Below are 115,343 nucleotides of genomic sequence, written 5' to 3'. Positions count from 1 at the left end.
AACAATAAACTAATATACTGGATACCCATAGTGGGCATGTTTGTCAGCCTGGCAAAATTTGATCAGGAGATCGATCTGGGGCCTGTTTGGCCTTATTACCAGGCGGTCATGATCCTTGCCATTATCTGGATCTTCACTTTTATCGTGATCTGAAAGCATACACTTATGATACCTGCCCTCCCGCCACCGGGAGGGTTTTCTTTTTAAAAAATTTTCAGGCTGTTTCCAACCTTTGGCCGCCCCCGGGTAGTTTATATGACTGCAGGCGTGATCACACTGTACACTTACCTAAAAATTAAAGAATGATGAAAAAAATTCTGATCCCAATCCTGCTTTTTGCCGGGATCGTCGGCTATGTATCCTGTCAGAAAGAACGCAGCAGCGATCCCCATCCGGTTGCGGCGGAAAAGACCGAGGGTATCAAAAAAGGCGAACCCGTTCTGTTTTCGGTTGAGAACTATTCGGGACAAACCGCCAAATGGAATGTTTCGCCCGCTTCAAATGTTCAGTTAACAAGCGATGGCAATATCGCAAAGATCCTGTTTGGAAGAGCAGGCGCTTACCAGATCACAGCCACCACAGGCGGTACCGTTGCCAGGATAACTGTAAACGTTAGCGACAGCATATATTGCGATTCTACCGGCCATTGTTATGACTCTACCTGGAACTGCCACGATTCCACCGGTATCGACACCTGCCGTTTTGGTAATTGTTTGCCTAAAGACACCATTCCACATGATACCATTCCCCGCGATTCAATCTATTCTTTACACGGCGATCAAATTCATATTACGCCTGTAAAGATCGACAGCGGCAACGTGTCGGGTTTGCTGATAAAAGCAACTACAGGAAACAGTTACCCCTGTACCAACAATTATCTGCTTACGAATGTGATCATTGGCGGGGTTGACAGCTCCGGTTATATTTTTAAATACCCGGGGGTGCAGATTCCCCGAAATTGCAACGGCGGACAGGTGCCGGCCACATCGGTGCGGGCGATTATGCCGGTGCAGAACGGCAACCATGTTTTCAAAGTGGTGGTCAATGGCATAACCTATACCGGTTCCTTTACAAAAACGGGCAATCAGTATAGTTTTAACTGGCCATATACCAGTGGGGTAACTATTTCTCCACTAACCATTAACTAAGCTTATTTTAAATGGTACATTTGAAACCGTCCCGCTAAAACGGGACGGTTGCTTAAATTCCGTAGAATTTGGATAAACTAATAGAGGGCTGTAAAAAGAACGATGCACAAAGCCAGGAAAAACTGTACAGGCAGTTTTACCCGGCTATGTTTGCATTATGTAAATGTTTTTTTACAGACAATCATGATATCATTACGGCGGTAAACAACGGCATGTTAAAGGTTTTTAAAAATATTCATCAATACGCCCCCGCTAAAGGCGATTTCTTCAACTGGGCATATACCACCGTGAGGAATGCAGCCCTTACTCTTATCAGGGATAAAAAGAACAAGCTCACATTCGAGCTTACCGAAAACGCCGGCGATGCCGTCGTAAACAATCCCTTTAAACAGCTCGAGTGGAAAGATATTTATTATTATCTCGATCAACTGCCTGCCAACACCAGGTATGTTTGCAGCCTGTATTATCTCGAAGGTTTTTCCATAAAAGAAATCACGGGTTTGCTTGAGATGAAAGAAGGCACCGTTAAATGGCACCTGAATGAATGCCGCACCAGACTGAAAGTAATTTTTGAACAGCATAACGCCAGGAACATTGGATAAGAAAAAATTACATATCGACCAACCGGGCGGCAAAACCTACCCAGAGCCGGATGTACCGGTTGAGGACGCCTGGGAAAATATGAAGCAGATGCTGCAACATGCACCTGCCGCCCCCGCTGCCCAAAACAGGTTCGGCGGCCTGAAAGGAAAGCTGTTTATGGCCGGCGCCGGCGCTACCGTGGTGGCGATCGTGGCATTGATCATGTATGTGGTTCCCGGTAAAAAAGAAAAACCTGCCGCAACGCAGGAGATGCATACGAACGACAACCCGCCGAAAACCGATACCCTGCACGATGGCACCATTGCTTACCTTAACAACAGGAACTTTGAATTCAGTAATACCCCATTCAAAGAGGCGGCCGGTTTTATTGAAAAAGCATACGGGGTAACGATCATTATAGAAAACAACAAACTCGACAATTGTAAAATAACCACCCGGTTCGATAACAAATCACTGGAAGAAATACTTGATATACTCGGGTATACGCTCGCATTTGAATACAGTATAGACAAAAACAAAAATCAGGTCATAATATCAGGTGATGGATGTAATTAATAAAAGGCTTTCAGCGCTGTTCGTACTTATAATACTCACAGCGTGCGGAAGTTCTTTTGCGCAGAACAGGTCAGGCGCCCCCGGCAGTCAGCGGGTGCAATTCCATTTTGACAAACCCATAACGCTTGATTCGCTTACCAGATATGTTCACAGAATCAGCAGGATCAGGTTTTCCTTCAACTCAACGAAAGTCAAAGGCACAAAGCTGATCGATCTGAAAAAAGGCACCTACTCCATCGGGCAGTTATTGCAACAGATACGGCAAAACACCTCGCTGTATTATTCCATGTATAATGGATATGTAATTTTCCAGGACAATCCGCCCAAACAAAAAAAAACAACCCCGCCGGTTACCAAAACCAATAACACCAAACCACCCGTGCGCAAGGCGGCCATTGCTTCGCATAAAAAACCAGTATCAAAACCCAATACTGAAAAACACACACCGCCACTGCCAGAAAAAATAACGAAAACCGATACCGCTAAAATAACTGCAGACAGCGCACATACAGCAGACAGCACACTTGTATTTACGCCCGGCGATTCATTGAACCGGCTGGCATTAGCGCCTAAACCGCATGTTCAGCAAGGCAGCCCGCCCGACGATACTGAAACACGAAACCGTCATACATTAAAGGGAATACCGCATATTCAAGTGGGCCTGGTGCCTGTCGACACCACTACCATCGATACGCTTCAGATAAAGGACAAACCCGTTGCCCCCAAAACAACAGTTCCGCCTGCTGCTTCCAAAAAGAAAGCGCGTACAGTGCCCGCTTCTTCCGGTAACAGGGTTGATTACGATTCAGAAGGAACCGACTGGAACTGGCAATACGGGCTGCATTGGAAAGGCGCTTTACCGTTATACGAAACCAACTATTACTTTACCGGCATCGACACCCGCAGCCAGCTTTATAACCCGCTCATTCCCGGTGCGTGGGTAAGCCTCACCGCCAATGGCAGACATGAACTCATGTTGCTGATAAAACCTGCTGAATGGTACTACTATAACAAAAAAGACTTCCGCACCGATACTGAATATGTTCTTCAATTACGACCTGATTCTGTCGTTCGCTACGATACCATCCGAAGTGTAAAAAGTGACAGACTGCTTAAAACAACCAGCTGGTATGGCAGCCTGCAATACAATTTTCACTTCAGCGAAAAGTTTATGATAGGCGCCGGCATTGGTTACCACCTGAATGGGGAGGGGCTGGTTTACCGCCGGAACAACCGGCAACCCGGTGGCGAACTGCTTTCAGATACGTTGTTTGGCATGAAGAATGATACGGCCAGGAACCTATATATGGCTTCATCTTTCATTACCGGGAAGCTGGAGATGGCTTACCGCATCAACGCATTGGATGTGGGCGCTAGCCTGTTGATGCCAATTACCGGCCCGTTCAAAGATAAAAGCCTGAACAAAAGCCGCCCGCTTAACGTGCAGTTGTTTGTACGCTGGCGAATAAAACGCAATGAGGATGAATAAGGAAGAGGTTATCTATACCTTATTGGCTACTTCCATTTCCCCTGCAAACCCTGAATCCCTGGTCGGGCCCGCGGCCGCTCGCTTCGAGGCTGGCGTTGAATGAAGGCTCACAGCAAAAATCAGCGCCCATCCAGCCGCCGCCTTTCCACACCCTTCCCTGCGGGTTTTCGGCACCGGCATTTGCGTTCCGGTTCATACAACAGAAAGCTGAAGAAAGCAGAACGCTGAACGCTGAAAGCTTAACGCCTGCTCGAGAATTTAATATTTTACTATCAGACCAAACGCCCGCGCGCCGTTATGCATTTTGCATTCGGCATCCGGCGTTCGGCGTTATAACAATCCCACCCGTTCCGAATGTGCTTTTGCTTCGGCTGTGCGGTCAAACAGCAGGGTATAAACGCCATGCTGTTCTGCAGCCTGCAACAGCGCGCGGGCAGCGGCGGTTCTTTCCCTGCGCACATTGCGAATATAAATTGCGAAGATGCGCTGCGGGAATTTTTTCGCAAGCGCGGCATATATAGCCGGGTCTTTTTGCGAATTATCGCCAATTAAAATAAACCGTTGTTTGGGAAAAACGCTCAGGAGCCGTTCGATCCGGACCTGTTTACCGGCATGTTTGGTTTTTCCGCTCCTGAACAATTCCCATATCCGTTTCAATTCACTTAACAGGAATATGCCTTCGGGAAGCCGGTTTTGTTTAAAGAATTCAGTGAGGTAATCATAGAGGTTCCATTCACTGCTCGATACATAAAAGAACGGATTGGGCGTATTGGCATCTGTGTGAGCCATCGTAAGCGCCTGGTAGTATTCAGCCATGTGCTGAAACTGTTTGCGCGAACGGGGATGTTTCAGCAGCGCCCGGATCCGCCTGAATGTAGTAGCCGAGTGAGAAACCATCACCGTATCATCGATATCGGAAACAAAAACGAACTGGGTACTGTGCGGTATATAGATCCTGCCGGTACCGCTGGCGATCACCGTGTCCCATTCATTCAGGGCGTCGATGGTCACCTTGTGCCAGCCGTAAGCAAGCTCCACATCCGATTCCCACTCGAACCTGAAAAAACCTTCTTCGTCGGTAATGCCCGACCATTCGCGGCTCCCCCATTTTAGCCTTACCCGGGTTTGGGGAAAAGGTTTCACAAAAAACAGACTGATCAAATAGTAAATATTCACCAGCAAATTATTTGAATAATGGGTTCCGGCAGCAGGCTGCCGCTTCAGTATGTGCCCGTAAATGAGCAGATCATGCGTATGGCCATACCCCTGGTATACTTTTATTATCATCGGTTAAAAGCTTGTATTATATTCGGATCACTACTCTTTTATATACCAGTTCCAATATGCATACCAACCCGCAACAGAAACTTTTATTTATCATAAACTCCGCTGCAGGCAATACGAAAACGGACTGGGAAAAAACTATCCATGAGTATTTTGACAACAAACCATACATCGTCATTCTCTATAACCTCACCAATCCCTGTTCCCGGGAGCAGGTGCAGGAACAAATAAAAAAGCATGGTCCCGACCGCATCATCGCCGTTGGCGGCGATGGCACGCTCAAACTGGTAACCGAAAGCGTGCTGAACAGCGGTTTGCCGGTGGGCGTACTACCCGCCGGTTCAGCCAATGGAATGGCGAAAGAACTGGGCATACCGGTAGATGCCGAAAAAGCGCTGGACATCATTACGCAGGGACAGGTCAAAAAGATCGACCTCATCCGCATCAACAAAGAACTGTGCATTCACCTCAGCGATATCGGTTTCAATGCGTTTGTGGTTAAGACCTTTGAAACCTTCAACAAACGGGGCATGTGGGGTTATATGAAGGCAGCGTTCAAGGTACTGCTCCGCCACCGGCACATGGAGGTGATCATTGCCGGCGAAAAACAAACGGTTAAACGGGAAGCGGTGATGGTAGTGATCGCCAATGCCACCAAATACGGAACAGGCGCCGTGATCAATCCGGATGGAAAACTGGATGACGGCCGCTTTGAGATCATCGTGATCAAAAAAATTGCGTTCAGTGAGATCATAAAAATGATGATCACGCACGAAGATTTTGACCCGGAGAAAACGGAACTGTTCACCACAACGGGTGTTGAAATAAGATCAAAACATCATGTGCATTTCCAGGTTGATGGTGAGTACCTGGGCAAGATCTATTCTCTGCAGGCGAAATGTTTACCCGGCGCCGTGCAGGTGATAATTCCGGCTATTTCCTAACTATGACACCATATTTCACCGGCGTGGCCGTGATTTTGCAGGTACAATTCCTCTAAATTAAAGTAACCATGTTAACTAACATCCTTTGGACCGGAAGAGAATACAATTCCATGGAAAACTGCCTGATCGAGTCGCTTTCAATCGGCGCCAACATCACCTCTACCATTGTAGGCACTTACGAGGGAAAAATTTACAAAGTAGAATACCACATAAAAACAAATGAACGCTGGGAAGCTGTTGTACTTGAAATAAATTGTTTGTACAGCAAGCAGGTGCAGATCATAAAATTTGCCGGCGATGGCAGAGGTAACTGGACGCACAACGGTAAAAAAGCTGAACAATTCAATGGGTGTATCGATGTAGATATTCCCCTCACTCCTTTTTACGAATACCCTCCCCATCTGGAGACTTAATTTACAGAAAGGAGAAACGCAGGAAGTACAGGTTATTTACTTCGATCTGTTGCAGCAGACGATAAAACCTGTTCGCCAGAAATACACCTGTCTGTCGCCAACCGAATATCACTATGAGAATATTCCCAATGATTTTGAAGCTGACATCAAAGTGGATGAAATGGGGTTGGTGGTTGATTACCCGGTGTTGTTTGAAAGAACGGCGGGGGTTACGTTATGATGCTATTTGTATTGTATCGATATAAATCAAAATAAAATAGAATCCTTCACCTGTATAGGCCTGGGAACATTGTTTTCACCCATCATCTGTAACAGATCGATCTCGATTGTTTAGCTATTTCATTCAATTCGCCCCTGAAATGACTACAGCATGCTTACAGGCAGCTGTCAACACTTAAACAAACATCTTGCCGACCGTCACAATATCAACGCTATAAGGCCGAATAATATAATAGTTAGTCTGCCGCAAATAGACTACCTTTAATCACTTTGCTGAAGTCACCCCACTGATCCTTCATCTGTGCTCACTCCGGAATGTAAGCAATACGAGTTAAACTTATTACTTGCAAGGATTACAATTGACACTGCCACTGCAGGCCTAACAAAAGTTACAGCCTATTAATTAACTATTAAAATCATCTTATTAATGATAACATCTGTTCCAAGATCTAAAATTCTATTTATAAGTACTTTTCCCCCGGTAAAATGCGGCATAGCCAGTTTTACCCAGGATCTCATTCATGCTATTGAGCCAGAAATAGGTGATAACTACCTGGTGAATGTTTGCGCCATAGACAAAAAACCTGTTGCCGATTCTTATAAATTCCCTGTAACTATGGTCATGAATAGTTACGACCTGAATTCGTGTATTGAAACCGCAAACCAGATCAATAAAGATAAGAGCATAGAACTTGTTTGTATTGAACATGAGTTTGGTTTATATGGCGGCGACATGGGTTCATTCCTGCTGGGCTTTTTGATAATGCTTGAAAAACCTTTTGTAATACGTTTTCACACAGTACTTCCAACGCCCGATACCGAACGATTGAAAATCGTTCAAACGATTGCCAGGCTTGCGCATAAAATAATTGTAATGACCGCAAATTCGGCCAGGTTATTAAAAGAGGATTATTTTGTGGATACGGAAAAGATAAAGATCATCCCACACGGCACTCATAAAAACAGCCCCATAAAGCCAGATAAATTAAAGATCAAATACGATCTGAAAAACAACCTGGTGCTAACTACTTTCGGTCTGTTAAGCCCGAATAAAGGAATCGAAAAAGGCATACTGGCCATGAAGGAGATCAGTGCTGCCTTCCCCGAGGCCATGTATATCGTATTAGGCCTTACTCACCCAAATCTTTTGCAGGAGGAAGGTGAAAAATACCGCAATTATCTTCAACAGTTAATCGACGATAACAACCTTCAAAAAAACGTACGGCTGGTTAACGAATATGTTCCAACCAAAAAACTGATGGAATACCTGGCATTGACAGATATCTATCTGTTCACCTCCAAAGATCCCCATCAGGCGGTAAGCGGCACATTCCTGTACGCCATGAGCGCAGGTTGCGCAATAATCTCCAATTCATTTGTACTGGCAAAAGAAATGCTCGACGACAAAACCGGTATTATCATTGAAAACGGCTACGAACATGAGTTAGCCGAAAATGCAATTTACCTGCTGCAAAACGAGCACGTGAGAAAACAAATGGGCCTGTACTCATTTTTGAGAACAAGGGATACCGTTTGGGAAAATGTTGCGGCAAAACACAGTATATTATTCGAAAAAACACTTCACAAACAGGTTGACAATAGTGATTCCAACAAAATTTTGATCAGCTAAACTTTAAATACATTTATATATGGAAACAGAAGACATTCTACTTCTGGCGGAACCGGTTGTAATTACAAGGGCTGAAATGCCCGCACTGAACCTTAAACATTTACAAAAGTTAACCGATAATACAGGCATCATTCAACATGCCCTGTTCGACATACCTAACAGAAAAGAAGGTTATTGTATCGATGACAATGCACGGGCTTTATTATGGGCCGTATGGGCCTGCAAAAACAAAAAAGATCAGACCGCCGCGCTTATGCTGCCCGTTTACCTGAGCTTTATACATTACATGCAAACAGATGATGGTTTCTTCCGCAATTTCCTGAGTTATAGCAGAACCAGCACGGAAGAGCGGGGATCGGAAGATTCTTTCGGCAGAACCATAATGGCGCTTGGCTACCTCATCAATGAAGGCCCGTCGAATGCGTTGGTAAGAACCGGGCAGGAGATCTTTTCAAAAGCTTACCCTCATGTAAATGAGCTTACTTCCATCCGCGGAATAGCAAATACCATTATTGGCATTTGCCAGTTCATCAAGTATCATTACCCCGATGACCGGAAAAGAAATATGGTAACCGGCATGTCTGATAAAATGACCCGGATGTACAAGAATAATAAAAATGGGGACTGGCATTGGTTTGAACCTGTTCTCACCTATGACAATGCCATATTGCCACTGGCGTTATTGAATGCTTATGAGGTTACGCAAAAAGAAGAGTATCTGACCATAGCCCTTGAATCGATGCATTTTCTGGAATCAAAAGTATTTTATAATGATATATTACGGCCCATCGGCAACGATGGCTGGTGCAGCCAGGACGGCCATATTGCCCAGTTCGATCAACAGGGAATCGATGCAATGGCAATGGTCCTGTACTATCAACAGGCCTACAGGCTGACGGGCGACCCCATTTACCTGTCGCGCATGTATAAAAGTTACCGCTGGTTCCTGGGCGATAACGACAAAGGCCTTTCTTTATACGATTTTTCAACCGGCGGATGTGCAGATGGTTTACACAGCGAAGGGATCAATCTGAACCAGGGAGCAGAAAGCACCTTAGCTTACTGGTTATCGCATGAAGTAGTAGCTTCAACATTATAGAATATGAAAATAGCAGTGCTTTCTCCAATAACCTGGCGAACGCCACCAGCACAATACGGACCATGGGAACAGGTTGCGTCTGACCTGACGGAAGAATTGGTAAGGAATGGCATGGACGTTACCCTGTTTGCCACCGGGGACTCTGTAACCGCGGCGAAGCTGCAATCTGTTTGTCAACGGCCATTAGGCGAACAACCTGCAGATGCAAAAGTGTGGGAATGCCTTCACATTTCAAATCTGATGGAACAGGCTTCGGGGTTCGACATCATCCATAATCATTTTGACTTCCTGCCCCTCACCTGGTCAAAGCTCATCAGAAAACCGGTTATTACAACGATCCACGGTTTTTCATCTGAAGATATTATTCCGGTATATAAGAAATACAACGGCAACTCATTTTATGTTTCAATAAGCCATAGCGACAGGCATCCTGCGCTGCAGTACCTCGACACTGTTTATAATGGTATAAATGAGCAGCAATTTGACTTAGGACAGGGAAAGGGAGATTATTTTTTGTATTTCGGGCGGATACATCCGCATAAGGGCGCCTATGAAGCCATTCAGATAGCCAGTCAGACAAATACACAATTGATTATTTGCGGCCTTATCCAGGACGAAAAATATTTCCACGAAAAAGTAACTCCGCACCTGAACGATACATCGGTTATATACAGGGGCAATGTTGGGCCGCAGGAACGTAATGAACTGATGGGAAATGCAAAAGCATTGCTGCACCCGATAAGTTTTGAAGAACCGTTCGGGCTTAGCGTGGCAGAATCGATGATGTGCGGCACACCTGTGATCGCCTTTAACCGCGGCTCTATGAATGAATTGATCAAACATGGAAAAACGGGATTTTTAGTTCAAAATATTGCGGAAGCCGTATCAGCTACCGGGAATATTAAGAACATCAGCAGAGAGGCATGCCGGAAACATGCCTTAACGAAATTCAGCAGCCGGGTAATGGCCGAACATTATATGCAACTGTACGAAAATATAGCCCGCAAGCAGTGTGGATTATAAAAAGTGATCATCCGGCAGCCATTATTTCATCAAGCAATGCTTCCAGCGGCACCGTGGCAAATGAGGTTGCATAATCAGAAACCGCATAAGGAATAAATAATTTATCCCCGTGAATTATTGAGCCGCATGAATAAACCACATTAGGAACATAACCATGCCGTTCATCTTCCTCGGGCATAAGCAACGGATATTTCAGTCGACCCAGTTCTTTTGCAGGGTCGTTAAGATCGAACAGGCTTGCGCCCAGACAATATTTCCGCATAGGCCCTACACCATGTGTAATTATAAGCCACCCTCTTGTGGTTTCTATAGGCGATCCCGCATTGCCGATCTGAATAAACTCCCACGGATACATTGGCTGCTGCAATAAAGTAGCCGTTTCCCATAAATACAGATCATCTGAAAACATGATGTAATTATTTACGCCATCGATCCGTGCGATCATGGCATAATGCCCATTGATCATTCGCGGAAACAAAGCGAGGTTTTTATTTACCGCAGCTTTTCCATGAAGCGCAGACATTTTAAAATGCAGGAAATCCCTGGTTTCGATCAGGTGAGGTAAAATAAAAGAACCGTCATAAGCCGTGTACGTGGCCATGTATTTAATGGAACCGTCTTCAGCGGTGAACTTGATAAACCGCGCATCTTCGATGCCGTTCTTTTCAGTGAAAGTCACGGGAAAAATAACCCTTTCCGACAACAGGGAGTCTGATTGAAAATGCAGTTCATAAGTAGTATTTACCAAACTCAGAATATCGTATCTGAGCTTGTTCTTTGCCATGCCGGACTCAAGCTGATGCAAAGCGGTTTTTAACGTTGCTTCAATTTCTTTATAGGAAAACGTATCGGGTAACCGGCTCAAGATATCTTCCCGGATGTCAACAGGCAGTAGTGTTTGAGAAAGCAATTCCTTAAAAGCCCCTTTCTCATTCCGTTTCTTTTGTGTAACCCGGCCTTCGGATAAATATTTTCCTGAAGGCCCGAATTGTATCCCATCCTTTTCGTTCAGTTTTGCCTGTTTAAAAACAAGCGATGAAACATGGCCTTCACCGGTTGCCCTGAAACTTATGATCACATTTCTTTCCCCTTCGCCAGCGTCTGACTGGTCAGGAGCTTCCACTATCGATGGATTGAACAGCGCGGCATGCTCCAGTGAATACTCCATAGTAAAATAAGACCCTATGAGTAACTTTTTTTCTATTGACAACACCGGCATTATTTTCTCCGGCACATAATGTTTCACCAGATCAAAATGCTTTTCAAATACAAGCCCGATATTACTATAGCGGTTACTGAATTCATGCTGTACCTGGTGCAATAATGCTTTGGCTTCCTCTTCCGGCAATGACAATACCCTGCTGATCAATGTCCGTGAACGCTCGTCGCCGGTATTGAAAAACCGTGGGATCACCTTTCTTACATCCGGGCTCAAACGAACATTTGTCCTGCTTACCTGTAACCTCATATATGGGAATTAATTCAAAGTTGATAATAGGTGAAGATAACCTAATAACCCCATGATATGAGAAACATATGGCAGAATAACATTTATTACCGGCAGATTATCACTTCGGCATAAAATACATTGCCTCCGGTTTAAATATTCTTACAGGCTGACTATGGCAAAAATAAGAGTGATTTCCGTGCATCTGTTGAACGGGTTCACGTTCAACAGGGAGGTAACTGCGGCTTTCAATTACCTGCTCCTGCTGTGGCATCCTCCGCGGTTCCTGTACGCCATACTGCGTATTCATTCGCCGTTCCTGCAACATGCGTTCATACGGCGTCATGCGTTGTTCGCGGGTCAATGGTGTTGACGGCTGTTTTCTCAATTTCTTTATTAATATTACCATCCCGACAACGAAACAAATAAACAGGATCATACTTCCCCGCAAAGCAAGGGCTTCATAACCGGGATAGGCAATATGCAGATCTACTGCCATGCCCATGGAATTGATGCCGTTGCGAACCTCCGGCGTAAGATGGGGCTGCAGGAAATAATAGGTCAGTCCGCCAATAAGAATGCAACACAGTAATGCAAACAAGCCGGTCATAGCGGCTCTTAGCCTGAACCACACTCCGGTGCCACCCGGGGAAAACAATATTACCAGCGGATATAAAACGAGGAACAACACCGGCGCTAGCAGCAGGTCTATTACAAATGGCAATTGAAGCGGAATTTCCAGGAATACCAAACCCGGTTTAAGTTGTACAAGTCCGCCTATTTGTGGAAATTGTTTTGCGAGCAGGTATTGGCCCGGGTAAATGCATAGTGCAAACAACACCAGCGCCGTGGCCACCGCGGGAAACCTTCGTTGCTGACCGGCATGAATATCCATAAAACGATTTTTATAAATATAATTATGCTACAGCTCAGGCCCGTTCAGTAACGCTAAGGTCTGATGATTTTTGATGCAGGCAGTGCTAAAATACCGTTAAAACCCGGCTAATACGGCAAGGCATTCTTGTTTTGCAGGGCATAGATGAAAAGGTGAACCAACATACCCGGATGCCCTGCAACAGGGGAACTTTGTATAAAATATGGCCCTGTCGTTTTTGACGCATTTCCACAAATACAGTAATCCTGGTACCGTCAGTTCGGCCGCCTGGGCCTTCCGCCGCGAGAATACCAGCGTCGACCTGCGTTCGCTGCTTTCATCAGATGGATAAAAATAATTTTTAATAGCAGACCAACTAACGGTCGTATTAGTCGATTTACCGTAAATATATGTGGGTTTAACGATTATAACTTGCAAGAATACTATATATAATATATATTTACGTTATAGTTAAAATCCAAATCCAGTAAAAACCATGGCGTTATTAAGTCTGTTCAAAAAAACGCAGGAAGAAGCCATTCCTTCTTCATTTGTAAGCGACACGAACCTCGAGTTAGAAGATTTCAGCTTTTATTATCTCTACGGTATTACAAACAATCCCAACCGAACTTCAGGCGATGTGCAGGCCTTCAATAACCTGTATCAAATGGTGATCGGTCGTGTGGGTGGCGTTTGTATCGCCAATTCATTTCACCCCTACTTTACCATCAACAGGAAAGGGCTCACAGTGTGGACAGATTCCTTTATAAAAATGGCCGTCAATAAGAACAAAGAGGAAATGTTCCGGAATATTAAAGAAGAACGGGCGGTGTATACCATGGGCGCCTCATCAGCTTTCAGGGAAATGCATATGTGGCCCGACTCAAGGTTAAGCTACGAAGAAAACCCGGCCTTCAGTAAATACGTTCCCTTTATCATCCCTTTCCTGGCGCTGAGATCGGAACAATCGACCAACTGGGACACTGCCATTCAAACAAGCAAAATAACCAACGGATACGCAACGGAATATCTTGAAGAGGTAACCAACGCTATCCGCTTTTTTATGCCCGCACCTGCCTTTGTGCTTGGCTTTGATGAGTTCGACGGTACAAATCCATCAGGACTAATCGACAAATTCATTATCAGCAAACCAATGCTGGGGATCAAATAAGCTCACTGACCGGTGAAATGCTTATAGGTTACGGCCGAACATAACCCGCCATTCCCGAATTTCGGGTGGAATGCTATAATCCGTAAAGAACAAATTCCGGGAACCGGCGTTCCGCGGTCCGTGTTCCGCGTTAACCTGCATTGTGCTGAAAATTTATTTCGCAGCCCGGCAGGTTGCTGCTGATCTTTAACTGTTCATCTGCCGGTAACCTGTTGTACTGAAGGTCTAAAGATCGCAGGCCCTTCAATGCAAATATTTCTTCCGGCAAACTGGTGAGGCCGTTAAAAGAAAGGTCAAGCACTTTAAGGTTTCGTAAATTTGAAATGCCTTCGAGCTGCTCCGCTTTTAACGCTTCGCGCAGGGTACCTTTTTTGCCATCGCCATATACGATATTGGGCACCCGCGTTAGCCTGGCATTTAGTTCTGCCAGCCGTTCGGGATCATGCGCAAGGTTGTTTTGCATTTCTTCAAATTCGTTCATCTTTATGAACTTTTCTTTCCGCTCACCATGGCGGTCGAGATGCAATACTTCGAGGCTGGTGATGGTAAAGAATGATCGCAGCAAACTTTGCTTTGCCGCAGGACTTGCAGTATAGTTGATCAACCCGCTGGCATGCAGCACCTTTAAATTTTTCAATTTTGAAAACGCTGGCAGTGCATTTAAATAACTCAAACTCCCATTCAGGTTCAATTCCTCCAGGTTTTGCAGCTCGAGAAAACTTTCAGGAACAGATAAAATAGAATTGCTGCCCATCAGCAAACACTTCAATCCTTTTAACCGGGTTATAGCGGGAGGAAATTCGATGGGCGCTGCGGTACTGCACTGGTAACATATCAGTTCTTCCAGACTTGTCAGTTTGCCCACATCGCCCGGTAAACCAAAACCTTTATTATAGGAGATATTCAGTGTGCGCAGCGATGACAGCTTATTGATGCTTTCAGGCAATGCCAGTTCACCATTATTGGCCACATTCAATATTTTCAGGTTGGGTAACAGCCCAATCTCCGGCGCCAGGTTTTTCAACCCGCATTTTTCGACATGAAATTCTTCGAGGTTCGCCAGGTTGCTTATACCCGCCGGTATGCTTTCAATATAGTTGTCGTTCAGGATGAGTTTCCTGAGTGAAGTGAGTTTTGTCAATGCCAACGGGAACTCCTTCAGTTTTTTACCGCTCAGGTCAAGCTCCACTACATCAGCCGTTGCGGTGCCCGTTTTTTTTAATTCTTCTTCGAGGATCAGCCGCGCGGGACGCGCTCCTTTTTTTAAAGGCGATTTCCCGGCTTTCAGGAGTTTGATAAATGCCGGCGGGATGATTCTCCCTTTCTGGTCAAGCACGGAAGACACGATCACCCGCTCAAAATCCTTTCTGGTATAATCGTAATCGAAGAAATCGTCGAAATCGCCAAAGTAATTGATCAGGATAGCGCCTTCCGGATCTATCCTTGAACTGTGATCCGAATTCAGGACATAGGGTACACGCGTTTTCCCTTCTATGACGATACTGCCGTCATTGTAGTTTCCGTCGAAGGCATAGGTGATATCGGCATCACCGGTAATATGAATACATTCATCATAACTCAGCAGCACATCGCATTGCACATTGCCCAACACCAGCAAAAAAGGGAAACTTTCATCAGATGGTCTTATGGCGCCGGCCACGGTAAGCGTACCATTTACCAGTATAAGTGTATCATTAAGCCCCGGCCCTTCACCCAGTGCTTCCAGGGTTTTTGCAGTCCATTCCTGGTTCAGATCGCCATCAATAAAAGCATGGCCGTCGAGCAGGATGATCTTATCGAAATTGAATTCACCAAAGGGTTCATACCTGTTAAGGTTGAACCGGTCCCTGGCTTCAGGCAAACTGATCAACTGCGGTTTTGCAGCAACCGTATTTGCCGCATCATACACCCAGTTCCGTTTCAATGCAGAAATATATTCAGGATCGACAATATGCCGCCCGGTGTTGATGTATTGACTAAGCGTTCCGGTATCGCTGTAATGATCGTTTTTGATCAACTCGTCTAAAAGCGGCTCGGTTGTCTTATAATCAGCTTCTACCCCATCTATTTTGCCGGTATCAATCACTAGTCCCTGCACATCGCCGCCAAACCTGAAATAATGATCTTCGGCAAATATGGTAACGGCTTCCGTATCGCCTTCCACTACCAGGCTGCCATGGTTGTAATAGCCGTAAATGGTTTGCTCCACCGCCAGGTTGCCGAGGATATAAAATTCAGCGCCGCCTTTATTGACGCTTTTGGCGTTCACGTTTCCGGTAACGAACAAGGTTTCCCCATGATCTATGTCTGGCTGATACAGGATGCCCTTTATTGTCAGATCACCATGCACAATTACCCCGTTCGCTTTCGCATTGGAACAAAGCACCTGCAGGTCGGTATCGCCCTCCATCTCCACATTGCCTTCCAGCAACAAATACCGTCCTGTTTTGCCCAATTTTCCCCTGATGTATTTTAAGATCTGAAATCGTTCGTTGGCTTCCTGCTCAGTAATAAGATTTAATTTCGACATGTTTCAAAGGGTTGAAGAAATATTTCCGCTACAAACGGAAATTGCGCGGAAAAAGTATTGGCAGGAATACACATTAATTATGTCGGAAGAGCATGAAAACTAGCATTATAAATAAGCTTAATTCAACCATTATCTTCAGTACGGTTGTTCTTAACGGCTATCGCCAACGACGTTTGCATGATTCATTTTATTGCTGCGCATATACGCGCACAACCAGCTTCGCCCGGAATCTCTACACACCCCTTACGTATAAAGCCCGGCAGACAGGCATCGTGGCATTTTATTTGAACCTAATATTTTACCTGTAGTTCCTTTATATGGGTTTCTCCCTATAAATCCTGACTCCCATCAATAAAACTCCTTTCAACGCGGTTGTAATCCTGTTTTTTGACGACATATTTACCCAAAAAAAGGGTAGCGATAATATTGGTACAGACACCTATAGAAAAACCAAAAATAAACAACAGTGAGATTCCAGCAGGCTCACTGTTGTTACTTTAATTTCAGGTTCATTTGTTTACGGCCTGATGGTGTTGACCGCCGTTTTGCCTGTATAATGTATTACCCTATCAACCTGCCGGGGTATTTCCATGCCAGTTCCATTTTTGCTGTTCACCAGAACCACATTAAATGTTTTACGTTCGCGCATTCCCTGAAAACTGCCCTTACGGTCTTTGATCGTCAACGTACCGGCTTTGTTATTCCATACAAATTCAATGGTGGCATACTTTCCCTTTTCATAATTGTAATTGTCGCCTTCATCTTCATACAAAGTAAAATTACCATCGGCGCCTTCGTAGATCCTCACTTCCAGTGTATCTTCTTTCTTTTCGCCCGCGTATTGCTGAAGCGGGCTTAACGGGATGATCGATCCTGCTTTTACATATAAAGGCATAACGTCAACAGGTGTTTCTTTTTCCACCTCCTGCCCGCCCTGCAGCTTTTCACCGGTCCAGAAGTCGAACCAGCTGGTACCTGCAGGCAAATACAATTTTTGTTTTTTGATCGTTTGAAGATCAACCGTGGTTTCACCGTTCTTTCTGCCTGTATACATGGAATCGGTTACGGGGCATACCAACAGTGATTTTCCAAACATATACTCGTTGTCGATATTCCATACTTTTTCATCAGCGGCAAAATCCATTACCAGGGCGCGCATCATGGTGCCTGCACGGGCAGTTACCTGCCATGCGTGGGAGTAATTATAAGCCAGCAACCGGTAACGGAGATCGATGAACTTTTTAATTGCATCATAAGCCCAGTCGCCTTTGGCGCCGAACTGATAGATCTCCCGGGGCGTGTCTGTTCCATGAGAACGCATCATTGGGCAAAAAGCGCCGAACTGCAACCAGCGTACATACAGTTCATGAAAGGCAGCATCATTCACGCCTTTTGGATAATTTCTACCTGAAAAGAAACCGCCGATATCACTGTTCCAGTACGGCAGGCCCGATAAAGAAAGATTGAGCCCGCCGGAGATCTGTTTGCGGAAAACGTTCCATCCCGATTGCACATCACCCGACCACATCATGGTGCCAAACCGCTGCTGACCGGCGAAAGCCGACCTGGCCAGAATAAAGACCCTTTTATTGTCAGTTGCATCCCTTTGATGTTTGTATACACCGCCGGTGTGTATAAGCGGGTATGCGTTCCGTACTTTCCGGTAAGTGCCGAGGTATGTTTTGTGCGCTTCATCGCTTTCCTTTTCTTTCAGGTGATCAGGCTCGGTTGAATCGAGCCACCAGCCGTCGATACCGATGGAGAAAATGTTTTTGTTCATGTAACTCCAGTAAATATCCCGGGCGTGCGGGTTGAATGCATCATACACTTCTACGTTCTGGTTTACAGGCCAGGTAACAAAATCTCCAAACAACATATTCCGCTCTTTGAACGCCTGGTATATCTTCGTTTTATTTCCGAACGAAGGCCATACCGAAATAATGATGTGCGCATTCATTTTATGTACACTATCTACCATCTTCCGTGGTTCGGGAAAACGCGGATTGCCAAACTCGGTAGAATTCCAATAACTTTCATCCTCGCTCCAGTATTGCCAGTCCTGCACAATACCATCTAAAGGAACGCCCAGCTCCCTGTATTTTCGTACAACCCCAATCGTTTCATCCTGGCTTTTATATCGTTCCCGGCTTTGCCAGTAACCGAACGTCCAGCGGGGAAAAAGCGGCGCCTGCCCCGTAAGCTGGCGGTAACCGGCAATTACCTTGTCGGCATTTCCTCCATAAATGAAATAATAATCTGCAGCATCAGCCACTTCCGATTGAAAAGAGGCGCCGTCAATACCATCCTTAAAATTTGTTGTTGAATAATTATCCCAGTATACGCCATACCCTTTTACCGACTGAAAGAAGGGTACGGCTATCTGCATGTTGTTTTGTTTAAGTTGTACCTGCCGGCCGCGCTGGTTCAGAACACCCTGCTGATGCTGGCCTAAACCGTACACCGGCTCACCTGCACTTAACTGAAACAGCTGCTCCACTTCATAACTGCCCGTATCCCTGCCGGGTGCAAAGCGGGTACCGTTCTCCTTTTCCTGTAATAATAAATTTCCCTTTACCTCGTAAAAACGAATGGCGCCCGAATTCTTATCGATCTTTACCTGTAATGCACTGCTTCGCACCGTCAATTCATTATGCTGCGCAGCTACTGTCAATGTGCTCTTTTGCGGCGTGGCAATAACCGAAAGACTTGCGCTTTTTGTTGCAGCACCTGCAGGCGATTTTATTATGCGCACTATCCGGGGCGTAAAAAACTGCACTTCCACATTCATTGACTGAATGTTGGTTTTGATGCCGTTGGGGGTTTGCTTAAAAGATTGTGACCAGGAAGTAGTTATCGTACCGGTCAGCAGCAGGGAGAATAGAAAGATCCTTTTATTCATTTAACGTCCTTTGTTGATTTTGAGTTTTCTGATTCTGGGATTTCGAGATTTATCGGAAGGCTGAAGCCAGGTGAAATCTCAACATCCCAAATTCAAAAATTATCACTAATAACCCGGGTTCGGTTTCAGGTTGGCATTTTTATCTATCTCAGTTTTTGGAATGGGATATAAACTGCGATAGTCCCCATTCGGTGAGTGCGATAACCATGATTTTTTTGTAAATACATTGAACCGGATCATATCCGTTCTTCTGCGTGCCTCCTGGTTAAACTCCCAACCCAGTTCATCGAGAAAACGGCCATACTGAATATCGGCGCCGCCTTCAAAAGTTGAGGTCAGGTGATTCCGAAGCCCGTAGTCATATGTGCTTCCGCCTGCCAGTTGCACGCCGGTTACCACCGCTTTTGCCGGGTTTAATTTGAATGCGCGCTGACGCACCTGCGTAACAATTACAGCAGCCTCATCGGCACTTCCCAGCCTTAACAAACATTCCGCTTTCATCATCAGGATATCGGCATACCTGAAAAGCGGCCAGTCGTTGCTCAGCCGGTTCGTGGCATTCATAGCTATTTCAAATTTTCCGAGGCGAAAACCATCTACTTCTTCCGACAGGTCTACTCCGGGCAGTTCATTGCGATAAGCCAGCGGTTTACCAACAAACGCGCCCATGGCGCCAAAAAGGCTATCGCCGGTTGCCGAAAATTGCTGACCTCTTATGTAGTTATCGAGCAAACGGCTGTCCCCGGGATCAAATGTGTTTATAAACTGCGGTACCGCGCATACGCCGCCCCAGGGAGAAGACTGCAGGTTGTATGTTTTTTGGTTTTGGGGCTGCAGCGTTTGCATATGAATATCAAAAGAATTCCACTCGTTTACGTATTTTGAATCGAAAGGCAGGGCAAAAATGATCTCTTTTGAATTCTCGTTGTTTGTTACAAATACATTCTTTTGATTAGCCTCGAGGGCAATCTTACCCGAGCTTACCGCGAAGTTGATGATCGTATCGCAAACAACCCGGCATTTATCCCATTGCGGCGTACCGGAATATACTTCCGCATTCAGGTACATTTTCGCCAGCAAAGCAAGGCCCGCCCACTTATTGAACTTACCATAGGTCTTCGTGCTCACTTCATCGGTCACCCGTGGAATATTGGCCAGCAGATCACTCACTATAAAATCATATACTTCCTTTCTTTTATTTTGTTTGGGCAGAAATCCGGCCGGTACATCAAACCTGTCAACGATTGGTACATTGCCATAGATGTCACATAAGATCCAGTAATAGGATGCGCGCAGCAATTTCATTTCAGAAACCAGCGCGGCAGTATCTTTTTCTGCAACGGGTATGGCGCCTGATTGTACCTGGTAAATGATGCGGTTACAATTGGTGATCCCCTGGTAGGCCCTCGTCCAGATATTGATCACAATATCATCTTCGGTTGTCCATTTATGCTCGTGAATGCGCCGGTAAACACCACCGTCGACCCAGCCATTCGGCCGGGCGGGTGTTAGCATTTGATCGCCTGAAACTTCCTGCGCCCTGTATACCGTATTCCATTGTAACAGCAGGCCGCGCCAGTCAACATAGGCAGCACCCGCCAGCGCCGGCAGGTCGGAGCCGGCAGGAACGAATTCACCTGAAATGATCTGGTTGTAAGAATCGCTTTTCAGTTTGGTGCAGGCACTGAACAACATGGCGGTGATCAGGATCGACAGCATGCCCGGCACTATATAATAGTTTGTCTTCTTCATTTCTTTTTCAATTAAAGGTTAGAATGTAACGTTTAGTCCAACACTGAAAGAACGGGTGGTTGGATATTTGAACGGCGAATCCATTCCGGGATCGAGACCTGAAGTGGGCACCTGTACCACGCCCGACTGGGCGGAAGAAGTACCATTGCGTAAACTCACTTCAGGATCTATACCCTTATAACCTGTAATAATAAATGTGTTCAGGGTGGCTATATAAAACCGGGCCGACCTGATATACTTTAAACCGGCTGTCTTTACATTATACCCGAGCGTTATGTTATCGATCTTCCAGAAATCGCCATTTTCAATATAATAGCTATTGAATTCAACCGGCGATTTCAACTGTGTTTTGCCGAATACGGGGTCATACGCATTCTTCAAAAGATTGTATTGCGCCTGCGTTGGGTTCTCAAACATCATCCGCTGCAGGTTCGCCACCTGGAATTTGAAAGCGCCCCGTTGTGTGATGGCCAGGTCCCAGTTCTTATACCGGAAGTTGTTGTTCCATGCCAGGTAATATTTGGGCAGGCCGTTGCCGATTACTTTTTTATCTTCAAACGAATGGCCAAATGCGGTATAGTTTACGGGCTTGCCATCCTTACCTTCATAGATCCATTGCCCATAGTTGGCTACATCTGCCGGGTCGTTACCCACATCTATCACTTTGTATCCATAAAAATCACCAACCGGTCCGCCAACCTTCAACAGGTGCGAGAAGGTTTGTATGGGCGGAAAAATAGCGCCTACCCGCAGGTAATCGGTGGATGTTTTATAAAGATCATTCGAAAGGCTCTTCAGCTTATTGGAATTGGTAGAAAAGTTAAGTGTGGAATTCCATTGAAAATCTTTTTTGGAGACGGGAACAAAATTCAGCGAGATCTCGATCCCTTTATTTTCCAGCGTACCAACGTTGGCGAGTGTACGATTGTACAGGTTTGGCGGACTGGGCACTTCGAATAAATAAAGCAGGTTATGGATCTGGCGGTTGTACAGATCGATGCTACCGCCGATGCGGTTATTCAATAAGCTGAAGTCGAGGCCGATATTCGTTTCGCGTTTTTCTTCCCATTTCAGATCGGGATTGGCGTTTTGCGTAGGCACCAGCGTTTGGATCCATGCGCCATTCGACAAAACAAAACCGCTGTAACCAAGCAATGCCACACCGCGGAAAAGGTCGGAAGGCTGTGAACCGGTAACCCCATACCCTGCTCTTAACTTCAGGTCGTTGATGATATCCTGTCCATCCATAAATGCTTCGCGGCTGATGCGCCAGCCGGCAGATACCGCGGGAAATACGCCCCATTTATTATTGGTGCCCCATAACTGGCTGGCCGCTTCGCGGCGAATGCTGGCCATGAACAGGTACTTCTGATCATAATTGTAGGAAAGCCTGCCAAAGAAACCGATCAGGTTGGTTTCTGACCGGAAATTCCTGATAAGGTTTACAAAATCGCCACTGCTGATAGCCCTTCCCAACCCTATGTTATGCCAGCCAAAGATATCTGTAGGAAAGTCCCAGTTCTCCATGAAATGATTGTTGTAATCATTCTCCTGGTAACTGTATCCGCCCAACAACGTGAAGTTGTGGTTCAACAGCGACTTTGAATATTCAGCCGTCAGTTCCATCAACCGGTCTATCGATTCGGCGCCGCCTGTGCGGGCATAACCGTTGCGGCTATCCCTGAGTGTGGAAACGTGTTGTTTGGTTTCGGCATAACCATATTCCTGCATCCATTTCGAATAAGAGAATAAAGCCGATAATTTCAACCCTTTAACCGGTGTGTACGCCAGGGAACCGTTGAACCGCGTGAGCGCTTCATTGGTTTGTCCATCACTTTCATGCAGATCCGATACGGGGCTTTGATACTCGAATTTACTTAACTCCTGGAACCAGGTGCCATCAGGATTTTTTACCGGCGCCGTAGGGTTTTGCCTGAGGGCCTGCAGGTATTGGCCGGTATTGAACCCGTTTAACTTTCGGGAAGAACTAAAGGCATTAATGTTCACTTTGAGCCGGTTGTTGAACATGCTGTGGTTAATATCGAAACGGCCCGCAAATAACTGGTTGTACGATTTCAGGAATAAACCCTGCGCATTGTCATAGTTCAGGCTGGCCAGGTAATTGGTAGTTGAATTACCGCCGCGCACGGTGAGGTTGTGGTCCTGCGAGAATGGCGTTCTGGTGATTTCTTTCAGCCAGTCGGTACTGGCGCCCTGATCTATCAACTGGTTCTGCCGCTGCCCTGCAGCGATCTGCGCACGCATATCGCCTGCCGTTGACATATCGAGTTTGCGGGCAATGGTTTGAACACTGGCAAATGCGCCGTAATCGACCGACGTTCTGTTATTGGCGCCGGCTCTTTTTGTAGTAATGAAGATAACCCCGTTGGTACCACGGGTACCGTAAATAGCGGCTGCGGAACCGTCTTTCAATACGTCGATGCTTTCAATATCCTGCGGCGTGATCATCCGCAGGTCGCCGGGAACCCCGTCTATCAGCACCAGGGGATTCTGGTTCTGCCCCATCAGGGTCGACTGGCCTCTCAATATGATCTGCGAAGAACCGGTTGGGTCGCCGCTTGGGTTCACCACTGTCAAACCCGCCACTTTTCCCTGGATCAACTGACCAGCATCCCTTACGGAACCTTTGATAAAATTCTCCGCCTTAACCGATGCAACCGCACTGGTAACATCGCCTTTGCGTTGCGTACCATAACCAATTACGATCACTTCATTCAATCCACCCACACTGGCATTCATGGTAACGTTTACCGAGGCGGTATTTTCGTTTACTTCTATCTTCTGGGTCTGGTAACCGACATAAGAAATTTCCAGGGTCACTGTTTCATTACCCGGAACCATCAAACGGAACTTTCCGCCTGCATCGGTGGTTGTACCAATGGTAGTACCCTGAATAAATACAGAAGCCCCTACGACAGGTTCCTTTTTATCGTTCAGCACTACACCTGCGATCTCGCGGTCTATTCGTTTTTCTTCAGCGGGAGCAGTAAGAATAACAGTGGCATTATTATTCGTAAGCTCAGGTGATTTTGCATCATACAGGATGATCATATTTCCAACGGCCCTGTAGGTGATGCCTAAAGGCTGAACGATCGTTTTCAGAAATTCGGCCAGTGTTTTATCCTGTACGGAAAAACTCACTTTTCTTTTTACGTTAATGATGGTTGAACTAAAAACAAATTTGGCGTCCACGGCCGTTTGTACTTTTTCCAAAACAGTTTTTAATTCTGTATTGTTAACGGTCATGGAAAGTTTTCTATGCAGCGCCTCCTGCCCGTTCGCCGGAATGGCGTAGGAAGAAAACACAGTAAAAGCAATCAGTATCTGAATGATCATTAATCTCATTGCTAACCGGGTTAAAGCAATAAGTAACTTATTTTCCATAAATTGTGGCTGGTTTTGAACGTGAATAATGGAGCGGGCAAAACCCTTCCCGTTTTGTTAACGGGATGCTGAAGCCGGCAATACTGCGAATATTGCTGGCTTTTATTTTTGCAGATGTCTATGTTTTAATATAACTCATATGGCAGTTTTTTTGAAGTGAACAATAAGCAATCAGTTGGTTAAGGGCAATCTTTTACCGCTTTCAACAGTATTTTGGTTCCTTTTATCTCGTAAGTGGCATTAAAAACAAGGCAAATACCTTCCAGTTTATTGAACAGGGTTTGCACCGTAAGATCACCGGTAAACAAACAATTCCTGATCTTATCGTTCTCCAGAACGATCTCCAGTTCATATGTTTCTTCCAGGTCGCGCAAGACCTTATATAATGGCGTTTCGTTATAATTGAAATTCGCTTCGGCATTTTTTTCTCCTTTGATCACCGGCACCGGCTGGTCTACAATGGATGTAATAAAATGTCTTTCCAGCTGGTAATAAGTTACTTTCTGATTAGGCGTAATAATAACCCCGTTCGATTTCTGCTGCACTTCATCGAGGGTAACCTGGTCTTTATTTTCATACACCGCTACCCTGCCGGTTTTTACTGCCACTTCTACCTGTCCGTTCTTTCCGCGCACATCGAAACTGGTACCCAGCACCTGGGTAACTACATTGTTGCTGTATACAAAAAAGGGGCGGCTGGCATTTTTGCTGATGTCAAAGAAAGCATCGCCCTGCAGGTATACTTCCCGTTTACCGGCGGCAAAATGTTTTGGGTAAGCCAGTGTTGATCCGGCATAAATGGTAACCGTACTGCCATCTTCCAGCTGTATGGTTTTGGGCGTACTGCCGGTATTGGACTGCTCCAGGAAACCCTGCGTTATTTTTGTATCAACCAATGTTCCGGCGGCCTGCGTTTGCCTGTTTTTCCCGAACCATAATGTAATACCGCTTAATAAAACCAGTGCGAACAAACAGGCGGCAGCAGCATACTTCCACGACATCCTGAATCGCTTCCGCTCGGGCAATACGACACTCTTTTCCCGGGAAGCCGTTTGCAATTTGCTCCAGAGCCGGCTTTCCACTTCATCCATTTCCCGGGCGCCCAGGTCCATATTCTCATTGCCCAACAGCTCATACCATTGATCTATGATCTTCCTTTCTTCATCTGTACAGGAATCATCCAGATAGCTTTTCAGTAACTGTTTGAATGCTTTATGGTTCATTTGAACATTTTTGTCACTTATTATTAGTAAACGGAAGCTGGTGTTACCCTAAAAAATTTTACTTTTTTTTTCGTGGGCCATTGGCAGGCGGGATAATGTGTCAAAAAAACGTTTTTACAACTTATATATACAGCAGGAATATAATACTGATGAAAATAAAGTCCTGCAAATTAAGCCGCAGTAATTTTAATGATTGGGTAATATGATATTCAACGGCTTTTTCCGAGAGGTGCATAATGCGGGAGATATCTTTATTGGACTGTTTCTCAAAACGGCTCAGGCGGAAAATGGTTTGTGTTTTTTGCGGTAATTGACTGATTGCTTTATCGATAGCGGTATTTAATTCCCGCACCAGCAACGTGAGATCGGCCGTACTTTCTTCGGAACTTTGCAGTTCGCTTAAACCCGTGTGCCGCGCCCGTTTTGAAATGGCGCTCTTTATGTAGTTGATGACCTGGTATTTTACGGCGGTTTCAAGATAGGCCGCGATATTGATGATATTATGCCGTTCGCGGCGGTCCCAGAGGTCGGTAAATACGCTTTGAAGGATATCTTCCGCAACCTCTTTGCTGTTTGTTTTACTTACGGCAGAAATATACAGTTTTCGCCAATACCGCAAATAAATTTCCTTATAAGCAAGTTCGTCGCTTATTTTCAATAGCTTAAGCAATACGTCGTCGGCAAGCAGTTGGTAATCCATAAAGGCAGCCTCACTGTTTGTTCAAAAGCGCCAGTGAATTGATATACGTAATTAGTACATTTATTTTAAACTGCCAAAATATTATTACAGGGGAACAGCATTACAACATATTTGAGCTGATCACTTTTTAACCGGAATGTTGATAAAACCATCGGGCAAGGGAGCATGCTGCCACTCATCGGCGCCCATCACTTCATAGTTTATTGATATTTATTACAGTAAAATAATATCATTACCTGCAGGCGGAAAAGTAAAGTACAGGATCGAGGTTTTATGGGTGATAAACGCCGGAAAGGCCCTGAATTAACAATAGGATAATCAGTTAAGGCAGCCCAACCGTTGAGGAGTTCATGATATTTGTGCCTGGTTATGGAGATTAGTGTACAGCAAATACAAAGCGGAAACATCAAAAGCTTTGAACAGGTATATCATCAATACCATGCCCGGCTGTATTATTTTGTGCTGAAACATACCCGCTCTACCTATCTTTCAGAAGAAGCCGTACAACTTACCTTTATTAAAATGTGGGAGAACCGGCACAGGCTCTCTACCCAATTCGATCTCTCCGTTCAACTCTTTCGCATAGCGCGCAGTATTACCATCGACCTGCTCAGAAAAGAACGCACTGCCGGCTCTCATATAGAAGTGAACGCCGATGAAACAATGGCGTTAAGCGTGGAAACGGATATTATACATAAAGACGAACTGAATCACGTTGAAGCGTTGATTGAAGAGCTGTCGCCCGTGCGCAAAAAAGTGTTCCGGCTGAGCCGGTTCGAAGAACTTTCGCACAAAGAGATCGCCGAGCAGCTTTCGATCTCACCCAAAACCGTTGAAAATCATATCGGCCGCGCCATTATGCATTTGAAGAATAAAATGGTGATCCTGCTAATAATTCTTACAAAATTATAAACCCCACATACACCGCAACGGTGTACAGACTGTAAAGTGCCTGTCGCCGCGTTAAGCGTTCTGCATTGAGCATGCTGCATTGTTCTGCGTTAAGCGTTCTGCGTTCCGCGTTAAACGTATTAACTAATTGTTACCGGTGAGGGATACGGCTTTTTCCTGCGAATTATAAATATGAATATTTCGGAAGCGCTCATAGAACGGTTCCTCAACAATGAATGTAATGAGGCAGAACAACAGGCGGTAAGGGCTTATTTCATTCAGCACCCGGAGGTATTGAACAAATACATGACGGAGCAAACATGGTGCGCCTTCGAACCCGGCAAACCATTACCGGCACCTGTTTCGGAAAAAATGCTGGCTGTTATCAGGCAGCAAACAGGGCGCAAACGCAGGTTGATCATTATCCGCTCGTGGGCGGCGGCTGCAGTGCTTTTACTTGCAACCGGCGCCTGGTGGTATACCCACCTGGTTACACCGGCGCCCGAAAAAGCGATGGCGACAAAAACGACAGCAGCGCCAGCGCCCGCAAGCAAAATAATTCACCGGTCAAATACCACTTCAAAAACCCAATCCATAACACTCGAAGATGGCACCAGGGTTAAACTGGCGCCGCGAAGCGGGTTAAGCTATCCTGTTCCGTTCATGAAAGACCGCCGCGAAATTACGCTGATCGGACAGGCAGTTTTTTATGTAGCCAAAGATGCATCGCGCCCATTCACCGTGCACGCCGGCAAACTGGCCACTACCGCCATCGGCACGGTTTTCAGGATCACGGCATTTGAAGGTAAAACAACCCGCGTGCATTTGTTAAGCGGTAAAGTGCGCGTACGATCCGACAGCACCGTACAACTGAACGGCAGTAATATTATCTGTCTGCTGCCCGGCCAGGAACTGCAACTTGACCTACGGCAACACCTTGTGCTCCTGAACAGGAAAGAGAACCCTAAACCATTTAAACCCGCACAAGTCATTACCAGCCACCGGTTACAACAGGCCGACAGTACCATAACGGTCTTTCGTAACGAGCCGCTTGCAAACATCCTTATCACCTTATCTGAAAAGTACCAGACGAAAATCTTATTCCGGCCCGGGCAGGTAGAAGGCATCACATTTACCGGCCGGTACGATCACCGGAAAGAACGGCTCGCCGCGTTCATTCAAACGATCAGTTTGCTCAATAACCTGGTGATGCGCGAAGAGAACGGGTCGATCATTATAGAAACTCGATAATTTTTTTGAAACGTTTATTACTCATTTGCATGCTGCAAAAAACACCGGCAGTATGCACAGGGATCTTTTTGTCAAAACTGCAATAGTATGAATGCAATTATTTATTTACCAAAACAATTCATCAGGGCAACCTGTATGCTGCTGTTAACGACATGCGCATCCATTGCACATGCACAGCTAAGCAACCCGGTTGCCACCGGTATCGTAAAGAACAGCAAAGGTGAAAGCCTTGCCAATGTAGCCGTATCTATGCACAACGAAAGCAATGACCCCGTGGCCAGCGGCCAAACCAATGAGAAAGGGATCTTCACCTTTACCGATCTGCCGGTAGGCGGCCCCTATCATTTTATTTTCAGTCACATCGGGTTTGTTTCAGATACCCTTGCCGGTTATAAGGTGCATGAAAAAACCAGGATCTCCCTGGCCGTTACCATGCGCCTGAAAAATGAAGAACTGAATACGGTAGTGGTAACCGCGCTGGGCATCCGCCGCGAAGAAAAATCGCTTGGTTATTCCGCCCAAACCGTTAAGGAAAACGCCGTTCAGGACGCCCGCACCAACAACTGGGTGAATTCGCTCTCTGGCAAAGTGGCCGGACTGAACATCCAGGGCGCCGGTGCAGGCCCCATGGGATCATCGCGCATTACGCTGCGCGGCGAAAGTTCGCTGAACCTCGACAATAACCAGGCGCTTATCATTGTCGATGGCGTACCGGTGAGCAAACGCATCACCGGCACCGGTTATTCATCACACCTTTCAGCAGATAACCCGGTCGATTTTGGTTCCGATCTTTCCGACATCAATCCCGACGATATAGAAAAAGTGACCATCCTGAAAGGTGCAGGCGCTACCGCCCTGTACGGCAGCCGCGCAGCCGGCGGCGCCATCCTGATCACCACCAAATCAGGATCAAAAAAAGTGAAAGGCATCGGCATTACCTACAACACCAACATCAGTATTGACCAGGTGAACCGCTGGCCCGATTATCAATACGAATACGGCGAGGGCAGAACCGATAAATACTACTCATACGGCAACAGCGCCGATGGCGCCAACACCAGTACTACCGTGGCTGCCGGCCGCGCCTTTGGCCCAAAATTCGCCGGACAGGAATATTTTCAATACAATCCCGATGCGCCCGATGGCAAACCCACCGTTCGTACACCGTGGGTTGCAGATAAAAACTATATCAAAGGATTTTTCAGAACAGGATTGACCATTACCAACAGCCTTGCCATTGAAGGCGGTAACGACAGGGGAACGGCACGCCTTTCGCTCACGCACATGAAAAATCAATGGATCCTGCCGAACACCGGGTACGAACGCATCAATGCTTCATTATCGGTTAACCAGCAGGTAAGCAACCGGCTTAAGATAAACGGTAAAGTGAATTACACCAACAAAAAAAGCGATAACCTGCCGGGTGCCGGTTACAATAACCAATCCATCATGTACTTCCTCATCATTGGCACGGCGCCCAATATCAGGCCCGCATGGTTCAAACCTTACTGGCAGCCGGGGCTGGAACATGTTAAACAAAGAAACCCGTTCAATTCCGGTCCCGACAACCCCTATCTCGACCTGTACGAGATGCTGAATAAGATGAACAAACACGGCGTTATCGGAACCCTGTCGGCCAATTATGAGATCAGTCCGAAACTGGAGCTGCAGGTACGCACGGGCACTGATCTTTCCTTCGAGTTCCGTTCACAACAACGGCCTTTCAGCATGACCAAATTTCCCAATGGTTCCTACCGTGAACAGAACATCTTCAATTATGAAGTGAATACCGATGCCCTGTTAACATATAACGACCGCTTCACTAAAGATCTCCGCTTCACATTGTCGGCCGGTGGCAACGCCATGCGTTCTACCTATGATTTTGCAGGCATGTATGCCGATCAGCTGGCGCAACCCGGCGTGTATATGATCAGCAACAGCCTCGACCCCGCCGTGGCCGATCCGCAAAAATCGAAAAAGGCCATCAACAGCGTATACGCATCAGGGCAATTGAATTTCCAGGAAAAGATCTTCTTCGATATAACAAGCAGGAACGACTGGTCGAGTGCATTACCCGCCGGAAGCAACTCCTACTTCTACCCTTCTTTCAGCACCAGCCTGTTATTAAATGAGATCTTTCGTTTACCGGCCAAAGTTTCCTTTGCGAAACTGAGGCTGAGCTGGGCGCAGGTGGGCAACGATACCGACCCGTACAAAACGGCAAAATACTATGACAAGATCTATAGTAACAACCTTACCAATCCCGGCACCATGTATAACCCCGATCTTAAACCGGAGATCACTACCAGTTATGAAGCCGGCTTTGACCTTCGTTTGTTCAACGGCCGTTTGGGCATCGACGCTACGGTGTATAACAACAACAGCCGCAACCAGATCATTGCCATCCCCGTTGACCCCGTTTCGGGTTATTCGAACAAAGTGGTGAATGCCGGTTTGATCAACAGCAGAGGCGTTGAGCTGGTGCTGAGCGGAAAACCGGTTGCGCATAAGAACTTCAGCTGGACCTCGACCCTGAACTGGAGCACGAACCGCAGTTATGTAAAAGAACTGGCCGAAGGCATAACCAGCCAGGTAATGTATGCACATAACAGTAACGTTACCATAGAAGCCAGGGTGGGCGGCCGTATGGGCGATATGTATGGCAAAGGGTTTTTGCGTGATGACCAGGGCAGGATCGTATATTCATCGGTTGGGTTGCCCGCCACCCTTGACCCCAATGTAAAAAAATGGGGCAATGCATTTCCCGACTGGCGGGCGGGCCTCATGAACGAATTCACCATTCATAATGTACGCGTAAGCATTTTGCTCGACGGGCAAAAAGGCGGCAGCATGTATTCCCAAACCAATCACAAGAACAATACGCTGGGTAAAACCAAGGTCACGCTGCCGGGCCGCGACGAAGGTATTGTAGGCGACGGCGTTGTGTGGGATGGCAGCAAGTATGTGCCCAATACCGTTAAAGTTACTGCAGCCAGTTATTACGAAACATATTACACGATCGGCAATGCAGAAACAAACATCTTCGACGCCTCGTACCTGAAGCTTCGCGAAGTGCGCCTTGAATACAATTTGCCCGGGAAGTGGGTAAGCAAACTGCATCTGCAGCAAACAAGCATAGCGTTGTATGGCCGCGACCTGTTCAACATTACCAGCTTCCCCGGCTTCGACCCCGAAGGAGGCAACCTGAACAGCGGCACCTTAACGCCCGGCGTTGAACTAACCCAGTTCCCTTCAGCAAGAACGATGGGTGTAAATCTTACAGTAAAATTTTAATCAGCAATTATGAAAACGCTTAAAAATATAGCCGGCCTGGTGTTATCAGTATCCCTGTTATCAACGGCCTGCACAAAAAATTTCGATGAGTTGAATAACGACCCCAACCGCCCGAAAGAAAGTACGCCGGGCGTAATGCTGGGCCAGTTGCAATACCGCATGGTGAACACGGCCATCAACGAAGGCCGTTTCTTTACGCATCAGCTGATGCAGGTAGATGCGCCCCGTTCGAGCAACAGCGGCGGCGGACTGCATCGGTACGTCATCAACCCCGGTGCAGCGGTATGGAACAATTTCTACCTGTATTTGACCGACATAGAAGATATATATGCCACTGCCGATAAACTGAATGAACCGAACTACAAAGCCATTGCCCTGGTTTATAAATGCTGGGCCTACTCCATTCTTACCGACCTGTATGGCGATGTTCCTTATTCAAAAGCAACCAACGGCGCCGAAGGCGATTTCCTGCCAGCTTTCGATAAGCAGTCGGCTATATATCCAAAACTGCTGGCCGATCTCGACCTTGCCAACAGCCTGTTTGTAAAGAAGGCCCTTACCTATGGTGGCGATATGTTGTACAATGCCAACCCCGCCGCTAAAGACCCTGCAGCCGCTGTAGTTAAATGGCAGAAGTTTGCCAACTCCCTCAAATTGCGTTTGCTGCTTCGGATACTCAAACGCGATGGTGATGTGAATGTAAGTGCACAAATAAATGATATCCTTGGCAACACCGCCTCCCGCCCGGTATTTACCGGTAATGAAGATGAAGCTATCTTCAAATATCCCGGCACATTTCCTTATTACAATCCTTTCTACAATACCCGCCAGCTCGAATGGCGCGACGGCGCGTATTTCAGCAAATTCTTTATGAACAAGCTCAATACCGACCGCGACCCGCGCAGAACGGTTTGGGCAACCAAAGTACCAAAGAATGGCGTAGACACTTTCAGCGGTATTGAAAGCGGTTATCCTACTTCTACCGAATATGCGGTAGGCGCCAATTCGAGTTATGTAGATGCCCTGAAAACCTACCAGGGCCTAGGTGTGATGATGACCTATTCCGAACTGGAATTTATTAAAGCGGAACTGGCGCTTCGCGGATTTACAACCGGCAGCACGCCCAAACAACATTATGAAAAAGGCATTGCCGCTTCCATGACCCAATGGGGCATAACCATGCCTGCCGATTTTACTACCCGCCCCGGTGTTGCCTGGAATGGCGGCGCCTCATTTGAAGGCCAGTTAGAGCAGATCATGCTGCAGAAATATATTGCCTATCTGTTTATGGATTACCAGTCGTGGTTCGAAAAAAGAAGGACCGGCTACCCGGTATTGCCAAGAGGCAACGGTATCCCCGCAGAAAATCAGTTTCCTTCAAGAGTGCCATACCCTTCTTATTTGCAATCGCTCAATGCGCAACACCTGGCAGAAGCCGTTGCGGGTATGGGCGGCGACAATACGGATATCAAAGTATGGTGGGATAAATAAATTATATTTAATGATACACAACATGAATAAGATCCTCATTGCGATAATAACGGCAAGCACGCTACTGCAGGCATCGGCGCAAACCAAACAACCGGAAACCAGAACGCTGATCGTGTTCTTTGATGGCCTGCGCCCCGATTATATTACACCTGAAGCAATGCCCAATCTGCATGCTTTTAAAAAACGCAGCGCTTATGGCAAATCGCATCACAGCGTATTTCCAACTGTAACCCGGGTGAACTCAGCCTCCTACGCTACCGGCAGTTATCCCGTAACACACGGGCTGATGGGCAACGCTGTATTCTTTCCCGAAGTGGTCAACAACAAAAGCCTGAACACCGGGGATGCGGAAGATCTTTTTAAGATCGGCGAAGCCACCGGGGGCAAATTGCTCACCACTACTTCACTGGGTGAGATATTGCAATCGCTGGGTAAGAAAATGATGGTATTCAGTTCGGGTTCTACCGGTCAGGCCTATTTACAAAACCACACTATCAGCGGCGGAGCCATCATTAACCCGGCCATGATCTTACCGGCCACCATAAAAGACAGTATCTTTAAAGACCTTGGCCCTGTACAAGCCGGCGGCAAACACAAATGGGTGACCGATGCGCTGATAAAATATGGATTGAGTGATGACGGTCCACTCGTTAGCGCCATCTGGTATTCAGACCCTGATGGCAGTGCGCATGCCAAAGGAATTGGTTCGCCCGAAGCAATGGCCAGCATCAAAACTGTGGATGCTGAGTTTGGCAGAATTGTAGCTGAACTGGAAAACAAAGGACTGACGCGATACAATAACATTCTTATTTCAACAGATCATGGTTTTACAACGCATGTTGGGCAAAACACCAAAAGCCTGAACCAGCTCCTGATCGATAACGGGTTTAAACAAAGCGCCACTTCCGATGATGTGGTAACGGCCGGCGGCGCCATTTATATCAAAAACCACGATCCTGAGCTTATAAAGAAGATAGTGACTGTATTGCGCCCGCTCGAATATATAGGCGCTATTTTCACCAAAGGCGTTAAAGCCGGCGATACAAAAGGATTTGTAGAAGGGACGCTGAGTTTTGAAACCATCCACTGGAACCATAGCCGCGCCGCAGATATCCTGGTCGATGCCAACTGGGACGATCGTAAGAACAGCGCCGGTTATGCAGGCGCCACCTTTCTGCCCGGCGTAGCAGGGCACGGCAGCATCAGCAACTGGGACATTCATATACCGTTGATCGTATCGGGACCGGCCTTCAAAAATACGTTTGAAAGCGAACTGCCTACCTCCAATGTAGACCTGGCGCCAACGGTTCTGTACACACTTAACATTCCCGTTCCCGCCACAATGGACGGACGGATAATGAATGAGTTCCTGCGTAAACCTGCGCCCGGCGCCATTACCAAAGCCAAAAAGGAAACCATTGTAACAACGGCCGGTTATGCCGGCGGCACGTATAAACTTACGCTGGAGAGAACCGTGCTGGGCAAGTACCGGTATGTAGATAGGGCGAGAACGGAAAGAAAGTAATTATCGACCGTAATAAGTTGGGTCATCCGCCATTGGCAGATGACCCACTTTTATTTAGAGTACACCCCTGATATTTTCTTCCAATGCCCCTACCGCACCTTCGCACAATTACAAAAGACAACCATGGCCCTGCTGCGGCTGCTGGTATTATCTACCATGATCCGCCACGTGGTGGTTGGTGCTGAAGGATCGGGACCATTGTACGCCAGCTCGATGTCGCTCACCGCACTGTTATAATCACGATGGCCGCCGCCGCCGGTGATCAACCGGTAACCGGGCGGACAGGACACAGTTCCATAGCCGTAGCTATTTCCAGAGATAGAGAAATCATATCTGGTGGTTTTAAGATCGACAAGGAAAACACCTGAGGCTTTAATATTGCCATCTACATCCAGCGCTTCGGTGGGCGCATCTGACTTATTGATGCCCACCTTGCCGTCAACCGCTATAATATGGTTTGCATTGTTTCCGTTACTTTGAAGCACAAAAGCCCCGGGAACAGCACTGGCAGATCCGTTTACACGAAATGACCAGGAGGCGTTATTTGAAGTATTGCGTATTACCATCCCTGTTAATAATGAATTGGAAGACCTGATCTCCATTGGGATTGACAGGCTGGTGTTATTACCTGCAAGCAGGAAACCGCCAATAGTGCCGTTTCCTGAAATATTGAATCCGCTGTTTAGCTGCTGCGTTTGCTGGTTACGGATAAAATTACCCGACTCCGATGAAGCCACGCGCACCCATTGCGGTGCAAAACTGGTTCCCATATTAATATATAATCCCGTGCCATAAGCTGACGAGGGATTCACGTTAAATATCATCAGGCCATTTGCCGGGGCAGCAACGGCAGCCACATCAATCCGTGGTATCAACAGGCCTTTATTGCTACTTTGAATGTCGAGCGCAGCACTGGCATTTGGCTGGCTGGTCCCTATGCCTACGCTCTGGCCATAGGTGGTTGAAATTAAAAGTAATGCACAACATGTACTTATAAATATACGGTTCATACCCTTGTATTTATTTTGAGATTTGAAAGTTTATACCAATGGCTTTTGCGAAGGACCTGGAGATGAATGCTGCGACACAGCGATGCAATATTATAAATACTTTGAAGCGGTAATGGAGCCCTTGTATGCAAACGGCGGGAATTTGTATGTGAACGACGGAATTAAAACGAAGGCGAAAAACAGACCTGCCTGTTGCCCATTTCCTGTTGCCAATTGATTACGCCGTTCACATACAAAATATGGTTGCTTACATACAATTGCTCTCTGTACCGCGCAATGACACCGTAGGTTTGCATTTTGTTAATCACAAGTTGTATGCGGAATTTATTCTTCTTAACCATATTGTTATTACCGGCTGCAGTTTCGGCACAGAGCAGCCTGTACCTTACACCCGGTGCCACATTTTATATTGAAGCCGGCACAGCGGTTGCTGTCGACAGCCTGGTACTGACGCCATCAGGCGCATATACCATTACCGGTGTCAACGGTTTACAACGGTCGGCCACTCCATTGCACAATGGCAGCAATCCGCATATCAGCCGGGTATATCAATGGAACAATTCGCTTGCACCGTTTACCGGTGATGTTACTATCTATTATCGCGATACGGAATTGAACGGCCTTGGTGAGAACGTATTGGCCCTTAACGTGCACAATGGAAGCGGGTGGAACGCCTATATCACAAATGTCATTCGCAACGGCACCGGCAACTTTGTTACCACCACCCTTTCGGGTATTGCCCTGAATGAACTTACATTGGGAACAGCAGCCTCAGGCCCGCTGCCCATGGTATGGCTCGATGTGTATGCACAACGCCGCAACGGACTTATACAAATAAGCTGGAAAACCGCCGATGAAGACAATTGCGCCAATTACCAGGTTGAAAAAAGCGCGAATGGCACCAACTGGACCAATCTCGGCAATACGATAAAAGCGAATAATACGACAGGTCCCAATAACTATTCCCTTAACGACAATAACCTGCCTGCAGCCATCAGTTTCTATCGCGTGCGCCAGAACGACCTCGATGGTAAGTATACTTATTCAAAAACCGTTGCCGTTAAAAACGACCAGCCGGGCGATGTTTGGCTGTATCCGGTTCCGGCCGGCAATGTGCTTACTGTAGTGGCCGGTGGTAACCTGCAGTTGAGATCGGTGAATATTTATAATACGGCGGGCAGCCTGGTAGCATATGCTAAACCACAACACACTGCCTCGTATACGATCAACGTGCAGCAGCTGGCGGCCGGAACCTATTCGGCAGTGATCGTGTTGAGTGACGGTACTGCTACTACCAGGACCTTTATTAAAAGATAATACAGAGACGTTTAAATAGAGAAAGCAACAACATATACAGGGCCCCCGATTCCTCGGGGGCCGTTGCTGTTTGCTAAATCAGGCCTTATCATATATTGAAGCCTGGTCGTTACGCCCTGGGGTAAAAGAGGTGGTTTCATTTTCAAATACAACTTTACTCATACCTTATAACAATCCTTCTTCAAGTTTATTCAGCAATTCAAGTCCGAACCCGGCAATAAAAAAGCGCTCTTTTTTATTATTGAGCATCTGTTGGGTCCAGTCGACGAACCCGCCATCGGCAATTTCAAAGTGACGCTGTTTTACAGTTATATCAGCCTTGAACTGAATTCCTTTATAATAACTGTTTTTACCGGGTTGTTCATCCACGGTCACTTCCATACCGGCGAAGTTGTTTTGAAGATACGCCAAAACCGCAGGAATGAAATGCGAAGGGTATCCTTCTCTTTGCTGCAGGCGGAACCGTACTTTACCGGTATTGAACACCGTCGTAAGCACATCGCTCAACGCACTGAAATGATCGCCAAGCGCCTTTTTCTCAAATGCAAAGTTACCGGTATCGACGCCCGATGAAACCAGGCAGCCGATCGTAAAGTGCGGTGCAAAGCCTTTTACATTGAATTGCTGCGCCCGTACATGCCGTTGCACCGTACAATGTTTTATATGCGCCGATGAAGCTGTTTGCTTTTGCCTTTTCTTCTGACTACAAATATGCAGGGCCAGCGCATTGGTAGCGTCGGACAACACCTCGCAATTGCGAAGGGCGGAAACCACTTTATTCTGATCAACGGTACCCACAACCGAACTGGTTCCCAACTGGCTCAGCGGCGACATTTGCAAAGGGATGAAACCATGGCCCTGTAAATTTTTAAGCGTAAGCAGGGATTGTTCCATGAGGCGGATGAAATCGGTTTCCGCCGGTTGCACAAAACGGTTCTTCTCATATTGCTTCAACAATTCGGGGGCGGTCAGTTGTTTTGTTCTGCGCGCAAATACTTCCAGCAACAGGGAGTTACAATCGGCGCCCGGCAATTGCCCTGCCAGCAGGTCGATCAACTGATGGTTACCTGTACGTTGCGCTATTTTGTTCGCTAGTTTTTCCGGCATCAGCTTTTTAATTTTGCCATTAAGATATCATCGATCAGTTCTTTGTTTTTGATCGATCCTTTTTTGCGTATTCCTTCTATTTCGAAGCCATTGTTCAGCAGGGCCTTTTTAGAAGCCTCATTATGTATGAATACATGCGCGAATATGCGCACCACCGGCAGTTGACTGAACACATACCGGCAAACAAGCCCGATGGCTTCAGTGATGATCCCGCGCTTTCGAAAGGCAGCGCCCAGCCAGAAACCTATTTCGGCGGAATGCCGGTAAATATCATCCTGCAGGGTTACGCTTATAACGCCGGCCAGCTGCCCGTTTTCAAAAATACCCCAACTTTTTAAATGGTTATCCCCTGCGGCAAAATGTATGAAGTTCCGCGCATGGGCAATGGTATAGGGATGTGGGAATGCATCACGTATAAAAGGTACTATAGAGGCATCATTGGCTATAGAAGCAAGCGCCGCTGCATCGGCCGGCAATAAAGGCCGCAACACGATACCGCGCTGACCGGTAATTTCAACAGATTGTTCCATATGCAAGTTTACCCAATATCAGCCACACAGTCGGTGCAAGAAATGTACAAAATCAATGGCGCTCCCAAACATCATATAAATAAAAAACCCTCAGCCTGGGGGCTGAAGGTTTCAAATTATTTTTTAATCATGTCGATATAAAAGCATTATCGGCTTCTACCATCTGGAACCACGGTTGCCGCCACGACCACCGCCGCCACCAAAAGAGTTTCCTCTGTCGGTTTTGGGTCTTGCAACGGAAACAGAGATATTTCTGCCCTCAACGTCTTTTCCTTCCAGACCCTGAATGGCCTTTTTTCCTTCTTCCTCAGAAGACATTTCAACAAAAGCAAAACCGCGTGATCTGCCAGTTTCTCTGTCTGTTATTACTTTCGCAGAGGTAACGTTACCATAAGCCGAAAATAATTTAATTAGGTCATCATCATTAACATGAAACCCTAAGTTTGAGACATACAAATTCATTACTGTAAAATTAAAAAGTGATAAATGAACTGAGAACGCACAAAAAGTAGAAGCTTATTTTAACAAATATCGTTTCAAATACTTTAGTGTAAAACTCAATTGTCGTTATTAAAGATAACTCTTTTACAAGAGTATACCAACTTAAATTGTTAACCAGCTATTTAAGGGTTTGAAAGCCTGGTGAACTCAGAGCCGCTAAACATTCTAGCCAGGCTCATATCTTTCGACTTCTGGTAGTTTTCAATGTTCACCTCGCCAACTATCCGCCAAAAATTCTTTGCCTTTAACTCCCCGTAATCGGCTGATGTTATAAATATTCCTACAATGGGTTTTCTTCCCTTAAAACTAACCTTAACCGGTGTTTTATCGAGGTAATTTTGCTGGAGGAACTTTTCAATCTGAACGTTTGTCATAAAATAAACATTTGCTATATAAGATATTTATTGTACTACTCTGGTATTAAAACGGCCCGGGCGTTTGTTGTCACGTGAAAAACGCTTTGCCGGTTTCGGTTTGGCCATTTCATAAGGCGTTCTGGCCTGTTTTCTAAGGTCGTTATTAACCGGGGCATCCTTAAATGGATGATCACCTTCTACCGGTATCAAACAACTTGTTAATTTTTGAATATCCTTCAGGTATGCTTTTTCTTCCCGGTCGCAGAAAGAAATGGCTATACCGCTGGCGCCTGCACGCCCCGTGCGGCCTATCCGGTGCACATACGTTTCAGGTACGTTAGGTAACTCAAAATTAATAACATGGCTCAACTCATCAATATCTATGCCTCTTGCTGCAATATCTGTTGCAACCAGTACTTTAATTTGTTTTAGCCTGAACTGGTGCAGGGCTTTCTGCCGCGCCTGCTGCGATTTGTTGCCGTGAATGGCTTCTGCCCTTATGCCCGACCGGTTCAATTCTTTGGCAACCCTGTCGGCCCCGTGTTTGGTGCGGGTAAATACCAGCGCCATGGGAATATCGGTATTGGTCAACAGATGCAGTAACAAAGCGGGTTTATTTTTCTTTTCAACAAAACAAACCGCCTGTTGTATGGTTTCGGCAGTGGTTGCAACCGGGGTTACTTCCACTTTCAACGGGTTGATCAACAGAGAATCGGCCAGCCTACGAATGTCGGGCGCCATCGTTGCCGAAAAGAAAAGCGTTTGCTTTTGCCTGGGAGTTTTGGCAATGATCTTTTTTACATCGTTTACGAAACCCATATCCAGCATACGGTCTGCTTCATCGAGCACCAGTAATTTCAGATCACCAAGCCTTACTACATTCTGGTTGATCAGATCGAGCAAACGGCCGGGTGTAGCAACCAAAATATCAACACCTCTTCTCAGTGCGTTTACCTGCGTCCATTGTGACACACCGCCAAAAACCACGGTATGGTTTATACCGGTGAACTTACCATATGCCTCAAAGCTTTCCTGTATCTGCATGGCCAGTTCACGCGTAGGTGTTAACACCAACGCTTTTATCGTATTGGGTTGTTTAACCGTTTGTTTGTGTTCATGTATTAACTGAAGAACCGGAATAGCAAAAGCTGCGGTTTTACCGGTACCTGTCTGGGCACAGCCAAACAGATCTTTACGTTGAAGTATGATAGGTATAGACTGTTCCTGGATGGGAGTAGGATTTGAATAACCTTCGTTTCTAAGCGCCTTTAAGATCGGCTCTATAATTTTTAACTTTTCGAATGACAATTTTTGAAATTTTAATGAAAAATGATGGTAAGCTGCCTTCAAGACACATACCGGGCTTACGCTCTTACCTTCACAAATGTTGAACAGCGAGAAATCAAGATAGGTGCAGGACGGAAATAAGTTGCGCAAAGGTACAACATTAAAATGGCCTGGTAAAATCAATCTGTTATCAACATAACTAATTCATTAAAAACCAGTTACCTCTGCAAAACAACAAAACAGCCTGTTTTTATGAATTTCCCGCCCACCAAAATCATAGCAGGTATGCCATCAACTTAACACCGATTTTTTTTAACCGCCCCTTCTTTTTTATCCTGTTTAGCCGGGTTTGCCCTTTGGATCTTGGGTTCTGCCTTCTGCCTTTATGCCTTTAGCCTTATGCCTTTAGCCTTACGCCTTACGCCTTATGCCTTTAGCCTGTAGCTTTATGCCTTTAGCCTTTAGCCTTGTGCCTTATTTCGCTACCACTTCTACCCTTCTGTTCTTCGCCTTTTTCTCATCGGTATTATTGGCTGCAACCGGCGCCAGCGGGCCAACACCATCGGGTATCAACCGGGTTTTGCTGATCTTGTATTTACTCACCAGTTCATTCACCACGGCTGCGGCTCTTTCTTTCGACAATTTTATATTATGCAGGTAATCGCCTGTATTATCGGTATGGCCTACAATGAAAACTGTAATGGAGGGATTAGCTGTCAGAAATCCGGCAATTGAGGTAAGCGTAGGGGTTGATTCCGGCTTCAGGATGGCTTTATCAGTATCGAAATAAATCCCATATAACGGGATCTTACCATCTTCGCGGATCGTTTTGTTAATTTCATCAGCCGTTACCGCTACATCCTGCCGCATGGAAGCTTCTTTAACCGTTTCGAGCCAGTACCAGCCACTGCCATCGGTATATACTCTTATCCAGTATACATCACCCGATTTGATCAGCTTTCCATACACGCCTTTTCCGCCGTTATACAACACTTCACCACCGGCCTTTGTAATGGCATTTACATAATTCTGGTAGATCTGAACCTCTGAAGGACGGGCATTGAAATCGCCGGTAAATGAAAACGCCGCTTTCATAAATTCGCCAGCTTTCTGAAAATAGGTTTCGCCTTTTTTATCTTTTTTATACAGCTCCAGCTTTTCGAACTCTTTGCTTTCGCAGGAATTCATTTTATGATTGGCCAAACTGTTAAATATTGGTGTGCAATTATTTTGTGCATAACCAACCTGAACGAATACAACTAATATGGCTGTTTGTAATATCAGTTTCCTGGTCATAATAGATATAGGCGTTTTATTTAATAATAGGTTGCTACGATCGCTAAAATATTATAAAAATCCATTAGACGCATTATAAATGGAATTATTACACTTTGCCTGACAATATTATCGTTAAGCTTTACCACCTTGTTAACCTGTAACTTCATCGGGCAGGCTCTGTCAACCTATCAACCGTCAATCAATTATCCTTACCTTCGGTTTACGCAACTCTCACAGCATGCCATATACCCGTTACCTGGTCATTGTATTGCTTCTGTTTGTGCTTCCGTTCACTCGTGTTACGGCTCAACAAAAAGCAAAATTCAACGTCATTGCATTTTATACCGCCAAAAACGACATGGCGCATATCAGCTTTGTTCATGAGGCTAACCGGTGGTTTGCAAAACAGGCGGCAATATATCATTTCCGGTACGATTCAACCAACGACTGGAACCGGTTGAACGCAACCGAACTTTCAAAATACCAGGTGGTTGTTTTTTTAGATACCCGGCCCAACGATCCCGCACAACGCACCGCGTTCGAGCACTATATGCGAAATGGCGGCGCCTTTTTAGGTTTTCATTTTGCCGGTTTTGCACTAACACCTTCCACCTATCCGCAGAACTGGAACTGGTACCATAACGAGCTCCTGGGTTCCGGCCAATATGCAGGCAATACCTGGCGGCCAACGGCAGCGGTATTACGGGTAGAAAAAAAGAAGCATCCGGTCACCCGGCATGTACCGGTCACCTTCAGCTCGGCGCCCAATGAATGGTATAAATGGGAGAAAGACCTGCGGCAAAACCCTGATATAGAGATCCTGTTGTCGATAGATTCAACCAGTTTTCCGCTGGGCACCGGCCCCAAACAGCACGAGATCTGGCGCAGCGGGTATTACCCCGTGGTATGGACGAACAGGAAATACAAAATGCTGTACCTGAATATGGGGCATAACGATATCGACTACGAACATGGCACCAATAAAGAATTATCCTTCACATTCGACAGTAAAGAACAGGGCAAAATGATCATCGACGGTTTGTTGTGGCTGGCCGGCCGCGCCCGTTAATCGGGCAGGAAAATATGAATGGTGGCGCCTTCGTTCTCCCTGCCTTCGGCGGTAATGAAACCATTATGGTTCTCTACCACTTTTTTGGCTATTGACAGTCCGATCCCCGTTCCTTCATAATCCCTTCTGCCATGCAGCCGCTGAAACAGCCCGAAGATTTGTTCATTGAATTTGGGATCGAAACCGGCGCCATTATCGGCAACGGATATCTGCCAGTATTTTTTCTCCCTGTTGGCGGTTGGCTGCGGAAGCGTATGCCCATCGACCTTTCCAACGCTGATCTGAATATATGGCGTTATACCGGGCCGCGCGAACTTGATGGAGTTGGTGATAAGATTGGTAAATAGTTGTTTGAACTGAAATGGAATGATCGATAATTCGGGAAGCGATTCGCAGGCTATTATAGTGCCGGTAGACGAAATGCGCTCATACAACTCCTGCTTCACCTCCGTTACCAGTTTATTCAGGTTCGTTCTTTCGAAATGTTTTTGAGAAGTATTGGTGCGGGAATAGGTAAGCAGGTCATTTATCAATAGCTGCATTCTGCTGGCGGCATTGTCCATTCGCTGAAAGAAGTTCTTGCCCTCTTCACTAAGCACATGCACTTCCTTTTCCATTATGCGTTTGCTGAACATCTGGATCTTGCGTAAGGGTTCCTGCAAATCGTGACTGCTTACATAGGCAAATGAGGTGAGCTCTTCGTTCATCTTGGTAAGCTCCCGGTTCATATCTTCCAGCTGCTGCGCGTATTTCTTTTGCTCGGCCACATCGATCAGCGCTTCGGCCCTTAGTTGCTGGGTCTTTATCTGGGAAGCGATGCGCGAAATAAGTTCTTTTGCAGAAAAGGGTTTAGTAAGATAATCATCTGCACCAGTTTCCCAGCCAACGATCTTCGATTCTTCCCCGGCCCGGGCTGTAAGCAAAATTACCGGTATATGGGCTGTGGCCCTGTTGCCTTTTATTTCTTTCAGCAACCCGATACCATCCAACACCGGCATCATAACATCACTAACTACCAGGCCGGGTTTCTGTTCGCGGATCTTCTGTAATGCATCCTGGCCGTTTACGGCGGTAACCACATTGAACTGATTCGACAGGATCATCTGAATATGCTCCCGCATATCTGCATTATCATCTGCTACCAGCACCAGGGGCAATGATTTCTTTTCAGCCGCGTCGGTTGCTTCCGGCGCTTTTACCAGCAAGATGCCCGCCTCTTCTACATACATGTTGAAGGCCTGGGTTTCCTCATCCTCCGGACGCGTTGTTATTTGCGCTGCCGGCAAATGATCTTTACCAAGGGGTATTTTTACAATAAACGTGCTGCCCACATTCAGTTCGCTTTCAACACCGATCTCCCCTTTATGCAACAGCACCAGTTCCTTTATTAGCGATAACCCGATGCCCGTGCCCTCGAAGGTTCTTCCCGTCACCTGCTGAACCCGGTGAAAACGTTCGAACATATGCGGAAGCTCTGCCGCGGGAATGCCTACGCCGGTATCTTTTATTTTCAGCACCAGAAAATGCGCTTCAGAACCGATCTCTACCGTTATACTTCCTTTAAGCGTATACTTGAATGCATTTGATAACAGGTTAAAGACTATTTTCTCCCACATCGACCGGTCGATATATACCGGTTGATCCACTTCACCGGTTTTAACGATCAACTGCAGCCCCGCTTTCTCCATCACCGATTCGAAATTGGCGGCCAGCTTTCTTGTGAATGAAACAATATCGGTAAGCGCATAACTTGCCTGGTGCCGGCCCGATTCTATACGGCTGAAATCGAGCAGGGTATTCACCAGTTTGAGCAAACGCAATGCATTGCGGTGCGCCGTTTCTACATTGTTTATCTGTTGCGTTAAGGCTTCCATGCTGCTGATTGATCAGTTCTTCCAGCGGGCTCAGGATAAGCGTGAGCGGCGTTCTGAACTCGTGGCTGATATTGCTGAAGAAAACGGTTTTGGCCTTATCTATCTCTTCAAGCGCTGCTGCGCGTTTTCTTTCCTCTTCCAGTGTGAGCATCTTGTTTATTTCCAACGAAACCCGCTCCCCTACCAGTTCACAGAACTGCAGATACCCCTCATCGAATTGCCGGTATGGGTTAAGCGCAGCAAACAGGATTGCATAAGGATGGTTACTGCCTGCCGCACCGACAGGAATATATATAAACTGACTGGCGGCCTTTCTCCAGGCCCCTTTCGGAATATCATCCTGCGGTTTTGTTATGCCCGAAACGATTACCTTATTGGTTCTGAAAGCCTGAACAAAATCGCTGGTAATATCAGTTGGGTTTTGCAGGTCGATCACCTCCGGTAAAACATACTGGTTGCCGTTGGTACCTGTGGCGGCTGCGGCAACAGCATTGCAGCCGTTCCTTTCTATATCATATATTATTGCAAAAGGAAAATCTTTATTATTCTTTCCCAGCGCTTCGGCCACGTACCGGTAAATTGAGTTGAGTGATTTTTCATCAAAAGCGATCGATCCGAGATCGCGCAGCGTCTGCAACCTTCTTTCATTGATAACGCGTTCGGTGTTTTCCGAACAAACGCAAAAAATACCCTTTACCTTACCATCGTCGCCCGGGGCCGGGCTATAACTGAACGACACATATACTTCTTCCTGGTACCCCTTTCGTTCCATTATAAAAAAGAACGATTCGTCATACGTGCCTTCATTCCGTTCAACACTTTTTATTTTGGACACCAGCTGGTCCCAGATCTCAAACCAGATATCCTGCGCCCGGGCGCCTACCCCTGCAGGATGCTTTTTTCCCATTATTTGCGCATAGCTGTCATTGTAGATCGCATTGAGCGAAGGCCCCCACCATACGAACATTGGCTGAGCCGAGGTAAGAATGATACGAACGCAGGTCTTTAAACTTTGTTCCCAGGTTTCGGGATCGCCTAATGGCGTTTTTGACCAGTCGAAATTTCTAATCCTTTCACCCATTTCTCCGCCTCCTGATAAAAAATCCAACCGGCTTGATATAGCAAAATTTTTATTCATGATACTTATGCCTGGATACTCAGCATTTTTTTTACAATTTAGGATAATAATGATCCACCACAGCTTGGGCAATAAGTTTCCCACCTAAGGTTTATTACGGACGTATCCGTGTAGTCATTCTGCAACTAACCAGGCGTTGAATTTTGTTCTGATCGTCTCTCAAATCTGTAATATCATCTTTGAATTATTCTCTTCAGATCAACCGGCCTGAAGCAACAATTTCAAATGATATGCCACCAGCGCTGGCACATTTCTTTTTAATTATGCATGACCCATACATACGCCGGGTAAAACAGGGAATTCCCCCAAAAAATAAACTTATGGACCTCAGATCAGACTACCCATTTTGGTTACTCGACAAAGGCATTATTCACTCTTATCCCTCATTGCAACATGATATAAAAACCGATGTGGTTATTATGGGCGCCGGCATCAGCGGCGCACTTACGGCCTGGTACCTGTGCCATGCGGGGTTTAAAACGTTGATCGTCGATAAACGCCATGTGGGTATGGGCAGCACTGCGGCAAGTACCGCTCTGCTGCAATATGAAATAGATACGCCGCTCGGCGAACTCATCGGCAAACGCGGCGAGCAGGATGCCGTAAGAAGTTACCTGCTTTGCTTAAAAGCCATCACCGACCTCGAGGAGATCTGCGGAAACTGGGAAGAAACCGCCTTTACAAGAAGACCCAGTTTGCAATATGCTTCTTATAAAAAAGATGTTTCCCTGTTACAAAAGGAGTATAAGTTGCGCAAACAATATGGCATAGCCGTAAATTACCTTGATAAAGCAGCGCTCAGCAACAAGTTTGGTTTCGAAAAAGAAGCGGCCATTCTTTCACGCGATGCAGCCGAAGTAAAAGCATATAGTTTAACGCATGCATTGCTGCATCGCAGCCGCCCGATGGGACTTGAGATCTATGATCATACGAAGATCAGTAATTTCAGTGAGAACAGGAACGGTGTTGAACTGTTAACGGAAAGCGGCAAAAAGATCAAAGCCCGAAAACTCGTCATTGCCTGCGGTTATGAATCGGCCCGTTACATTCCGCAAAAGATCCAAAGCCTGCAATCGACCTACGCCATCATTAGCGAACCAGCTACCAGCAATCATCACTGGCACCAGAATGCCCTCATCTGGGAAACGGCCCGCCCCTATTTGTACCTGCGCACAACCGATGACAACCGCATTCTGATCGGTGGCAAAGACGATGATTTCAGCGACCCGCAAAAACGCGACAAAGCCCTGCCGGTTAAAGCCAAAGCACTGGAAGCAGCCTTTAAAAAACTTTTTCCGCACATCCCTTTCCGCATCGATTTCAAATGGGCCGGCATATTTGCTTCCACCAAAGACGGGTTGCCTTATATCGGTAATTTACCCGGTAAACCGCATACCTATTTTGCTTTGGGCCTTGGCGGCAATGGCATCACCTTCAGTATTCTGGCAGCGCAGATCATCACCCGCCTCGCGCTTGGCCTCCACGACGACGATGCCCGTTTATTTGGTTTCAACCGCTGACAACTCACCGGCCGGGGAATTTTTTCCCTGTATATCAACATTTTTCTACATCGATAACCCGATGATAGCAGGATGAAATTTGCAGTATTGCTGTAAATGTTGTTATGATTGCAAGAGATGGCGCCAATATCAGTCTTTGGCAGGGCACAGCAGAACCATATATTCCTGTAAGGCAATTAGATACTACCCGAAACTACGATGTGGTAATTGCCGGCGGCGGTATTACCGGCATCACCACGGCTTTACAATTACAACAAACCGGCCTGCGCTGTGTGGTACTGGAAGCTCATACCCTGTGCTTTGGTACAACAGGCGGCACTACCGCTCACCTCAATACTTTGCTCGATACACCGTATACCACCATCGCCAATAATTTCGGTAAGGAAGGCGCTTCGCTGGTGGCAGCCGCTGTGCGCGAAGCGTTGAATACCGTTAAAGGCAATATTGCGAAACATGGCATCGACTGCAATTTTGAAGAAGCCACGGCTTATCTTTTTTCGCAGAATGAGAACCAGACAAAGGAACTCGAAAGCATTCGCGCAGCTACTATTGAAGCCGGCGTAACCGCATCGTATACCGATAGTACGCCTGTTCCCGTTCAATTCGAAAAAGCGCTTGAAATAAAGAACCAGGCTAAATTTCACCCAACACGTTATGTGCTCGCGATGGCAAAAGTATTTGAAGAAGCGGGTGGCACCATTGTGCAAAACTGCCGGGTTATGGCAACTGACAATACCGATCCGCTGGAGGTTAAAACATCGCTGGGCGATATAAAAACAGGCTGGCTAATTTACGCCACCCATATACCACCGGGCGTTAACCTGGTGCATTTGCGTTGTGCGCCATACCGCTCTTACGCCATGGCGGTAAAACTGGCCGATGAAAGATATCCTGCCGGCCTCAGTTACGACATGTACGATCCATATCATTATTACCGCACCCAGTTGATCGATGGCGAACAATTCCTGATTGCGGGTGGCGAAGACCACAAAACCGCGCACGAAGACAATACCAACGCCCCATTCAATAAACTTGAAAGCCATATTCGTAATCACTTCAATGTAAAGGAAATTGCGTACCGGTGGTCGTCACAGTATTTTGAACCGGCCGACGGCCTGCCGTATATTGGCCATATGCCCGGACAACCCGGTAAAATTCTCGTAGCGACCGGTTTTGGCGGCAATGGCATTACCTATAGCCATGTTGCAGCGCGTTTGCTAAGCAGTATCGTTCTCGACAAAGAAAGCCCTTATATAAAACTGTTCGATCCCAACCGCATAAAACCAGTGGCCGGCTTTACCAATTTTGTAAAAGAAAATGTAGATGTGGCCAAACAATTGATCACCGGTTTCTTCACGAAAGAAAAAATTCATGGGCTGGCCGATATTGCGCCCGGCGAAGGAAAGATCGTACAACATGAAGGCCAGACGCTGGCTTTGTATAAAGACGAATCGGGCCAGGTACATACCATCAACCCCCGCTGCACTCATTTAAAATGTACTGTAAACTGGAACATTTCTGAAAAAACATGGGATTGCCCCTGCCATGGTGCGCGATATGATGCCAACGGCCACGTTTTAACCGGCCCTGCCGATATCGACCTTGAAAAGATAAACCTGTAAAAAAACAATAAATAGCTTACTACATGAAACAACAAACAGCTTCACCGGAAAAAGAGCAGCAGGCTTCCATTACCAGCGAAAACCAAATGGAGCATCAGCCGGTTGTCGATGATCCCAGCCATAAACCCGGCGAAAAACTGAAAGACAAAATTGCGCTCATTACAGGCGGCGGCAGTGGTATTGGCAAAGCGGTAGCCATTCTGTTTGCAAAAGAAGGCGCCAAAGTGGTCGTCAATTATAACAGCGGTGAAGAAGATGCGAAAGATACCGAAGCCATCATAAAAAAATATGGCGGTGAAGTAGTGTTGATGCAGGGCGATATCAGTAAGGAAGAAGTATGCACTGAACTGGTTGAAAAAACCGTACAAAGATATGGCCGTTTAGACATTCTCGTTAATAACGCAGGTACCCAGCACCACACCGAAAGTATTGAAGATATAAAGACCGAAGACCTCATTCGCACCTTTCAGGTAAATGTGTTTGCCATGATCTGGATCACCCGGTCGGCGGTACCGCATATGCCGAAAGGCGGTTCCATTATTAATACCACCTCGGTAACGGCCTATCAGGGCCATGGGCAATTACTCGACTATTCCGCTACCAAAGGCGCTATTGTCGCATTCACCAGGAGCCTTTCCGCCAGCCTGGCTGGTAAAGAGATCAGGGTGAATGGGGTGGCCCCCGGCCCTATCTGGACCCCGCTTGCCATGAGCAGTTTTGACAAGGAAAGCAACAAACATCATGGCGAGGATACGCCCCTGCAAAGAGCGGGTGAACCGGTTGAAGTGGCGCCCAGTTACCTTTTCCTGGCGTCGAAAGATGCATCGTATATGACAGGACAGGTTCTGCATCCTAACGGCGGTTCAATCATCAATGGTTAGGTTCAGGTTGCGTAATGGCCTCATGTATTTTTCGCAGTACTTTGTCGCGGGTATTGTAAAAACCCATTTCAATTAAGTTATCGGTCCAGCAATGCACTTCCATTTTGATGGTATCGCCATTATAATCGGCGAAAAGGACCTGGAATTTATCATTATTTACCTCCGGTATTTCATCCAACGCTTTATTAATACGCCTTTCAGTTTCTGCAACATTCGATTTTCCCGGTATGGTAAGTACCACATCGATGCGGCGTTTGCCGCTTAACGAGTAATTGGTGATCGGCTTCTGAAAAATATCTTTATTGGGCAACATAATATGCAGCCCCTGAAAGGTTCGAATGGTGGTTGAACGCAGTTGTATCTCTTCCACAATACCGGTGAACCCATTGGTATCGATAATATTCCCTACATCGAAAGGTTTGCGGAAGATGATGAACACGCCTGAAATGAAATTTGCGGTAAGGTCCTGGAAAGCGAAACCCAATGCCAGCCCGATGATCCCGGCGCCCGCAAGTAATGAGGTAATTGTTTTATCGAGATGCAGCAACTGTAAACTGATAAAAAGCCCAACGAACAGGATGATGATAAAAAATATACTGGAGAAAAGTCCGCTGATGGCCGGTTTTTCTGAAACCCTCAGCAGCAACCTGTAGCTAAATTTTCGCAGGAAACGGGCTAATAAAAAGAAGGATATGAAGACCAGGATAGCCAGCAGCAGATTGGGAAGCATTCTGAAAAAGATCTCCAGCCAGCCTGTTATTTTATCCCTTATTAAAACGAACCATTTTTCCATAATGGATAACATTTGATTACTCATCTATAAGGATAGTAAATCAATGCCACCCACGCAGCAGTTTGGTATTTTGTCATTTGGCAGCGGGATATTTGCCGTAATGGGGAAAGCCCACCCCATTTATCAGACCGGCGATTTCCGTGGCCGCCGGAGTTCGATGAAAAGGCATTTACTTACCCGGGGCGCGCTTACCGACAGTATTTCAGATTATTATAAAAACAATCGCGTGTTCATATGTGATATATGAAAACCGGCATCGATGTGGCGTACCCACCAATAACTATCTCAAAATATCGCCCATCACAAATGTTAACCCGGCCTTCCCGCCCACACACGTACAACATGGCGAATTTGATAAACGGCCCCATTCCGAAATGCATATGAATTATACCGCGGTTTGCAGAAAGGAAAAATGCCTTCACGCCCGATCGTTTACAAAGGATCCGCACATGGCATTAACAAACCAAAGGAAAAACTGGCGGCCGTACGGCATAACCGGCACTGGTTTAACAAAAATGTATTCGGAAAAAAAGAAGCAATCATTTTCTGCCGAATAAACGAAGTGTTACATCGGCTGTTCGATGAGAAAGAATGGCCATGATGTGTTGAGTGATTCGTTTTTTCCGGTTTGAGCAAAATGAAAATTTTAATGTGGACTTTTGCATCTGGATACCAGAAAAAATGATTAAATTAGGATAGCTGTAAAAACTTCCGATTGCTATCGATAGAAAGGATATGTAGTATCGCTTTCGGCAGTGTTTTGTTAAGGCCGGTCATATGCATGTTAAGGCATGCATGAGCACTTCATTCGACAGTTAAACGGGTTACCTGACAACCCAACGCCAAACAGCAAATTACCGTATGTATGAAGAAGTGAAGCGCCGCAATAAGCTGCCTGCTGCCATTGTTAAAACAACAACGACTTGACTATATCATAAAAAGACGAGCACATTTATATAGAGAAATAAGATAGTTTTACCGGCATAATTTTTGAAACGTTATCATTGGAGAATACACATAGTTTGTGTGTTTACAAAGTGGGGGAAGCACAGGCACGAAGTGCCGATAGAAAAAATTTCATCTACTTCACAGAAGGTATCGGATCGATTGACGAATTAACGGAACGCAATTACAATTACGGATTCACCACCATTTTGAGACTCATCCGCCGAACGAAAGCATCGCTTGCTATACATACCTAATGCAAGCAGCAGATCACAGGTAAACGCTGTCTATAATTCAGGTAGATTTTATAAATCATATTATCCTCTTTTTAGCTCCACCCTATTTGAGCCGATAATATGCATAAGAACCTTTTTAACACCGCTAACAGATCCGAAGAAAGACGAATTGTACAACGCTGTATCCTATTTACCGTTTAGATCGGAACAATAAGTTATTAAGCCAGATTTATACGCTCGTATAAGACGACGACCTCTTTTGTATTTTGTTTTTTGTAACTAAAAATTCAAGAGATATGAAAAAAGAACACACCTCCCTTTTCAGCAATCTCTTTGGTGCAAAGGGCAAGCCCGCAGAGTCTGAAAAATCAACACCGGTTGTAATCACTTCTTACTCTCAGCCGCATGTTCTGCAACAGAGAATGAAGGAAGAAAAACTGTCGCATGGTGAAACCGTGACAGCTAACATTTCTCCGGTTAGATTGGAAAGCAATTTCGGCAAAATGGTCCTCTATTTCTGTCCGATGCAATCAATTGAAGTTGTTGAAAAGGTTAATGCCGGTGACGGAGGCAGCTTACCGGCTGAAGCAATTATCGATGGGTTAACAGTTCCAGGTAACTGCAAACCCGGCTTGTACACATTAAAAAATGTAACTTTATCTTCTAACGGAACCATGCAGGTAATAGCTACCGAAAATACCATGTGGGAAAGCGTTTAAGATGCATTCGATGGTATAAAAGTGTGTCCAATGGAGTAAGTAATTTTTATGTGAAGCCCAAACAGGGAGCAGGATGCAGGTACATTTTCGTCTTTGTAATCCCTCGTCTGCAATTGTTTATTTTCACAATTATTATTTCTGCCTCACCAAACATGTTGAAATACAAAACCCTCCTTCCGATGCGTCGGAATGAGGGTTTTTTATTTTCAGTAACTAATGTGCCACACCTTCGGGGTGTAGCACTCATCAGATACTGTAACCGCCATCGATGGTCAATGCAGCCCCGGTCATAAAACCGCTTTCTTCAACTGCAAGGTAAGCTACCAGTGCGGCAATATCTGCCGGCGTTCCATACTTTGGAATAGCCATGGCGCTTCGCAGCATTTCGGCATGCGGCGCATTGGCCGGGTTCATGTCGGTATCTACCGGTCCGGGTTGTACCAGGTTCACCGTAATACCGCGTTCACCCAAATCGCGCGCCAGTCCTTTTGTTAAACCGATCAATGCCGATTTGCTCATGGCATATAAACTACCGGTAGCGCCGGTAACCCGCTCTGCCATATTGCTGCCGATAGTAATGATGCGGCCGCCCCGATGCATATAGGCTGCCACTTTTTGCGCTGCCAGAAAAACAGATCGCACATTCACAGCCATGGTGCTGTCAAAATCTTCCAACGTATATTCGGCTAACGGTTTTGCATTGTATACACCGGCATTGTTCACAAGCACATCGATACGGCCAAATACCGCAGCAGCCTTTTCAATTGCAGCGGTTATAGCACCGGGTGATGCATTGTCTACCTGAATGGCCAATGCCTGTTGCCCGGCTTTTTTGATCTCGTCTGTTACCTGTTGCGCCTGGTTGGCAGCGCTCACGTATGTGATCACCACATCGGCGCCTTCAGCCGCCATACGTTTAGCAATACCCGCTCCAATGCCACGGCTTCCACCCGTAATAAATACCACCTTGTTCGTTAATCTCTTCATGGTTTATGATTTTATTACTTGCAAAACTATTGGCTGCATTGTACATTTGCCGGTACATATAATGTTGTTAGGTACTATCAAAAATGTAAGTAATGCGAAAGGAGAATTCAACCAATACCCTTAACAAACAACACCTCGAAAAAGATTGCGGCATGTCGTATACACTCACCGCGATCGGCGGCAGATGGAAACCCGCCATCCTTTGGCGGCTGGCCCGCGGAAAAATGCGGTACAGCGAACTCCGCGATTCCATTGCCAATGTTACCGAAAGAATGCTGGTATTGCAATTGCGTGAAATGGAAAAAGATGGGCTGATCAACCGGATCGTGTATGCCGAAGTGCCGCCGCGGGTTGAATATGAGTTGTCGGCCAAAGGCAACTCGCTGAAACCCATTCTCGAGAGTTTGAGTGACTGGGGAGATAAGAACAGAATTTGATAATTTGCTAGTGGGATAATGTGCTAATGTGCTAATACTTTCATTGCAGGATGTTCGATCAATGGCATCAGGCTGCCTGGCGAACTGTATTCCATTACCGAATTATCACATTATCGCATTTCCATTAGCACTTGGGCTAATCAGCACATTAGCTCATTGTCTTTTGCCCTATTGTTGCAAATTTGCCTACATTTGTAACTCATGAGATGTAACCGCATTATAACAAAGCTCGTTACCCTGGCACTGATCCTCGTGTTCAGCCAGAAAATGGGTATGAGTTTGTTCATGCACAACTGGTTACACGGCTCCAAACAGCACGCCGCATCTTCAAAACCCACTTCAAGCCAGGAATTACAGTTAACCTGCGGTTGTATCAACGATTTCAACCTGCCGCTCACTGAAACTTCCATCCCCGAAATTCTGGCCCCGGTAATTATAGTGCGCCAACCGCACACCGGCCCTGTTTTTGTTATTCCGGCTGTAAGCAAATACTTCCATTCCCTTCGCGCGCCCCCAATAGCCAATGTGCTAATGTGATAATTTGCTAATGTGCTAATACATCCCTTTTAGGCCTCACCAGTGGTTTCGCAAAGCCCTGTCTGCAGGTTGTTTTCCACTATCGTATTTTCAATTGGCATATCATCACATTAGAGAATCACCACATTATCGAATTAACGAATTATTACATCAGCACATCAGCACATTAGCTAATCAGCTAATTATAACTCAGATTATGAAACCAGTAAATGCGATCCTTACATTTATATATACATTGGTTGGTTTAATTGGCTATAGCCAGCAGAACCTTACCGCCGGTAATCAACCTGTTCCGGTTATTGCGCCACAGCCCGGGGTGTTCAGCGGGAAGATCACCGATGCCAAAACCGGCGAAATATTACCCGGCGCCAGCATTTATATCCACGACCTGAAGAAAGGGACCATCTCGAACGATAAAGGCGAGTTTCGCATTGGGAACCTGAATGCCGGCAATTACCTGGTTGAGATCACGTACCGGGGATATTCTTCCATCATTGAGAATATCAGGATAAATGGCGATACACAAAAAGATTTTGCACTGAAAGAAGCAGTGGTTGAGAACGAAGAGGTAACCGTTACCGGCGTTTCATCGGCTACCCGCATCAGGCAATCGCCGCAACCGGTTGATGTTTTAAAGAAAGAACAACTCTTCAACGTTTCTTCTACCAATGCCATCGACGCGCTGAGCAAAACGGTGCCGGGCGTAAGCGGATTGTCAACGGGTCCGGCCATTACAAAACCCTTTATCCGCGGTTTAGGTTACAACCGCGTTGTTACCATCAACGACGGTGTGCGCCAGGAAGGTCAGCAATGGGGCGATGAACATGGGATCGAAATTGACGACTACAGCATGCAACGGGTTGAAGTGTTGAAAGGGCCCGCCTCCCTCATGTATGGCAGCGATGCGCTGGCCGGGGTGATCAATATCATTTCGCAACGGCCGGTAGCCGAGGGACATATTACCGCCAATGTGCTGGGCGAATACCAGACCAATAACGCCCTGCGTGGTTTCTATGGCGACGTGGCCGGTACAAAGAATGGCTTCAGTTGGAATGCATATGGTTCGTACAAAGGCGCGCAGGATTACAAGAACAAGTATGATGGCCGGGTATTCAATTCTAAATTCTATAACCAGAATTTCGGCGGTATGCTGGGGTACAGCGGCGCCTGGGGTTACAGCCATGTGCTGATAAGCAATTTCGGGCAGCGTATAGGAATGGTGGAGGGCGAACGCGACAGCGCTACGGGAGCCTTTTTAAAAGCATTGCCCGGCGGCGATGAAGGCATTGCCTCAAACGAGGATTTCAAAAAAATAACCCCCGAAGTTCCGTTTCAGCATATCAAACATTTCAAGATCGCTTCCGACAACAACTTCGCCGCAGGCAAAGGAAGTATCGACGTGCAGGCAGGTTATCAGCAAAACCAGCGGCAGGAATTCGGCAATCCCGATGACGCCGCCACTCCCGATGCCTGGTTCGATCTTAAAACCGTTAATTATGCGGTTCGCTGGCATCTACCTTCTACCCAACACTGGAAAACAACCCTTGGGGTTAATGGTATGTCGCAAACCAATACCAACAAAGGCGAAGAAGTGATCATCCCCGATTACGACCTGTTCGATATCGGCGGTTTTGTATTTACTCATTATCATAAGAATAAAATATCGCTCAGCGGCGGTCTGCGTTTCGATACCCGGCATGTAAACGGTAAAGCGATGGACATCGATAACGAGCTGAAGTTTGCCGGCTTCTCACGCAATTTCAGCAATGTATCGGGCAGCGTGGGGCTTAGTTATGCCGCCAGCGACCTGGTTACTTTAAAGCTCAATGTAGCCCGCGGTTTCAGGGCGCCCAACCTCGCCGAACTGGCAAGCAACGGCGCACATGAAGGTACCAACCGGTTTGAGCTCGGTGATAACAAGCTGAAATCAGAAACCAGTTTACAGGTTGATGGAGGATTTGAACTGAACTCGGAGCACCTTTCACTGGAGACCAGCCTGTTCTATAATCGCATTCAGGATTTCATCTTCTACGAGAAAGTATTGAACGATGCAGGTGAAGATAGCATACAGATCGACGATGAAACCGGTGATGAATTAAGAGTTTACCGTTTTGACCAGAAAGATGCCAACCTGTATGGTGTAGAACTGGCGCTCGATATCCACCCCCACCCGCTCGACTGGCTGCATTTCAGAAATGCATTTTCGTATACGCGGGCCCGGTTCACCGAGGCGGTGGATGGCACAAAGAATATTCCGTTCATTCCGGCGGCACGGCTGTTTACCGACCTGGCAGTAAGCCTGATGCCCAAAGGCAAAACGCTTCGCAACCTGCACATCAACCTCGAGAGCGATTATACCTTCAAACAGGATGATCCTTTTACCGGGTTCGATACCGAAACCGCAACCCCCGGTTACTGGCTGATCAATGCGGGCATCGGCGCAGATTTCGTACAGAAGGGAAAAACGCGGTTCAGTTTGCGGTTCACCGCCTACAACCTTGGCGATGTGGCTTATCAAAATCACTTAAGCCGGTTGAAATATGCAGCGGTCAATAATGTTACCGGCCGCACCGGCGTATTCAGTATGGGGCGGAACTTTGGCATCAAACTGAACATCCCGCTCGTTTGGTCAATGTGATAAAGTGATAATTCGATAATTTGATAATGGAATACAATTGCCAAAGCAGGCTGTCGGGTATTATCAAATTATCACAAATTGTCCCGGCTTTAGTCGGGATTAACAAATTATCAAATCAGGTATTTCCCGGGCTGAATCAGGTATTGAGAAATAAATGTAATAAACCTCAGCAGTTTGAATATGAGAACAACTGCTAATAGAAAATAATGATGGCATAATGCTTGTGTTTATAGGCCATCCTATAATTGATCATTTACATTTTTTTACTGAAATAAAAAGATAGGAATGATTTTAGTGAGGTAAACATGAATTTATTAAATGCGACCTTTTCCTGAGCTCTTGATTTGTAAAGGCGCTGTGCTACCACCCATAAAAAGCAGTTCCGAATACATTTTGTTTTGACATAATTGACGCGCTGTGCATTGCACGGAACGAAGCTTGTTTTTTCGTTTTAGTTCAGAAATACACTTTGTAAAACCATGTACCGGGTTTCTTATTTATACATAAACAATTTTGATCTGCTCTTGAATATCAAGGCATTCTTATGTTGAATAAGAACCTCGTTACTACCTGTTTAGCAGGTAACCCGAATATCCTTAAATGAAGAGCCCGCCAATGTCTATGAATGCTGGCTAAGAGTCATCCACCAGGAGTGGATGACTCTCTTTTATTAGGCCCTGTTCATAGTAGCTTCCTTTCAAATTGTTAAAATACATCCATAAGAAATAACCCGGCCCGTTGCCCGCTGAACCGCCGCAACCGGCGTATGTCAGGCGCCTAACGTATTCATTTCAATACCGGTAGCCTGTGTTTTATTGAATATTAAGTTCAGGTGGTTGACGCATCCGATCATAATAAATATGCAGGTTTGGAATTGGCAGATAGCAGGCGACAGCTTCCTTTTTATCAAAGGCAGTTTTTTGGTGAGAAAACAGTTATGTAACCCAAACAGGTTAAGCTGAAATAAGGAATTCGTCACGGGTAAGCCGTGCCGTTGAAACCGGCGTTTCAACGGCAGCGGATCTTTTCAATAATGCATTGCCCACTGCACAATCGAGGCATTTCCTGGCATCGCAATAATGGCTTTTGAGCTCAAGCAGGGCTTGGGAGTCGCAGGCGCTTTTATTTACAACACCCAGTTCTGCATAACCATTCGTTACCGAATTCGTTTCCGGCTCCAGTTCGTCGAGCCAATTCAGTGCCCTGTTCTTAAACAGTTCTTCATTATGCAGCAGGCCGTAAGCAAACAGTACGGGCACTACCGAATTGATAATGACCGTATCGATCATCTGGCTGCCCAGCTTTTTGGGCCGGTGAACCGAAGCCTTGTTAAACGTATAATGATTGTCCCAGAACGAACTGGCGGTTACCGACAGCCACTCTTTTATATCGTTAAGCCTTACGGTATCCTTGATAAACGCAAACAGGTGGTTTGAGCAATGCAGCAGCATGGCCAGCTGGGCCAGCCTGACTGTGGGAAAATTGACCGGCCGCGTACGTAAAAAGTGAACGGCCTGCTTTACCGGCTGCAGTTTATACTTTGCCTTTAAATGCAGGTACTCACGTTGTAACATAGCCGGGTAATCTTCTTCAAAATCGCCCTCCAGCAACCTGCACTGCCCAAACAACAATGCTTCCAGTTTTGGCAATTGGTTTTTATACCGGGCCAGCAGTGTAACAGGCAGTGTTTTGGCCAGGGCCTCAAAAGGTTCGAAGTTCAGCACAGCGCCAAAGTTGCGCGCCAGCAGCCACCAGAAAGTTTCTTCCCAATGCTGATTGGTTTGTAACAGGAAAGAAAATACCGTTGCCGATTTTCTTTGCATCCGTTCTGCCAGCAGCCGCTCGCGCCAGGAAAACCAGATGATGCGCGAAACATCCTGCACCTGGCTGCCGCAGGCGATAAAACCCGGATTGTTCATCCAGTGCTCATACTGGCTCAATAACATTGCGGGTACTTTCGACTGTAATGAGAAAACGGGGATGCGCGATTCCCTGTTGGGCAGATCGTTCTCCCAAACCACATGCAAAACCACATTATCGTAGTTGCGATCGAATTGATGAGCATGCCTGAACCAGTCGGAGGTTCTTACATGTAACTCAACATGCCCCACCCATAATGTATTTTCAATTTTGATCTTTGCTTCGAGGAAATCGGGGCCCTGGTTGGTATTATAGCGCCCGGGATGAATAACCTGGAAGGCATCGCCATTATCGAGCACGCGGCCGTCTTTATTAAAATACTGGAATTGCCAGAGGTATTGCAAAAGCCTTTCTGTCATATAAGATAGCAATGAAAATTAAACAATATGCACATGTTCGGAAACTGAAGAATTCCCAACCTGCATGTTATGCTACTGAACAGAGCGACTTACTAACAGAGATAGTTATCAAAAATTACTACAAAACAGAACGGATACAATAGCAGACCTTTATACATCTAAGATAACAAAATTATGTGATAATTCGATAATGAATACCAATGTGCTAATATGCTAATGTGATAATGTGCTAATTAAATACAGCTTTTGGTGCAGATGTCTGGGAATTATCAGGCTCGCGGAAATAGCAGCATTAGCACATTAGCTAATCAGCAAATTAGCTAATTGTTCAACTACCCTGCTAACGGGCAGCCCCATTACATTATAAAAATCTCCCTGAATTGATTTAATGCCTATCACCCCAATCCATTCCTGTATGGCATAGGCGCCGGCCTTGTCGTACGGTTTGTATTTGTCTACATAAAAAGCGATCTGTTCGCTGGTAAGTGGGTGAAACCACACTTCGGTAATATCGGCAAAGGCTATCTCCCGATCTCCTTTCAGCAATACCACTCCCGTTATTACCTGGTGTTTGTTGCCCGACAGGCGGCCAAGAATATCCAGCGCTTCTTCCCTGTCTTTCGGTTTGCCAATGATGTCATTACCCAGCACCACCACGGTATCGGCGGCAATAATGATATTGCCGGCATGGTGCAGCGATTCGTTCTTTTGTTTTACGGCAAACGCTTTTTCGCGGGCTATATGAACCGGCACTTCGGGCACCGCCATATCGGGCGGGTAAGTTTCAGGGGTAGACTGCACCATCACTTCAAAAGGAATTTCTGCCCATTCAAGTAATTGTTTACGGCGTGGCGATTGAGAAGCCAGTATTATACGGAAGCCCTTTGTGTTCATGAGTACATTTTAAAGAATAGCATCGATAAAATACCGCTGAGCATGATTAGTTTCAACCAGGTGCTTACGGTATGAAAATCGGCCGGTGTTATGGCCTTAATAAGTTTTCGCAGCAGGATCAGCAAGGGAATAATGATCAGCAAACCGCTGTATGCAGCGGCCCACCACCATTCGAAGGGTAAAATATAGGCCATCATTATGGCCACTGCAGTAAGCAGTACGATAAGCCAGGTGGCGGTAAATATTTTTGCAGCGTTTATACCCCATACAATTGGCATGGTGCGGCAACCGTAACGGGCATCGCCATTGATATCTTCCATATCCTTAACCACTTCTCTTATCAGGGAAATGATAAATGCAAAGCCGGCGTATAAAAACGTACGGCGCAGGAGTTTCGACGCTTCTACTTGCGCATACAGGTCGGGTCTTTTGATAACCACATAATGAGTAATAAACCCGATAACCAGTATTACCCATGCGGTAAGCAACGAAATGATCACATTACCGCTCAGTAATTTCTTTTTGAAGTTGGTACTGTACAACCACAACGCGGCCACACAACCTATATTGGCCGGTATCAGCCACCACACCCGCGTTTTCCACGCAACATAGGCGCTGAGGGCAACCCCTATCCCCGACAACATCAGGTGCCAGATAATGGCCCAGCGGCGTTTGATGATCTTTTCAACCACCAGCTTATTGGGTTTGTTCACCAGGTCGATGTTGAGGTCAAAATAGTCGTTGATAATATAACCCGCAGCTGCTATCAATACAGAGGCAGCGATCAGTGTAATAAAAATGGGCGTGGTCAATACAGGCGGCGCCTGTACTTTTTGCAGAATGGGTTCTACAATGCAATACTGGAACAGCAATTGGGTAATTGCAATGAACAACAGGTTCACTGAACGTATAAGGCGTATGAATGCTGCCAGTAGCTTCATAAATACAATTTCTGATTTAGGATTGTTGGATTTCGGGATTTCTTAATTTTGAGGTTTACTACATCCACAACGGCATTCTGCAATTACAAATCTCTAAATCTCAAAATCAGAAATCAAAATTTACTACTTGCTTGCCACATCGGTATGCAGCTCCCAATGATCATTCAACTTCAGCACTTTTTCGATCACCTCACGGGCGCAACCTTGTCCGCCCGGCAATAACGAAATATAGTTTGCGATCTGTTTTATTTCAGTGGCCGCATCTGCCGGCGCACAGGCCAACCCAACCTGTTTCATTACCTCGTAATCGGGAATATCGTCACCCATGAACAGCACTTCGTTCCATTTTAAGTTATGCTGTTTTACATATTCGGCCAGTTTCCCTTTTTTATCGGTCACCTGCATAAAAACATCGTTTATGCCCAACCGGTTCAGGCGCTGGGTAACGGCATCGCTGGCACCGCCCGAAATAATAATTACCCGGTAGCCTTTTTTAACCGCCAGTTGAAGGGCGAACCCGTCTTTTATGTTCATGCGGCGAACAAACTGCCCGTCATCAAAAACAAACAGCGTACCATCAGTCAGTACGCCGTCTACATCAAAGACGAAGGTAGTGATCTGCTTTAATTGATCTAAAATATTCATGCTCATTGAGTGAGTGCAAAAATAAGCGGAAAATCCCTGTTATGCCAGCGATCAAAGGAAAGAAATGGGTTTGCTGAAAAAAAGGCAGGTTGCTTTCTCCGGGCGGCTCACCTTCATTGGCGGCGCTCCATCCATAAAAGGTGACTATCCAAACGAAAAAGGGTGAGCCGCCATTGAAAGGCGACCCACCCTATTATTAATAAGATCGATTATTATTACGGTTGTTTCTTATTTACATTGGCATATACCAGGTTGGTTTGGGTAACCATGTCGTTCAACACATTGGTTGCCTCATCGAGGTACGGGTCGTTGCGTAAGATCTTCAACCAGTTTTTGTAACGTTCCAGTTTAGCAGCATCGCCTGCGCCTTCAATACGCTTCATGTCATCTGCCAAAGGCTCCACATTCGTTTCATGCGGCAGCTTATTCTGTGATTCAATTTGTTTGGCGATAGCCTTGTTCTTTTTCTGCTCTTCCTGGTATTTTTTCAGGCTCAGCGAAAACATTTTATCGCTTTGTTTGGCCAGCCATTCTGCATTGTTGTGAATGGTGGTGAACAGCGCATTATTTTTAATACGTTCTGCGCTGGCTTTTCTGATGGGGTTCAGATCGAGACCGAATTTCCAGCGGTTGTAATCGGCTTTTTGAATTTCGTCCCAGGCCAGTGCATCGGGATTATCTTTCTCTCTGATCTTGGTATACTCGAAAATATCGGGAATGTTCACATCGGCCGATACACCACGTAATTGGGTAGAACCGCCATTGATGCGATAGAATTTCTGCAGGGTGAGCTTGATGGTTCCCAGCTCGCTGTTAGGATCGAGGAAACCCATTGTTTTATCGAGACCGATATTACGTTGAACGGTACCCTTACCATAGGTAGAGGTGCTGCCGATGATAACGCCACGGTCGTAATCCTGGATGGCGGCGGCAAAGATCTCAGAAGCTGAAGCGCTGAATTCATTTACCATTACAGCCAGCGGACCATCGTATAAAACCGATTTATCGCGATCGTAGTAAACCTGTGGTTTGCCTTCGCGGTCTTTAACCTGTACAATGGGGCCGCCTTCGATGAACAAACCAACCATTTGCACCACATCGTATAATGAACCGCCGCCGTTATTGCGCAGGTCCATAATGATGCCGTCTACTTTCTGCTCTTTTAATTTGATGATTTCTTTGCGAACGTCTTCCGAGCAACGGGCGCCTTTCGGGTTATCGAAATCGGCGTAGAACTCGGGCAGGTAAATAAAACCAAGTTTGCCTTTGGGTGTGTTGATCACAGCACTGCGGGCAAAGGTTTCATCCTGGATTATTTCATCACGGATCAGGGTTATGGTTTTTACCGAACCATCCGTTTTTCTTAATGTAAGGCGAACCTCAGTGCCTTTTTTACCACGGATCAGTTTCACGGCATCCTGAACGGTATAACCGGTAAGGTCAACAGGTTCAGCTGCACCCTGGCCAACTTTGATGATGGCATCGCCAACACCAATTTCGCCGCTTTTCAAAGCAGGGCTGCCGGCCAGTACAGAACCGATCTTGATATTACCATCTTCTTCACGAAGCGAGGCGCCAATACCATAGAAACGGCCGCTCATCTCTTCATCGAAATAGCGTTTGTCAACCGGCGGCATAAACGTCGTATGCGGGTCCATTGACTCGGTGATGGTCTTTACGAACTCGTTGAACCGGTCGTCGTCGCTCACTTTGAGTTTCAGGCGATCGTAGGTGCGGTTCATTATTTTCAAAACCCGGTCGCGGGCTTCCTGTTCCAGTTGTTCATCGGTTTTTACTACAAAGTTCTCTTTGCCTTTATTCTTTTCACGATCTTCCATCAGGTCGTAAAAGCGCTCGAGCGTAAGGTATTTCAACCGTTTGCGCCAGGCCTCTTTTCTGTCTGCTTCAGATTTTGGATACTCCAGCTTTTCGCTATTGAAATTGGCTGACTCATCCTTCGTAAAATCGAAAGGTTTCGACAACAGTTCTTTATAGATTGCCTCGGTTTCAGGTAAACGCTTTTTATAGATCTCTGAAACGGCAGGTACGAATTGTACCGCTCCGCCGAGGATCTCATCGTCTATCTTTGTTTCAAACTTTTTAAGTTGTTGAATGTCCGACAACAGGAGAATGTTCTTTTGATCGTCGATCTTTTCGCCCAGGAATTTCCTGAAGATCTCTTTTGAAAAGTTATCGTCGATCTTCTTAGGACTGTAATGGATCTCAGCAAGCATTTCCCCCACGTTATGAAGTATTTTTTCATATTTCGTAGGAGGATTACCATTACCCAAACCAAACCCCAGCGAACGGAACGCCACAATTAAACCGGCGACGAACAACAGCAGGACTATGGGTAAATTTTTTCGTTGTAGCATATATTTTAAAACTTTTGGCATCAATTCAAAAATAACGATAAAAATTATGGGTTGTTGCACTAATGTTATAATTAACAAGCCATTTTGATGAAAGGTTTTTAGAAAGTTTTTTTAGTGAAACAATTTTTTTCCTACATTTGCAGCCTCAATACGGAGGTTGTAGCTCAGTTGGTTAGAGCGCTAGATTGTGGTTCTAGAGGTCGAGGGTTCGAGACCCTTCATCCTCCCTCAGATAACTCCCCCCGACAGATACGTCGGGGGGCTTTTTATTTATCAAATCCCCCGCCCGGCATTTTGTAAAGTATTATTTCCCCGGGAAAAATGCAAGGCTTTACCTTAAAAAAGGATTCTATGAACTGGTGGTTAGTGATCATTATACCTGTTACATCTGCGTTTACCGGTTACATAACCAACCGGTTGGCCGTGAAAATGCTGTTCCGGCCACGAACACCGGTACGTGTTTTTGGCATTACCATCCAGGGTATTTTTCCTGCCAGACAACCGCAGTTCGCCCAACGGATCGGCGCACTGGTTACCAGCGAGCTGGTATCATTTTCTGAAATCGAAGCAAAGATCACCAGCGAAGAAAGCGTAAAAAAGATCATGCCGGTGGCAGAACTGCATATCGATGATTTCCTGCGCAATAAACTGAAGGAAGCCTTCCCCATGATCGGTATGCTAATCGGAGAAAAGACCATCGGCACGCTGAAGACGATCTTCATGAATGAGCTGGAAACAATTTTCCCGGTTATTATGAAGGAGTATGTCAAAAACCTGCAGCAGGACCTCGACCTTGAAAAGATGGTGGCCGCAAAAATAGCCGCGCTTTCTACCGATAAACTCGAAACGGCCATATATGAGGGATTGAAGAAGGAATTACGCCAGGCGGGTTTCTTTTTTGGTTTACTGGGTTTCCTGATTGGTTTGGTACAGGTTGGAATCGTTTACATATTGAAATAAATTGTAAAACAAACACTGATTGTTGTTGGCGCCGATCCGGGGCAGGCGGAATTTATTCATTTTCCGTTAGCGTCGTCACCAGGCTGTCAGCTCCCCTTCATTTTCTGTCAGCGCCGGTACCATTCTATCGGATTTCATCCATTTTCTGTCAGCGCAGACAATGCGCTAACAGATTTTGCCCATTTTCTGTCAGCGCGGGTACATTTTCTGTCAGCGCGAACACCGCGCTAACAGATTTCGTTCATTTTCTGTCAGCGCAAACACCGCGCTAACAGATTTCGCCCATTTTCTGTCAGCGCGAACACCGCGCTAACAGATTTCGCTCATTTTCTGTCAGCGCGGATACCGCGCTAACAGATTTTCCTCGTTTTCTGCCAGCTAACACATCGCAATAACGCAATTAGCCTGATTTTGAACTTACAATGGCAGCCGGAAGCAGATACCACCGGAAAAACAGGCCGAAAATAATGGGGCCTGCCCTTAAAAACCCGGGAAAATGCAACCGGGCACCGGTAAAAAGAATCCTGTCCGCCGTTCATCACAAAAAATGTCCTTTTCACAAGTTCTACGTCATTTTTGCGTCAAATTGATCTCAACCATAGCACCTAACATATGAAACTTACCGGATGGATCCTTGCTCTATTTGCCCTTTTCCAAACTGCCCATGCCCAATTTCCCGGCGCAGGAGGCGCCCCGGGCGGCGGAAACCGGCAGGGCGGCGGCCAGCAAATGAATATCGGCCATTTTTACGGACGTATAGTCGACAAGGCAACCAATAAAGGACTGGATGCCGCTTCTGTTCAATTATTCCAGAACAAATTCGATACCGCCACCAAAAAAAAGGCCGATGTGGTGATCGGCGGAATGCTAACCGGCCGTAACGGCGATTTCAGCCTCGAAGGCCTGCCCGTTTTCGGCCAGTTCAAACTGATCATTACAGCCATCGGTTATAAACCCATTGAACAAAAGGTATCGTTCGATTTAAAAATGGGCCCGGGGGTCGACAGGTCGGCCATGTTATCGGCGGTTGATAAAGACCTCGGTAATTTAAAAATGGAACAGGACGCTACCGTGCTGCAGGATGTAACCGTTACCGGTTCAAAACCCCTCATCACCATGGGTGTTGACCGCAAGATCTTCAACGTGGAAAAAACCATTACGGCCGCCGGGGGTACAGCCATCGACGTCATGCGCAATGTACCTTCCATCAACGTCGACATTGACGGGAACGTAACCCTGCGCAACGCAGCGCCGCAGGTGTTTGTAGACGGCCGCCCCACTACCCTTTCTATGGACCAGATCCCGGCCGATGCCATTCAGAGCGTTGAAATTATCACCAACCCTTCAGCCAAATACGACGCCAGCGGGGGCCAGTCGGGCATTCTGAATATCATATTAAAGAAGAACCGCAAAACCGGTTATAACGGCAGTGTACGCGCCGGTGTCGATTCCCGCGGTAAGTTCAACGGCGGCGGCGATATCAACGTTCGCCAGGGCAGGATCAACGTATTTGCCAACGCCATGTACAACCAGCGCAGATCAAAAGGCTGGGGACAAACCGACAGGTTCACCTTCGGAAAAAACACCAAAGACCTGTATACCACACAATACAACAAGAGCGTGTTCGATGGCGCTTTTGCATTCGGCCGGTTCGGTTTGGATTATTTCATCGACAACCGCAATACTATTTCGATCTCGCAGTCAATCGTGAATGGAGACTTCAAACCAGATAACCGTACCAACTTCGTATACGATTCAATTGGCGGCTCGTACGCCCAGTATCGTAATACCACCGGTAAAAACAATTTCCGCAACTATGGTACACAGTTAAGTTTCAAACACCTTTTTGCGCAAGCTGGCAAAGAGTGGACCGCTGACCTGAACTTCAACCAAAGCAGGAACACAAACTACAGCGACATCCGCGACCGTTCGTTCTATGATCTTGACATGACAGTTCCCATTGACAATTTTGAGATCCTTCAAAGAGTTGACGCCGGCGGAAAAAACCGGTTCCTGATAGCACAAACAGATTATATAAATCCCATTAACGATAAAATCAAGTGGGAAGCCGGCCTCCGCGCCCAGGTACGCAAATTCGAAAGTTTTCAGTATAACACCTTCAATAACGGCACTCCCCCGGTTGGTAATAATTTTGAATATACCGACCATGTGTATGCAGGTTATGTAACTTACTCGCAAAAGATAAAAGAAACATTCAGCTATCAGCTGGGTTTACGGGGCGAAAGCAGTGGTTACGAAGGAAAACAAATTGGTAAAGATACCTACACCAACGATTTTCCCATCAGCCTGTTCCCCAGTGTATTTTTGAGCAAGCAGTTCGAGCACAAACAGGACATGCAGTTAAACTACACCCGACGCATTAACCGGCCTAACTTCTTCCAGTTAATGCCCAATACCGATTATACCGATATCCTTAACTATCAAACCGGTAACCCGGGGCTGAAGCCTGAGTTCACGCATTCGCTCGAGCTCTCTTACCAGAAAACTTACGGTAAAAAAACCAACACATTCCTGGCAACGCTTTTCGGGAAATATACTACAGACCTCATTGCCCGCTACCAGTACATGGGTAAAGTGGAAGCAAGGCCCGATTCGGTATGGATAACGACCTATATAAACGCCTCTACAGCTTACGCCGGCGGTCTTGAGCTAATCTCCCGTAACACGCTTACCAAATGGTGGGATGTAACAACAAGCGCCAACATCTATTATTCAAAGATCAACGGCAGCAATGTGGTGAAAAACCTGGAAAATGAACGCACCAGCTGGACGGCCAAAATGAACCACAGTTTTAAATTCAACAAAGGCTGGAGCTTTCAGCTTAGTGGCGATTACCAGGCAAAGAGCGCCTTACCCGTAAGCACAAGCAATAATGGTGATGGCGGCGGTGGCCGCGGCGGCCGGGGCGGTTTTGGCGGCGGGCCAACATCAACAACCCAGGGTTATGTAAATCCCTTCTATGGTGTTGATATGGGTTTGCGTAAAGACTTCCAGATAAAAAAGAACACAGCGACCATATCGGTGAACTGGAGCGATATCTTCAGAAGCCGTAAGTATTTTGTACACTCCGAAGCAACGGGCTTTATACAGGACGACTGGCGCAGAAGAGACCCCCAGCTTGTACGCGTAAACTTCAGCTACCGTTTTGGAAAATTCGATGTGGCCCTGTTCAAACGCAAGAACATGCGCGGCGATGCGGAAGGTATGCAGAATGGAATGCAGGGAATACAACAATAATTAGCTAATGTGATAATTTGATAATGCTACATATCGCGGCTCATGCGAATTATCGGCAATCGCGCATTGGGGTTGTATTCAATTATCACATTATCCAATTATCGATCACATTAATAAACTACATGATTATGTTGCAGGGGCTGAACGATCAGCCCCTTTTCTATTTGAAAAGTGAAATACAGCCGAAACCACAAGCCCTGTATTCCCTTTTTAATTTTTCATTTGTCATTTCTCATTTTTAATTTCCCATTTTTGTACTTTTCAATTCTATTTAGCAACTATGGCATCAACCTACTCATACCTGGCGCTGGGCGACTCCTATACCATTGGTGAAGGGGTACCTGTTTATGATAATTTCCCCTATCAAACGGTACAACTACTTCGCAAGGCCGGCTATGCATTTTATGCACCTGAAATAATGGCCAAAACCGGCTGGACAACCGACGAACTGCAGTCGGCGATTGCCGCCAGTCGTTTACTCCCGGTGTATGATGTAGTGTCGTTGCTTATAGGCGTTAACAACCAGTACCGCGGCCGCAGTATTCAGGAGTATACACAGCAGTTTGAAGCGCTTTTACAACAAGCCATTGGTTTTGCCGGAAATAAGAAGGAACATGTTTTTGTACTGAGCATACCCGACTGGGGCGTTACCCCATTTGCCAAAGACAGGAACAGCGCTACCATTGCGCATGAAATTGATTCGTTTAATGCCGTGAACAAACTGTTTGCAGAAAAGTATGGCGTGCATTACATTGATATTACGCCGGGCACCCGGCTCGCCGCCCATGATCTTTCATTGCTGGCAACAGACCAGTTGCATTATTCGGGGAAGGAACATGCACGATGGGCAATAAAACTCTCCGAAGCTATTCAACAATTGATATCAAAATAAGCCTTTGCCGGTTGCCGGTAACGCAAATGTAGCGCGCCTGACCACCTGCAGAACCGATCGAAATTCAGGCCTGGAAACGGGTAACCGGTACCCGGCAACACATACTTATAATCCGTTCATTTCGTTTCTAACTATATAGCAGCTAATTAAAGTCCTATGGTTAAATTATCCTGGAAAGAAAAATACGCCGGTATCCTGGTACTATTTATAAGTATCGTTTTTCTGTTAATGCAGATAGCTTCTTTATTCGGCGAAAGATCGGGGCCCTACTCTATTCAGAACGGAACTTTTGTTATCAATAAAAATGAATTCTTCTCCGATCTTAAAACGTATTCACTTATACTCGCGGGTATTATCGCGGGCTGGGGATTGCTGAAGGGTAAACGCCTAGGCTTTATGCTGGGCCTGCCCATCTTATTATTTACGATGGTAATTTTAGGTTTAACAACCGCTGAACAGGGAATGAAAGCAAAAAAATTCGATAATTCCATGATCGGGTTAGGTGTAGCGATATTCCTGATATTCCTGGCGATCTTGTTTCTGTTGTTGCCGGGGGCCAGGCAAAAATACAGGGTTAATAAGATGGTATTCCTACTAACCCTGTTGTTATTTGCGGGCCTTGGCGGCGCTTATTTTTTCTTACAATAGGTCTTCCCCATTGAACTGGTAACGCTCTTTTATCTTACGCATCACTTCATCCATGCTTGCGCGATGATCGCGCGGGTTCCAGTCGCCGCGTTCCCATTTGTCGAGCTCCTGGTCGATGTGTTTTTGCTGTAATGTTGTCATTTTTTCTACCAACTGGTCTGAAACTTCTTTTTGTTTCTTGTACCAGGCGTCTTTTTTATTCACCAGCATTTCCTTGTTGCGGCGCATTTCTTCTTCGGCAGCGGCCATACTGGTAAGCTCTTCTTTTGCCAGTGCGATATCGTACGGACCAACCGGCATGATCAGTTTTGAAATGATGGGCCCTACTTCAATAAGTATGATCAGCAGCGATAATAAAAAGCTTGTCCAGAAAACACTGCTTTCTTCAGAGGCCAGATCGGTAAGCGCTTTGTTGCGCTCGAGGAACCCGACATTTTCCAGCGCGCTCAGTTCATACTTTGCGCGTTTGGCTTCCATATTGCTTTTTGCATTGGCGAGAATGCTGTCCTGTACATGAATGCTGTTGTTCAGCGAAAGTAATTCAGGCGCAGCCTGTAAGGTAGAGGAATTGTACGCGTCGAGTTTCAGTTTGGCTATCTTTTGCACACCACGGACCTGCGATCCGCCGGTGCCATCGGCTTCCTGAACATACGACTGCTGCAAACGCGCCAGTTCGTCCTCTATGTTTTTTTTGCGTTCATACAGGCGGTTGCGTTCGGCTTCGGTGGTTTGCATCAATGCCGTATTTTCCGCCGCCAGTAAACTGTCGTTCAACTGAATTTTCTTGTGCGTATTCTCGATAACTTTTGTGTTGATCTCTTTTTCGAAGATCTTGAGTTCGAGGGGGCGCGCAATGGTAAAACCGATAAGAATAGCCAGCGCCATCCGCGGCAATGCCATCGATAATTGTTTGCGCCGGCTTACGCCGTATTTACGCATAGTGGAAACCAGGAAGCGGTCGAAATTAAAAATGATCAATCCCCATACGATGGCAAAACAAATTGTCCATAGCCAGTTGCCGAACACGCTGTAAATAGCGTACCCCGATGAAAGTGCAGCAAGCACAAAGGTGGCGAGAATAACACCGCCCAACCCCCAGTATTTGCTGTGTTCTGATGGAAATTGTTTCAGTAGTTCCTGGTGAGCACCGGAACACCACCATAAAAAATTAGTGTCGGCCTTTTTTCCGGGGCCTCGTCCGGTAAACGAATCATAGGTATACAAGCCAGTATCAGGCCCTTGCTGATTGTCAGCCATAACCGTTACGGTTTAATTAATGGAATAATTGTTAAGACTTAAATATCTTATAGGTGGGTTGAGTGGGTTGGAATATTACAAATAACGAAAAAAATTTCGATATCTGTGTAAATGAAAAGTAAAAAGAAACGCTTTTAACGAAGGCTAAAATGGTGCCGGAAATACAGGTAAGCAAATTCCATTATATAATTGGTAAATACCGCACCAAACAGGAAGAATTACGTAGCACTCATAGTAATTACAGGGTCACTTACTGCACCAACCCCGCTTCAGGGTTGCACTGAAAAGTAGCGTTTCTATGCAATTCTTATGCAATTTCTATGCAATTCCGGTACAAGTCCTACGTAGTTTAGGGCACTTACCGTACTATTTTACAGGATCCGGAGCGGAAGAACGCTGAACCTGCCTGCCGGCTGGTTCAGCGTTTTGCATTAAACGTTTAGCAACGTTCTGGCCCCCATAATGCCCATGATCACCACCACTATCCAGCCGGCTACCGACAGCCATACCGGGTGTTTGTAATTTCCCGTCAACCGTTTTTTCAAAACGGCGATGAGCAACAGTGCAATCGATACGGGCAGGATCAATCCGTTCAATGCACCGGCAACTACAAGCAAATGAACAGCGCCCTGCTGTAGAAAAACAAAAATGCTTATCGAGGTCAAAATGAATAAAGAAGTTATCAGCCGCTGGTGTTTTTCAATCATCGGGTGAAGCGTGCGCAAAAAAGAAACCGAAGTGTATGCCGAACCAACCACCGAAGTAATGGCTGCGCTCCATAATACAATGCCGAATATTTTATAACCGATATCACCGGCGGCTATCTGAAAAACAGATGCGGCGGGATTGTCTTTATTTAAAATGCCGCCACCCGTAACTACACCCAGTGCAGCCATGAATAACAGTATGCGCATTACTGATGCCAACAAAATGGCGCTTACACTACCGCGGTTTACCTGTGGTAATTGTTGTTGCCCTTTTATACCTGCATCGAGCAACCGATGCGCACCGGCAAAACTGATATACCCGCCTACTGTTCCGCCAACGAGGGTTACGATGGCAGTGGTGTTTATTGTAACTGGCACAAACGACCGGTAAACAGCCTCCCCTACCGGGGGATGCGAACTGATGGCAACATACAGCGTTAACCCGATCATGATAAAACCCAGTATTTTCGCAAACCAGTCCATTGCCACGCCCGCTTCCCTGATCCAGAAAATGAGCAGCGCTAATGCTGCACTGATACCGGCGCCTATTACCGGGTGTTTTATATCTGCATCGAAGGGATAAACGACATTCATACCTAATCCCGCGCCGGCCACATTGCCAATGTTGAACACCAGTCCGCCCAATACAATAAGTGCGGCCAGCAAATAACCCATGCCGGGTAACAATGAATTGGCGAGGTCCTGTGCGCGCATTTCGGTTACGGCAATTATACGCCATACGTTCAGTTGCGCGGCAATATCGAGCACAATGGAAACCAATATTACAAAACCGAAACTGGTGAGTAGTTGCTGGGTGAATACCGTTGTTTGGGTAATAAAACCCGGACCAATGGCTGAAGTGGCCATCAGGAAAGCGGCGCCCAGTAAAGCCGATTTTGTATCTCCTTTCATTAAGTGTCACTTTTGGAAATTATTTGGCTGGCTGCAAGCTTCGAGCTGCAAGCTTCAAGCTGTAAGCTATAAGCGAATACAGGAGCAGGCTGAGAAGGCAAATAACTATTACTCGCGAGCCATGAATTAAACCCTTGTTAACCTGTAAACCTGTTAACTTGTCAACTATTGAACTCCACTTGTCCTCTCCTGTATCACCTTTATCACCTTTATCAACTTTATCACCTGTATCACCTTTTCAACTTCTCCCTGTATTCCACTTCGACATGCTACATTGAACATTCTACATTCAATATTTTGTATTCCCAATCTCCACTCCATGTATCATCAAAACCGCCTTTATTTCCCGGGCAAATTCAAGCGCATGGGCTCCGTCACCATGCACACAAACCGTATCGGCCACAATAGGCACTTCTTTATCATTTACACTGGTAACGGTTCGCTGCATTACCATTTGCAATACCTGCTCTACAGATTGCTGCTGATCTTCTATCAGCGCATTGGTTGCGCTGCGCGGCGTTAAATGACCATCGTCCTGGTAAGTACGGTCGGCAAATACTTCACTGTAGGTTTTGAGCCCGGTGGCGGTCGCCGCCTCTATGAGTTTGCTGCCGCTCAAACCATATATGATCAGCCCGGGATCGTAATCATATACCGCTTTGCAAATGGCCTCGGCCATGGCTTCGTCTTTTGCGGCCATATTATATAAAGCGCCATGTGGTTTTACATGATGCAAACGGTCATTCATGATACGCATAAAAGCATCGAGGGCGCCTATCTGGTATATCACCTGGTCATAGATCTGTTCTGGTGGCAGGCTCAGGTTGGATCTGCCAAAATTATCGCGGTCGGCAAAACCGGGATGTGCGCCAACGGCTATACCTTCCGCAATGGCAGCTCCTGCCAGTATATGCATGGTTTCGGCATCACCGGCATGATAACCGCAAGCCAGGTTGATGCTGCTTACATACCGCATCAGCCGCAGGTCTTTGTCAATATCGTATGGCCATAAAAGGGTGCTCTCCCCCATGTCGCAATTAATATCTATACTTAGCATACCGTATTGTTCAGGCGCTCTGTACAGGCGCGTTGTAATATATTCAATTCCTGCTGTTGGGCAATCAGCAGGTTTTCCGCAGTAGCAATATCCGTCATTTTAAAATGAATACAATCGCTGGGACGCAATTGCGCCAGTTTGGGCAGGTGGGCCGAAATAACATGGCCTAACCGAGGATACCCGCCGGTTGTCTGGTGGTCGGCCATCAGCACGATCAACTGGCCATTGGGCAATAATTGTATGGTGCCAAAGCTTACGCCCGAAGAAACAAGCTCTGTATTGTTGTTGCGGTTGAGGTCTGCGCCTTTTAGCTGGTAGCCCATCCGGTCAGAGAACGGGTGAATGATGAAATTGTCTTCCAGCATATGTTGTTGCGATTGCCCGGTGAGTTCATCCCATTCGTTGCCTTTTATAAAGCAGATCTCGTTCGGATGTTTATAAGTGCTGCCGGTATCAACCTTCCATTTCAATACTTCCAGTTCTTTTCCCGGTTTAAGCAAACCGGCAAAGTAGATATTGCTTTCCCTGAACGGCAGTTCATCGCCTTTCTCCAGTTTACGGCCATGAAAACCGCCGGCGCCTGCTTTCAGGTGGGTGCTGTAACTGTTGAGCCATTTGTTTACGCAAAAACCGCCATGAACGGCGAGGTAACAGCGGCCGCCATATTGCAGTTTGGGAAAATGCAGTACCGCATTTTTTCGCACCACCATGGGATGCCATAACGGTACCGTTTCATCGTTCACCATGGCATTGAAATCACCGCCGGTAATACTAATGAGGGTGTTCTGATCGAACAGGAACTGAGCGGCGGGGAAATGAACTTCAATAACGGCTTCGCGGGTATCATTACCTACCAGCATATTGGCCACCTGCGCGGCATAACGATCCATTACGCCACCGGGATTTATGCCCAGCCGGCTATAACCTGTGCGGCCAAGATCCTGCAGTGTATCTAAAATTCCGGGTCTGATGACAGTTAATGACATGGGCTAGATCTCCCTTCTAATTTCATTGTTCGAAGTTTTCATCTTTCGGTAAAAAATTTGAATTGCCGGGTACCGGTTTCCGGGAAAGACAAACCGCTATCAGCCATCTGCACTAAAGGCCGGGTAACCGGTAACTGTTTCTTATTTTGTAAGCATATCATTTACACAATCATACTCCACAAATTCCTCTTTTGTAATCGAATAAAACTGAACCCTGTCCCCCGCCTGTAGTTTTACCGGCTCGGGAACAAAAGGATCGAATAGCCTGAGCGGCGTGCGGCCAATGATCTGCCAGCCACCCGGACTATTTAAAGGATAGATACCCGTTTGGGAACCGGCTATTCCAACGCTACCGGCCAATACCTGTGTGGGATGTTGTTTTCGCGGAACGGCAATTCTTTCATTTACTTCACCCATGTAAGAAAATCCAGGCAGGAACCCGATCATGTACACATTATAAATAGTGGCGGTGTGAATGTTCACAATCTCCTGTTCGGTCAGTTGTCTTTGCTGCGCCAGTGACCCAAGGTCGGGCCCTTCATAACAAACCGGGATGCGTATGAGCTCCTTCGCTTCTTTTTCTTCCTGAACCGATCTTTCAAATGCCTCCTTTAACCGGTCGGCAACCCAGGCGAATACAGTTGTTTGAAGATTGTAATATTTCTTTACGGTAGCGGCATTATACTGCACAGTGAGAGAACTGTAGGCCACCAGGCAATCTTTCAGCCCCTCAAAAGGATAAGCCAGCAACCATTGTTGCATAGCCAATGCTTTTTGATTCAACACCTCATTGATGGAATTGCCGAGCTCGAGGGTAATGGCAGCATCCCCTAGCGGAAATATTTTATACTGGTCGGTCACCTTTCAAATTAAGAAATGTTTGAAGTTAATTTTTTTACCACATAACCGCGCATTCTGTCATAAATATCACGGTATTATATTTTTATTATGCTGATCTGTACAGGTTTCCTCTTATGAAAAATATCTGGAAAAGGCGCTGATTTTCGTCCTGCCGCAGTTCTTTAAAATTAAAAAATATCCGCCATTTCGGCACGGTACGCTTTTGCCGGGTAAGTACCAATTTGTTGTTTTCGTATTTATAAATTAAACTTGCACGCCAGCAACATTCCATTTCTGTCACCAGTGATTCTAAAAAATAACAATAAAGATCATTGAATTTGAATGAAATAGGCGGAAAGCTGAAAGCTGAAAGCAAAAAGCCGAAGGCCAAATGCAAAATGCTGAAAACCAAATATTGAAATGCTTCGTACTGTACGCGAGCTTCAAAACTGAAGAGCAAGCCTTAAGCCTTAAGCATTAAGCCTTAAGCGTTTAAAACCATTTATTGAACCTATGGCCAAGAATTTACTGATTGTTGAGTCTCCTGCAAAAGCCAAAACCATCGAAAAGATCCTGGGGAAAGATTTCGAGGTAAAGAGTTGTTATGGACATATCCGCGACCTGGAAAAGGAAGAAATGGGTATTGATATAAAGAATGGTTACAAACCGCGTTACAAAATTCCCGACGATAAAGAAAAAGTAGTTAAAGAACTTAAAAGCCTCGCCAAGAAATCGGACGAAGTTTGGCTCGCAACGGATGAGGACCGTGAAGGGGAAGCCATCAGCTGGCATTTGTGCGAGGTGTTAGGCCTTGATCCATCAACTACCAAACGCATTGTTTTCCATGAAATTACCAAACCCGCCATTCAAAAAGCAGTAACCAGTCCGCGCAAGCTCGATATGAACCTGGTGAATGCGCAGCAGGCCCGGCGGGTACTGGACAGGATCGTGGGTTTTGAACTGAGCCCCGTGTTATGGCGCAAGATCAGCACCCGCAACAACCTCAGCGCAGGCCGGGTACAAAGCGTAGCCGTTCGCCTCATTGCCGAACGCGAACGCGAGATCAACGCCTTCACCGCCATCAGCACTTTTAAAATTGAAGCTTTATTTACCACACCCGATATAACCGGTAAGAACGTAACCTTTGTTGCCGAAGGCAAAAAGTACGATACCGCTGAAAATGCGGAAAAATTTCTGCAAACCTGTATCGGCGCAAATTATAAGGTAAACGACATACAGGTAAGGCCCGGTAAGAAATCGCCGGCCGCGCCTTTTACCACTTCTACCCTGCAGCAGGAAGCTTCGCGCAAACTGGGCTACGGCGTTAAACGCACCATGCAACTGGCACAACGCCTGTATGAAAGCGGTAATATTACTTATATGCGTACCGACAGTGTGAACCTGAGCGATACCGCTATGGCCGACATCCGTAACCAGGTGATCGGTCAGTATGGTAATAATTATTACCAGCCCCGCAAATACAAGAACAAGAACGAATCGGCCCAGGAAGCGCACGAAGCCATCAGGCCTACTTATATGGAGAATACAACGGTTGATGATCCTGACTTACGCCGGTTGTACGAGCTCATTTGGAAACGTACCATGGCCAGCCAGATGGCTGACGCTGAACTGGAAAGAACAACCGCCAAAATAGAGATCTCTACCAATAAAGAAGAACTTACCGCAAGCGGTGAGGTGCTGAAGTTCGACGGGTTCTTAAAAGCCTATCGCGAAGACCGCGACGATGAGGACATTACGGAAGACGAACAACAGGAAGGCATGCTGCCGCCGTTGACAGTTAACCAGCAATTGCCTTTGAATGAAATGAAGGCCATAGAACGTTTCAGCCGGCCTTCACCCCGCTATACGGAAGCTTCGCTGGTGAAAAAGCTGGAAGAGCTGGGCATCGGCCGCCCGTCTACCTACGCTCCTACCATCAACACCATTCTTACCCGCGGTTATGTTGAAAAACGCGACAAGGAACCTATAAAACGCGATTTCCGCATCCTTACCTTAAAGAACGACACCATCAAAAAGGTAACCGACCAGGAAAATACCGGGGCAGAAAAAGCCAAGATCTTCCCTACCGACCTGGGACTGGTGGTAACAGACTTCCTGAAACAATACTTCGACGATATTATGGATTACGGGTTCACCGCCCGTATTGAAGGCGAGTTTGACGAAGTGGCGGCAGGCAAACTGAAGTGGAACAGCATGATCGACGACTTTTATATTCCCTTCAAAAAAGACGTTGACAATACTATTGAAACAGCAGAACGCATAAAAGGTGAACGCGAACTGGGCGTTGATCCGCAAAGCGGCAAAAAGATAGTGGCGCGGATGGCCCGTTTTGGCCCGGTTGTGGCAATAATTGGCGATGATGAGGATGAAAAACCGCGTTTTGCCGGGTTAAGAAGAGGCCAGAGCATTGAAACCATTTCCCTCGGGGAAGCGTTGAAGTTATTCGAACTTCCCAAAACCCTCGGCGTGCATGAAGGTCAGGAGATCTCCGTGAATCTGGGACGGTTTGGCCCCTATTTAAAATGGGGTGAGCAGAACATCTCCATGCCCCGCGGTGTAGACCCGCACGATGTGGATATGGAAAGAGCGCTGGAGCTGCTCGAGGAAAAAGCAAAAGCAGATGCCCCCATCGGTTTTTACGATGAAAAACCGGTTACCAAAGGTACCGGCCGTTTTGGTCCGTTCATAAAGTGGAACGACATGTACATCAACGTTCCGCGGCGGTACGATTTTGAGAACCTTTCACAGGCCAACATCGATGAACTGATAGAAGCTAAGATCAAAAAAGAAGAGAACCGGTATATACAGCACTGGCCCGATGAAAAGATCTCGATCGAAAATGCCCGTTGGGGACCGGTACTGAAATTCGGTAAAAAAATACTGAAGGTGGGTAGAAAAGCCGATGAGAGCAAATACACAGCTGAGGAACTGACCACAGTGCCGTTAGAGGAGGTGAAGAAAATGATCGAACTGCAGATCCCAAATGCATTTGCAACGAAAAAAGCGGCGGCAAAAAAGGCGCCCGGCAAAAAAGCGGCTCCTAAAAAAGACGCTACCAAAAAGGCAGCACCGAAGAAGAAGAAACAATAGGCAATTGGCAATAGACAATGGGCAAAACTTAATGCGCTGCCTGGCTATGAGTTGTAAAAAAACAATAGGCAATAAACAATAGGCAATAAACAATAGGCAAAGCTAAACGTTCAGGCCTGCTTTCAAATTGCCAGTTCGTAAAGCTCAAAAAACAATAGACAATAGTCAATGGGCAATAAGCAATAGACAATAAGCAAAAAGGGAGCTTCGCGATCAATCGCGAGGCCCGAAATTCTTCAATCCTTGCCTTTTGCAAATTGCCAATTGCTAATTGATTCAACCATGCTTAGTCTCAAATACCACCTTACTGAAGAAGAATATTTCGATTACAATTATTACACGGCCTGGGCCGCGCCGGAAAAAAGGAACTACCGGCTATGGTACTACCTGCGGGTTTTTATTCTGTATGCAGGGGTGGCCGGACTATACATTTTCAGCCGCCGTTCAGAGCAGATCTTTATCGACCTCATTATCTTTAGCGTAATAGCACTTGTATATTTTCTGATGGTGCCCTGGCTTATCAAACGTTCTATCCTTCGCCGGGTGCGAAGCATTTTATCGAAACCCGAGAACCAGCATGTACTTGATGAAGCGGAAGTGATGTTGTCCGATTCGGGTATTGTAGATAAAGACACCGCAACGGAAAGCAAATATTCATGGGAGGCGATCGTGAAAAAAGCCGAAACGCCCGCCTGTTACTATCTGTACACAAGTTCGTATCATGCCATCGTTATACCGCGGCGGGTGATCGCTACCCCAACGGAAAAACAGGAGCTGGAACGATTATTTAACCAGTATTTGCCGCTGAGTTCAGAGTTCCCCACAAAGTGATAAAACTTTGTGGATAAGATTTTTATTGATATCTTTTATAAGATTACGATATTGAAGTGGTTAAACGGCAAGAACTGTAGTATTTAAGATGGAAGAAAACAAAGAGATATCGGCATTGTTCCATTTAATTGATGATCCCGATGAAGAGGTCTTCAATGTGGTCTCTACCCGCATAATAGATTATGGAAAAGGCATCATACCTAACCTTGAAAATCTGTGGGAGAACACCATCAGCGAAGATGTACAGGAACGTATTGAAATGTTGATACACCGGTTACATTATCGCGATCTCACAGAGGAATTAACGCAATGGAATAACAATATTCACCAGGACCTGCTCACTGGCGCATTACTGGTTGCGCGCTTTCAGTATCCCGATCTGGTGACCTCACAGGTTTACCAGGAAGTTGAAAAATTAAGACGGAACATCTGGCTGGAACTGAACAGTTACCTCACTCCCCTCGAGCAGGTAAATGTGGTAACCAGTATTCTCTACAATTATTTCAATTTACGGGGTGCGGAAATAGGTTATCAGAACCCCGAAGAGTTCCTGATAAACAAGCAGCTTGAAACGAAACGCGGTAATACAATTGCCAACGGGATCTTATACCTGATCCTGTGCGAACTGCTCGATGTGCCGGTTCGTGCAATCAATATTCCGCACCAGTTTGTGCTGGGTTATTTTAAAACCGACTACGATTTTACCCGTCATGTAGAGAACCCGTTGTACAAAACGGAATTCTTTATAGATCCCATGAGCGGTCAGGTATTCACGCATAAAGACGTAGAGAATTACTTCAAACGCATCAACGTAGCGCCTTCCGCCACCTACTTCAAACAACTTTCGAACAAACGGGTGATCCAGTTTTTAATGGAGGAGTTCAGCAAATGCTTTACTGATGAGAAGAACAACTACAAGCAAAAGGAATTGCTTACGCTGGCAGAGTTGATTACCGAGAAAGAGAAACCCGACACGTCAGATACTGATACTACAGATACGGAAAACGAATAAGTTGTTCAGTTATTCAGTTGTTCAGTTATTCAGTTCATTAATTCCGGGTACAGGTTTATTTACCTACGCTCAGAACTAACGAACTGAATAACTGAATAATTTATAAACTCAGGTTCCAGCCATCACGATATTCTCTCTTCACAAACTGGTTGGCTTCTTCAAAGTTCGTGATCTTCATATTTTTTGCATCCCACACCAAACGTTTTCTGCCCGGATACCTGTTTTCGCCTTTGGCATTCGGGTTCTTCATGAGGAAGCTGCGAATGGCGAGGTTACCCATCAAAATGCTTTCTGTGAACGGTCCGGCATATTCGAACGGTGAACTGGTTACGCCTTTGCCATAGCCTTCCATACAGGCGTTCACCCATTGTATATAGTGGCCTTCCGGTACACGTTTGATGGTTTCCTTAGGCACCGCTTTTACTTTCATCAGTTTGGTAGGCAGCAACCGCGGGTTGGCGCCATAACAATCGCACATGATCTTACCCTTGGTGCCTTCCATAATAACACCGCCGTCCCAGTTACCCATTGCTTCTTCGGGCAGCAGTTCTTCGGGGCGCTCAGGCAACAATCCGCCATCGTGCCATGAAACTTTGATATTGCCTTTTTTATCCTTGCGTGGGTACGTCAGGTGCATGATGGAAGAAGGCGGACAGCTATCGGGATTCACATAGTCATTCCACATTTCCTTATAAATGGTAGCCACACTGCACTCTACCGAACTTGGATAATCGATGGGAAGAATACGGAACACGGGGTCCATGATATGGCAGGCCATATCGCCCAGTGAACCGGTACCGAACGCCCACCAGCCGCGCCAGTTGAATGGCAGGTATGCAGGGTTGTAATCGATCTTTTTTGCGGGGCCGAGCCACAGGTCCCAATCAACTTCTTTTGGCACTTCGAATGAACCGCTGGGTGTTGGAATGCCCTGCGGCCATACGGGACGGTTCGTCCAGCAATGCACGGTATGCACATCGCCGATATAACCGGCATCAACCATTTCCTTCATTTTACGAACGCCATCATCTGAACCGCCCTGGTTACCCATTTGGGTAACTACCTTATATTTTTTTGCGGCTTCGGTAAGAATGCGTGCTTCATAAATATCGTGCGTTAAAGGTTTTTGTACATATACGTGCTTACCGAGTTGCATGGCAGCCAGTGCAGCTACGGCGTGTGTGTTATCGGGAGTAGATACACAAACGGCATCAATATTTTTCTTTTCCTTCTCAAGCATTTCGCGGAAATCGCGGTAGTAGGGCGCGTTGGGAAAACTCTGGCGCGATTTCACGGCCTGGCGATCATCGACATCACACAGGGCAACGATATTCACTTTGGGACTTTTGGCAAACGAGGCAAGATCGCTGGTACCTTTTCCGCCCACACCAATACCGGCAATGTTCAATTTGTCGCTGGGGGCAATGTAGCCTTTGCCCAATACATGACGGGGAACAATAAAGAAACCGGCGGCCGCCAGGGTTGTGTTCTTAAGGAAATCCCGGCGCGACGAAGGGTTGTTATTTTTGTTCTTCTTCATACTGTAAGCATTGATTTTAGAAGCCTGAAAGTATAGATTTAAACCGATTTAGCAAGTTAAATTACTTTATTCTTTTTAATCCCGGTCAGGAAATTAAACAAATGGTTTGCAAAAATATTTTTGCATTACACCAGACGGGAATTCGATGAAAAGTGTTGCAGCGGGTTGGGCAATAGAAAACCGGTATGAATATTTACGTTGGATTCTAACTAAAATATTTTTAGCAAAGCATGCGAACAAAATAGTTATTCAGTTATTCAGTTATTGGAGCCCGAAGGGCGACAAGCGACGAAGTTATTGGAGCCCGAAGGGCCTGATCTCATTTCCGGAAACAGGTATCTGGTAACCGGCAACTCACAAACTGAATAACTGAATAACTGAATAACTGAATAACCGAGACCTGTGAACTGTGAACTGTGAACTGAGAACTGAGAACTATAACTTATACCCCTGCCGGTACTCCCGCTTCACAAACGCATTCGCCGCTTCAAAATTGGTGATGCGCATATTGGCACCATCCCACAGGAGCTTTTTACGGCCGGGGAAATTGTTTCCTTCTTTAATATTATAACTTCTAACTGCCAGGTTGCCCATCAGTACGGTTTCAGTAAGCGGTCCGGCCACATCGAAGGAAGAACTGGTATAAGTTCCGAAACCTTTTTTGCAGGCCTGCACCCATTGCGTCTGGTGACCTTCTGTTCCATTATCAACAAACGGAAATTTTGATTTGGGCAGTTTTACTTCTTTCATTTTTTGTGTCGGCAGCAAGGTAGGATTGCGGCCAAACAACCCGGCCAGCAGTTTGCCTTTTGTTCCTTCAAACAGGATACCGCCGTCTGGCCCGGCAAAAGGTTCGTCGGGCAATAACTCTGCGGGGCGATCGGGTTGTATACCGCCATCGTACCAGATCAGCTCTACCGGCGGCATTTTTTCCCCGCGGGCCGGAAAATGGATATTGATCTTCGATGAAGGCGGATAGCTGTCGTTATAAATTGCTTCTCTGAAAAAACCCGTGTATACCGAACCCACACTGCAGGCTACCGATACCGGGTATCCCAGTTTCAGCGCCCTGAACGGCACGTCAATAAAATGGCAGCCCATATCGCCGAGGGCGCCGGCACCAAAATCGACCCAGCCGCGCCAGGTGGCGGGCAAATAAGCAGGATTGAAATCGCGGAAGGGTGCAGTGCCCAGCCACAGGTCCCAGTCAACTTCTTTCGGAATATCGAATTTACCGGTGGGCGTTGGAACGCCTTGCGGCCAAACGGGGCGGTTCGTCCATACATGCACTGTATGTACGTTGCCGATCACCCCTGCCTGGATCCAGGTCTCCACGATGCGGGTGTCATCACCGCTGCTGCCCTGGTTACCCATTTGCGTAACCACTTTATACTGTTGTGCGGCCTGCGTTAATATGCGGGCCTCGTAAATGTCGTGCGTTAGTGGTTTCTCAACATACACATGTTTGCCCAGCTGCATGGCTGCAAGGGCCTGTACGGCATGCATGTGATCGGGAGTGGTAATAATTACGGCGTCGATATTTTTATGTTCTTTATCGAGCATTTCGCGGTAGTCGCGGTAATAAGGCGCCTGCGGCCATTTTTTGCGGGCATTCACCGCCATACGGTCGTCAACATCGCAAAGTGCGGTTATGTTCTCTGCGCCATTGTTATAAGCGTAGGGCAAATTCACTTCGGCCTTGCCACCGGCGCCTATGCCGGCGATATTGAGTTTATCGCTGGGGGCAATATAGCCCCGGCCTAATACATGGCGTGGCACAATGAAGAAACTGCCGGCGGCCAGTGAGGCATTTTTGATAAAGCTGCGCCGGGTTCGTTTGTTTGAGGACATATCTTATCGCATTTTTTGCAAAGGCTAAGGAGAAAAGGAAACATTCGGTTCTTAAGATCGCGAAGGGAAGGCAGGACGACAATTGCTGATTTTGAGATTTCGCGATTTTGAGATTTCTTTTGAATTAAGTCTTACGACAAATCTCAAAATCCCTAAATCGCGAAATCCCGAAATCTCATATTCTTACATCACAGATCATTGTTATATACGGTTAACGCTTTATACCAGAGATGCTTCCAAAGTGATCTCTGCGTTCAGTACTTTACTAACCGGACAGTTAGCCTTGGCATCATCGGCGCACTCTTTAAATTTTTCAGCGCTGATGCCGGGAACGCTTGCCTTCAGCACCAGGTGCGAATTGGTGATAGCACCATTATCGAGGGTAACGGTAGAAGTTACATCCAGTGAATCGGGTGTAAAACCAGCGCCACCCAATACAAAGCTCAGCTTCATGGCAAAACAACCGGCATGTGCGGCAGCGATCAACTCTTCGGGGTTGGTTCCAACACCTTCTTCAAACCGTGACTTGTACGAATACTGCGTTTTGTTCAATGTAGTGCTTTGTGAGGTCAAATGTCCATTACCTTCTTTTCCTGAGCCGTTCCAAACGGCAGTAGCTGTACGTTTCATTTAATTGTAATTTATTTTTGAAAAAATTAAGAGCATGCACATCACATGGGATGATTTCGCAAAAATAGATATCAGGGTCGGAACAATTACGGAAGTTAATAATTTTCCCAAAGCCAAAAACCCGGCGTACCAAATAACCATCGATTTTGGTGAATTGGGTATCAAAAAGTCATCGGCCCAGATAACGCAATTATACGAGCAGGGATCGCTGATCGGCAGGCAGGTGATCGCCATTGTTAATTTTCCCCCCAAACAGATCGCTAATTTTTTCAGCGAATGCCTGGTGCTGGGCATTTACACTGATAAAAAAGAGGTAGTTTTACTAGCACCCGACCGGCCGGTTCAAAACGGCTGGAAGATAGGCTGAAGGCCGAAGGCGAAACGCAAAATGCGGAAAATTGTATGCCTGTGTAGAAACCTGAAATTGCGGAAACCAGCGTTAAGCCTTAATCGTTCAGCATTCAGCGTATGGTGGTACAACGATTGTATGTATAATATGAAAAATAACATATGATGAAACCCGGTTATGCAGGACGCGTTCATTACATATTATCAATCGCCTGTAGGGTTACTTCAGATTGCCGGTACAGGCCAGTTTATCAGTGAAGTGATATTCATTGATGAACCGGAGAAAATTACCCCTAAAACCGACTATAGTGCCTTACCGCCTATGGCCATACAGGCAGTAGAACAACTGATAGAGTATTTTCATGGCCATCGCCGTTTTTTTGAATTGCCCATTTCGCAGCAGGGCACGCCTTTTCAGCAAAAGGTTTGGGCTGAACTGATGAATATTCCTTTCGGAAAAACCCTCAGCTACCTCGACCTGAGCCACCGGCTCGGCGATCCCAAAGTGATCAGGGCTGCCGCTGCGGCTAATGGCAGGAACAATGTAGCCATCATTGTACCCTGCCACCGGGTGATCGGTTCAAACAGCCAGCTCGTGGGTTATGCCGGCGGACTGCCGCGCAAAAAGTGGCTGCTGCAACATGAGAACAAAATTGCACATGGCGTACAGACGCTATTTTAGATTTCGGGGGGGATTTGATATGCAAACTATGATTACATTAATAAAAGGTGATATTACTAAAATGAAAGTGGATGCTGTTGTCAATGCAGCCAACTCTTCCCTTCTGGGCGGCGGCGGCGTCGATGGCGCCATTCACCGTGCCGGCGGCCCCGCCATACTGGAAGAATGCCGCCAGATCAGGGCAAAACAGGGCGGTTGCGATACCGGAGAGGCAGTGATCACTACCGGCGGACAATTACCGGCAAAATATGTTATTCATACCGTTGGCCCCGTTTGGAACAATGGAAATAAAGGCGAGCCGGAGTTGCTGGCAAAATGTTATCACAACTCATTACAATTAGCAGTTGAGCATGGAGCGAAGACCATCGCTTTTCCAAATATCAGTACCGGCGTTTACCGTTTTCCGAAACCGAATGCGGCAGAAATAGCCATTAAAGCGGTACAACAGTTCCTGGCAAACGATAATAATATAACCGAAGTGTACTTTGTATGTTTCGATGATGAGAATTATGAACTGTATAAAGAAAAACTTGCCGTGTTGCCTTGATGGCTTGTTGCCTCGTTGCCTTGGTTAAGTATGAAGTTTGCAAATAATAAAGATTTAAGAAATATCAGAAAATATGCCATTTAAAGCGCTTTGGATAACAGAAACCGGGTCTGGAAAATTTGAACGGAACATTGTTGAGCGATATATCGATGACCTGCCGGCAGGAGAAATGGTGATCAGGGTGCATTATTCTTCCCTGAATTACAAAGATGCGCTTTCGGCTACCGGCAACAAAGGCATTACCCGTAAGTTCCCGCATACACCCGGCATCGATGCCGCCGGTGTAATAGAAATAAGCCGCAACGAACGGTTTGCCGTAGGCGACGAAGTACTGGTAACCGGTTACGACCTTGGGATGAACACCTGTGGCGGGTTTGGCCAGTATATACGCGTACCGGCCAGCTGGGTAGTTAAAAAACCTGAGAACTATTCCCTGAAAGACTGTATGATCATCGGCACGGCCGGTTTTACCGCTGCCTGTGCGGTATATAAAATGGAACTGATGAAACTACAGCCCGAAGCAGGGCCCATTGTGGTTACCGGCGCAACAGGCGGCGTTGGCAGCCTGGCCATTTCTATTTTATCGAAAGCAGGTTATGAAGTGATTGCGGTAAGCGGCAAATCGAATGCACAGGATTATGTTACCCACCTTGGCGCGGTGCGGCTGGAACCAAGGGATTTTGTAACCGATACCTCCCAAAAAGCACTCTTGAAACCCAAATGGGCCGGGGCGATCGATACGGTGGGCGGCAATACGTTGGCCACCCTGTTGAAGGGCTGCATGCCCGAAGGTTGTGTGGTAAGCACCGGCCTGGTTTCCTCACCCAAACTCGATACTACCGTATATCCCTTTATTTTGAATGGCATTAATTTACTGGGCGTAGGTTCTGCCGAAACACCCATGAACGTACGCGTTACCATTTGGGAAAAACTGGCCAGCCAATGGCATATAAAAGATAAATTACCCGCGATCGCCAGGGAAGTCACCCTCGATGAACTGAATACAACTTACATTGATAATATTCTGCAGGGAAATATTATGGGCCGCATAGTGGTGAACTTAAACAACCTGTAAACATGGAACTGTTGCAATGGAAAGTGATACAGGTGATAGCGGAAACACCTGATACGGCTACCTATGTTTTGGAAGAAGTAAATGGCAGGCCCGTTACCTGGGAGGCCGGCCAGTCACTCACCTTTTTGTTCTATCGCTATGGCCATGAAATACGCCGCTCCTACTCTATTTGTACTGCGCATGGCATCGATAAACACATAGCCATTACCGTAAAAAAGAAAACCAATGGCGAAATTTCGCGGTACATCCTCAACAACTGGCAGCGCGGCACTTTTGCAGAAAGCCTGCCGCCGGCCGGAAGGTTTATCATCGAAACAGATCCCGCGCAAAAACGCCATATCTGGTTCATTGCGGCCGGAAGCGGAATAACGCCTGTTCTTGCCCTGATAAAAAAGCTGCTTTTTAACGAACCGGAAAGTCATATTACGCTTATCTATCAAAACCACGATGAGCGCAACATCATATTTCAAAAAGTATTGCAGGAACTGGCCGCACAATATGCGCACCGGTTCAACCGAATTGATGTATTAAGCAACCCCATTGACCCCGATACAAAACCCGCCCGCCTTAATAACTGGCTACTTGAGCAATTAGTAACCACAAACAATAAACCACAAACCACCAACCTGTTTTATACCTGCGGCCCCGAACCATTCATGCGCATGGTGCAGTTCACTTTACGGGTAATGGGTTTCGGGGAAGATCAGTTACGCAAGGAACATTTCGTTATTGAGCCGGTGCGCAAACCGGCGTTTACGATGCCCTCTACTGTTTATAACGTGGTATTGCATTATGCACAACAAACGCACCGGTTTACCATCGCCTGGCCCGATACCATTTTACAGGCAGCCAGAAAAAATGGGATCACACTGCCCTATAGCTGCAATACGGGCCGCTGCGGCACCTGTTCGGCCTATTGCCGCAAAGGTTCGGTAACCATGAGCAATAATGAAGTGCTTACCGATGCCGATGTGCAGGTTGGACTGGTGCTTACCTGTACCGGCTATGCAGCCGCAGATCTTGAACTGGAAGTGTAACTACACGTAACTTTTACGGCCACGGTCAAGTGCAACCGGATGGTTGTTCCCGCCAAAAAGATCGAGAATGGCGTTCACCCCGTGTTCTTTTTTATAGGCGTATTCCGCGTCGGTGAGAAATGTGAGCCAGAGAAAACCAACATCTTCATTTTCAACCCTGAAAACCGGTTCGTTATCGGCTTTAACAATGGAGGTTAAAGTAAGCAGTGTGGTAAGTTCGGAATCCTTAAAAAGATTTCCCATATGTATGGTGTGGCCCCAGCCGAGGAATGTTTGCGGTTCCTGTAAGAAGGGAAAACAACCGGTCCAGCATAACCAGTTGGCTATATCATCCAACTGCGTTTCATTTTCATTTACATACGCTATCATTTCTGCACGGGGCATATCGGTTTCATCGGCCCGTTCATCCATAACCATAGGAGTAAGACTCATTCCGAAAGTAACCAGTGTGCCCCAGGGCCGGCCTGTTTTTTCGGCTGAAAAAAAAGCACAGCCTACCTGCGGCGCTTCGTCGCTGGGATCCCATAACAGGGATGGCGTTGCACCAAAATGGCCGGTCAGCGAACGGAGTATATTTGTATGGGCTTCGGTTTTCATTCAGCTTTTTGTTTATAAGCAAACAAGGTACAATTATCTGTTTTTTACCTGCTCAAAATATTTACCGGTGAACTGCCAGGTAACGATTTCCCTTGTAACCTTACCATCGTCCTGTACAACAGTGAGGTGCAACCGGTCATCATCGGTATCGTAGTAGATCAGTTTCGCGGGGCGTTCGGGCCGGTGGGCCACAGTAAGAAAGTTATAATTAAACCCCATTTCGTTCACAGGTCCGTCACCTGTTTTAAATAGCCGCACCCATTCATCGAGGTCCTTATCATCGATGCAAAAACCCTTTACTCCCTGCGAAAAACTGGTGCTGGAGTGCGACTGGTTATACACGCCGAGATAGTATGTTTTATTATCCGTTTTCAGGGTATATACATTGGAATACCATTTACCGGCGTCCTGTTGATTATGTTCGGCCAACTGGGAAAACACTTCATTATCTACCCGGTATTGAAAAACGGCATCATAATCAGGTTCGGCGCCCCCCATTCCCGTATTCCATGAATAAATACGGAACAGGCCGTCTTCAGCCGTTTTTATAACAAGCCCTTCTTTTTCAAGGTCTTTAAACTCGCAGGTAAATGTAGTTCTTACGGAGGCCGTCCAGGCAAGCAGGCTATTGCGGAACGCGGTATTGGCCTCCCTTACAGAATCCATACGGCCGATCATGGAGGAAGCATCGGGATGTAAGCTCCAGTGCTGTAATCGTTTGAACGTGATTAATAATTCCTGTTCAATTTTCTGCGGCGATTGCGGATACGCATTGGCGGCACTGCAGAAAATGATCAATGAAATAATTATTCGCATTCTCCAAGATAAAAAATAAACCTTGTTGGTACAAGAGCGCTGTTTCCGTTTATAGGCGAACCGTGAAACATGAAAGGGTTCAAAAATGCCGGGACGTATCAGGAGGCAGCATCACTTTATTTTTTTGCCGATCGTCAGTTAATTCGCCGGGGCCCCGTTGCAGGTATATTGCCAACCGGGCATTCCAGGTATGAAAATTATTGTAAGGCCCGGAAACAGGACTTTCACGTTTGCCGTTTCACATTTCACGTTTATCAGTCACTTCAATTCTTCACTGGTAAACGCCAACGGCAATAACACACTCGCTTTCGGTATCACATATATCTTTCCTTCCATACCGCCCAGAATCAGCCTGATAGGATGCCCTACACGCATTTCAAATTCCTGTAATGACTGGCGGCAAATGCCACAGGGAGAAATAGGATGGTCGCTGTCGCCGTTACCGGCCTGATAGCTGATGGCCATTGATTCAATAGGCACTTTGGGATATAATGAAGAAGCCGAAGCCAGCAATACCCGCTCGGCACATAACCCAACCGGAAAGGAAGCGTTCTCCTGGTTGCTGCCGGCAACAATTTCACCATTGGCCAGTTTGGCAACCGCTCCTACGTGAAAATGTGAATAAGGCGCATAGGCGTGCTCCGTTACCTCCCTGGCCTCTGTGAGCAACCAGGCATCTTCTTCGGTAAGCTCCTGTATTGAATCATATACCTCGAATGAAAACTTATATTCACTTTGTTTCATTTGAAAATATTTATTGGTTTTTTTGCCAGATGTTTTAAAACCTTAACCAGACAAAAAATCCTCCCCGTTACGATCGCTATCGGAACGAAGAGGATTATTAAAGATAATGAAAGATTATTGTTTTATTGCTGTTTTATCCGACGGCCCTGTACTGAAAGATGCCACCTGATGCGGAGGCCCGAAAGTCAGCTCAAACCACAAACCACAAACCGCAAACTACAAACCATTAATGTATTGTTCTGAACATCCGGTTCCAGCGAACGCCATTTTCCCAACTCATCCAAATCAGCCAGGCCTCGCCTACAATGTGGTCTTCAGGTACAAAACCCCAAAAACGGCTGTCCTGCGAACGATGGCGGTTATCACCCATCATCCAGTAATAGTTCATTTTAAAAGTATAGGTTGTAGTTTCCTGGCCGTTGATGAAGATCTTACCATCCCGGTCTTCCCAGGTATTGTTCTCATACACCCTGATAGCGCGTTTATAACAGGCGATATTTTTAGGTGTCAACTGAATGGTAACTCCTTTTTTAGGGATCCACAAGGGACCGAAATTGTCAACACTCCACAAAATATTCGCTGTATCGCGTGGGAATATGCGCGGATCGCCAACCTCTTCTACCTTACGGGTCACCGATACCACCCCATCCATTTTTTTCACGATCGCCAGTTCATTTTCGGTAAGATTGAGCTTATAGGTGTTAACGCCAGTGGGTTCAAAATCGGGCGCGCTGTTCGCCTCCGAAGTAAGCCGAACGCCGGCTTCCCGCAGGTCTTCTTCCGTCAGTAATTTATTATTGGCAACAGTTGCCACATACTCGGCGGCAGCGGTTGGTGAAATATAAGCTTTCTGGCTGTTTACATATAAATACCCGTCAATGATCTGGATGGTATCGCCGGCAATGGCCACGCAACGTTTGATATAGTTCTCCCGTTTGTCGACCGGCCGGGTGATTACCGTAAAATTGCTCCATACATATTCGCGGGCATTTTCTTTGGCAACGGCGCGCAGTTGTGCTTCATTGGGTATTTGTGATCTCAGGATGCTGTACTGCTCCATTTCTGCCTGCAACAGCATATCGTAATACGGATCCTGCGAATCACGTTCTTTGGTAAGCGTATCGCCTGCCGGGAAGTTGAACACCACCACGTCATTGCGCTTGACCGGACTGGCAAACCAGCGCGTATAAGGCAGGTGAATGACTTCGGTATATGATTTCGAATTAGTAATGGGCAGCGTGTGATGCACAAACGGAATGGCCAGCGGCGTATTGGGTATGCGCGGACCGTAGCTCAGCTTGCTTACGAACAGAAAATCGTTCACCAGCAGGGTTTTCTCCATTGAACCGGTGGGAATGGTATACGCTTCAAAAACAAAAACGCGAATAAGGGTAGCCGCCACAACAGCAAAAACACCGGCATCTATCCATTCGCGCACCGTGGTTTTCTTGTGGTTCTTTACCGCCTCGGGGCCAAGGTACTTTACTTTTTTATCCATGCCGATCATGGGGAAGTACACCACCGATAAAAGGGCCGCCGCCGCATGATCGAGTAATTTGAATCTTCCGAATAATTTAACAAATTCAACCAGTAACCAAATGCTGATGAACCACCCTGCAACCGGAATAAATTGCCAGAAATACCAATGTTTTTTGATTTTGGCAACCTTTATAATTTCCCAGGTGTTATAGAACGGTACCCAGGCCTTCCAGGAGGGAATACCGGCTTTTTCGAATAATTTCGCAAGACCATAGGCAGGCAATATCAGAATTAGTAGGGATACCAATATGATAATCAACAGATCGTGTAAACTCATTATGGGGCTATTTTATAAAAAAATCCGGGCAAAAATACCATATTAATTTGCAAGGAAACAGGCCAATAACGAACTATTTGCTAAAAAACGTATAATCTCTAAGCTTATGGGCTTTATTTGTTATAAACAGTATTTCTCCAGTTCCATTAGTTGTAATATCTTACCTTTTGTTACAATCATATGAATCTCTTTTCTATCCGGGATATTGAAAACTTAACGGGCATCAAGGCGCATACCCTGCGCATCTGGGAACAGCGTTACAACCTTTTCTGCCCAAAACGCAGGGAAAGCAAACACCGTTTCTATGATTGCGAGGACTTAAAGCACCTTTTACGCATAGCTTACCTGTATAACCAGGGACATAAAATTTCACAAATCGCCTGCTGTTCGCCCGAAGAAATGGCCAGGATGGCCCTCGAAGCAAAACCCGATTCGGATAATTACGAAATCTTCATCAATCAGCTTACCGAAGCCACGCTCGACCTCGACCAGCCGCGGTTCGATAAAATATTGCACAACCTGGTATTGCATGCCGGTTTTGAAAAAAGCATGATCTGCGTATTATTCCCGTTTCTAAAGAAGATCGGGGTTTTATGGCTTACCGGCCAGTTAATACAGGCGCATGCCCATTTTGCCCGTTCGCTCATCATTAAAAAAATGATGGTGGCCATCGACGGGTTGGAAAAAACTGCATATACCGGCGGCCGGCGGGTACTGTTGTTCACCCCGGCGGGTGACCACCACGATATGCCGGGCGGCGAATGCCAGGAATTACCGCTGCTCTTTATGCATTACATGTTAAAGAAGGAAAGGGTGCCGGCCATTTATATGGGTAAGAACGTTCCGCTCGATATGTTGCAGCTGATCTGCTCCCAACACCACGTTACGCAATTGTATTTCCTCATCATTCCCAACCTGAACAAATGCGACATGCATGAATACCTGAAGCAGTTCAGTATCATGTTCCCCGACAAAGAGATCGTTTTTTCAGGCCCCGAGGCCTGCCAGTGCAGTTGCGATCTGAAAAATGTGAGGTTATTGAAAACTATAGAAGAAAAGAAAGCCTTTCTTAAAGAAGGAAAGACTGAATTAATTACAGCAAGTTGACGAGTTAACTGGTTAACTAGTTAACTCGTCAACCAGTTAACTACCTTTTGGGAACTACATACGCATGTACATCATCGGGAATAATGTTTTTGCCCGAGAGGATGATCAACCGCTCTACCACGTTACGCAGCTCGCGGATGTTGCCCGTCCAGTTATGTTGTTTCAAGGCATCCAGTGCCTCTTTCTCAATGCCTTTTTTGGGAATTCCATAATCGGCACAGATATCGGCCAGGAATTTATCGACCAGTAAGGGAATGTCTTCGCGGCGATCGTTCAGTGAAGGCACATGAATGATAATAACGCTAAGCCGATGGTATAAGTCGAGACGAAAGTTTTTGTCATCCACTTCTTTCAACAGGTCTTTATTGGTAGCCGCTATCACCCGTACATCTACACTGATATCTTTATCGCCCCCTACCCGCGTTATCTTTCCTTCCTGCAATGCACGTAATACCTTGGCCTGAGCGCTCAGGCTCATATCGCCAATTTCATCGAGGAAAAGCGTACCGCCGTGCGCCTGTTCAAACTTACCAATCCGTTGCTTAACGGCTGAGGTAAAAGAACCTTTTTCATGACCGAACAGTTCGCTTTCTATCAGCTCACTGGGAATGGCCGCGCAGTTAACTTCAACGAGCGGACCGGCAGCACGGTTGCTTTTTTCATGCACCCAGCGGGCTACCAGTTCCTTACCCACCCCGTTTTCACCGGTTACCAGAATACGGGCGTCGGTAGGCGCCACTTTATCGATGGTTTCTTTGATCTTTACGATGGGCGCCGATTCGCCGATCATTTCTTCCACCTTGCTCACCTTGCGCTTAAGTACCCTGGTTTCGGTAACCAGGTTGTTCTTATCCATCGCATTGCGAATGGTTATCAGGAGGCGGTTGAGATCGGGTGGCTTCGAAATATAATCGTAAGCGCCCTTTTTAACAGCCTCAACGGCTGTTTCAATTGTACCGTGGCCGCTGATCATGATCACCGGTACATCGGGATTTGCCTCGCGGGCTTTATCTAAAAATTCAATACCATCCAGTTTGGGCATTTTGATATCACACAACACTACATCATACGCTTTCTCTTTAAATTTTTTGAGACCTTCTTCTCCATCGCCGGCCTCTTCAATTTTATAGCCTTCATAGGAAAGGATCTCACTGAGTGTTTTACGGATCGCTTTTTCGTCGTCGATAATTAAAATGTTTGACATAGTTGGTTTAACAGTCTTTTGCTATGGAAAAATATAATTCCTACATCCTATAGGTTCTTCAAAAGTAACAATATGAAACGGAACCTCCTTACGTCAATTTTCCTGCCGTTTTTACTAATTATGATCGTAGGAATAGCTGCATTGTACGTATACCCCCGTTTTTTTGGGCAACCTCCCCTTCCTGCTCTATCAAAGATCGGCATGGCCACCCCTGATTTGCCTGATCATATTGGAGCCATACCGCTGCCGGCAGGCTATGAACGTATGCCCGCCGCCAGGGGCTCATTTGCCGAATGGTTACAAAACATTCGCATAAAGAAAGGGAAAACTGTTTTCTTATACAATGGCGCACCAAAAAGAAACCAGGAAGCGCAATATGTGGTGCTTGACATTCCGGTAAGTGATAAAGACCTGCAGCAATGCGCCGATGCGGTAATGCGTTTGCGGGCCCAGTACCTGTACAGCCAGAAAAGATTTGCCGAGATCTGGTTCAGCGATAACAGCGGAAAGAAATATGTGTGCCCCGCATCGGTTGACAGTACCCGCTTCGAACGTTATCTAGAAAAAGTATATGCGTACTGCGGAACTATTTCGCTTGAAAGACAACTGCACAAAGTAGCCGGCTTCAATAATATTCGGCCCGGCGATGTATTGATAAAAGGCGGCTCACCGGGCCATGCCGTAATAGTGGTAGATGTGGCGGTGAGCAAAACCGGTAAAAAGCTATATATGCTGGCCCAGAGTTATATGCCGGCCCAGGATATTCACGTTCTGAAAAATCCTTCCAATAGCAGGTATTCGCCCTGGTATGAGGTGAATACAAATAACTCATTCATTTTCACTCCCGAATGGACGTTCACACCCAATCAGTTAAAACGTTGGTAAAATTTACTAAATAGAAACTGGTAAATCTACCTTGCACGAACCGTTGACGCATATTACTTTAGTGTCATATCCTTTAAAAAACACATTTCTAACCAAAATCCGTTACTTATGAAGGCATCTGCTGTAGATGTTCGCGCTCACCTTCCATTAACTAAAGTAATTACCCGTTTAATTTTATTGGGTGGATTTATCCTTGGAGGCATGTATGGCCTGCTGGCCTTATGCTCTTTTATGCTTAAATAATTGAGTAACTTTTTCTATTAATATCCAAAGCAAGCAAAAACGGTCTCCCGAAATTCGGGAGGCTTTTTTTATTGGTTGCCGGTTGCAGGGAGCAGGTTTCAGATACAGGTTACAGGTTTCAAGGTACAGGTAATACAGTTGCCGGTTGTTCTGCGTTAAGCGTTCGGCGTTTTGCGTTCCCGCGTTAAGCAAAAAAAAATGGCTACAGTATAAACTGTAACCATTTTAAAGAAATATATTCAATGACATTGTAAAGGCTGTTGGCTTTATGCCTCGTTGCCTTATATGCCTTTTTCTTACTTTCTCATATACATTACTTCCTTCACCAGTTTCACTGTGCGTTCAACATTGGGTAAAGCCAGTTCAACCAGGTTGGGTGCGTAGTGCAGCGGCGCATCGGCGGCTGTAATACGGCGGATAGGCGCATCGAGATAATCGAAACCTTCTTTCTGAATGCGGTAAGCGATCTCAGAAGATACCGAACACATGGGCCATTGCTCTTCAACGATCACCAGGCGGTTGGTCTTTTTAACGCTTTCGAGAATGGTGTACCAGTCGAGCGGACGAATAGTACGCAGGTCGATAACTTCAGCGCTGACACCTTCTTTTTCCAGTTCAGCAGCCGCGCCCAGCGCCACCTTCATCATTTTATTGTAAGAAACGATGGTAACATCGTTACCGGGCCGCTTAACATCGGCTTTACCGATCTCGATCAGGTATTCTTCTTCGGGAACTTCGCCTTTGTCGCCATACATAACCTCGCTTTCCATGAACATCACGGGATCTTCATCGCGGATGGCGGCTTTCATCAATCCTTTGGCGTCGTATGGGTTGGAAGGAGAAATTACTTTAATACCGGGAATGTTTGCATAGTAGCTTTCAAAAGCTGTAGAGTGCTGGGCACCAAGCTGACCGGCAGAACCGTTGGGCCCGCGGAAAACGATCGGACAACCAATTTGACCACCGCTCATGGCCAGCATTTTGGAAGCTGTATTTAAAATCTGATCCAATGCCAGTACGGCAAAGTTCCAGGTCATGAACTCAACGATAGGACGTAAACCGTTTTGAGCAGCACCTACCGCAATACCGGTGAAACCAAGCTCGGCAATAGGGGTGTCAATGATTCTTTTGGGGCCGAATTCTGCCAGCATACCCTGGCTTACTTTATAGGCGCCATTGTATTCAGCTACTTCCTCACCCATCAGGAAAACCCGGTCGTCTCTCCTCATTTCTTCACTCATAGCTTCGCGGAGCGCTTCGCGAAATGCGATAGTTCTTGCCATTCTGTATTCAGTTTTTTAAACCCGGCAAAATTATTGGTTGGCGGCCATAATAACAAATCGCCGGGCAATAATAAATTAAATGTCTAAAAGACAGAAAGTCAGGAAGAACAGTAAAGGCCCGTACCTGGCGTCTTTCACCCGGTTTGAGGCTGAATAATGCATTTTTCTCAATTATCTGAAGGGAACCACCTTCAGTACCGGTCATTGGCACATTGCCCTTCCCGCCTTTTCACCCTCCTGAACCGTCCACACGTCAAAGTAATTTTACAGGCGGGCGGCCCGAAACTAGGTTTGTAGAAAATTAACCGTATGCAACCTGCTTCCAACCGCCAGTCGTATTTAGACTGGCTCCGCATTTTCTCTATCATCGCTGTCTTCTTCCTTCACTCCGGAATGGCTTTCGTGGAAGAATGGGAATGGCACCTGAAAAACAACGAAACCAGCAACCTGCTGATGGAAATTAACTTCTGGCTCGGCCGGTTCAGAATGCCGCTGCTGTTTTTCATCTCGGGAACGGTAACTTATTTTATGCTGCAACGAAGAAGCAGTGGTTCGTTCATCGGTTTACGGTTCCGGCGTTTGTTTATTCCCCTGGTATTTGGGATCCTGGTGATTGTTCCGCCACAGGTATACATGGAACGGCTGACACAAGGCTTTAAAGGCAACTTTGCCGACTTCTACGGTACCGTTTTTTCAACCGGTGCATACCCTGCCGGTAATTTCAGCTGGCATCACCTGTGGTTTATTGTGTATTTGTTTTTGTACGATATACTGTTTGCTCCCTTGTTCAAATGGATGATGAGTGAAAAAGGCAGGGAACGGCTGGCATTCTTCAACAAACTGGCCAATCGTAAATGGATCTATCTGCTTCCGGTGCCCGGCGTGATCGCCTATACCGCCATGAGCCGGCCGTTTCCCGAAACGCATGATCTTATTCACGACTGGGGCCGCCACGTATACTGGTTGTTTTTTCTGATAACCGGTTTTACCTGTATCAATTTTCCTAAACTGATGGAGAGCCTCGAACGCAACCGCCGCACCTCTTTTCTTTTCGCATTTGCAAGTATTTTGCTGATCAATTATTTGCGATGGAATAACCTTGAACCGGATGAAGTGCTCCCCAACTGGCAAAGCGATTACCGCACTTATTTGTTTATTGCTTTATTTCCTCTTACGGCCTGGAGTTGGATCTTCACCTTTATCGGGTATGGCAGGCGTTACCTGAACAAAAAGCACAGCGTGCTGAATTATGTGAATGAAGCCGTTTATCCTTTTTATATTTTACACCAGACGATCATCGTGATAGTAGTATTTTATGTAATAAGGACTAACGAACCCGTATTGAACAAGTTCCTGTTTACTTTTATAACATCCTTTGCATTGGTGATGTGCATTTATCATTTATTTATCAGGCCGTATGCCATTACGCGATTCCTGTTTGGGATGAAACCGAAGAAAAAAGCGGTAAAGCAGATGAAAGAAACGAAAGAGGCTGCGCAGGAGAAATCAAGTGAAATTGCGCAGGCAGCCATCCAAATATCGTAAATTACAAATAATGAAACGGTTCTGGAAATATGTGTTCCCCGGGTTATTTGGACTGGTGATCTATACTACCGTGCGGGTGATCAACGATACGGTATCACATTTCCGGTTTTGGGAAAGGGCCTGGGAGTTCACCGCCATAGAAGTGGTCTTTGTCATAGGTACAGGATATATAACCATGTACGCATTTGACAGGCTGTTCAGGCATTTCGATAAAAAACTACAACACCAGATCAATTTCAAAACCGTATTGCAGGAATTGATTTGGGTGGTAATAATAACGGAGGTGATAAACAATGCCATCGTTACTCCTATGGCCGCTTTAACCGATGATGGTTTAAGCTGGGGAGATTTCGCTACCATAAATATCATCCCGTTATTGTATTGCCTGGTATATTATGCAGTAGCGCGAAGTCATAAATTGTTACAGGCCTATATAAACAATAAGCTTTTACTTGAAAAGATCACCAACGACCATTTGCAAACGGAGTTGAAATTCTTAAAAGCGCAATATCATCCGCATTTCCTGTTCAATGCACTCAATACCGTTTATTTTCAGATGGACGACAATGTAGCGGAGGCCAAGAAAAGCATCGAAAAATTTTCGGAGTTACTGCGATACCAGTTGTACGACCAGCAACAGACGGTGCCCATCAGCAGCGAGCTGCATTACCTGCAGAACTTTATTGACCTGCAGCAAATAAGAAGTTCAGATAAATTACAATTGAAGGTTTACTTTGACAGTTCCTTCAATGGCGAGCAGGTATATCCATTATTGTTTTTGCCATTGGTAGAAAATGCTTTTAAATACGTTGGCGGGGATTACCAAATAAATATTGAAGCCCGAAAAGAAAAAGACAATATATGTTTTACCGTAGAAAATGCTACACCGGCAGTAACGGAATGGATCAAAGAAACCGGCTCCGTGCCCAGGAATGGTATCGGTTTAGAAAACCTGAAACGGCGGCTTGAATTATTGTACCCGGCAAAACATACATTTACAGTGATCAAAAAAGAAAAAAGCTTTTTTGCAGAAATACAATTACAGTTACCATGAAGCCAATCATAAAGTGTGTAATCACCGATGATGAACCAATTGCCCGCAAGGGCCTGCAGGGATATATTGAAAAAATTGATTTTCTGCAACTGGCAGGGGTTTGTGAAGATGCCATTCAGTTAAACTCACTATTAAAACAGCAACCGGTTGACCTGTTGTTGCTCGATATTGAAATGCCGTATGTAACCGGCATCGATTTCCTGAAGAATACTCCCCAGGCGCCGAAGGTGATCTTCACTACCGCATATGAACAATATGCCATCAAAGGCTATGAACTCGATGTGCTCGATTACCTGTTAAAACCCATCTCCTTTGAACGCTTTTTAAAAGCGGCCAATAAAGCCTACGATTACTTTGCCGGGGCTATTACCAAAGAAAACAATTACCTGTTCATTAAAACCGACAACAAACTGGAAAAAGTGAATTTGAATGAGCTGCTATTCGTTGAAGCCATGGAAAATTACGTGGCGCTTTATACTGCAGACAGGAAGCTCATTACCCACTCCACCCTGAAAGCCTTACAGGAAAAACTCCCCGCCAGCCAGTTCATTCAACCGCATAAATCGTACGTGGTGAATATGCAATGCATACAATCGATTGAAGGCAACATCTTACACGTAGCCGGCAGGTACCAGATCCCGATATCGAAATATCAGAAGGAGGAGGTGATGGAAAGGATCGTGAATGATAAGTTGTTGAGGCGGTAGGCCCTCATCCCCCACTCTTTACCAACTGTTGCTTCCGCTCCCACGGAAAAACCTTTTTGCGGGTATCCTTTACTGCCAACACCTTTTCACTATCGAGGGGTCGATAGCCATAATCATAACAATAATAGTATTGCTCCTGCTTTTTTGGCTGGTACTGCTCAGTGAAATACTCGAACTGAAACCCCTTCTCTACTAACTTCTGGCGATCTATCACCAGCGTTTTTTTCTCCAAAGGCGCCAGTATCTCTTCCAGGATCCTCCGGTTCTTACGCAGAATGTTATTGATGTTCCGCATTAACGGGGTGGCATCGCTGTTCAACCGGTTGTTGTAGTTGTTCCGGCATGAATCGTCGCAGAATTTTTTATCCGTGCGGCCTTTAATAGGCCGTTCGCAGGCCAGACAGTTTTTAACAGTCATTATCAAAGGTTTGAATGGCTATTGAAAGATGGAAAGTACTAAAAATAAACGTTTGTAAACGACAACAAACGTTTATATCCGAATACAAACGTTTAAAAACCGACTAGGGCTTTCCGTGGGTGGCATCTTTGTGTGGTCAATCGAACGGCGCCAGATAGACTGAAATAAATTGATAATCTTAAAAACAAAAGTTATGTACGCAATAAGAAACAAAGTGCAGCTGATCGGGAACTTAGGCCAATATCCTGAAATACACACTACCGAAACCGGTAAAAAACTTGCCCGCTTTTCTATAGCTACCAATGATACCTATCGCAACGCAAGTGGAACAAAAGTAACGGAAACATCCTGGCATAAAGTAATAGCCTGGGGCAAGCTGGCTGAAATAGCCGAAAAGTATTTAACAAAAGGAAAAGAAGTAGCCGTATCGGGCAAACTCGTTCACCGCAGTTACACCGATAAAAACGGCATTAAACGGTATGTTACCGAAATAGTGCTCTCTGAATTGCTTATGCTTGGCGGAGGTTATAAACCTCCTGCCGAAACCCAGGAATGGCACAATGAAGGGATGCCTGAAAGCGAAGAACTTGAAGCATAAGTCAGCAGTCAGGGCCGGTGCGGTTTTATCGAAAAACTTAACCCGGTAGCCTACAAAGCTGTTTTACTACCTGTACTGGTACAGAACTGTATCGTATGCTGCAATGATCGCCTAAAAGCATCCGTAACTGTATAACTATGTTATTTAATCAAATCAGTGCAATCTATACTGTAACAATTTCCTGACGACATTCACAAGCGTATTGCCATTAACCATTATCAAACATTATTTAACCGTATTTGCTACTGAAACAATTCCCCTCCGAACGGTGTTGTAAAATTGCTCATAGTGGGCTTAAAATCCATAATCAAAATAGTACGGTTATCCGTGTTAATGAAGTGTTATGCCCTGCTGTAAAGCCGTACATCTTCTCATGTTGAGCAATACTACAACCCCCATCTGTACCCTGCATAAACATTCAGCATTAACCTGTCATCGGTTCAACCTCCGTAAGTGTTATAAATTATTTTGGTGTGTGTTTATATGTGTTGTTCATTCATGGTTTCCATATCTGTACAAGAACACGGGCTATAGGTCTGCTGAAATAAGCATGTCAATAAAAAGTGTATGGTTTTATGTAAAGGATCATGTCATATAGAAAGATGTAACAGGCATGGCTTATCACAGTATTACCTCAGGTCCCATGTTTAGTATGTTGATATGCCCCGCCGATATCTATCGGCGGGCTATTTTTTATCTTACAACATTTTCTTCATCAGCCAGTCCGTTTGCGGATCATTTCCCAGCATAAAAACATGTTCACTGAACTTTTCAAATCCCCACTTCGTATAAAACGCAATGGCCTTTGCATTCTTTTCCCATACGCCCAGCCAGATAACCGGTACATTCTTTTGCCGGGCGAGCTCAATACATCGCTCCATCAGGGCTTTGCCCACGCCCTTTCCGATACTTTTTTGTTCCGCATAAATACGGGCAATCTCCAATGCTTCCCCGCCTTCTACCAATAACGGATTCGTGGTTTCGCGAACCCGTGCATATCCTACCGCTTCATCACCATCATATGCCAGTAAAAATGTATTGCCTGTAGCGCCTACTTCCTTCATCAACTTCTCGCGGGTAAAAGTTTCATTCATAAACTTGTCCATATCTGCTTCTGTATTATCACCGGCAAATGCATCATAAAACGTTTGCCGGCTGAGCGTTGCTATCAGTTCAGCATCCGCCGTAGTCGCTTCCCTTACCTGAATCTCATTCATACTGCAAATGTATTATTGATCTATAATCCAACACCACATTGATTTATATCATTTTTTCCTGCCATATATTCTTTGTACCTTTTCAATATCCTTTACCTATATCCCTACTCCTTCCCTGATCTCTCTTCTACTAATTAATTAACTTAAACTGCTAAAACATGAGAACCCTCTTTCTCTGTTGGCTGTTGATGCCCTGCATCGGGGTGAGCCAGTCAAAGACCGTTGTAAGCACCTTCAGGGTATTTCCCAAACCTGAAAAAATAACCGAGTTCGAAAAAGCACTGGCCGCTCATGCACAAAAATTCCACACCGGTGAATGGAAATGGCGTACATATGAAATTCTTTCCGGTCCCGATGCCGGCGCCTATCATGTAACGGAGGGCCCTAACTCCTGGGCCCAGCTCGACGAGCGAAAAGACATCAGTAAAGAACATACAACAGACTGGAACACCAACATTGCCCCCTTTACCACCGGCCAGGGTATGCAGGGTTTTTCGGTTTACCGCGAAGATCTTAGCTCCGTTCCCTTACTCGAGTTCTCTGAAAAAATGGCCATCACCCATGTCTTCCCCAAACAGGGTTATGCCGATACCATTATTGCCATTATAAAAAAGATAAAAGTGATCTGGCAAAAAAGCAATGAACCGGTGGCCGTATACCAGGTATCAGGTTCGGGCCCCACCCAGATCGTACTGGTATTCCGCTATAAAACCGGCTGGAAAGAAAGAGACCCCGGATTTCGCAAACCCTTTATGGAAAGATATAAAGCCGAATACAGCGATAACGGTTACAACGAATATCTTGCCGCCGTTCAACAGTTTGTTGAAAAAAGCTGGGCTGAAATGCTCTCCTACCGGGCAGACCTCAGTTCAAAATAATACATAAAATGAACAAGCCTCCCGACGTACCGGGAGGCTTGTTCATTATTCAAAAAAGTTCGTTTACATATTTTCTATCACCATGGCCGAGGCGCCGCCACCGCCATTACAAATACCTGCTGCACCATATTTCCCTTTATTATGCTTCAACACATTGATGAGGGTAACGATAATGCGCGCCCCACTGGCTCCTAACGGATGCCCCAACGAAACAGCCCCTCCATGCACATTTACTTTTGCGGGGTCAAGTTTCATTCGTTTGGAATTTTCTATTCCCACCACTGCAAATGCTTCGTTCAATTCCCAATAATCAATATCGGTCATTTTCAAACCGGCTTTTGCCACCGCTTTGGGCACCGCTATCGCAGGCGTAGTGGTAAACCAGTCCGGCGCCTGCTCAGCATCGGCATAGGAGATAATTTTTGCAATTGGCTTCAATCCCAGTTCATCAGCTTTTTCCTTACTCATCAAAACCAACGCTGCCGCCCCATCATTCATGGTACTGGCATTGGCCGCTGTTACCGTTCCATCTTTCTGAAAAGCGGGTTTCAGCTCCGGTATTTTATCAAACTTTACATTAAAAGGCTCTTCGTCTTTAAAAAATTTAATGGCATCGCCCTTGCGTTGCGGAATTTCAACCGGCACCACCTCATCGGCAAACTTTCCATCGGCCCAGGCTGCCTGGCTGCGTTTATAACTTTCAATGGCAAATGCATCCTGATCGTTTCGCGAAATACCACATTCCTTTGCGCAAAGCTCTGCCGCATTACCCATCGCCTGTCCGTTATACACATCGGTAAGGCCATCTTTTGCCAACCCGTCAATAAGGTTGCTATTGCCGTATTTGTTTCCCCACCGCATGCTATCTACATAGAACGGCACATTGCTCATACTTTCCATACCACCGGCTACCACAATATCGGCATCGCCCAGTGCTATGCTTTGCGCTGCCTGTGCAATGGCTTTCATACCGCTTGCACAAACTTTGTTTACAGTTGTACAATTGACCTCATCGGGCAAACCGGCATATTTTGCCGCCTGGCGGGCAGGCGCCTGGCCCAGGTTGGCCTGTATAACACAACCCATCAATACATCCTGTACCTGGTTCGGCTGCAGCCCGGCCTTTTCCAGTGCAGCCTTTATGGCAATGGCGCCCAGTTTAGTAGCAGTAAAATCTTTTAAACCGCCGCCAAAGCTGCCCATAGGCGTTCGAACGGCTGAAATAATATACACCTCTTTTTTGTTCATATCGTAAGTGCTGTTTTTTAAGATCAGGGTTCTGTTACAGGCAAAGATATGGCATTACTAACAATCGTTAGCTACTAATTAACGTTTACCCTTCCAAATGGTTCTATTCCTCCCTGCCGAACAGTTTGCGCAGTTCGGGTTTCGCTTTCTCCAGCGGCTGCTTTTCTTTGGCCGTTAATTGTTTACCAGCCCGGTTGATGTAAAAATTCAGCATAGACATGGCCGACTGAAAGGGTGTTCCCTTTTTTCGTTTGCTTTTTTCGGCAGACCGCTTTAACGACCGCGCGATCTTTTTAGGATCGGTCGATTTGAAAACCCCCGATTCCAGATCAAGCGCATCGCTGGTTTGCATTACCCGGCGCGACCATTTCTTTTTTGGCGTGGTCTTTTTGCTGGTGGCAGTTCTTTTGCCTGCTGTCTTTCGTGCGGTGGATGTTTTTTTTCGGGGAGAAGATCTTTTTTTCGTGGTTGCGGCCCTTCCCTTCTTTTTCTTTACAACTGTTGCCATAAATTTTCCCAAACGTGATGCAACAGGAATACCAATAAAAAAACCCCGGTTTTACCCGGGGCTCGTGATATTTTTTTCCCATTGTACTTTCGTATCCGGCCATCTTACTTCTCTCCTAAAGAGGGTAATTGCCAGAAGGAAAAAATTATCGCTCTTAATAAGTATTAAAATTACTGTGCCAGCAACGGTCGTTTTTAAATTATACTGATAATCCGTCGTTTGTGAAAGCACAGGCTTTTAACGGGCTGCCGTGTGGAAATATTTCCATAAACCCTTATCCGCTTCAACAAAACAACCGGCACCGGCGGCCGATACGTAGCTTTATTCAGTCAAAAACATGGAGTTCAGCTACCACAGGTTGGCACAGGTTTTTGAAATATACTATAGCTCGCAGTACCAGATTGGTATTCAACGACAGCTGATTATTTCTTCATTTAAAAACTTGTTTATGGAAACGAAGCCTTCAGAAATGACAACCCTTACCGCAATATTGGAAAAATTAAGACTTCAACATAACGATAATGAATTTACGCCTAAGAACGATGGATTCACTACCACCAATGGAAAATTCTACAGACCGGAAGACCTGACCATTATAAAAACCTATCGTTTTGAAGGTCAGTCCGATCCTGGCGACTCCTCCATCGTATATCTCATACAGGCCCACGACGGCACTATGGGTTACAGCATGGATGCTTATGGTGCATATACTACCCATAATGAGGTTGACAACTACGATGATCTTATAAAAAGGATTCCGGTACAGGAACGTGATGAACAAGCCATTTTCCATTAAACCTGATTCCCGCAAACAATTGATAATTATAACTGAACCCGTGCGCTTATTTTTAACTTAAACATTGCCGGTTATGGAAGAATTGCAAACAAAAACACTGGACCTTAAGGTCAATGGCAACACGGTAACCTGCGAGATCAAGGAAAGGGATTTTGGCGACATGATCGTTTTCGATGTGTTCTCAAAGGGTAATTACCTGTTCACCATTACACAAGGAGGCGATGTATTGTTCAATCAATATGAAGTTGCACATCAGCAAACAATTATGGATCCCCGTGAGCTGAATGAAGTGATAGAGCATGTGAAAGAAAAAATTGCAACCGATCCCAACAATCCCTAAATCCTACCCCGTAGAAATATAGCGCTACCCGCAGGAACCATGCAGGCCATCAGCCTACAAACAAGATTGTTTTGCCCCTTACTATACTGTTAAAATATCCGAAAAAATCCAACGGTCACCCAATGCATGTAACTTCATGCATCAATCTTTAGTTTCATGTTGCATAATTTTTCCAAATACCTCATGATGGTATTTTGCCTGTTCACGATACTTATTACACAGGCACAGGTAGAATATCCCTACCCCGTTCAAAAATTCAATATAACCCTCGAAAGCAAACCGGTGCAAATCGCATATATGGATGCAAAACCCGATACACCCGTCAACAAAACGGTACTGCTTTTTCATGGTAAGAATTTCAACGGGTATTACTGGAAAGACGTAATGGCTTTTCTGGTAAAAGCGGGTTACCGCGTGATCGTTCCCGACCAACCCGGCTGGGGACGTTCTGATAAACCTGATCTGCATTACAGCTTTCACCTGCTTGCCTATGCTATGAACAAATTGCTCGATTCACTAAAAATAGAGAAAGTATATTTGGTGGGCCATTCCATGGGCGGCATGCTGGCAGCACGTTTTACCATGACCTACCCCGGAAAGGTGGAAAAGCTGGTTCTGGAAAACCCGATCGGGCTGGAAGATTACAAACGATTTGTTCCCTACCAAACCACCGATCAGTTATATAAAAAGGAAATAAGCGCCACCTACGAATCGTATAAAAAATATCAGCAAAGTTATTACCCCCAATGGAAACAGGAATACGAGCAGTATGTGCAGGCGCAGGCCGATGCGCTCGATAACCCTGAGTTTCCCCGTATTGCCCGTATAAACGCCGTCACTTACCAGATGATCTACGAGGAACCTGTATGCTACGAGTGGGACCGCATCAGCGCGCCTACCCTGCTGGTAATTGGTACCGAAGACAGGACCATTGTTGGCAAAGCCCTGCTGAGCGATGACGATAAAAATAAATACGGACAATATCCCGCCCTGGCTAAACAAACAAAAGAACAATTACCCAATGCGTTGTTGATGGAAATGCCGGGCATTGGCCATATTCCGCATATACAGGATCCGGGGCAGTATAAACAGATCTTATTATCGTTTTTCAAATAACGAATATCGAATCCCGACGAAGCTCTGCTTGTCGGGTCTGACGACTCTGACAAGTATCAGACTCCGTCAGAGATGCCGACCGAAAGCGTCGGCATGTACAATGCCGAATAAAGAAGGAAATGCGGGGAAATGAAAAATTAAAAAGTGAAATACATGGTTACCGGGTTCTGAAGTTGCTTTAGGTAATATTTGAGGCGCAAAGCTTATAGCGAGCCCCGGATAAGGCGCTAACCACAAACCACAAACCACAAACAACAAACAACAAACCAGATAAATGAGTCTTGCCAAATACAAAAAGAAAAGATCATTCAGTCAAACGCCGGAGCCGGAAGGTAAAAAGAAGTCCACCCCCGGCGCCCTGCATTTTGTTGTTCAGAAACACGACGCTTCGCGCCTGCATTATGATTTCCGCCTCGAAATGGAAGGCGTGTTGAAATCATGGGCCGTTCCCAAAGGCCCTTCCATGAATCCTGACGACAAACGGCTGGCCATGATGGTAGAAGACCATCCTTACGATTATAAGGACTTTGAAGGCATTATTCCGCCCGGCAATTATGGCGCCGGTACCGTTATCGTTTGGGATGAGGGCACCTACGAACCCATGGAGTTTGAAGGCGATGCCAGCAAATCGGAAAAACACCTGCTGGCGCAACTACATAAGGGCGATCTAAAGATCAGGCTAACGGGAAAAAAACTAAAAGGCGATTTCGCACTGGTACACATGAAAAGCAGTGAAGACAACGCCTGGCTGCTGATCAAAAAACGCGATAAATACGCCACTACGACAGATATCACAAAAAAAGACAGATCTGTACAATCGGGGCTAAAGCTCGAACAGGTGGCCAAAGAAAGCACCAACGAATGGCAAAGCAACAGAAAAAGTGCCGGCACTAAAAAAAGCAGTTTAACCGCCAGCAGGAAAACAGCCGCCAAAACAAAGAGCGCCGCTAAAAGATCAACCACCGCTGCAAAAAAGAAAACAATTAAAAAAAAAGTTCCGGCCGCAGTAGAAAACCTGCTGAAACTGGGTGAACGCACGCCAATGCCAAAGAATATTATTCCCATGCTGGCCACCCTCACCGACGGCCCGTTCGATGATACGGACTGGCTGTTTGAAATAAAATATGATGGCTATCGCGCCGTCTCCTACCTCCATGGCAACGACATAACCATCATGTCGAGAAAGAACCTTTCATTCAATAGTAAATTCCATCCTGTTGTAGAAGCTTTGCAGGAACTGAACATGGAAGCCGTGTTCGATGGCGAGATCGTCGCCCTCAATGAGGAAGGTAAAAGCGAGTTTCAATTGTTGCAACAATGGCAAAAGAGCGGCAAGGGTGAACTGGTGTATTATGTTTTCGACATTTTGTGGCTCAACGGTTATAACCTCATGGAGCTTCCATTATATGAACGTAAAAGTATTTTACAACAGGTTTTGCCCGAACATGCCATGGTCAGGTACAGCGATCATGTTGAAAAGGCCGGCGAACAATTCTTCACAGCGGCAACGGAGCAGGGACTCGAAGGCATTATTGCCAAGGCGAAAGTAAGTCGGTATACCCCCACCATTCGTACCAAACAGTGGTTAAAAATAAAAACCAACCAACGCCAGGAAGTAGTGATCGGCGGTTTTACCGAAACCCGTGGAAGCCGTAGTCATTTCGGTGCGCTCGTGTTAGGGGTTTATGAAAAAAACAAACTGATCTATGTAGGCCATACCGGTTCGGGTTTTACAGAACAATCACTGGCCGCGGTTTATAAAAAACTGAAACCTTTAATTACGCCAACCACCCCGTTCGATAAAAAACCAAAAACCAATATGCCCTGTACCTGGGTAAAACCGGTATTGGTTTGTGAGGTAAAGTTCTCCGAGTGGACAAAGGACAACATTCTTCGTCAACCTATATTTATGGGTTTGCGGGAAGACAAAAACGCCAAAGACGTTCATAAAGAAAAAGCCGTTCACACCTCCAGGGCGGTAGAGGAAGTTGAAGAAGAAACCGCATCAGGCCACCAAACACATGCCAGTAAAAAGATGAAAACGAAAACAGCAACAAAGAAAACCGCAGCTAAAACCGCAAAACGCTCAACTGCAAAAGCGGAACGCGAAACGAAGAAGGCTCAAAGCAAAAAAACAACTACCAAAAAGACTTCGACAAAAGCCGCCCCGTTACCGGATGGTTTTTTGAACGATACCGAAAAAGAACAGGTGGTCATCATCAATAAAAAGGAGCTCACCTTTACCAATCTCGATAAAATTTACTGGCCGGCAGAAAAGATCACCAAACGCGAGATGCTGAACTATTACGAGCGTATAGCGCCCTTTATGCTGCCATATATGAAAGACAGGCCGCAATCGATGAACCGTTTTCCCAATGGAATCAACAAACCCAGCTTTTATCAGAAAGATGTTACCGGCAAAGTAGCCGACTGGATAGAAAAACACGATTACGTAAGCGAATCGGATGGTGAGAAAAAACAATACCTGGTTTGCGTTGATGAAGCATCACTGCTGTACATGGCCAACCTCGGTTGTATTGAAATGAACCCCTGGCACAGTACAACAAAAAAACCTGATAATCCTACCTGGTGTGTGATTGACCTCGATCCCGATGGCAAAATTACTTTTGACCAGGTAATTGAAGCCGCACAGGTAATAAAACAATTGACAGCCGACCTTGGGGTAGATACCTGGTGCAAAACCTCGGGCTCTACCGGTTTGCATATTTACATTCCGCTGGGTGCGGCCTATGATTACGATCAATCGAGACAACTGGCAGAGCTGCTGGTAACGCTGGCGCATCATGAAATGCCTTCTTTTACCAGTCTTGAACGAAGCCCGGCCAAAAGAAAAAATAAAATATACCTCGATTATTTACAGAACCGGTCGATACAAACGATAGCGGCGCCTTACTCGTTACGGCCCAAACCCGGCGCAACGGCATCAGCTCCCCTGCATTGGGATGAAGTTAGAAAGGGATTGCAGATCAGTGATTTTACTATTGCAAATATGTATAGCCGCGCCAGGGAAGTTGGCGATATATTCAAACCCGTATTGGGCAAAGGCATCAATCTGAAAAAAGTGCTTGGCAACATCAGCGCACTGCAAAACGGATAACAGGCCGCTTAGATCGACCGCTTCATTTTCTGCGGCATTTTATGTGGCTGGTTCATAATGCCTTTTACAATGCTGTGCGATGTTTGCAATCCGCGCAACTGATTCTCCAATAAATACTGCAGATCGCCGGCAGGCAGCATATTGATCACTTTGGTATAGATCACCTGTATGGCTTCTTCCCCCTGTTCACAGCTTTTCAGCATATCGTAAACATTCGGCCCTGAAAATGAAACCCCCATTTCTTTCCACTGATTGTACAGATCGCCAAAGGTGAGTTGCGGTAATGTTCTTTTAAAACCGGGATGATTATCCTGCCATTGTTCGAGGTAATGGCGAAGCGCAAAACTGTTTTGCCGGCTTTGATTGGCCAGCAAGGCAAAAGATCCCCTTAACTCGAGGTTGAAAATGAAATTCAGAAAAGATGCTTCTTCGTAAGCCTTAGCCCGTTCGCGGTTAATTGTAGAAAGGTCATTTAAAATTTCCGCAATTTGTTGATGTTCCACAAGCGTGAAGTTTGAAGTGTTAATTAATAGTAATTCCGTATTTCATCAGACGTCATTTATATGATATCCGGCGGGCAACGATCGTTGTTTAGTTAATCAGTAACAAAAACACGCATAGGATCAATACTAATATACTGAAAAGATTTCTGATTTGGAGATTTCTTCTTATTCAACTGTCTTATAAATTTCAAAATCCCGAGATGCCCAGGTCAGCAATCCCAAATCGTTGTTTTACAAATCTCAAAATCTCAAAATCCGGAAATCAGAAATCGTTATGAGGCCTTGCGGCGGCCACCGCTTTTCTTTTTTTCTCCCTTTTCGCCAAGGCTTGCTTTCAATTGCTCCATAAGGTCCTTCGACCGTGAATGCACAATACGCAACGCAGGTGTTTGTATTTTTTTGCCTTTTGCTTTGTCCTTGATCAATTTTAACAGGTCAGATGAATAAGTATCCTTAAAATGTGTTATATCGAATTCACCCGATAACTGGTTGATCAGGGCTATAGCCATTTTCAGTTCGGCCGCATTACTTTTTGTAGTCTTTATATCGAGGTCAGCCGTATCTCTTATCTCTTCCCCAAACCGTATCTTGTTCAACACCAATACATTTTCATATGGTTTTATTACGCCGATGCTTTCCTTGTTGCGCAACACATAGGTTCCCAGCCCTACTTTACCCGTTTCTTCCAGCGCATCACGTAACAGGTTATACGCTTTAACCCCGCTTTTGTCGGGCGCCAGGTAATACGGGTTTTCATAATACATGGTGTCTATTTCCACCTCATCTACAAACTCGTTAATTGTGATGAGTTTATTCTTTTCGGGGCGCACTTTCTGAAAATCTTCATCGGTCAATACCACATAATGGCCATCGAGATTGTACCCGCGCACAATGTTCTCCCAGGCCACTTCCTTGCCTGTTTTTTCATTAACACGCTGGAACCTGATATTGGAATGGTCTTTTTTATCGAGCATATCGAGGTCAAGCTCACTGCCTTGCACGGCGCTGTATATTTTAACGGGAATATTTACTAACCCGAAACCGATCGCTCCGGTCCAAATGGCTCGCATAACAGTATTTTTGGGTTAGTGCTTAAACTATTATGCCAGTTATTATCCCCCTTACATGAGTAGTTTTTTTGGTTTGATCTATTGGAACCCGTACCGGATAGGGCCATTTTTACCGGGCAAACGCTGAAATTGGGTATTTTTTGCGCAGGCCATCAATGTAACACAGGGCTTTGCAGCCGGCCGAACGACGGGGGCAGCCAGGTTCAGCTGTAGAACAAACTGAATATTATATATTAATGAGTTGGTCAAAAACCCGTTCGGTTCAGGCGTTCTTCCCACTCTTACATTATGGCAGAGATCCTTAATTTCTGCCACCTTTGCGGGGCATTTCCCGGTGCCAGAAACCGGTTTTGAACAGCCGCCCCGAAAATTTAAATTTCATCAATAATTCACGGCCGGCTAAAAAGGCTAAAAAACACAACAATCTGGTTATCAATAGCCAACTTTAAACAAATTATAAATTCGGGCTGGCAGGCGCCGGGAGTATGGCCGGTGTGTTTTTTTATGCTAATTTTGAATTGTACGCGTTCCGTGACACTACTTACTTTACCCCATTATACTACATGGAACCAACTCATTAAATTCTGTTGAACGAAGCACGTACACTACCCATTTAGTTCGGCTTGCAAACCTGTTGATTCTTCTTTTTTGAAACATTAAAAAAGGTGGAGGATATTAGTATGTATTCTTATTCATTGTTAGAGCCCGGCTGTTACTATTTGATACAGGAAAAAGAAGACGAACCTGTAACGCTCGTTAAAATTATGGTAGAAACCGACCAGTGCATGTATGTTACTCAGTATGAGGACATGCCGGTACTGGCGTGGAAAAAGAAAAACGATCCGATCTTCGACATTCTGGAACTGTTGAGTGATGAAAAGGTGAAGGAATGGGATGCTGTTTACAACGACAGCCAGGATGCGTATTATGAGGAAGAAGACGATGAGTAGTTGGTGACAAATTATAGGTTAAAAGGTTTAAAGCAGTGCGCTTTTTTGAATATTGATCATATTTAAAAAGTTCACTCTTTAAACCTTTTTCTTTTAACTTTTTTCCGGTTCTTTTTAACTATAATCAGTTGCGTTCCCCCCTTTACATTCTAACCTTAATTTCGTAAGTTTGCTTTAGCCGCTTACCTTATTGATTCAGGTGCTTGCAGAGAATTCAATTCGGTTAACGGCCGGTAAGCGCCTGATTTCACTCCATGCATTGTTTTATCGCGTTATCAGGTAAAATCTTTACCGGACAAATACTGAAAGCTTTAACACTTGCCATACAAAAAAAAGGGTTGATCTTTCGTTTCAAATTACGTGCGTTATGAACCAAGCCCAGGATAAATATGGCCATACCCGAAAAGTGCTGCTGGTTTTGTTAAGCATACTGGCAGTAATTCCCTTGGCTCCATTAATCAACCGATACATTCCGCCATTGATACTTGGCAACTGGAACCTCGACCTCACGGTTTCAATCATTCTCGCTGCTACACTTACTTTTCTTACCCTCAGGCTGTTCCGCTTTTTGCTGTTACCTGCAGTGGGGTTACTGATACTCGTTCTCATTTACAACCAGCTAACCAATGGTTATGGCTTTGGCAATATGATCAGGGACTATAAAACAATGGTGCAGAACAACTGGGGTAAAAAAGAACAAAAGGAAACTGACCTGGTGCTGCGCCCCACGTTTTTCGACGGCCCGCTTACCAAAACGGTAAAAGCGTTGCAGGCGAAGGTGCAGCCAACCGATTCGGTGGTACGCAACTGGTCGGTAAAATACTCGCTTGAGTCTTTTGACGAATACTATCCCAAATATGGTTCGCAGGTAAGGTTGTTATCGCTGTTCAGGCATATCAACAGCAACTTCAAATATGTTTCAGATTCGGAAAGGGATGAATACTTCGCCACCGCCAAAGAAACCGTCCAGAACGGGATGGGCGGCGATTGTGACGATCATACTATCCTGATGGTTACCTGTATGAAGGCCATAGGCGCACACTGCCGTATGATCCTTACAGACGGGCATCTTTATCCTGAATTGCTGTGTGGCGATGAAAAACAGTTCGAGATGATGCAACAGGCCGTTATTCACCTGTTTGGTAATGAGGCCATCGACAATATGTACTACCACGAGCAAAATGGCCAGTACTGGATCAATCTCGATTATACCGCTCGTTATCCCGGCGGCCCCTATGTGAGTGAAACTGCATACGCGATCATTAATTTGTAAAATAAGGCAACAAGGCATCGAGGCAACGAGCCATCGAGGCAACAACGCATCAAGGCAGGAACTACGCGTTCATGCATTTCAATATCCAATTATCACATTAGCAAATCAGCACATTGGTTTTTATATCATCTGATACCCCTTTCCAAACGGCGTATCCACTGTTTCACTGGCCGGTGGCGGCGGCGGTTTAACGCCCCTGATCAGGTACCCGCCGATAGTAACAGGAAGTGCAATAAGCGCAGATAAATAATACATTAGCAGGTTATCGGTTGCAGAAGAAGTTCCGGGCAGAAAATAAACAAAGATGTAAATGACCGCACTGGCGCCAAATACAAACAGCAGGGCCGCATGT

General features: G+C 45.9%; 99 protein-coding genes and 1 tRNA gene (2 of these 100 cut by a window edge). 53 read left to right on the top strand and 47 right to left on the bottom strand.

Annotated elements, in window-relative coordinates:
* The 5 genes from A4R26_RS34730 to A4R26_RS01985 all read left to right on the top strand — a co-directional run.
* Positions 1-153 carry the 3' portion of a hypothetical protein gene (locus tag A4R26_RS34730; RefSeq protein WP_165760117.1) on the top strand. Its footprint begins 3 nt before the window's first position, so only the last 153 of its 156 coding nucleotides appear in the window; its start codon lies off the left edge, out of view; its stop codon occupies positions 151-153.
* A 149-nt stretch (positions 154-302) separates the two neighbouring features.
* Positions 303-1,148, top strand: a complete 846-nt coding sequence (locus A4R26_RS02000) for a hypothetical protein (RefSeq protein ID WP_081159229.1) — start codon at positions 303-305, stop codon at positions 1,146-1,148.
* Between the two features lie 68 nt (positions 1,149-1,216).
* Entirely contained in the window at positions 1,217-1,750 is a 534-nt protein-coding gene (locus A4R26_RS01995) for an RNA polymerase sigma factor (RefSeq protein ID WP_081159227.1), read from the top strand.
* Entirely contained in the window at positions 1,743-2,306 is a 564-nt protein-coding gene (locus tag A4R26_RS01990; RefSeq protein WP_081159224.1) for a DUF4974 domain-containing protein, read from the top strand. Before A4R26_RS01995 ends, A4R26_RS01990 begins: the two co-directional genes overlap by 8 nt.
* Positions 2,293-3,795, top strand: a complete 1,503-nt coding sequence (locus A4R26_RS01985) for an STN domain-containing protein (protein WP_081159222.1) — start codon at positions 2,293-2,295, stop codon at positions 3,793-3,795. The genes A4R26_RS01990 and A4R26_RS01985 overlap by 14 nt, the downstream gene beginning before the upstream one ends.
* A gap of 19 nt (positions 3,796-3,814) precedes the next feature.
* Here the strand turns inward: A4R26_RS01985 and A4R26_RS01980 are convergent, their stop codons facing one another.
* Both A4R26_RS01980 and A4R26_RS01975 read right to left on the bottom strand, forming a co-directional pair.
* On the bottom strand, positions 3,815-3,991 hold the full coding sequence (locus A4R26_RS01980; protein ID WP_207625658.1) for a hypothetical protein: 177 nt from the start codon (positions 3,989-3,991) through the stop codon (positions 3,815-3,817).
* A 134-nt stretch (positions 3,992-4,125) separates the two neighbouring features.
* Positions 4,126-5,082, bottom strand: a complete 957-nt coding sequence (locus A4R26_RS01975) for an App1 family protein phosphatidate phosphatase (RefSeq protein ID WP_081159219.1) — start codon at positions 5,080-5,082, stop codon at positions 4,126-4,128.
* 56 nt (positions 5,083-5,138) lie between these two features.
* On the opposite strand from A4R26_RS01975, the gene A4R26_RS01970 reads away from it, so the two are divergent.
* From A4R26_RS01970 to A4R26_RS01945, 6 genes are all read left to right on the top strand, one after another.
* On the top strand, positions 5,139-6,023 hold the full coding sequence (locus A4R26_RS01970; protein WP_081159447.1) for a diacylglycerol/lipid kinase family protein: 885 nt from the start codon (positions 5,139-5,141) through the stop codon (positions 6,021-6,023).
* A 68-nt stretch (positions 6,024-6,091) separates the two neighbouring features.
* A complete protein-coding gene (locus A4R26_RS01965; RefSeq protein ID WP_081159216.1) occupies positions 6,092-6,436 on the top strand; it encodes a putative glycolipid-binding domain-containing protein in 345 nt (114 codons plus the stop codon).
* Complete coding sequence (locus tag A4R26_RS01960; RefSeq protein ID WP_081159214.1) at positions 6,387-6,656, top strand: putative glycolipid-binding domain-containing protein; 270 nt, start codon at positions 6,387-6,389, stop codon at positions 6,654-6,656. The genes A4R26_RS01965 and A4R26_RS01960 overlap by 50 nt, the downstream gene beginning before the upstream one ends.
* A 426-nt stretch (positions 6,657-7,082) precedes the next feature.
* Positions 7,083-8,285 (top strand): glycosyltransferase, encoded by a 1,203-nt coding sequence (locus tag A4R26_RS01955; protein ID WP_081159212.1) that lies wholly within the window; start codon positions 7,083-7,085, stop codon positions 8,283-8,285.
* A 19-nt stretch (positions 8,286-8,304) separates the two neighbouring features.
* Positions 8,305-9,384 carry a glycosyltransferase gene (locus A4R26_RS01950; protein ID WP_081159210.1) on the top strand — a complete coding sequence of 360 codons (1,080 nt, stop codon included), beginning with the start codon at positions 8,305-8,307 and terminating at the stop codon, positions 9,382-9,384.
* Between the two features lie 3 nt (positions 9,385-9,387).
* Positions 9,388-10,407 (top strand): glycosyltransferase family 4 protein, encoded by a 1,020-nt coding sequence (locus A4R26_RS01945; RefSeq protein WP_081159208.1) that lies wholly within the window; start codon positions 9,388-9,390, stop codon positions 10,405-10,407.
* Between the two features lie 7 nt (positions 10,408-10,414).
* Here the strand turns inward: A4R26_RS01945 and A4R26_RS01940 are convergent, their stop codons facing one another.
* Together A4R26_RS01940 and A4R26_RS01935 are read right to left on the bottom strand one after the other, a co-directional pair.
* Positions 10,415-11,875, bottom strand: a complete 1,461-nt coding sequence (locus A4R26_RS01940) for a glycoside hydrolase family 130 protein (protein WP_081159206.1) — start codon at positions 11,873-11,875, stop codon at positions 10,415-10,417.
* A gap of 100 nt (positions 11,876-11,975) precedes the next feature.
* Positions 11,976-12,749, bottom strand: coding sequence for a hypothetical protein (locus A4R26_RS01935; RefSeq protein WP_081159204.1), 774 nt, complete (start codon positions 12,747-12,749; stop codon positions 11,976-11,978).
* Between the two features lie 475 nt (positions 12,750-13,224).
* Here A4R26_RS01935 and A4R26_RS01930 point away from each other — a divergent pair, with 475 nt between their 5' ends.
* Positions 13,225-13,899, top strand: a complete 675-nt coding sequence (locus A4R26_RS01930) for a hypothetical protein (protein ID WP_081159202.1) — start codon at positions 13,225-13,227, stop codon at positions 13,897-13,899.
* A 130-nt stretch (positions 13,900-14,029) separates the two neighbouring features.
* Here the strand turns inward: A4R26_RS01930 and A4R26_RS01925 are convergent, their stop codons facing one another.
* The 6 genes from A4R26_RS01925 to A4R26_RS01900 form a co-directional block, all read right to left on the bottom strand.
* Positions 14,030-16,429 (bottom strand): leucine-rich repeat domain-containing protein, encoded by a 2,400-nt coding sequence (locus tag A4R26_RS01925; RefSeq protein ID WP_081159200.1) that lies wholly within the window; start codon positions 16,427-16,429, stop codon positions 14,030-14,032.
* A gap of 517 nt (positions 16,430-16,946) precedes the next feature.
* Entirely contained in the window at positions 16,947-19,328 is a 2,382-nt protein-coding gene (locus A4R26_RS01920) for a glycoside hydrolase family 31 protein (protein WP_081159198.1), read from the bottom strand.
* 105 nt (positions 19,329-19,433) lie between these two features.
* A complete protein-coding gene (locus A4R26_RS01915; RefSeq protein WP_081159196.1) occupies positions 19,434-21,080 on the bottom strand; it encodes a RagB/SusD family nutrient uptake outer membrane protein in 1,647 nt (548 codons plus the stop codon).
* Positions 21,081-21,098: 18 nt separating this feature from the next.
* The gene (locus A4R26_RS01910) at positions 21,099-24,446 is read right to left on the bottom strand and encodes a SusC/RagA family TonB-linked outer membrane protein (protein WP_165760116.1); all 3,348 of its coding nucleotides are present in this window, start codon (positions 24,444-24,446) and stop codon (positions 21,099-21,101) included.
* Positions 24,447-24,664: 218 nt separating this feature from the next.
* Entirely contained in the window at positions 24,665-25,708 is a 1,044-nt protein-coding gene (locus tag A4R26_RS01905) for a FecR family protein (RefSeq protein WP_081159194.1), read from the bottom strand.
* Between the two features lie 121 nt (positions 25,709-25,829).
* Positions 25,830-26,408: a sigma-70 family RNA polymerase sigma factor gene (locus tag A4R26_RS01900; RefSeq protein ID WP_081159192.1), complete on the bottom strand. Its 579-nt coding sequence runs from the start codon at positions 26,406-26,408 to the stop codon at positions 25,830-25,832.
* Positions 26,409-26,777: 369 nt separating this feature from the next.
* Between A4R26_RS01900 and A4R26_RS01895 the strand changes: the two genes are divergently transcribed.
* The 5 genes from A4R26_RS01895 to A4R26_RS01875 all read left to right on the top strand — a co-directional run bounded on the left by A4R26_RS01895 (position 26,778) and on the right by A4R26_RS01875 (position 34,860).
* A complete protein-coding gene (locus tag A4R26_RS01895; RefSeq protein WP_081159190.1) occupies positions 26,778-27,320 on the top strand; it encodes an RNA polymerase sigma factor in 543 nt (180 codons plus the stop codon).
* Between the two features lie 171 nt (positions 27,321-27,491).
* Positions 27,492-28,550, top strand: coding sequence for a FecR family protein (locus A4R26_RS01890; RefSeq protein WP_081159188.1), 1,059 nt, complete (start codon positions 27,492-27,494; stop codon positions 28,548-28,550).
* A gap of 87 nt (positions 28,551-28,637) precedes the next feature.
* Entirely contained in the window at positions 28,638-31,844 is a 3,207-nt protein-coding gene (locus A4R26_RS01885; RefSeq protein WP_207625657.1) for a SusC/RagA family TonB-linked outer membrane protein, read from the top strand.
* A gap of 9 nt (positions 31,845-31,853) precedes the next feature.
* Positions 31,854-33,335 (top strand): SusD/RagB family nutrient-binding outer membrane lipoprotein, encoded by a 1,482-nt coding sequence (locus tag A4R26_RS01880; protein WP_081159186.1) that lies wholly within the window; start codon positions 31,854-31,856, stop codon positions 33,333-33,335.
* A gap of 10 nt (positions 33,336-33,345) precedes the next feature.
* On the top strand, positions 33,346-34,860 hold the full coding sequence (locus tag A4R26_RS01875) for an alkaline phosphatase family protein (protein WP_107685785.1): 1,515 nt from the start codon (positions 33,346-33,348) through the stop codon (positions 34,858-34,860).
* Between the two features lie 89 nt (positions 34,861-34,949).
* Here A4R26_RS01875 and A4R26_RS01870 read toward each other — a convergent pair whose 3' ends face one another.
* Entirely contained in the window at positions 34,950-35,870 is a 921-nt protein-coding gene (locus A4R26_RS01870; protein WP_081159184.1) for a phage tail-like protein, read from the bottom strand.
* 315 nt (positions 35,871-36,185) lie between these two features.
* Between A4R26_RS01870 and A4R26_RS01860 the strand changes: the two genes are divergently transcribed.
* A complete protein-coding gene (locus A4R26_RS01860) occupies positions 36,186-37,187 on the top strand; it encodes a T9SS type A sorting domain-containing protein (protein WP_081159180.1) in 1,002 nt (333 codons plus the stop codon).
* A 165-nt stretch (positions 37,188-37,352) separates the two neighbouring features.
* Here the strand turns inward: A4R26_RS01860 and A4R26_RS01855 are convergent, their stop codons facing one another.
* The 6 genes from A4R26_RS01855 to A4R26_RS01830 form a co-directional block, all read right to left on the bottom strand.
* On the bottom strand, positions 37,353-38,294 hold the full coding sequence (locus A4R26_RS01855) for a hypothetical protein (RefSeq protein WP_081159178.1): 942 nt from the start codon (positions 38,292-38,294) through the stop codon (positions 37,353-37,355).
* A complete protein-coding gene (locus tag A4R26_RS01850; RefSeq protein WP_081159176.1) occupies positions 38,294-38,824 on the bottom strand; it encodes a GNAT family N-acetyltransferase in 531 nt (176 codons plus the stop codon). Before A4R26_RS01850 ends, A4R26_RS01855 begins: the two co-directional genes overlap by 1 nt.
* Positions 38,825-38,980: 156 nt before the next feature.
* Positions 38,981-39,286: an RNA-binding regulator gene (gene rbp / locus A4R26_RS01845; RefSeq protein ID WP_081159173.1), complete on the bottom strand. Its 306-nt coding sequence runs from the start codon at positions 39,284-39,286 to the stop codon at positions 38,981-38,983.
* A 161-nt stretch (positions 39,287-39,447) separates the two neighbouring features.
* A complete protein-coding gene (locus A4R26_RS01840) occupies positions 39,448-39,699 on the bottom strand; it encodes a short-chain dehydrogenase (protein WP_081159171.1) in 252 nt (83 codons plus the stop codon).
* Between the two features lie 27 nt (positions 39,700-39,726).
* Complete coding sequence (locus A4R26_RS01835; protein ID WP_081159169.1) at positions 39,727-40,989, bottom strand: DEAD/DEAH box helicase; 1,263 nt, start codon at positions 40,987-40,989, stop codon at positions 39,727-39,729.
* 453 nt (positions 40,990-41,442) lie between these two features.
* The gene (locus A4R26_RS01830; protein ID WP_081159167.1) at positions 41,443-42,264 is read right to left on the bottom strand and encodes an OmpA family protein; all 822 of its coding nucleotides are present in this window, start codon (positions 42,262-42,264) and stop codon (positions 41,443-41,445) included.
* A gap of 220 nt (positions 42,265-42,484) precedes the next feature.
* Between A4R26_RS01830 and A4R26_RS01825 the strand changes: the two genes are divergently transcribed.
* A complete protein-coding gene (locus A4R26_RS01825) occupies positions 42,485-43,315 on the top strand; it encodes a ThuA domain-containing protein (RefSeq protein ID WP_081159165.1) in 831 nt (276 codons plus the stop codon).
* On the opposite strand, the gene A4R26_RS01820 is transcribed toward A4R26_RS01825, so the two are convergent.
* On the bottom strand, positions 43,312-44,931 hold the full coding sequence (locus A4R26_RS01820; protein ID WP_242674798.1) for a sensor histidine kinase: 1,620 nt from the start codon (positions 44,929-44,931) through the stop codon (positions 43,312-43,314). The genes A4R26_RS01825 and A4R26_RS01820 overlap by 4 nt on opposite strands.
* 40 nt (positions 44,932-44,971) lie before the next feature.
* Positions 44,972-46,327, bottom strand: a complete 1,356-nt coding sequence (locus A4R26_RS35550; RefSeq protein ID WP_242674796.1) for a GAF domain-containing protein — start codon at positions 46,325-46,327, stop codon at positions 44,972-44,974.
* 320 nt (positions 46,328-46,647) lie between these two features.
* On the opposite strand from A4R26_RS35550, the gene A4R26_RS01815 reads away from it, so the two are divergent.
* From A4R26_RS01815 to A4R26_RS01805, 3 genes are all read left to right on the top strand, one after another.
* Entirely contained in the window at positions 46,648-47,847 is a 1,200-nt protein-coding gene (locus tag A4R26_RS01815) for an NAD(P)/FAD-dependent oxidoreductase (RefSeq protein WP_165760115.1), read from the top strand.
* A 104-nt stretch (positions 47,848-47,951) separates the two neighbouring features.
* On the top strand, positions 47,952-49,469 hold the full coding sequence (locus A4R26_RS01810; RefSeq protein ID WP_081159159.1) for an FAD-dependent oxidoreductase: 1,518 nt from the start codon (positions 47,952-47,954) through the stop codon (positions 49,467-49,469).
* A 23-nt stretch (positions 49,470-49,492) separates the two neighbouring features.
* The gene (locus A4R26_RS01805; RefSeq protein WP_081159157.1) at positions 49,493-50,350 is read left to right on the top strand and encodes a glucose 1-dehydrogenase; all 858 of its coding nucleotides are present in this window, start codon (positions 49,493-49,495) and stop codon (positions 50,348-50,350) included.
* Here A4R26_RS01805 and A4R26_RS01800 read toward each other — a convergent pair.
* The gene (locus A4R26_RS01800; RefSeq protein ID WP_081159155.1) at positions 50,340-51,143 is read right to left on the bottom strand and encodes a mechanosensitive ion channel family protein; all 804 of its coding nucleotides are present in this window, start codon (positions 51,141-51,143) and stop codon (positions 50,340-50,342) included. The two genes, A4R26_RS01805 and A4R26_RS01800, sit on opposite strands and share 11 nt — an antisense overlap.
* Before the next feature lie 1,477 nt (positions 51,144-52,620).
* Here A4R26_RS01800 and A4R26_RS01785 point away from each other — a divergent pair.
* A complete protein-coding gene (locus A4R26_RS01785) occupies positions 52,621-53,043 on the top strand; it encodes a hypothetical protein (protein WP_081159146.1) in 423 nt (140 codons plus the stop codon).
* 246 nt (positions 53,044-53,289) lie between these two features.
* Here the strand turns inward: A4R26_RS01785 and A4R26_RS01780 are convergent, their stop codons facing one another.
* Positions 53,290-54,030: an SDR family NAD(P)-dependent oxidoreductase gene (locus A4R26_RS01780; RefSeq protein WP_081159143.1), complete on the bottom strand. Its 741-nt coding sequence runs from the start codon at positions 54,028-54,030 to the stop codon at positions 53,290-53,292.
* A gap of 92 nt (positions 54,031-54,122) precedes the next feature.
* Between A4R26_RS01780 and A4R26_RS01775 the strand changes: the two genes are divergently transcribed.
* The 3 genes from A4R26_RS01775 to A4R26_RS01765 all read left to right on the top strand — a co-directional run bounded on the left by A4R26_RS01775 (position 54,123) and on the right by A4R26_RS01765 (position 57,642).
* A complete protein-coding gene (locus tag A4R26_RS01775) occupies positions 54,123-54,467 on the top strand; it encodes a winged helix-turn-helix transcriptional regulator (RefSeq protein WP_081159142.1) in 345 nt (114 codons plus the stop codon).
* A 201-nt stretch (positions 54,468-54,668) separates the two neighbouring features.
* Positions 54,669-55,004, top strand: a complete 336-nt coding sequence (locus A4R26_RS01770; protein WP_081159140.1) for a hypothetical protein — start codon at positions 54,669-54,671, stop codon at positions 55,002-55,004.
* A 196-nt stretch (positions 55,005-55,200) separates the two neighbouring features.
* Positions 55,201-57,642, top strand: a complete 2,442-nt coding sequence (locus A4R26_RS01765; RefSeq protein WP_081159138.1) for a TonB-dependent receptor — start codon at positions 55,201-55,203, stop codon at positions 57,640-57,642.
* A gap of 953 nt (positions 57,643-58,595) precedes the next feature.
* Here the strand turns inward: A4R26_RS01765 and A4R26_RS01755 are convergent.
* From A4R26_RS01755 to A4R26_RS01735, 5 genes are all read right to left on the bottom strand, one after another.
* Positions 58,596-59,921 (bottom strand): DUF2851 family protein, encoded by a 1,326-nt coding sequence (locus tag A4R26_RS01755; RefSeq protein WP_081159133.1) that lies wholly within the window; start codon positions 59,919-59,921, stop codon positions 58,596-58,598.
* Positions 59,922-60,221: 300 nt separating this feature from the next.
* Positions 60,222-60,815 carry a Maf family protein gene (locus A4R26_RS01750; RefSeq protein ID WP_081159130.1) on the bottom strand — a complete coding sequence of 198 codons (594 nt, stop codon included), beginning with the start codon at positions 60,813-60,815 and terminating at the stop codon, positions 60,222-60,224.
* A complete protein-coding gene (locus A4R26_RS01745) occupies positions 60,812-61,765 on the bottom strand; it encodes a geranylgeranylglycerol-phosphate geranylgeranyltransferase (RefSeq protein ID WP_278248397.1) in 954 nt (317 codons plus the stop codon). Before A4R26_RS01745 ends, A4R26_RS01750 begins: the two co-directional genes overlap by 4 nt.
* Positions 61,766-61,879: 114 nt before the next feature.
* Positions 61,880-62,401: a KdsC family phosphatase gene (locus A4R26_RS01740; protein WP_081159437.1), complete on the bottom strand. Its 522-nt coding sequence runs from the start codon at positions 62,399-62,401 to the stop codon at positions 61,880-61,882.
* A 215-nt stretch (positions 62,402-62,616) separates the two neighbouring features.
* Positions 62,617-64,776 carry a carboxy terminal-processing peptidase gene (locus A4R26_RS01735; RefSeq protein WP_081159434.1) on the bottom strand — a complete coding sequence of 720 codons (2,160 nt, stop codon included), beginning with the start codon at positions 64,774-64,776 and terminating at the stop codon, positions 62,617-62,619.
* Between the two features lie 153 nt (positions 64,777-64,929).
* Between A4R26_RS01735 and A4R26_RS01730 the strand changes: the two genes are divergently transcribed.
* The 5 genes from A4R26_RS01730 (at position 64,930) to A4R26_RS01710 (ending at position 70,534) form a co-directional block, all read left to right on the top strand.
* Positions 64,930-65,003: transfer RNA gene (locus A4R26_RS01730), tRNA-His, on the top strand.
* Positions 65,004-65,127: 124 nt separating this feature from the next.
* Positions 65,128-65,736, top strand: coding sequence for a DUF445 domain-containing protein (locus tag A4R26_RS01725; RefSeq protein ID WP_081159124.1), 609 nt, complete (start codon positions 65,128-65,130; stop codon positions 65,734-65,736).
* Between the two features lie 612 nt (positions 65,737-66,348).
* On the top strand, positions 66,349-68,994 hold the full coding sequence (locus tag A4R26_RS01720; protein WP_081159122.1) for a TonB-dependent receptor: 2,646 nt from the start codon (positions 66,349-66,351) through the stop codon (positions 68,992-68,994).
* A gap of 280 nt (positions 68,995-69,274) precedes the next feature.
* Entirely contained in the window at positions 69,275-69,886 is a 612-nt protein-coding gene (locus A4R26_RS01715; protein WP_081159119.1) for an SGNH/GDSL hydrolase family protein, read from the top strand.
* A 156-nt stretch (positions 69,887-70,042) separates the two neighbouring features.
* Positions 70,043-70,534 carry a hypothetical protein gene (locus tag A4R26_RS01710; RefSeq protein WP_081159117.1) on the top strand — a complete coding sequence of 164 codons (492 nt, stop codon included), beginning with the start codon at positions 70,043-70,045 and terminating at the stop codon, positions 70,532-70,534.
* Here A4R26_RS01710 and A4R26_RS01705 read toward each other — a convergent pair.
* From A4R26_RS01705 to pxpB, 5 genes are all read right to left on the bottom strand, one after another.
* Positions 70,526-71,791, bottom strand: a complete 1,266-nt coding sequence (locus tag A4R26_RS01705; RefSeq protein WP_081159114.1) for a DUF4407 domain-containing protein — start codon at positions 71,789-71,791, stop codon at positions 70,526-70,528. The genes A4R26_RS01710 and A4R26_RS01705 overlap by 9 nt on opposite strands.
* 431 nt (positions 71,792-72,222) lie before the next feature.
* Complete coding sequence (locus tag A4R26_RS01700; protein WP_081159112.1) at positions 72,223-73,410, bottom strand: NRAMP family divalent metal transporter; 1,188 nt, start codon at positions 73,408-73,410, stop codon at positions 72,223-72,225.
* A 289-nt stretch (positions 73,411-73,699) separates the two neighbouring features.
* Positions 73,700-74,467, bottom strand: coding sequence for a 5-oxoprolinase subunit PxpA (locus A4R26_RS01695; protein WP_081159110.1), 768 nt, complete (start codon positions 74,465-74,467; stop codon positions 73,700-73,702).
* Entirely contained in the window at positions 74,461-75,453 is a 993-nt protein-coding gene (locus A4R26_RS01690) for a 5-oxoprolinase subunit C family protein (protein WP_081159107.1), read from the bottom strand. Before A4R26_RS01690 ends, A4R26_RS01695 begins: the two co-directional genes overlap by 7 nt.
* 141 nt (positions 75,454-75,594) lie before the next feature.
* Positions 75,595-76,314 (bottom strand): 5-oxoprolinase subunit PxpB, encoded by a 720-nt coding sequence (gene pxpB, locus A4R26_RS01685; protein WP_081159105.1) that lies wholly within the window; start codon positions 76,312-76,314, stop codon positions 75,595-75,597.
* A 492-nt stretch (positions 76,315-76,806) separates the two neighbouring features.
* Here pxpB and topA point away from each other — a divergent pair, with 492 nt between their 5' ends.
* The 3 genes from topA to A4R26_RS01665 all read left to right on the top strand — a co-directional run bounded on the left by topA (position 76,807) and on the right by A4R26_RS01665 (position 81,247).
* Positions 76,807-79,404: a type I DNA topoisomerase gene (topA, locus tag A4R26_RS01675; protein ID WP_081159100.1), complete on the top strand. Its 2,598-nt coding sequence runs from the start codon at positions 76,807-76,809 to the stop codon at positions 79,402-79,404.
* Between the two features lie 282 nt (positions 79,405-79,686).
* A complete protein-coding gene (locus A4R26_RS01670; RefSeq protein ID WP_081159098.1) occupies positions 79,687-80,235 on the top strand; it encodes a YcxB family protein in 549 nt (182 codons plus the stop codon).
* A gap of 88 nt (positions 80,236-80,323) precedes the next feature.
* Complete coding sequence (locus A4R26_RS01665) at positions 80,324-81,247, top strand: transglutaminase family protein (protein WP_081159096.1); 924 nt, start codon at positions 80,324-80,326, stop codon at positions 81,245-81,247.
* 100 nt (positions 81,248-81,347) lie between these two features.
* Here A4R26_RS01665 and A4R26_RS01660 read toward each other — a convergent pair whose 3' ends face one another.
* The 3 genes from A4R26_RS01660 to A4R26_RS01645 form a co-directional block, all read right to left on the bottom strand.
* Complete coding sequence (locus A4R26_RS01660) at positions 81,348-82,787, bottom strand: Gfo/Idh/MocA family protein (protein ID WP_081159094.1); 1,440 nt, start codon at positions 82,785-82,787, stop codon at positions 81,348-81,350.
* A gap of 435 nt (positions 82,788-83,222) precedes the next feature.
* Entirely contained in the window at positions 83,223-84,638 is a 1,416-nt protein-coding gene (locus A4R26_RS01650; protein WP_081159089.1) for a Gfo/Idh/MocA family protein, read from the bottom strand.
* A 219-nt stretch (positions 84,639-84,857) separates the two neighbouring features.
* Positions 84,858-85,268, bottom strand: coding sequence for an OsmC family protein (locus A4R26_RS01645; protein WP_081159086.1), 411 nt, complete (start codon positions 85,266-85,268; stop codon positions 84,858-84,860).
* 34 nt (positions 85,269-85,302) lie between these two features.
* On the opposite strand from A4R26_RS01645, the gene A4R26_RS01640 reads away from it, so the two are divergent.
* From A4R26_RS01640 to A4R26_RS01620, 5 genes are all read left to right on the top strand, one after another.
* Entirely contained in the window at positions 85,303-85,635 is a 333-nt protein-coding gene (locus A4R26_RS01640) for a tRNA-binding protein (protein ID WP_081159083.1), read from the top strand.
* Positions 85,636-85,794: 159 nt separating this feature from the next.
* Positions 85,795-86,298: a methylated-DNA--[protein]-cysteine S-methyltransferase gene (locus A4R26_RS01635; protein WP_081159081.1), complete on the top strand. Its 504-nt coding sequence runs from the start codon at positions 85,795-85,797 to the stop codon at positions 86,296-86,298.
* A 28-nt stretch (positions 86,299-86,326) separates the two neighbouring features.
* Positions 86,327-86,845 (top strand): O-acetyl-ADP-ribose deacetylase, encoded by a 519-nt coding sequence (locus tag A4R26_RS01630; RefSeq protein WP_081159078.1) that lies wholly within the window; start codon positions 86,327-86,329, stop codon positions 86,843-86,845.
* A gap of 73 nt (positions 86,846-86,918) precedes the next feature.
* The gene (locus A4R26_RS01625) at positions 86,919-87,920 is read left to right on the top strand and encodes a YhdH/YhfP family quinone oxidoreductase (protein WP_081159075.1); all 1,002 of its coding nucleotides are present in this window, start codon (positions 86,919-86,921) and stop codon (positions 87,918-87,920) included.
* A gap of 2 nt (positions 87,921-87,922) precedes the next feature.
* Complete coding sequence (locus A4R26_RS01620) at positions 87,923-88,957, top strand: flavin reductase family protein (RefSeq protein ID WP_081159072.1); 1,035 nt, start codon at positions 87,923-87,925, stop codon at positions 88,955-88,957.
* Here A4R26_RS01620 and A4R26_RS01615 read toward each other — a convergent pair whose 3' ends face one another.
* The 4 genes from A4R26_RS01615 to A4R26_RS01600 form a co-directional block, all read right to left on the bottom strand.
* Positions 88,958-89,554, bottom strand: a complete 597-nt coding sequence (locus tag A4R26_RS01615; protein ID WP_081159069.1) for a suppressor of fused domain protein — start codon at positions 89,552-89,554, stop codon at positions 88,958-88,960.
* Positions 89,555-89,587: 33 nt separating this feature from the next.
* Positions 89,588-90,370 carry a hypothetical protein gene (locus tag A4R26_RS01610; RefSeq protein ID WP_081159067.1) on the bottom strand — a complete coding sequence of 261 codons (783 nt, stop codon included), beginning with the start codon at positions 90,368-90,370 and terminating at the stop codon, positions 89,588-89,590.
* A gap of 258 nt (positions 90,371-90,628) precedes the next feature.
* A complete protein-coding gene (locus A4R26_RS01605; protein ID WP_081159064.1) occupies positions 90,629-91,114 on the bottom strand; it encodes a cytidine deaminase in 486 nt (161 codons plus the stop codon).
* Positions 91,115-91,340: 226 nt separating this feature from the next.
* A complete protein-coding gene (locus A4R26_RS01600; RefSeq protein ID WP_081159061.1) occupies positions 91,341-92,930 on the bottom strand; it encodes a S26 family signal peptidase in 1,590 nt (529 codons plus the stop codon).
* A 180-nt stretch (positions 92,931-93,110) separates the two neighbouring features.
* Between A4R26_RS01600 and A4R26_RS01595 the strand changes: the two genes are divergently transcribed.
* Positions 93,111-94,037, top strand: a complete 927-nt coding sequence (locus tag A4R26_RS01595; RefSeq protein WP_081159059.1) for a MerR family transcriptional regulator — start codon at positions 93,111-93,113, stop codon at positions 94,035-94,037.
* A 40-nt stretch (positions 94,038-94,077) separates the two neighbouring features.
* Here A4R26_RS01595 and A4R26_RS01590 read toward each other — a convergent pair whose 3' ends face one another.
* Positions 94,078-95,241: a sigma-54-dependent transcriptional regulator gene (locus A4R26_RS01590; protein ID WP_081159056.1), complete on the bottom strand. Its 1,164-nt coding sequence runs from the start codon at positions 95,239-95,241 to the stop codon at positions 94,078-94,080.
* Between the two features lie 72 nt (positions 95,242-95,313).
* Between A4R26_RS01590 and A4R26_RS01585 the strand changes: the two genes are divergently transcribed.
* The gene (locus A4R26_RS01585) at positions 95,314-96,126 is read left to right on the top strand and encodes a DUF4846 domain-containing protein (protein ID WP_081159054.1); all 813 of its coding nucleotides are present in this window, start codon (positions 95,314-95,316) and stop codon (positions 96,124-96,126) included.
* Between the two features lie 108 nt (positions 96,127-96,234).
* Entirely contained in the window at positions 96,235-96,369 is a 135-nt protein-coding gene (locus A4R26_RS35785) for a hypothetical protein (RefSeq protein ID WP_278248396.1), read from the top strand.
* A 296-nt stretch (positions 96,370-96,665) separates the two neighbouring features.
* Here the strand turns inward: A4R26_RS35785 and A4R26_RS01575 are convergent, their stop codons facing one another.
* Positions 96,666-97,652 (bottom strand): pyruvate dehydrogenase complex E1 component subunit beta, encoded by a 987-nt coding sequence (locus tag A4R26_RS01575; RefSeq protein ID WP_081159037.1) that lies wholly within the window; start codon positions 97,650-97,652, stop codon positions 96,666-96,668.
* A gap of 309 nt (positions 97,653-97,961) precedes the next feature.
* Between A4R26_RS01575 and A4R26_RS01565 the strand changes: the two genes are divergently transcribed.
* Genes A4R26_RS01565 through A4R26_RS01555 form a run of 3 tightly spaced genes read left to right on the top strand, consistent with a single transcriptional unit; the run spans position 97,962 to position 100,958 of the window.
* Entirely contained in the window at positions 97,962-99,197 is a 1,236-nt protein-coding gene (locus A4R26_RS01565) for an acyltransferase family protein (protein ID WP_081159033.1), read from the top strand.
* Between the two features lie 10 nt (positions 99,198-99,207).
* Entirely contained in the window at positions 99,208-100,251 is a 1,044-nt protein-coding gene (locus tag A4R26_RS01560; RefSeq protein WP_081159030.1) for a sensor histidine kinase, read from the top strand.
* On the top strand, positions 100,248-100,958 hold the full coding sequence (locus tag A4R26_RS01555) for a LytR/AlgR family response regulator transcription factor (RefSeq protein WP_081159027.1): 711 nt from the start codon (positions 100,248-100,250) through the stop codon (positions 100,956-100,958). The genes A4R26_RS01560 and A4R26_RS01555 overlap by 4 nt, the downstream gene beginning before the upstream one ends.
* Positions 100,959-100,962: 4 nt before the next feature.
* On the opposite strand, the gene A4R26_RS01550 is transcribed toward A4R26_RS01555, so the two are convergent.
* A complete protein-coding gene (locus tag A4R26_RS01550; protein WP_081159025.1) occupies positions 100,963-101,376 on the bottom strand; it encodes a hypothetical protein in 414 nt (137 codons plus the stop codon).
* 193 nt (positions 101,377-101,569) lie between these two features.
* On the opposite strand from A4R26_RS01550, the gene A4R26_RS01545 reads away from it, so the two are divergent.
* On the top strand, positions 101,570-101,974 hold the full coding sequence (locus tag A4R26_RS01545) for a single-stranded DNA-binding protein (protein ID WP_081159022.1): 405 nt from the start codon (positions 101,570-101,572) through the stop codon (positions 101,972-101,974).
* A 698-nt stretch (positions 101,975-102,672) separates the two neighbouring features.
* On the opposite strand, the gene A4R26_RS01540 is transcribed toward A4R26_RS01545, so the two are convergent.
* Positions 102,673-103,191, bottom strand: coding sequence for a GNAT family N-acetyltransferase (locus tag A4R26_RS01540; protein WP_081159019.1), 519 nt, complete (start codon positions 103,189-103,191; stop codon positions 102,673-102,675).
* Between the two features lie 158 nt (positions 103,192-103,349).
* On the opposite strand from A4R26_RS01540, the gene A4R26_RS01535 reads away from it, so the two are divergent.
* Positions 103,350-104,069 carry a hypothetical protein gene (locus A4R26_RS01535; protein WP_081159016.1) on the top strand — a complete coding sequence of 240 codons (720 nt, stop codon included), beginning with the start codon at positions 103,350-103,352 and terminating at the stop codon, positions 104,067-104,069.
* A 63-nt stretch (positions 104,070-104,132) separates the two neighbouring features.
* On the opposite strand, the gene A4R26_RS01530 is transcribed toward A4R26_RS01535, so the two are convergent.
* Positions 104,133-105,317 carry an acetyl-CoA C-acyltransferase gene (locus tag A4R26_RS01530; RefSeq protein WP_081159014.1) on the bottom strand — a complete coding sequence of 395 codons (1,185 nt, stop codon included), beginning with the start codon at positions 105,315-105,317 and terminating at the stop codon, positions 104,133-104,135.
* Positions 105,318-105,420: 103 nt separating this feature from the next.
* Positions 105,421-105,825, bottom strand: a complete 405-nt coding sequence (locus A4R26_RS01525; RefSeq protein WP_081159011.1) for a DUF3175 domain-containing protein — start codon at positions 105,823-105,825, stop codon at positions 105,421-105,423.
* A 448-nt stretch (positions 105,826-106,273) separates the two neighbouring features.
* Between A4R26_RS01525 and A4R26_RS01520 the strand changes: the two genes are divergently transcribed.
* The 4 genes from A4R26_RS01520 (at position 106,274) to ligD (ending at position 111,195) form a co-directional block, all read left to right on the top strand.
* Complete coding sequence (locus tag A4R26_RS01520; RefSeq protein ID WP_081159431.1) at positions 106,274-106,621, top strand: hypothetical protein; 348 nt, start codon at positions 106,274-106,276, stop codon at positions 106,619-106,621.
* 73 nt (positions 106,622-106,694) lie between these two features.
* Positions 106,695-106,961: a hypothetical protein gene (locus A4R26_RS01515; RefSeq protein WP_081159008.1), complete on the top strand. Its 267-nt coding sequence runs from the start codon at positions 106,695-106,697 to the stop codon at positions 106,959-106,961.
* A 156-nt stretch (positions 106,962-107,117) separates the two neighbouring features.
* Positions 107,118-108,077, top strand: coding sequence for an alpha/beta fold hydrolase (locus A4R26_RS01510; RefSeq protein WP_081159005.1), 960 nt, complete (start codon positions 107,118-107,120; stop codon positions 108,075-108,077).
* A 274-nt stretch (positions 108,078-108,351) separates the two neighbouring features.
* Entirely contained in the window at positions 108,352-111,195 is a 2,844-nt protein-coding gene (gene ligD, locus A4R26_RS01505) for a non-homologous end-joining DNA ligase (RefSeq protein ID WP_081159003.1), read from the top strand.
* Positions 111,196-111,203: 8 nt separating this feature from the next.
* Here the strand turns inward: ligD and A4R26_RS01500 are convergent, their stop codons facing one another.
* The gene (locus A4R26_RS01500; RefSeq protein WP_081159001.1) at positions 111,204-111,698 is read right to left on the bottom strand and encodes a hypothetical protein; all 495 of its coding nucleotides are present in this window, start codon (positions 111,696-111,698) and stop codon (positions 111,204-111,206) included.
* A gap of 272 nt (positions 111,699-111,970) precedes the next feature.
* Positions 111,971-112,768 carry a non-homologous end joining protein Ku gene (gene ku / locus A4R26_RS01495; protein ID WP_081158998.1) on the bottom strand — a complete coding sequence of 266 codons (798 nt, stop codon included), beginning with the start codon at positions 112,766-112,768 and terminating at the stop codon, positions 111,971-111,973.
* A gap of 665 nt (positions 112,769-113,433) precedes the next feature.
* Between ku and A4R26_RS01485 the strand changes: the two genes are divergently transcribed.
* Together A4R26_RS01485 and A4R26_RS01480 are read left to right on the top strand one after the other, a co-directional pair.
* Positions 113,434-113,718, top strand: a complete 285-nt coding sequence (locus tag A4R26_RS01485) for a hypothetical protein (RefSeq protein WP_133054507.1) — start codon at positions 113,434-113,436, stop codon at positions 113,716-113,718.
* A 367-nt stretch (positions 113,719-114,085) separates the two neighbouring features.
* Positions 114,086-114,991: a transglutaminase domain-containing protein gene (locus A4R26_RS01480; RefSeq protein WP_081158989.1), complete on the top strand. Its 906-nt coding sequence runs from the start codon at positions 114,086-114,088 to the stop codon at positions 114,989-114,991.
* Between the two features lie 120 nt (positions 114,992-115,111).
* Here A4R26_RS01480 and A4R26_RS01475 read toward each other — a convergent pair whose 3' ends face one another.
* Positions 115,112-115,343, bottom strand: partial view of a hypothetical protein gene (locus tag A4R26_RS01475; RefSeq protein WP_133054506.1) — the final stretch only. The gene runs 308 nt beyond the window's last position; 232 of the gene's 540 nt are visible here — the last part of the coding sequence; its start codon lies off the right edge, out of view; its stop codon occupies positions 115,112-115,114.

The organism is Niastella populi, from assembly GCF_002078015.1.
GTDB lineage: Bacteria > Bacteroidota > Bacteroidia > Chitinophagales > Chitinophagaceae > Niastella > Niastella populi.
This window is presented reverse-complemented; position numbering and strand designations above follow the sequence as displayed.

Excerpts from the sequence above, each read along its gene's own strand:
- A4R26_RS02000 (WP_081159229.1), top strand. The coding sequence starts at position 303 with ATGATGAAAAAAATTCTGATCCCAATCCTGCTTTTTGCCGGGATCGTC.
- A4R26_RS01985 (WP_081159222.1), top strand. The coding sequence starts at position 2,293 with ATGGATGTAATTAATAAAAGGCTTTCAGCGCTGTTCGTACTTATAATA.
- A4R26_RS01980 (WP_207625658.1), bottom strand. The coding sequence starts at position 3,991 with ATGAACCGGAACGCAAATGCCGGTGCCGAAAACCCGCAGGGAAGGGTG.
- A4R26_RS01975 (WP_081159219.1), bottom strand. The coding sequence starts at position 5,082 with ATGATAATAAAAGTATACCAGGGGTATGGCCATACGCATGATCTGCTC.
- A4R26_RS01970 (WP_081159447.1), top strand. The coding sequence starts at position 5,139 with ATGCATACCAACCCGCAACAGAAACTTTTATTTATCATAAACTCCGCT.
- A4R26_RS01965 (WP_081159216.1), top strand. The coding sequence starts at position 6,092 with ATGTTAACTAACATCCTTTGGACCGGAAGAGAATACAATTCCATGGAA.
- A4R26_RS01955 (WP_081159212.1), top strand. The coding sequence starts at position 7,083 with ATGATAACATCTGTTCCAAGATCTAAAATTCTATTTATAAGTACTTTT.
- A4R26_RS01950 (WP_081159210.1), top strand. The coding sequence starts at position 8,305 with ATGGAAACAGAAGACATTCTACTTCTGGCGGAACCGGTTGTAATTACA.
- A4R26_RS01945 (WP_081159208.1), top strand. The coding sequence starts at position 9,388 with ATGAAAATAGCAGTGCTTTCTCCAATAACCTGGCGAACGCCACCAGCA.
- A4R26_RS01940 (WP_081159206.1), bottom strand. The coding sequence starts at position 11,875 with ATGAGGTTACAGGTAAGCAGGACAAATGTTCGTTTGAGCCCGGATGTA.
- A4R26_RS01935 (WP_081159204.1), bottom strand. The coding sequence starts at position 12,749 with ATGGATATTCATGCCGGTCAGCAACGAAGGTTTCCCGCGGTGGCCACG.
- A4R26_RS01930 (WP_081159202.1), top strand. The coding sequence starts at position 13,225 with ATGGCGTTATTAAGTCTGTTCAAAAAAACGCAGGAAGAAGCCATTCCT.
- A4R26_RS01925 (WP_081159200.1), bottom strand. The coding sequence starts at position 16,429 with ATGTCGAAATTAAATCTTATTACTGAGCAGGAAGCCAACGAACGATTT.
- A4R26_RS01920 (WP_081159198.1), bottom strand. The coding sequence starts at position 19,328 with ATGAATAAAAGGATCTTTCTATTCTCCCTGCTGCTGACCGGTACGATA.
- A4R26_RS01915 (WP_081159196.1), bottom strand. The coding sequence starts at position 21,080 with ATGAAGAAGACAAACTATTATATAGTGCCGGGCATGCTGTCGATCCTG.
- A4R26_RS01910 (WP_165760116.1), bottom strand. The coding sequence starts at position 24,446 with ATGAGATTAATGATCATTCAGATACTGATTGCTTTTACTGTGTTTTCT.
- A4R26_RS01905 (WP_081159194.1), bottom strand. The coding sequence starts at position 25,708 with ATGAACCATAAAGCATTCAAACAGTTACTGAAAAGCTATCTGGATGAT.
- A4R26_RS01900 (WP_081159192.1), bottom strand. The coding sequence starts at position 26,408 with ATGGATTACCAACTGCTTGCCGACGACGTATTGCTTAAGCTATTGAAA.
- A4R26_RS01895 (WP_081159190.1), top strand. The coding sequence starts at position 26,778 with ATGGAGATTAGTGTACAGCAAATACAAAGCGGAAACATCAAAAGCTTT.
- A4R26_RS01890 (WP_081159188.1), top strand. The coding sequence starts at position 27,492 with ATGAATATTTCGGAAGCGCTCATAGAACGGTTCCTCAACAATGAATGT.
- A4R26_RS01885 (WP_207625657.1), top strand. The coding sequence starts at position 28,638 with ATGAATGCAATTATTTATTTACCAAAACAATTCATCAGGGCAACCTGT.
- A4R26_RS01880 (WP_081159186.1), top strand. The coding sequence starts at position 31,854 with ATGAAAACGCTTAAAAATATAGCCGGCCTGGTGTTATCAGTATCCCTG.
- A4R26_RS01875 (WP_107685785.1), top strand. The coding sequence starts at position 33,346 with ATGATACACAACATGAATAAGATCCTCATTGCGATAATAACGGCAAGC.
- A4R26_RS01870 (WP_081159184.1), bottom strand. The coding sequence starts at position 35,870 with ATGAACCGTATATTTATAAGTACATGTTGTGCATTACTTTTAATTTCA.
- A4R26_RS01860 (WP_081159180.1), top strand. The coding sequence starts at position 36,186 with ATGCGGAATTTATTCTTCTTAACCATATTGTTATTACCGGCTGCAGTT.
- A4R26_RS01855 (WP_081159178.1), bottom strand. The coding sequence starts at position 38,294 with ATGCCGGAAAAACTAGCGAACAAAATAGCGCAACGTACAGGTAACCAT.
- A4R26_RS01850 (WP_081159176.1), bottom strand. The coding sequence starts at position 38,824 with ATGGAACAATCTGTTGAAATTACCGGTCAGCGCGGTATCGTGTTGCGG.
- rbp (WP_081159173.1), bottom strand. The coding sequence starts at position 39,286 with ATGAATTTGTATGTCTCAAACTTAGGGTTTCATGTTAATGATGATGAC.
- A4R26_RS01840 (WP_081159171.1), bottom strand. The coding sequence starts at position 39,699 with ATGACAAACGTTCAGATTGAAAAGTTCCTCCAGCAAAATTACCTCGAT.
- A4R26_RS01830 (WP_081159167.1), bottom strand. The coding sequence starts at position 42,264 with ATGACCAGGAAACTGATATTACAAACAGCCATATTAGTTGTATTCGTT.
- A4R26_RS01825 (WP_081159165.1), top strand. The coding sequence starts at position 42,485 with ATGCCATATACCCGTTACCTGGTCATTGTATTGCTTCTGTTTGTGCTT.
- A4R26_RS01820 (WP_242674798.1), bottom strand. The coding sequence starts at position 44,931 with ATGTGGGAGAAAATAGTCTTTAACCTGTTATCAAATGCATTCAAGTAT.
- A4R26_RS35550 (WP_242674796.1), bottom strand. The coding sequence starts at position 46,327 with ATGAATAAAAATTTTGCTATATCAAGCCGGTTGGATTTTTTATCAGGA.
- A4R26_RS01815 (WP_165760115.1), top strand. The coding sequence starts at position 46,648 with ATGGACCTCAGATCAGACTACCCATTTTGGTTACTCGACAAAGGCATT.
- A4R26_RS01810 (WP_081159159.1), top strand. The coding sequence starts at position 47,952 with ATGATTGCAAGAGATGGCGCCAATATCAGTCTTTGGCAGGGCACAGCA.
- A4R26_RS01805 (WP_081159157.1), top strand. The coding sequence starts at position 49,493 with ATGAAACAACAAACAGCTTCACCGGAAAAAGAGCAGCAGGCTTCCATT.
- A4R26_RS01800 (WP_081159155.1), bottom strand. The coding sequence starts at position 51,143 with ATGGAAAAATGGTTCGTTTTAATAAGGGATAAAATAACAGGCTGGCTG.
- A4R26_RS01785 (WP_081159146.1), top strand. The coding sequence starts at position 52,621 with ATGAAAAAAGAACACACCTCCCTTTTCAGCAATCTCTTTGGTGCAAAG.
- A4R26_RS01780 (WP_081159143.1), bottom strand. The coding sequence starts at position 54,030 with ATGAAGAGATTAACGAACAAGGTGGTATTTATTACGGGTGGAAGCCGT.
- A4R26_RS01775 (WP_081159142.1), top strand. The coding sequence starts at position 54,123 with ATGCGAAAGGAGAATTCAACCAATACCCTTAACAAACAACACCTCGAA.
- A4R26_RS01770 (WP_081159140.1), top strand. The coding sequence starts at position 54,669 with ATGAGATGTAACCGCATTATAACAAAGCTCGTTACCCTGGCACTGATC.
- A4R26_RS01765 (WP_081159138.1), top strand. The coding sequence starts at position 55,201 with ATGAAACCAGTAAATGCGATCCTTACATTTATATATACATTGGTTGGT.
- A4R26_RS01755 (WP_081159133.1), bottom strand. The coding sequence starts at position 59,921 with ATGACAGAAAGGCTTTTGCAATACCTCTGGCAATTCCAGTATTTTAAT.
- A4R26_RS01750 (WP_081159130.1), bottom strand. The coding sequence starts at position 60,815 with ATGAACACAAAGGGCTTCCGTATAATACTGGCTTCTCAATCGCCACGC.
- A4R26_RS01740 (WP_081159437.1), bottom strand. The coding sequence starts at position 62,401 with ATGAATATTTTAGATCAATTAAAGCAGATCACTACCTTCGTCTTTGAT.
- A4R26_RS01735 (WP_081159434.1), bottom strand. The coding sequence starts at position 64,776 with ATGCTACAACGAAAAAATTTACCCATAGTCCTGCTGTTGTTCGTCGCC.
- A4R26_RS01725 (WP_081159124.1), top strand. The coding sequence starts at position 65,128 with ATGAACTGGTGGTTAGTGATCATTATACCTGTTACATCTGCGTTTACC.
- A4R26_RS01720 (WP_081159122.1), top strand. The coding sequence starts at position 66,349 with ATGAAACTTACCGGATGGATCCTTGCTCTATTTGCCCTTTTCCAAACT.
- A4R26_RS01715 (WP_081159119.1), top strand. The coding sequence starts at position 69,275 with ATGGCATCAACCTACTCATACCTGGCGCTGGGCGACTCCTATACCATT.
- A4R26_RS01710 (WP_081159117.1), top strand. The coding sequence starts at position 70,043 with ATGGTTAAATTATCCTGGAAAGAAAAATACGCCGGTATCCTGGTACTA.
- A4R26_RS01705 (WP_081159114.1), bottom strand. The coding sequence starts at position 71,791 with ATGGCTGACAATCAGCAAGGGCCTGATACTGGCTTGTATACCTATGAT.
- A4R26_RS01700 (WP_081159112.1), bottom strand. The coding sequence starts at position 73,410 with ATGAAAGGAGATACAAAATCGGCTTTACTGGGCGCCGCTTTCCTGATG.
- A4R26_RS01695 (WP_081159110.1), bottom strand. The coding sequence starts at position 74,467 with ATGCTAAGTATAGATATTAATTGCGACATGGGGGAGAGCACCCTTTTA.
- A4R26_RS01690 (WP_081159107.1), bottom strand. The coding sequence starts at position 75,453 with ATGTCATTAACTGTCATCAGACCCGGAATTTTAGATACACTGCAGGAT.
- topA (WP_081159100.1), top strand. The coding sequence starts at position 76,807 with ATGGCCAAGAATTTACTGATTGTTGAGTCTCCTGCAAAAGCCAAAACC.
- A4R26_RS01670 (WP_081159098.1), top strand. The coding sequence starts at position 79,687 with ATGCTTAGTCTCAAATACCACCTTACTGAAGAAGAATATTTCGATTAC.
- A4R26_RS01665 (WP_081159096.1), top strand. The coding sequence starts at position 80,324 with ATGGAAGAAAACAAAGAGATATCGGCATTGTTCCATTTAATTGATGAT.
- A4R26_RS01660 (WP_081159094.1), bottom strand. The coding sequence starts at position 82,787 with ATGAAGAAGAACAAAAATAACAACCCTTCGTCGCGCCGGGATTTCCTT.
- A4R26_RS01650 (WP_081159089.1), bottom strand. The coding sequence starts at position 84,638 with ATGTCCTCAAACAAACGAACCCGGCGCAGCTTTATCAAAAATGCCTCA.
- A4R26_RS01645 (WP_081159086.1), bottom strand. The coding sequence starts at position 85,268 with ATGAAACGTACAGCTACTGCCGTTTGGAACGGCTCAGGAAAAGAAGGT.
- A4R26_RS01640 (WP_081159083.1), top strand. The coding sequence starts at position 85,303 with ATGCACATCACATGGGATGATTTCGCAAAAATAGATATCAGGGTCGGA.
- A4R26_RS01635 (WP_081159081.1), top strand. The coding sequence starts at position 85,795 with ATGCAGGACGCGTTCATTACATATTATCAATCGCCTGTAGGGTTACTT.
- A4R26_RS01630 (WP_081159078.1), top strand. The coding sequence starts at position 86,327 with ATGATTACATTAATAAAAGGTGATATTACTAAAATGAAAGTGGATGCT.
- A4R26_RS01625 (WP_081159075.1), top strand. The coding sequence starts at position 86,919 with ATGCCATTTAAAGCGCTTTGGATAACAGAAACCGGGTCTGGAAAATTT.
- A4R26_RS01620 (WP_081159072.1), top strand. The coding sequence starts at position 87,923 with ATGGAACTGTTGCAATGGAAAGTGATACAGGTGATAGCGGAAACACCT.
- A4R26_RS01615 (WP_081159069.1), bottom strand. The coding sequence starts at position 89,554 with ATGAAAACCGAAGCCCATACAAATATACTCCGTTCGCTGACCGGCCAT.
- A4R26_RS01610 (WP_081159067.1), bottom strand. The coding sequence starts at position 90,370 with ATGCGAATAATTATTTCATTGATCATTTTCTGCAGTGCCGCCAATGCG.
- A4R26_RS01605 (WP_081159064.1), bottom strand. The coding sequence starts at position 91,114 with ATGAAACAAAGTGAATATAAGTTTTCATTCGAGGTATATGATTCAATA.
- A4R26_RS01600 (WP_081159061.1), bottom strand. The coding sequence starts at position 92,930 with ATGAGTTTACACGATCTGTTGATTATCATATTGGTATCCCTACTAATT.
- A4R26_RS01595 (WP_081159059.1), top strand. The coding sequence starts at position 93,111 with ATGAATCTCTTTTCTATCCGGGATATTGAAAACTTAACGGGCATCAAG.
- A4R26_RS01590 (WP_081159056.1), bottom strand. The coding sequence starts at position 95,241 with ATGTCAAACATTTTAATTATCGACGACGAAAAAGCGATCCGTAAAACA.
- A4R26_RS01585 (WP_081159054.1), top strand. The coding sequence starts at position 95,314 with ATGAAACGGAACCTCCTTACGTCAATTTTCCTGCCGTTTTTACTAATT.
- A4R26_RS35785 (WP_278248396.1), top strand. The coding sequence starts at position 96,235 with ATGAAGGCATCTGCTGTAGATGTTCGCGCTCACCTTCCATTAACTAAA.
- A4R26_RS01575 (WP_081159037.1), bottom strand. The coding sequence starts at position 97,652 with ATGGCAAGAACTATCGCATTTCGCGAAGCGCTCCGCGAAGCTATGAGT.
- A4R26_RS01565 (WP_081159033.1), top strand. The coding sequence starts at position 97,962 with ATGCAACCTGCTTCCAACCGCCAGTCGTATTTAGACTGGCTCCGCATT.
- A4R26_RS01560 (WP_081159030.1), top strand. The coding sequence starts at position 99,208 with ATGAAACGGTTCTGGAAATATGTGTTCCCCGGGTTATTTGGACTGGTG.
- A4R26_RS01555 (WP_081159027.1), top strand. The coding sequence starts at position 100,248 with ATGAAGCCAATCATAAAGTGTGTAATCACCGATGATGAACCAATTGCC.
- A4R26_RS01550 (WP_081159025.1), bottom strand. The coding sequence starts at position 101,376 with ATGACTGTTAAAAACTGTCTGGCCTGCGAACGGCCTATTAAAGGCCGC.
- A4R26_RS01545 (WP_081159022.1), top strand. The coding sequence starts at position 101,570 with ATGTACGCAATAAGAAACAAAGTGCAGCTGATCGGGAACTTAGGCCAA.
- A4R26_RS01540 (WP_081159019.1), bottom strand. The coding sequence starts at position 103,191 with ATGAATGAGATTCAGGTAAGGGAAGCGACTACGGCGGATGCTGAACTG.
- A4R26_RS01535 (WP_081159016.1), top strand. The coding sequence starts at position 103,350 with ATGAGAACCCTCTTTCTCTGTTGGCTGTTGATGCCCTGCATCGGGGTG.
- A4R26_RS01530 (WP_081159014.1), bottom strand. The coding sequence starts at position 105,317 with ATGAACAAAAAAGAGGTGTATATTATTTCAGCCGTTCGAACGCCTATG.
- A4R26_RS01525 (WP_081159011.1), bottom strand. The coding sequence starts at position 105,825 with ATGGCAACAGTTGTAAAGAAAAAGAAGGGAAGGGCCGCAACCACGAAA.
- A4R26_RS01520 (WP_081159431.1), top strand. The coding sequence starts at position 106,274 with ATGGAAACGAAGCCTTCAGAAATGACAACCCTTACCGCAATATTGGAA.
- A4R26_RS01515 (WP_081159008.1), top strand. The coding sequence starts at position 106,695 with ATGGAAGAATTGCAAACAAAAACACTGGACCTTAAGGTCAATGGCAAC.
- A4R26_RS01510 (WP_081159005.1), top strand. The coding sequence starts at position 107,118 with ATGTTGCATAATTTTTCCAAATACCTCATGATGGTATTTTGCCTGTTC.
- ligD (WP_081159003.1), top strand. The coding sequence starts at position 108,352 with ATGAGTCTTGCCAAATACAAAAAGAAAAGATCATTCAGTCAAACGCCG.
- ku (WP_081158998.1), bottom strand. The coding sequence starts at position 112,768 with ATGCGAGCCATTTGGACCGGAGCGATCGGTTTCGGGTTAGTAAATATT.
- A4R26_RS01480 (WP_081158989.1), top strand. The coding sequence starts at position 114,086 with ATGAACCAAGCCCAGGATAAATATGGCCATACCCGAAAAGTGCTGCTG.